The sequence below is a fragment of the Sporosarcina saromensis genome (assembly GCF_054901285.1).
Window position 1 is genome coordinate 1,388,015 of record NZ_CM142738.1, and the last position, 115,343, is coordinate 1,503,357.

At 41.9% G+C, this 115,343-nt stretch carries 100 protein-coding genes, 3 rRNA genes, 1 pseudogene and 6 riboswitches (2 of these 110 running past the window's edge); of the genes and pseudogenes, 81 read left to right on the plus strand and 23 right to left on the minus strand.

Features of this window, described 5'->3' with window-relative positions:
- Positions 1–939: the 3' portion of an MFS transporter gene (locus ACVHUV_RS06865; RefSeq protein WP_462086544.1), read on the plus strand. It extends 366 nt beyond the left edge of the window; only the last 939 of its 1,305 coding nucleotides appear in the window; its start codon lies off the left edge, out of view; its stop codon occupies positions 937–939.
- Positions 940–1,602: 663 nt separating this feature from the next.
- Here ACVHUV_RS06865 and ACVHUV_RS06870 read toward each other — a convergent pair.
- Positions 1,603–2,421, minus strand: coding sequence for a squalene/phytoene synthase family protein (locus ACVHUV_RS06870; protein WP_462086545.1), 819 nt, complete (start codon positions 2,419–2,421; stop codon positions 1,603–1,605).
- An 865-nt stretch (positions 2,422–3,286) separates the two neighbouring features.
- Here ACVHUV_RS06870 and ACVHUV_RS06875 point away from each other — a divergent pair.
- The 3 genes from ACVHUV_RS06875 (at position 3,287) to ACVHUV_RS06885 (ending at position 4,872) form a co-directional block, all read left to right on the plus strand.
- Positions 3,287–3,442, plus strand: coding sequence for a hypothetical protein (locus ACVHUV_RS06875; protein ID WP_462086546.1), 156 nt, complete (start codon positions 3,287–3,289; stop codon positions 3,440–3,442).
- Between the two features lie 211 nt (positions 3,443–3,653).
- Positions 3,654–4,175, plus strand: a complete 522-nt coding sequence (locus ACVHUV_RS06880; RefSeq protein WP_462086547.1) for a methylated-DNA--[protein]-cysteine S-methyltransferase — start codon at positions 3,654–3,656, stop codon at positions 4,173–4,175.
- 139 nt (positions 4,176–4,314) lie between these two features.
- The gene (locus tag ACVHUV_RS06885) at positions 4,315–4,872 is read left to right on the plus strand and encodes an NADPH-dependent FMN reductase (RefSeq protein ID WP_371390627.1); all 558 of its coding nucleotides are present in this window, start codon (positions 4,315–4,317) and stop codon (positions 4,870–4,872) included.
- Between the two features lie 34 nt (positions 4,873–4,906).
- On the opposite strand, the gene ACVHUV_RS06890 is transcribed toward ACVHUV_RS06885, so the two are convergent.
- Complete coding sequence (locus ACVHUV_RS06890) at positions 4,907–5,257, minus strand: winged helix-turn-helix transcriptional regulator (RefSeq protein WP_462086548.1); 351 nt, start codon at positions 5,255–5,257, stop codon at positions 4,907–4,909.
- 180 nt (positions 5,258–5,437) lie between these two features.
- Here ACVHUV_RS06890 and ACVHUV_RS06895 point away from each other — a divergent pair, with 180 nt between their 5' ends.
- Positions 5,438–6,625, plus strand: a complete 1,188-nt coding sequence (locus ACVHUV_RS06895) for a M20 metallopeptidase family protein (RefSeq protein ID WP_462086549.1) — start codon at positions 5,438–5,440, stop codon at positions 6,623–6,625.
- Positions 6,626–7,005: 380 nt separating this feature from the next.
- Here the strand turns inward: ACVHUV_RS06895 and opp4C are convergent, their stop codons facing one another.
- The 7 genes from opp4C to ACVHUV_RS06930 form a co-directional block, all read right to left on the minus strand.
- On the minus strand, positions 7,006–7,908 hold the full coding sequence (opp4C, locus tag ACVHUV_RS06900; protein WP_462086550.1) for an oligopeptide ABC transporter permease: 903 nt from the start codon (positions 7,906–7,908) through the stop codon (positions 7,006–7,008).
- A gap of 14 nt (positions 7,909–7,922) precedes the next feature.
- Entirely contained in the window at positions 7,923–8,888 is a 966-nt protein-coding gene (locus ACVHUV_RS06905) for an ABC transporter permease (protein ID WP_317946200.1), read from the minus strand.
- A 63-nt stretch (positions 8,889–8,951) separates the two neighbouring features.
- A complete protein-coding gene (locus ACVHUV_RS06910; protein ID WP_462086551.1) occupies positions 8,952–10,781 on the minus strand; it encodes a peptide-binding protein in 1,830 nt (609 codons plus the stop codon).
- Positions 10,782–10,910: 129 nt separating this feature from the next.
- Positions 10,911–11,951, minus strand: a complete 1,041-nt coding sequence (locus ACVHUV_RS06915; RefSeq protein WP_462086873.1) for an ABC transporter ATP-binding protein — start codon at positions 11,949–11,951, stop codon at positions 10,911–10,913.
- 2 nt (positions 11,952–11,953) lie between these two features.
- On the minus strand, positions 11,954–12,943 hold the full coding sequence (locus tag ACVHUV_RS06920) for an ABC transporter ATP-binding protein (protein WP_371390632.1): 990 nt from the start codon (positions 12,941–12,943) through the stop codon (positions 11,954–11,956).
- Between the two features lie 516 nt (positions 12,944–13,459).
- Positions 13,460–14,209, minus strand: a complete 750-nt coding sequence (locus ACVHUV_RS06925) for a cyclase family protein (protein WP_462086552.1) — start codon at positions 14,207–14,209, stop codon at positions 13,460–13,462.
- Positions 14,210–14,227: 18 nt separating this feature from the next.
- Entirely contained in the window at positions 14,228–15,358 is a 1,131-nt protein-coding gene (locus ACVHUV_RS06930) for a methionine biosynthesis PLP-dependent protein (protein WP_462086553.1), read from the minus strand.
- A 157-nt stretch (positions 15,359–15,515) separates the two neighbouring features.
- A riboswitch (SAM riboswitch) is annotated at positions 15,516–15,621 on the minus strand.
- A gap of 139 nt (positions 15,622–15,760) precedes the next feature.
- Here ACVHUV_RS06930 and ACVHUV_RS06935 point away from each other — a divergent pair.
- Together ACVHUV_RS06935 and ACVHUV_RS06940 are read left to right on the plus strand one after the other, a co-directional pair.
- Complete coding sequence (locus ACVHUV_RS06935; protein ID WP_317946192.1) at positions 15,761–16,096, plus strand: DMT family transporter; 336 nt, start codon at positions 15,761–15,763, stop codon at positions 16,094–16,096.
- Between the two features lies 1 nt (position 16,097).
- A complete protein-coding gene (locus ACVHUV_RS06940; protein ID WP_317946190.1) occupies positions 16,098–16,412 on the plus strand; it encodes a DMT family transporter in 315 nt (104 codons plus the stop codon).
- Between the two features lie 73 nt (positions 16,413–16,485).
- Here ACVHUV_RS06940 and ACVHUV_RS06945 read toward each other — a convergent pair whose 3' ends face one another.
- Entirely contained in the window at positions 16,486–17,322 is an 837-nt protein-coding gene (locus ACVHUV_RS06945; RefSeq protein WP_462086554.1) for a CPBP family intramembrane glutamic endopeptidase, read from the minus strand.
- Positions 17,323–17,457: 135 nt separating this feature from the next.
- Here ACVHUV_RS06945 and ACVHUV_RS06950 point away from each other — a divergent pair, with 135 nt between their 5' ends.
- Together ACVHUV_RS06950 and ACVHUV_RS06955 are read left to right on the plus strand one after the other, a co-directional pair.
- Positions 17,458–19,128, plus strand: a complete 1,671-nt coding sequence (locus tag ACVHUV_RS06950; RefSeq protein ID WP_462086555.1) for a PucR family transcriptional regulator — start codon at positions 17,458–17,460, stop codon at positions 19,126–19,128.
- Positions 19,125–19,556 carry a hypothetical protein gene (locus tag ACVHUV_RS06955; protein WP_371390638.1) on the plus strand — a complete coding sequence of 144 codons (432 nt, stop codon included), beginning with the start codon at positions 19,125–19,127 and terminating at the stop codon, positions 19,554–19,556. Before ACVHUV_RS06950 ends, ACVHUV_RS06955 begins: the two co-directional genes overlap by 4 nt.
- Before the next feature lie 127 nt (positions 19,557–19,683).
- On the opposite strand, the gene ACVHUV_RS06960 is transcribed toward ACVHUV_RS06955, so the two are convergent.
- Positions 19,684–19,884 carry a hypothetical protein gene (locus tag ACVHUV_RS06960; RefSeq protein ID WP_462086556.1) on the minus strand — a complete coding sequence of 67 codons (201 nt, stop codon included), beginning with the start codon at positions 19,882–19,884 and terminating at the stop codon, positions 19,684–19,686.
- 239 nt (positions 19,885–20,123) lie between these two features.
- Here ACVHUV_RS06960 and ACVHUV_RS06965 point away from each other — a divergent pair, with 239 nt between their 5' ends.
- From ACVHUV_RS06965 to purD, 22 genes are all read left to right on the plus strand, one after another.
- Entirely contained in the window at positions 20,124–21,593 is a 1,470-nt protein-coding gene (locus ACVHUV_RS06965; RefSeq protein WP_462086557.1) for a nicotinate phosphoribosyltransferase, read from the plus strand.
- A gap of 12 nt (positions 21,594–21,605) precedes the next feature.
- Positions 21,606–22,430 (plus strand): NAD(+) synthase, encoded by an 825-nt coding sequence (nadE, locus tag ACVHUV_RS06970; RefSeq protein ID WP_462086558.1) that lies wholly within the window; start codon positions 21,606–21,608, stop codon positions 22,428–22,430.
- 264 nt (positions 22,431–22,694) lie between these two features.
- The gene (locus ACVHUV_RS06975) at positions 22,695–23,645 is read left to right on the plus strand and encodes an AAA family ATPase (RefSeq protein ID WP_398296301.1); all 951 of its coding nucleotides are present in this window, start codon (positions 22,695–22,697) and stop codon (positions 23,643–23,645) included.
- Positions 23,642–24,850 (plus strand): DUF58 domain-containing protein, encoded by a 1,209-nt coding sequence (locus ACVHUV_RS06980; RefSeq protein WP_317946168.1) that lies wholly within the window; start codon positions 23,642–23,644, stop codon positions 24,848–24,850. The genes ACVHUV_RS06975 and ACVHUV_RS06980 overlap by 4 nt, the downstream gene beginning before the upstream one ends.
- The gene (locus ACVHUV_RS06985) at positions 24,847–27,042 is read left to right on the plus strand and encodes a DUF4129 domain-containing transglutaminase family protein (RefSeq protein ID WP_462086559.1); all 2,196 of its coding nucleotides are present in this window, start codon (positions 24,847–24,849) and stop codon (positions 27,040–27,042) included. Before ACVHUV_RS06980 ends, ACVHUV_RS06985 begins: the two co-directional genes overlap by 4 nt.
- A 32-nt stretch (positions 27,043–27,074) precedes the next feature.
- Positions 27,075–27,176: riboswitch (purine riboswitch) on the plus strand.
- Between the two features lie 110 nt (positions 27,177–27,286).
- Positions 27,287–28,831, plus strand: a complete 1,545-nt coding sequence (gene guaA, locus ACVHUV_RS06990) for a glutamine-hydrolyzing GMP synthase (protein ID WP_462086560.1) — start codon at positions 27,287–27,289, stop codon at positions 28,829–28,831.
- Positions 28,829–28,928: riboswitch (purine riboswitch) on the plus strand. It overlaps the preceding gene by 3 nt.
- Positions 28,929–29,053: 125 nt before the next feature.
- Positions 29,054–30,388, plus strand: a complete 1,335-nt coding sequence (locus ACVHUV_RS06995) for an NCS2 family permease (RefSeq protein WP_462086561.1) — start codon at positions 29,054–29,056, stop codon at positions 30,386–30,388.
- A gap of 557 nt (positions 30,389–30,945) precedes the next feature.
- Positions 30,946–32,497, plus strand: a 16S ribosomal RNA gene (locus tag ACVHUV_RS07000).
- Positions 32,498–32,860: 363 nt separating this feature from the next.
- A 23S ribosomal RNA gene (locus ACVHUV_RS07005) occupies positions 32,861–35,792 on the plus strand.
- A gap of 84 nt (positions 35,793–35,876) precedes the next feature.
- Positions 35,877–35,992: ribosomal RNA gene (rrf, locus tag ACVHUV_RS07010) — 5S ribosomal RNA — on the plus strand.
- Together the 16S, 23S and 5S rRNA genes form the textbook arrangement of a ribosomal RNA operon.
- A gap of 946 nt (positions 35,993–36,938) precedes the next feature.
- On the plus strand, positions 36,939–37,460 hold the full coding sequence (locus tag ACVHUV_RS07015) for a DUF2179 domain-containing protein (RefSeq protein ID WP_317946062.1): 522 nt from the start codon (positions 36,939–36,941) through the stop codon (positions 37,458–37,460).
- On the plus strand, positions 37,457–37,648 hold the full coding sequence (locus ACVHUV_RS07020; protein WP_317946060.1) for an NETI motif-containing protein: 192 nt from the start codon (positions 37,457–37,459) through the stop codon (positions 37,646–37,648). Before ACVHUV_RS07015 ends, ACVHUV_RS07020 begins: the two co-directional genes overlap by 4 nt.
- Positions 37,649–37,732: 84 nt before the next feature.
- Positions 37,733–37,832: riboswitch (purine riboswitch) on the plus strand.
- Positions 37,833–37,982: 150 nt separating this feature from the next.
- Positions 37,983–38,471 (plus strand): 5-(carboxyamino)imidazole ribonucleotide mutase, encoded by a 489-nt coding sequence (gene purE, locus ACVHUV_RS07025; protein ID WP_371391535.1) that lies wholly within the window; start codon positions 37,983–37,985, stop codon positions 38,469–38,471.
- Entirely contained in the window at positions 38,468–39,586 is a 1,119-nt protein-coding gene (gene purK, locus ACVHUV_RS07030; protein WP_462086562.1) for a 5-(carboxyamino)imidazole ribonucleotide synthase, read from the plus strand. The genes purE and purK overlap by 4 nt, the downstream gene beginning before the upstream one ends.
- Positions 39,587–39,668: 82 nt before the next feature.
- On the plus strand, positions 39,669–39,923 hold the full coding sequence (gene purS / locus ACVHUV_RS07035) for a phosphoribosylformylglycinamidine synthase subunit PurS (protein WP_317946054.1): 255 nt from the start codon (positions 39,669–39,671) through the stop codon (positions 39,921–39,923).
- Positions 39,920–40,597 carry a phosphoribosylformylglycinamidine synthase subunit PurQ gene (gene purQ, locus ACVHUV_RS07040; protein WP_371391532.1) on the plus strand — a complete coding sequence of 226 codons (678 nt, stop codon included), beginning with the start codon at positions 39,920–39,922 and terminating at the stop codon, positions 40,595–40,597. The genes purS and purQ overlap by 4 nt, the downstream gene beginning before the upstream one ends.
- Positions 40,581–42,812 carry a phosphoribosylformylglycinamidine synthase subunit PurL gene (gene purL / locus ACVHUV_RS07045; RefSeq protein WP_462086563.1) on the plus strand — a complete coding sequence of 744 codons (2,232 nt, stop codon included), beginning with the start codon at positions 40,581–40,583 and terminating at the stop codon, positions 42,810–42,812. The genes purQ and purL overlap by 17 nt, the downstream gene beginning before the upstream one ends.
- Positions 42,788–44,215: an amidophosphoribosyltransferase gene (gene purF, locus ACVHUV_RS07050; protein WP_317946048.1), complete on the plus strand. Its 1,428-nt coding sequence runs from the start codon at positions 42,788–42,790 to the stop codon at positions 44,213–44,215. Before purL ends, purF begins: the two co-directional genes overlap by 25 nt.
- A 201-nt stretch (positions 44,216–44,416) precedes the next feature.
- Positions 44,417–45,475: a phosphoribosylformylglycinamidine cyclo-ligase gene (gene purM / locus ACVHUV_RS07055; protein ID WP_462086564.1), complete on the plus strand. Its 1,059-nt coding sequence runs from the start codon at positions 44,417–44,419 to the stop codon at positions 45,473–45,475.
- Positions 45,472–46,056, plus strand: coding sequence for a phosphoribosylglycinamide formyltransferase (gene purN / locus ACVHUV_RS07060; protein ID WP_462086565.1), 585 nt, complete (start codon positions 45,472–45,474; stop codon positions 46,054–46,056). The genes purM and purN overlap by 4 nt, the downstream gene beginning before the upstream one ends.
- A gap of 19 nt (positions 46,057–46,075) precedes the next feature.
- The gene (purH, locus tag ACVHUV_RS07065; protein WP_462086566.1) at positions 46,076–47,611 is read left to right on the plus strand and encodes a bifunctional phosphoribosylaminoimidazolecarboxamide formyltransferase/IMP cyclohydrolase; all 1,536 of its coding nucleotides are present in this window, start codon (positions 46,076–46,078) and stop codon (positions 47,609–47,611) included.
- A gap of 18 nt (positions 47,612–47,629) precedes the next feature.
- Entirely contained in the window at positions 47,630–48,889 is a 1,260-nt protein-coding gene (gene purD, locus ACVHUV_RS07070; protein ID WP_462086567.1) for a phosphoribosylamine--glycine ligase, read from the plus strand.
- 213 nt (positions 48,890–49,102) lie between these two features.
- On the opposite strand, the gene ACVHUV_RS07075 is transcribed toward purD, so the two are convergent.
- Genes ACVHUV_RS07075 through ACVHUV_RS07085 form a run of 3 tightly spaced genes read right to left on the minus strand, consistent with a single transcriptional unit; the run spans position 49,103 to position 52,651 of the window.
- Positions 49,103–50,203 (minus strand): Ger(x)C family spore germination protein, encoded by a 1,101-nt coding sequence (locus ACVHUV_RS07075; protein WP_462086568.1) that lies wholly within the window; start codon positions 50,201–50,203, stop codon positions 49,103–49,105.
- On the minus strand, positions 50,200–51,294 hold the full coding sequence (locus ACVHUV_RS07080) for a GerAB/ArcD/ProY family transporter (RefSeq protein ID WP_462086569.1): 1,095 nt from the start codon (positions 51,292–51,294) through the stop codon (positions 50,200–50,202). Before ACVHUV_RS07080 ends, ACVHUV_RS07075 begins: the two co-directional genes overlap by 4 nt.
- Positions 51,287–52,651: a spore germination protein gene (locus ACVHUV_RS07085; protein WP_462086570.1), complete on the minus strand. Its 1,365-nt coding sequence runs from the start codon at positions 52,649–52,651 to the stop codon at positions 51,287–51,289. The genes ACVHUV_RS07080 and ACVHUV_RS07085 overlap by 8 nt, the downstream gene beginning before the upstream one ends.
- Before the next feature lie 184 nt (positions 52,652–52,835).
- Here ACVHUV_RS07085 and ACVHUV_RS07090 point away from each other — a divergent pair, with 184 nt between their 5' ends.
- From ACVHUV_RS07090 to ACVHUV_RS07145, 12 genes are all read left to right on the plus strand, one after another.
- The gene (locus ACVHUV_RS07090; protein ID WP_371391523.1) at positions 52,836–54,554 is read left to right on the plus strand and encodes an adenine deaminase C-terminal domain-containing protein; all 1,719 of its coding nucleotides are present in this window, start codon (positions 52,836–52,838) and stop codon (positions 54,552–54,554) included.
- A 9-nt stretch (positions 54,555–54,563) separates the two neighbouring features.
- Positions 54,564–55,640, plus strand: coding sequence for a DUF3048 domain-containing protein (locus ACVHUV_RS07095; RefSeq protein ID WP_462086571.1), 1,077 nt, complete (start codon positions 54,564–54,566; stop codon positions 55,638–55,640).
- Positions 55,641–55,666: 26 nt separating this feature from the next.
- Complete coding sequence (locus tag ACVHUV_RS07100) at positions 55,667–55,984, plus strand: YerC/YecD family TrpR-related protein (protein ID WP_371391520.1); 318 nt, start codon at positions 55,667–55,669, stop codon at positions 55,982–55,984.
- A 106-nt stretch (positions 55,985–56,090) separates the two neighbouring features.
- Entirely contained in the window at positions 56,091–56,783 is a 693-nt protein-coding gene (pcrB, locus tag ACVHUV_RS07105) for a heptaprenylglyceryl phosphate synthase (RefSeq protein ID WP_371391519.1), read from the plus strand.
- A gap of 55 nt (positions 56,784–56,838) precedes the next feature.
- Complete coding sequence (pcrA, locus tag ACVHUV_RS07110) at positions 56,839–59,073, plus strand: DNA helicase PcrA (protein ID WP_462086572.1); 2,235 nt, start codon at positions 56,839–56,841, stop codon at positions 59,071–59,073.
- Positions 59,074–59,085: 12 nt separating this feature from the next.
- Positions 59,086–61,098, plus strand: a complete 2,013-nt coding sequence (gene ligA / locus ACVHUV_RS07115; RefSeq protein ID WP_462086573.1) for an NAD-dependent DNA ligase LigA — start codon at positions 59,086–59,088, stop codon at positions 61,096–61,098.
- 6 nt (positions 61,099–61,104) lie between these two features.
- Positions 61,105–62,220: a CamS family sex pheromone protein gene (locus tag ACVHUV_RS07120; protein WP_317946024.1), complete on the plus strand. Its 1,116-nt coding sequence runs from the start codon at positions 61,105–61,107 to the stop codon at positions 62,218–62,220.
- 185 nt (positions 62,221–62,405) lie between these two features.
- A complete protein-coding gene (gatC, locus tag ACVHUV_RS07125; RefSeq protein WP_371391516.1) occupies positions 62,406–62,693 on the plus strand; it encodes an Asp-tRNA(Asn)/Glu-tRNA(Gln) amidotransferase subunit GatC in 288 nt (95 codons plus the stop codon).
- Positions 62,694–62,717: 24 nt separating this feature from the next.
- The gene (gene gatA, locus ACVHUV_RS07130) at positions 62,718–64,184 is read left to right on the plus strand and encodes an Asp-tRNA(Asn)/Glu-tRNA(Gln) amidotransferase subunit GatA (RefSeq protein WP_371391515.1); all 1,467 of its coding nucleotides are present in this window, start codon (positions 62,718–62,720) and stop codon (positions 64,182–64,184) included.
- Positions 64,184–65,614: an Asp-tRNA(Asn)/Glu-tRNA(Gln) amidotransferase subunit GatB gene (gene gatB, locus ACVHUV_RS07135; RefSeq protein WP_317946018.1), complete on the plus strand. Its 1,431-nt coding sequence runs from the start codon at positions 64,184–64,186 to the stop codon at positions 65,612–65,614. Before gatA ends, gatB begins: the two co-directional genes overlap by 1 nt.
- Positions 65,615–65,749: 135 nt before the next feature.
- Positions 65,750–66,319 carry a thioredoxin family protein gene (locus tag ACVHUV_RS07140; protein WP_462086574.1) on the plus strand — a complete coding sequence of 190 codons (570 nt, stop codon included), beginning with the start codon at positions 65,750–65,752 and terminating at the stop codon, positions 66,317–66,319.
- Between the two features lie 87 nt (positions 66,320–66,406).
- Positions 66,407–67,348: a diacylglycerol kinase gene (locus ACVHUV_RS07145; RefSeq protein WP_462086575.1), complete on the plus strand. Its 942-nt coding sequence runs from the start codon at positions 66,407–66,409 to the stop codon at positions 67,346–67,348.
- Positions 67,349–67,373: 25 nt separating this feature from the next.
- Here ACVHUV_RS07145 and ACVHUV_RS07150 read toward each other — a convergent pair whose 3' ends face one another.
- Complete coding sequence (locus ACVHUV_RS07150; protein ID WP_317946014.1) at positions 67,374–67,808, minus strand: NUDIX hydrolase; 435 nt, start codon at positions 67,806–67,808, stop codon at positions 67,374–67,376.
- 276 nt (positions 67,809–68,084) lie between these two features.
- Here ACVHUV_RS07150 and ACVHUV_RS07155 point away from each other — a divergent pair, with 276 nt between their 5' ends.
- The 6 genes from ACVHUV_RS07155 (at position 68,085) to ACVHUV_RS07180 (ending at position 74,164) form a co-directional block, all read left to right on the plus strand.
- On the plus strand, positions 68,085–69,431 hold the full coding sequence (locus ACVHUV_RS07155) for a cytochrome ubiquinol oxidase subunit I (protein ID WP_317946013.1): 1,347 nt from the start codon (positions 68,085–68,087) through the stop codon (positions 69,429–69,431).
- Complete coding sequence (locus ACVHUV_RS07160; protein ID WP_317946012.1) at positions 69,428–70,453, plus strand: cytochrome d ubiquinol oxidase subunit II; 1,026 nt, start codon at positions 69,428–69,430, stop codon at positions 70,451–70,453. The genes ACVHUV_RS07155 and ACVHUV_RS07160 overlap by 4 nt, the downstream gene beginning before the upstream one ends.
- A gap of 12 nt (positions 70,454–70,465) precedes the next feature.
- Positions 70,466–70,594, plus strand: coding sequence for a cytochrome bd oxidase small subunit CydS family protein (gene cydS / locus ACVHUV_RS07165; protein ID WP_317946011.1), 129 nt, complete (start codon positions 70,466–70,468; stop codon positions 70,592–70,594).
- Between the two features lie 146 nt (positions 70,595–70,740).
- Positions 70,741–72,105: a 23S rRNA (uracil(1939)-C(5))-methyltransferase RlmD gene (rlmD, locus tag ACVHUV_RS07170; protein ID WP_462086576.1), complete on the plus strand. Its 1,365-nt coding sequence runs from the start codon at positions 70,741–70,743 to the stop codon at positions 72,103–72,105.
- A 170-nt stretch (positions 72,106–72,275) separates the two neighbouring features.
- Complete coding sequence (locus ACVHUV_RS07175) at positions 72,276–73,112, plus strand: hypothetical protein (RefSeq protein WP_462086577.1); 837 nt, start codon at positions 72,276–72,278, stop codon at positions 73,110–73,112.
- A 173-nt stretch (positions 73,113–73,285) separates the two neighbouring features.
- Positions 73,286–74,164, plus strand: coding sequence for a hypothetical protein (locus ACVHUV_RS07180; RefSeq protein ID WP_462086578.1), 879 nt, complete (start codon positions 73,286–73,288; stop codon positions 74,162–74,164).
- 128 nt (positions 74,165–74,292) lie between these two features.
- On the opposite strand, the gene ACVHUV_RS07185 is transcribed toward ACVHUV_RS07180, so the two are convergent.
- Positions 74,293–75,585 (minus strand): Na+/H+ antiporter NhaC family protein, encoded by a 1,293-nt coding sequence (locus ACVHUV_RS07185; RefSeq protein WP_462086579.1) that lies wholly within the window; start codon positions 75,583–75,585, stop codon positions 74,293–74,295.
- A 785-nt stretch (positions 75,586–76,370) separates the two neighbouring features.
- On the opposite strand from ACVHUV_RS07185, the gene ACVHUV_RS07190 reads away from it, so the two are divergent.
- The 9 genes from ACVHUV_RS07190 (at position 76,371) to ACVHUV_RS07230 (ending at position 83,894) form a co-directional block, all read left to right on the plus strand.
- Positions 76,371–77,231 (plus strand): ATP-binding cassette domain-containing protein, encoded by an 861-nt coding sequence (locus ACVHUV_RS07190; RefSeq protein WP_462086580.1) that lies wholly within the window; start codon positions 76,371–76,373, stop codon positions 77,229–77,231.
- The gene (locus ACVHUV_RS07195) at positions 77,228–78,004 is read left to right on the plus strand and encodes an ABC transporter permease (protein ID WP_317946003.1); all 777 of its coding nucleotides are present in this window, start codon (positions 77,228–77,230) and stop codon (positions 78,002–78,004) included. Before ACVHUV_RS07190 ends, ACVHUV_RS07195 begins: the two co-directional genes overlap by 4 nt.
- A 48-nt stretch (positions 78,005–78,052) precedes the next feature.
- Positions 78,053–78,181: a listeriolysin S family TOMM bacteriocin gene (locus ACVHUV_RS07200; RefSeq protein ID WP_147056307.1), complete on the plus strand. Its 129-nt coding sequence runs from the start codon at positions 78,053–78,055 to the stop codon at positions 78,179–78,181.
- A gap of 106 nt (positions 78,182–78,287) precedes the next feature.
- Positions 78,288–78,587, plus strand: a complete 300-nt coding sequence (locus ACVHUV_RS07205; protein ID WP_317946001.1) for an LlsX family protein — start codon at positions 78,288–78,290, stop codon at positions 78,585–78,587.
- The gene (locus ACVHUV_RS07210) at positions 78,584–79,450 is read left to right on the plus strand and encodes a SagB family peptide dehydrogenase (protein ID WP_462086581.1); all 867 of its coding nucleotides are present in this window, start codon (positions 78,584–78,586) and stop codon (positions 79,448–79,450) included. The genes ACVHUV_RS07205 and ACVHUV_RS07210 overlap by 4 nt, the downstream gene beginning before the upstream one ends.
- 5 nt (positions 79,451–79,455) lie before the next feature.
- The gene (locus ACVHUV_RS07215; RefSeq protein WP_462086582.1) at positions 79,456–80,403 is read left to right on the plus strand and encodes a hypothetical protein; all 948 of its coding nucleotides are present in this window, start codon (positions 79,456–79,458) and stop codon (positions 80,401–80,403) included.
- Positions 80,393–81,682, plus strand: a complete 1,290-nt coding sequence (locus ACVHUV_RS07220) for a YcaO-like family protein (protein WP_462086583.1) — start codon at positions 80,393–80,395, stop codon at positions 81,680–81,682. The genes ACVHUV_RS07215 and ACVHUV_RS07220 overlap by 11 nt, the downstream gene beginning before the upstream one ends.
- Positions 81,657–82,244, plus strand: coding sequence for a CPBP family intramembrane glutamic endopeptidase (locus tag ACVHUV_RS07225; RefSeq protein ID WP_462086584.1), 588 nt, complete (start codon positions 81,657–81,659; stop codon positions 82,242–82,244). The genes ACVHUV_RS07220 and ACVHUV_RS07225 overlap by 26 nt, the downstream gene beginning before the upstream one ends.
- Before the next feature lie 288 nt (positions 82,245–82,532).
- Positions 82,533–83,894: an MATE family efflux transporter gene (locus ACVHUV_RS07230; protein ID WP_462086585.1), complete on the plus strand. Its 1,362-nt coding sequence runs from the start codon at positions 82,533–82,535 to the stop codon at positions 83,892–83,894.
- A 127-nt stretch (positions 83,895–84,021) separates the two neighbouring features.
- Here ACVHUV_RS07230 and ACVHUV_RS07235 read toward each other — a convergent pair whose 3' ends face one another.
- The gene (locus tag ACVHUV_RS07235; RefSeq protein WP_462086586.1) at positions 84,022–85,677 is read right to left on the minus strand and encodes a methyl-accepting chemotaxis protein; all 1,656 of its coding nucleotides are present in this window, start codon (positions 85,675–85,677) and stop codon (positions 84,022–84,024) included.
- 371 nt (positions 85,678–86,048) lie between these two features.
- On the opposite strand from ACVHUV_RS07235, the gene ACVHUV_RS07240 reads away from it, so the two are divergent.
- The 3 genes from ACVHUV_RS07240 to ACVHUV_RS07250 all read left to right on the plus strand — a co-directional run bounded on the left by ACVHUV_RS07240 (position 86,049) and on the right by ACVHUV_RS07250 (position 88,263).
- Positions 86,049–86,765, plus strand: a complete 717-nt coding sequence (locus ACVHUV_RS07240) for a dihydropteridine reductase (RefSeq protein WP_462086587.1) — start codon at positions 86,049–86,051, stop codon at positions 86,763–86,765.
- Positions 86,766–87,000: 235 nt separating this feature from the next.
- Positions 87,001–87,729, plus strand: coding sequence for a DUF421 domain-containing protein (locus tag ACVHUV_RS07245; RefSeq protein ID WP_462086588.1), 729 nt, complete (start codon positions 87,001–87,003; stop codon positions 87,727–87,729).
- Positions 87,730–87,840: 111 nt separating this feature from the next.
- On the plus strand, positions 87,841–88,263 hold the full coding sequence (locus tag ACVHUV_RS07250; RefSeq protein WP_462086589.1) for a DUF7878 domain-containing protein: 423 nt from the start codon (positions 87,841–87,843) through the stop codon (positions 88,261–88,263).
- Positions 88,264–88,316: 53 nt separating this feature from the next.
- On the opposite strand, the gene dapA is transcribed toward ACVHUV_RS07250, so the two are convergent.
- Entirely contained in the window at positions 88,317–89,201 is an 885-nt protein-coding gene (gene dapA / locus ACVHUV_RS07255; protein ID WP_371391543.1) for a 4-hydroxy-tetrahydrodipicolinate synthase, read from the minus strand.
- A 117-nt stretch (positions 89,202–89,318) separates the two neighbouring features.
- A riboswitch (Lysine riboswitch) is annotated at positions 89,319–89,497 on the minus strand.
- 181 nt (positions 89,498–89,678) lie between these two features.
- Between dapA and ACVHUV_RS07260 the strand changes: the two genes are divergently transcribed.
- From ACVHUV_RS07260 to rsgA, 15 genes and pseudogenes are all read left to right on the plus strand, one after another.
- The gene (locus tag ACVHUV_RS07260; protein WP_462086590.1) at positions 89,679–90,401 is read left to right on the plus strand and encodes a YybI family spore inner coat protein; all 723 of its coding nucleotides are present in this window, start codon (positions 89,679–89,681) and stop codon (positions 90,399–90,401) included.
- Between the two features lie 405 nt (positions 90,402–90,806).
- Positions 90,807–92,020: pseudogene (locus ACVHUV_RS07265) on the plus strand (MFS transporter).
- 130 nt (positions 92,021–92,150) lie between these two features.
- The gene (locus ACVHUV_RS07270; protein ID WP_462086591.1) at positions 92,151–92,729 is read left to right on the plus strand and encodes an ATP-binding protein; all 579 of its coding nucleotides are present in this window, start codon (positions 92,151–92,153) and stop codon (positions 92,727–92,729) included.
- A 143-nt stretch (positions 92,730–92,872) separates the two neighbouring features.
- Positions 92,873–93,364, plus strand: a complete 492-nt coding sequence (locus ACVHUV_RS07275) for a hypothetical protein (RefSeq protein ID WP_462086592.1) — start codon at positions 92,873–92,875, stop codon at positions 93,362–93,364.
- A gap of 191 nt (positions 93,365–93,555) precedes the next feature.
- Positions 93,556–94,545 carry a YecA family protein gene (locus ACVHUV_RS07280; RefSeq protein WP_462086593.1) on the plus strand — a complete coding sequence of 330 codons (990 nt, stop codon included), beginning with the start codon at positions 93,556–93,558 and terminating at the stop codon, positions 94,543–94,545.
- A gap of 54 nt (positions 94,546–94,599) precedes the next feature.
- Entirely contained in the window at positions 94,600–94,734 is a 135-nt protein-coding gene (locus tag ACVHUV_RS07285) for a hypothetical protein (protein WP_462086594.1), read from the plus strand.
- A 230-nt stretch (positions 94,735–94,964) separates the two neighbouring features.
- Positions 94,965–95,070, plus strand: a riboswitch (TPP riboswitch).
- Positions 95,071–95,150: 80 nt separating this feature from the next.
- Entirely contained in the window at positions 95,151–95,732 is a 582-nt protein-coding gene (locus ACVHUV_RS07290) for a YkoF family thiamine/hydroxymethylpyrimidine-binding protein (protein WP_462086595.1), read from the plus strand.
- A 2-nt stretch (positions 95,733–95,734) separates the two neighbouring features.
- On the plus strand, positions 95,735–96,316 hold the full coding sequence (locus ACVHUV_RS07295) for an ECF transporter S component (RefSeq protein WP_317945971.1): 582 nt from the start codon (positions 95,735–95,737) through the stop codon (positions 96,314–96,316).
- Positions 96,303–97,676 (plus strand): ABC transporter ATP-binding protein, encoded by a 1,374-nt coding sequence (locus ACVHUV_RS07300; protein ID WP_462086874.1) that lies wholly within the window; start codon positions 96,303–96,305, stop codon positions 97,674–97,676. Before ACVHUV_RS07295 ends, ACVHUV_RS07300 begins: the two co-directional genes overlap by 14 nt.
- Entirely contained in the window at positions 97,657–98,412 is a 756-nt protein-coding gene (locus ACVHUV_RS07305) for an energy-coupling factor transporter transmembrane component T family protein (protein WP_462086596.1), read from the plus strand. Before ACVHUV_RS07300 ends, ACVHUV_RS07305 begins: the two co-directional genes overlap by 20 nt.
- 442 nt (positions 98,413–98,854) lie before the next feature.
- Positions 98,855–99,856: a dipeptidase gene (locus ACVHUV_RS07310; RefSeq protein ID WP_462086597.1), complete on the plus strand. Its 1,002-nt coding sequence runs from the start codon at positions 98,855–98,857 to the stop codon at positions 99,854–99,856.
- Positions 99,857–99,872: 16 nt separating this feature from the next.
- Positions 99,873–101,099, plus strand: a complete 1,227-nt coding sequence (locus ACVHUV_RS07315; protein ID WP_317945839.1) for a DUF819 family protein — start codon at positions 99,873–99,875, stop codon at positions 101,097–101,099.
- A gap of 85 nt (positions 101,100–101,184) precedes the next feature.
- The gene (locus ACVHUV_RS07320) at positions 101,185–101,721 is read left to right on the plus strand and encodes a helix-turn-helix domain-containing protein (protein WP_317945837.1); all 537 of its coding nucleotides are present in this window, start codon (positions 101,185–101,187) and stop codon (positions 101,719–101,721) included.
- 103 nt (positions 101,722–101,824) lie between these two features.
- A complete protein-coding gene (locus ACVHUV_RS07325) occupies positions 101,825–102,409 on the plus strand; it encodes a VanZ family protein (protein ID WP_462086598.1) in 585 nt (194 codons plus the stop codon).
- A gap of 402 nt (positions 102,410–102,811) precedes the next feature.
- Positions 102,812–103,891: a ribosome small subunit-dependent GTPase A gene (rsgA, locus tag ACVHUV_RS07330; protein ID WP_462086875.1), complete on the plus strand. Its 1,080-nt coding sequence runs from the start codon at positions 102,812–102,814 to the stop codon at positions 103,889–103,891.
- A 57-nt stretch (positions 103,892–103,948) separates the two neighbouring features.
- On the opposite strand, the gene ACVHUV_RS07335 is transcribed toward rsgA, so the two are convergent.
- Complete coding sequence (locus tag ACVHUV_RS07335) at positions 103,949–104,641, minus strand: class I SAM-dependent methyltransferase (protein WP_462086876.1); 693 nt, start codon at positions 104,639–104,641, stop codon at positions 103,949–103,951.
- Between the two features lie 181 nt (positions 104,642–104,822).
- On the opposite strand from ACVHUV_RS07335, the gene ACVHUV_RS07340 reads away from it, so the two are divergent.
- The 3 genes from ACVHUV_RS07340 to ACVHUV_RS07350 all read left to right on the plus strand — a co-directional run bounded on the left by ACVHUV_RS07340 (position 104,823) and on the right by ACVHUV_RS07350 (position 106,665).
- Positions 104,823–105,488, plus strand: coding sequence for an HAD family hydrolase (locus ACVHUV_RS07340; RefSeq protein ID WP_462086599.1), 666 nt, complete (start codon positions 104,823–104,825; stop codon positions 105,486–105,488).
- A gap of 123 nt (positions 105,489–105,611) precedes the next feature.
- Positions 105,612–106,121 (plus strand): MepB family protein, encoded by a 510-nt coding sequence (locus tag ACVHUV_RS07345; protein ID WP_462086600.1) that lies wholly within the window; start codon positions 105,612–105,614, stop codon positions 106,119–106,121.
- Positions 106,122–106,170: 49 nt separating this feature from the next.
- Positions 106,171–106,665, plus strand: a complete 495-nt coding sequence (locus ACVHUV_RS07350) for an NUDIX hydrolase (protein ID WP_462086601.1) — start codon at positions 106,171–106,173, stop codon at positions 106,663–106,665.
- A 152-nt stretch (positions 106,666–106,817) separates the two neighbouring features.
- On the opposite strand, the gene ACVHUV_RS07355 is transcribed toward ACVHUV_RS07350, so the two are convergent.
- The 3 genes from ACVHUV_RS07355 to yxzF form a co-directional block, all read right to left on the minus strand.
- On the minus strand, positions 106,818–111,245 hold the full coding sequence (locus ACVHUV_RS07355) for a S8 family serine peptidase (protein ID WP_462086602.1): 4,428 nt from the start codon (positions 111,243–111,245) through the stop codon (positions 106,818–106,820).
- A gap of 468 nt (positions 111,246–111,713) precedes the next feature.
- Positions 111,714–111,917, minus strand: coding sequence for a YczO family protein (locus ACVHUV_RS07360; protein WP_317945817.1), 204 nt, complete (start codon positions 111,915–111,917; stop codon positions 111,714–111,716).
- Positions 111,918–112,065: 148 nt separating this feature from the next.
- Positions 112,066–112,206: a small protein YxzF gene (gene yxzF / locus ACVHUV_RS18875; RefSeq protein WP_514132984.1), complete on the minus strand. Its 141-nt coding sequence runs from the start codon at positions 112,204–112,206 to the stop codon at positions 112,066–112,068.
- A 174-nt stretch (positions 112,207–112,380) separates the two neighbouring features.
- Here yxzF and ACVHUV_RS07365 point away from each other — a divergent pair, with 174 nt between their 5' ends.
- On the plus strand, positions 112,381–113,178 hold the full coding sequence (locus ACVHUV_RS07365) for a 3D domain-containing protein (RefSeq protein ID WP_317945816.1): 798 nt from the start codon (positions 112,381–112,383) through the stop codon (positions 113,176–113,178).
- A gap of 104 nt (positions 113,179–113,282) precedes the next feature.
- Positions 113,283–114,119 carry an STAS domain-containing protein gene (locus ACVHUV_RS07370; RefSeq protein ID WP_462086603.1) on the plus strand — a complete coding sequence of 279 codons (837 nt, stop codon included), beginning with the start codon at positions 113,283–113,285 and terminating at the stop codon, positions 114,117–114,119.
- Positions 114,120–114,159: 40 nt separating this feature from the next.
- On the opposite strand, the gene ACVHUV_RS07375 is transcribed toward ACVHUV_RS07370, so the two are convergent.
- On the minus strand, positions 114,160–115,343 hold the 3' portion of the coding sequence (locus tag ACVHUV_RS07375; protein WP_462086604.1) for a metal-dependent hydrolase family protein. It continues 58 nt past the right edge of the window; 1,184 of the gene's 1,242 nt are visible here — the last part of the coding sequence; the start codon falls outside the window, past its right edge; it ends in the stop codon at positions 114,160–114,162.

The window sequence follows — 115,343 nt, forward strand, 5'->3', positions numbered from 1 at the left end:
TTATTTATCTATGGAGCAGGTACAGCGACCAATCTACAAGCACGTTACGCAGGTACTGATTTAGCTAGCGAGAAACAACGCGCGACAGCAATCAGCATCGCCATGGTTTCCACTACTCTTGGTGCGGTAGCTGGTCCAAACTTAGTAACTCCACTTGGTGAGTTTGCACAAATTTTTGGGATTCCTCCATTAGCGGGACCGTTCATGCTTGCTGCAACAGCCTATTTGTTAGCAGGCTTAACATTCTTGCTTTATTTACGACCTGATCCTTTTTTAGTTGCTAAAGCAATCGCCGCAGAGCAGGAGAAACAGGCAGCACGTGTCGCGAATGAAGGGCTCAAAGCAATGCAAAACAACGTAAATCGACTCGGCGTTGTTGTAGGGGCTATCATTCTCGTTCTATCACATATGATTATGGTAGCGATTATGACCATGACGCCTATCCATATGCAGAATCATGGAAGTGGATTATCGGCAGTTGGTATGATCATTGGCATGCACATTGCAGCAATGTATTTGCCGTCACTAGGGACTGGAATGCTTGTCGATAAAGTCGGCCGAACATTCATGGCCGTTGCTTCAGCGATTACGTTATCCATTGCAGGACTTACAGCAGCATATGCCCCAGGCGATTCGTTTGTTTGGTTAGCCATTGCCCTCATTTTGCTTGGGTTAGGATGGAACTTTGGTTTGATTAGTGGAACTGCCATCATCATCGACTCAACTAATCTAAAAACACGCGCCAAGACACAAGGCTCCGTCGATGTATACGTTGCTTTAGGCGGTTCAGCGGGAAGTGTATTATCGGGTATCGTTGTCGCCTACTCCAGCTACGCAGTGTTAGGATTAATCGGCATGTATCTATCAATATTACTTATTCCGCTCGTGTTATGGGCACGCTATAAAAGCCAGGTCCGCAAAAAGGTACTTGCTTCGTAAAGCATACAGTTTTAGTGAAGTTTGCAGTTTTCAACAATTGGTTTGGCAATGAATTGAATTGCCGATACAATTGTAAGAAAGAGCAGGCGTGTTGATTAACCAATTTGTGGGCTATAAGAATATCGAATTTTCCCTGTAATCCTTGATAAACACCGGATTTCTGCTTCAGCCTCGGTGAACAGCTGCTCTAACGCTACGCTTTTACTCGCAAAAGCTGTTCTGTGTGACAGCTCTCGCCGCCTTCTGCTCCAATCCTGATGAACGCTTTTTAAGTTGAAAGACAAATAAGTTGTCCCGCATAAGCTAGTTGGCTGGAGTGCAGGCGCCGACTCCTGCGGGGGAATAGCACGAATGGTGAGACCCCGCAGGGAGCAAAGCGGACGAGGAGGCTCACCCGTGCCCCGCGGAAAGCGTGCGCCGGAACGCAAGCCAACGGGTTCGAAGAAATCTACTTGTGAATAATTGGTTAATTAACACACCTGAAGAAAGAGATAAGGAAAGCTGGATTGACGGTGTTCAATTCAGCTTTCCTCTATTTTGTCGACCTAACTAATAATCTCCAAGACTTCCTCATCAACTGAAAAAACGCGTAAAAACAAGTTCAACAGCGAACTCGTTTCACGCGATTTCAACAAGCGTATACGATTCAGTTTAATCCCGTACTCAATCTTCAAGAATTGCAGCAACCGTAGATTCAACTTCTGTCCGGTTCATCTTTTCCCGACCGCTCTGTAATGCGGTTAACGTGCTCTTTGCAAGCGCTAACGGAATCTTACAGAACACTAAAATATTCTTCGTGTTAATCGACTTAATATATTCGTCAGCTTTAGCCAAATTTGTCTCTGCGTAGGCAAACATATCATCTCGCGTCCATCCGTCAGGGATAAAACGCACACCTCGATCCGCATCTTCCTCTTGATTGCGCAACATATTGACGGCTTGTAGACCGCGCCCGTAGCCAATTGCCAACTCACGATCCGTTTTTGTTCCGTCAAAAGCTTCCCATATGTCAGAAAGCATAACACCGACTAGACCTGCAACATAATATGTATAGTCGTCCAAGTCCTCTTTTGTTTTAATGTCAAATCCTTTACCGACCCACTGCGCCATGCCGTCTGCCATAATTCGTGTAGACTCTTTCACTTTTTCGAGCACTTCTACGGGACAGACTGTCAACCAATCACCGAGTCGTACTGTTACTTCAGGCAAGAGGGAACGGTAGGGTTGCAATAGTTTTTGGTAAGCTTCTTCGTTAAAAGGTCCCTCTAGCAGTTTACTCGTCGATTCAAGCAAATGTTGTTTCGCGTCAGGGTGCAGTTCCTCGTGATCTTCAATTTCATCAATTGCTCGCATACAAAGATAGGCTGATCCGACGGACTTCCGTAACGTAGGATTCAATAATTTTATGGGAATGTAAAAGGTGCGACTCGTTAATTTCAAAACATGCATGGCTTCTTTTTGTAATTTAGCTTCGTTCGTCAATGGAGATCCTCCTTCACTTTCTCGAAGTGCAAGTAATAAAGTACAGAACCGAGTGTTATTAGTATAATCATACACTAAACACAGAATGACGTGCCATTTTTTCGTTACAGAACAATGAAAATACCATTTTGTTCGCTAAACTCAAATTTGAGTGGTGGCAACTCAAGCAACGATTGATGGTAAAGTACATTTGCTCATCCATCGCTAGATCCTCTAGTCTAAAGTGTTTGCCTATGACATACAATTTGAATAACATTATATGTTGAGTTGATTTAGAAAAATAGTAAAAAAACCATTGACATGTACGATATGGTAATGGTATCCTCTAGAAGATAGATATTCTAACTCAGGAAGAGGAGGTACGGAACATGTTGAACTTCATTACAAGCAAACAAAACATCATAGATAATCCGTGCCGCAAAGCATCCTCTTTATAATATAAAGACTGCATAGAATGGCATGGTATGCCGTTCTTTTATATGAGCACACGCTTATGCAAAAGGCGTGTGCTTTTTTGTGTCTTTATTTTAATGAATATTCGATGTTCTCACGCAAATTGCGTGTAACATAAATACGATTTGAAAGGAGCGTTCAATATGATTGAACAACAAAGGAAGATTTTGACGAAAGAGTCTCTAGAAGGCGGATAGGTGAAGGAATTCCCTAACAATGTAAGAAAAATTAATGATAAGGAGGAAGCGAAAAATGATTTTTACAATTTTGCAAGCAGTAGAGAACAGGACCACAAAAACTAATAACCAGTGGGAATCGATAACAATGATGAGGTTTGAGAGACATGCACGACAGGTGGTATTCAGGCTGTAATCACGTTCTTTGATTTCTCACAATTGAGGAGAAATTGAATATGTATACAATAGACAGAGAAGTCATTCATAGACATATTGAAGAGATGAAAACTGAAATCGAACAATATCGTTTAGAAAAACGTTCAGTTGAAAAGAAAAAGAAGGAACGAAGAAAAGTTCCTTTCTGGACACTATTTTTTAGTTTTATGAATTGAATAAAGAGCTAGAACACCACTAGCGGCAATTATGGAAAAAGTGAAATTGAGCATGCTCAATTCACTTTTTTCTTTTTACGCTATTCAATGTCCAAAGCAAACCAGCCAACGCCCTAATCGGAAGTCTATTTCCTTAAGCAATCACTTCCGCTAGCGAACCATTTATGAGAATATAGAAAGACAAGGAAGTAGACAGAAAGAGGTGTATTGGATGGGGCAAACTACATTGTATTGGACGCTTTTACAACATAAGCAATGGGCGTTATATATGGCTGCCACCGATCAAGGACTTTGTTACATCGGTTCTCAAGGGGCTACGTTTGATGAATTGGCCAATTGGTCAAAACGACATTTTGAGGGCGTGAAGTGGGTTGAGGATGAAGCTGCATGTCATACGAGTGAAGTGATCGAGTATTTAGATGGTCAAAGAACAACGTTTGACCTACCTATTGACTTAAAAGGAACTACATTCCAACAGCAAGTTTGGAAAGTTGTACAAGATGTACCGTTTGGAGAGATTGTTTCGTACTCCGACATTGCACAGCGATTAGGTCGACCGTCTGCTGTTCGAGCTGTCGGGAGAGCAATTGGAGCAAATCCTGTCCTTTTCATCGTACCTTGTCATCGAATTCTCGCGAAGAACGGAAGTTTAACAGGGTTTCGTGGCGGTTTACCAATGAAAGAGCAGTTACTTCGTCTAGAAGGAATTGTACAATACTCTTCTTACATGTGATAGTATCTTTTTGTGTACTATGGTACTTTAAAGTGCGTACTTCAAAATCTAATCGACATACTCCATAATAAGAGTATACCTCTAGAGGAAGCGGAGATGCTAAGGAGAGGTACACTTAAAATTAAAGGAGAGTGTCATCATGACAATTACAGTTAAAGCAATTATCGGGAGCACAAGCTCGACATCATACAACTTGAAGTTAGTTGAATACTTACGTAAGAAATACGCGGGGGAAATGGATATCATTCCGGTTTTCATTAACGATGTGGAAATGTTTTCAGTGGATAGTGAACAAAATCCTCCAGCTAATGTTAAGCAATTCATGGAGAACGTGAGAGACGCAGACGCATTATTATTTGCCGTACCTGAATACAACTTCTCTATTCCAGGTGCATTAAAAAATGCAGTAGATTGGCTTTCTCGCAGTAATTTTGCGATTAAAGACAAACCGACATTCATCATTGGTTCTTCAATGGGGGTATTAGGCAGTGTCCGCGCACAAATCCATTTGCGTGAAATTCTTTCTAATCCAATGCTTTCTCCAAATATTTTACCGAATAATGAAGTATATATTGGATCGGTTCACGAGAAAATGAACGCAGAAGGTGAATTGACAGACCAACCGACGATTGATTTCCTTGATCTTGTCGTTAACAATTTCTTGGCTTTTTATAATAAAACAACTGTTTCTGCATAATGCTATGAAACAAAAGGAAAGGCTACCTCATCGATTAAGAGGTAGCCTTTTGTTGGCTTTTCGCTAATTGTTCTTTTCGAAGTGCATGGGCAGTACCCCATTCATTCATTGTCAACAATACGGACTGTAAGCTTTTTCCGTATTCGGAAATGGAATATTCCACTTTAGGTGGTACTTGTGGATAGACGACACGTTCAATGATATCTTCCTCTTCCAGTTCCCTCAGTTGCTTCGTTAACATTTTTTGTGTAATGCCAGGCATCAATCGCTTCAGTTCACTAAAACGTAAAGTGCCTTCCGAAAACAAATGTAGAAGAATAACCGGTTTCCACTTTCCAACGAGGATGCCTATTGCTTCTTCCACTTTGCACTGTTCTGCAGACATCGTATTCCCTCCAATGTTGTAGTATCTTTTTAATCTGTACTCCTATTATAATGCGCTATATGCATTTTTGCTATGGATGGAAATGGGTGAAACCGCGATTGGAGCGGATTTTTCCATCTTGAAAAAAAACTGTACCAAATTAGACGATGTGTGGGACAATGTGAAAAAGGAGGCATTCAGATGATCAATTTATTAAACGCAAGATACGATGAATTATATGATGAGTTGGTTCAAATCCGCAGACATTTCCACATGCATCCGGAGTTGTCAAATGAGGAAGTGGAGACACCTAAAAAAGTGGCAGAGTTTTTACGGAACCTCGGTATGGAAGTTCGAACAGAAGTAGGTGGAAGGGGCGTCGTCGGAATCCTAAAAGGTGCAAAACCGGGAAAGACTGTAGCGCTAAGGGCAGACTTTGACGCATTGCCGATTCAAGATGAAAAAAACGTCAGCTATAAATCAACAGTACCTGGGGTCATGCATGCGTGCGGACACGATTTACATACAGCAGCGTTACTAGGAGTTGCAAAAGTGTTGTCGGAGGTAAGAGAACAGCTACGAGGAACAATTATTTTCCTACACCAATTCGCAGAAGAAACGACACCTGGTGGAGCTCAATTTATGATTGAAGATGGGTGTCTTGACGGAGTGGATGTGATTTACGGAGCGCATGTCATGTCTACAATCCCGGTTGGTAAAGTAGAAGTCATGGAAGGCTATGCTTCATCAGCACAAGATGATTTTACAATTGAGATTTTTGGTAAAGGAGGACATGGCTCTTCGCCACATGAAACGATTGATCCGTTAGTGACAGGCAGTCAATTAGTCGTTAACCTTCAGCAAATCGTCAGTCGAAGGGTGAATCCTCAAAGGGCGGCAGCTGTTACAGTCGGCTCATTCCAAAGTGGACATGCAAACAATGTCATCCCTGATCGAGCGGTAATAAAAGGGACAGTTCGGACGTATGACGAGCAAGTGCGTGAAATGATTGAAGAGGCAATGAAACTTATTACGAAAACAACTTGTGAAGCTGCTGGTGCCACGTATTCCATTCACTATGAAAAAGATTGCCCTTCCATTTGGAACGATCCATCTGAAACGAAGCGTGTCGCACAAGTAGCTAAAGAATTGTTTGGTGAAGACCATGTCAGCTATGGAGAACCGATGATGGGAAGCGAAGATTTTGCTTACTATCAAAAGGTTGTAAAAGGAAGTTATTTTCTAGTTGGCGGACGTAACCCAGAGCTACATGCAACCTATCCTCACCACCATCCGATGTTTGACGTGGATGAGCGGTCAATGGCGTATATCGGAAAAGTATTCATCGGAACGGTTCTAAATTTTATGAATGATGACCTCAATGGTTGAACGATAGATTCGTGTAAATTGCGTTTTTATCCAACGTGTGGTTTTGTTTGAAGAGCATTCAGAACATATCTTGTGATTCTAAAGCCCTGAAATGTTCATTAGAATTGTGAAAGTGATTGATAGAACTCTCGAAGTGATTGATAGAATTTTTAAAGTGATTGATAGAACTCTCAAAGTGATCGATAGAACTACCGTAGTGATGAATAAAAGAAACAGAATCATGAGGCTTGAAACACATCAAGTGGACATCGAATAGTATTCTTTCTCCTATATAACTAGACACATTCCAAAAAAACACAAAAAACCGCATGGATCAAGTTACATCACTTAATCCATGCGGCTTTTTCTGTTCGATCTTTCAACCATGAAGACGAATTCGTTTACCGTCGATCGCTCTTCGGGTCGAATGCATCCCTTAATCCATCCCCGATAAAGTTAATGCTAAGAACGGTAAGAAGAATGGCTAGACCCGGAGGAATCCAAGCTTCAGGATGATAACGTAAAATTCGTAAGCCTTGTGCTTCTGAGATGATATTCCCCCATGTTGGTGTCGGTTGAGGGATTCCCATTCCGATAAAGCTTAAACCGGATTCGACGATAATCATGGCTGCCATTAACAAGGTGGCGTTTACAATGATTGGGCCGATTGCGTTCGGTAAGAAGTGACGGAAGATAATTCTAAAATCACTTGCACCAATCGCCCTCGCTCCAAGAACAAATTCCTGTTCACGTAACGAGAGGAATGTTCCTCGAATGATTCTGGATAACGTCGGCCAACTTGTAACGGCGATAATGACAACAAACAGGCCGATCGTCACTTTCTTTAGAAGGGCTATGATTGTCAAAGCCAAAACAAGAAACGGTAGTGCAAGAAACAAATCGGTAATCCGCATGATAATATTATCGATTTTGCCTCCATAGTAACCGCTTAATGTACCAAAAATCATGCCAAGTAATACGGTGAACACCATTGTGCTAATGCCGATTGTCAGTGACACCCGTGCGCCGTACAATAATCTAGCGAAATTATCTCGCCCAGAGCTATCTGTCCCGAGAATATGTTCTTTACTTGGCTTTTGCTCCACCTTTAGCAAATTATGCTCTTTCGGATCATGGTCGGTTAACAGCGGCGCGAAAACAGCAGATCCAATAATAATGGTTAACACAATCATCCCGGCAATCGCCAATTTATTTTTCAAAAATCGTTGTAAGGATAATTGGAATGGACTTCGATGTTTTCGTGTATTTCCAATCGAGACATCCTGTTCATTTACTGATTGCATATTCTCTCACCACCTTAGTCATAGCGAATCCTCGGATCTACGATGCTATAAAAGATATCTGCTAACAAATTCCCGACTAATATGGCAACACCAAGCAACAATGTAATTGCCATGACGACAGGATAGTCCCGGTTAATGACAGAGCCAATGAAAAGCGTGCCAATGCCAGGGAAGTTGAAAACTTGTTCCGTTATAATGGCGCCACCAAGCAACGGACCTAGTTCCATACCAAGTAATGTAATGACCGGAATGAGTGCATTGCGAAGTGTGTGCTTATACAAAACGTTATTAGGCGACATCCCTTTCGCTTTTGCTGTCCGGATAAAATCGCTACCAAGAACGTCCATCACTTCAGAACGCATATAACGCATATAGCTCGCTGTACTTGCTAACCCAAGTGTCAATCCGGGTAAAATCATATGATGGATGCGGTCTTTGAATTCAGCAAATCCTGTTAACTTATTGGAAGAGAGTGTTCCTTGAGCAGGAAACCATCCGAGTTTAATCGAAAATAAATAAATGACGACGAGACCGAAGAAGAAGTTCGGTACAGCAAGACCAAAAAATCCAAACGTCGTCGATCCATAATCCAACAAGGAGTATGGGTGGCGTGCAGAGTAAATCCCTATTGGAATTGCAACGAGTAGAGTGATGAACAGTGCGAAAAGCCCTAAGTAAACGGTATTTAAAAAGCGCTCTTGTATGAGGCTTTCCACAGAACGTCCTTTATACGCGATTGACTCACCAAAACTACCTTGCAAGATTTTACCCGCCCACATCGCATATTGTACGGGTATAGGTTTGTCCAAACCAAGCTCAGCACGTTGTTTTTCATATACTTCCATACCGACTTCAGGGTCTAAAATCTTACCAGAGAAAGGATCCCCAGGAGCAGCTTTTGCCAAGCCGAAAACGATGATGGACAATGCAAGTAACATCGGGATGAATTGTAAGAAACGTCTAATGATATATTGATACATTCGATTTCCCCCTAGGAAGGAAGAGAGTATACAATTTGCGTATACTCTCCAATTCCATTCATGTTATTCCGCGTCGTTTACCCACCATTCATGAGAATCTTGATACATGGATTGTGGAAGAACTTTAATTCCTTGAATGCGGTCATTGTAAGCCCATAGGCTGTTTTGTGCATAGAGGAGTAACGCAGGCAATTCTTCAGAGAAATGTTTTTGCCATTCAGCATAGACTTCCGTTCTGAACGCTTGATCGAAAGCTTCAGGTGCTTTAACAGCTTTTTGCATAAGTTCCTCTGATGTAGGGCTGTTCCAACGAGAGAAGTTATAGCCAGCTCTTGTAGCCCATAGACCTGATGGATCTGGATCGGTACTGCTCAAGCTCCAACCAATTAGGTAAAGATCCCAATCTGTATTGTCGTTTGTTAAGCCAGGAACGTATACGGACATTTCTGCTGGTTGACGCAAGTTCACTTTAATACCAGCTTTCTCTAAATCAGATTGGATAATTGGTGCAGAACGCTCACGCAATTCATTACCTGTTGGGTAGTCAAGATTTAACACCCACTCGTTGCCATCCGGATCCTCACGGAAACCGTCTCCGTTTGCATCTACATAACCTAGCTCATCCAAGATGGATTTTGCTTTTTCTACATCGTAATCATAGGATGTTGCTGCGGATTCATCGTACGCCCACATTTGTTGAGCGATTGGCGAATTGATCGGTTGACCGCGTCCGTGTAGTAAACCTTCACCATGCCCACTTCCGACAAGACCTTGGCGGTTGACAGCATGAGCAATCGCTTGACGCACTTTCGGGTCAGCCAACTTTTTGTTCGGTACCCAATTGTCTGGATTTATTGTTCCAGATTCAACGTCAGCAGTCGTTCTGTGATTCAACTTGAAGCCCATCAGTTGGTAACCAAAATCGGCTTGTTCAATGATTTCGATATTCCCGAAATCAGCAACAATATCATGGTCAGCTGGAGCGATTCCTCCTGGGCTTGCAACGAAATCGATTTCACCTTTCTCGAGCAATCCAATCATGACGGACTGTGCAATAACTTTCCAGACAATGCTATCAAGGTGAGGTGCACCTTGCCAGTAGTCATCGTTGCGATCAAGGATATATTGTTCACGCTCTACCATATCCGTGAATTTAAATGGTCCAGTACCAATTACTTTGCCAGGCTCTTTAGACTCAGCAGCTTCAGGGATATCTTTTACAGCCATTGAGCCGAAAATATGCTCAGGGATGATTGGGAAACTTGCATAGTAAAGTGGAGATACGTTTGGCTCAGCAAACTTAAATGTTACTTTATAGTCTCCATCTGCAACTACCCCTTCAAAAGTATCTGTTTCCCCAGATTGGTAGGCTTCGTAGCCAAGTAATGGAGCGACATAATTGACACGTACTCCACCTGCGTTTTCGTATTCAGGATCGGACATCGCTTTGTATGTGTAGACGACATCATCAGCTGTGAAATCCTCACCATCGTGCCATTTAACGCCTTCTTTTAAGAAGAACGTAATTTCTGTTTGGTCATCATTTAATTCCCATTTCTCTGCAAGACTTGGAATGAACTCAAGTTTATCGTTTTGTGTTACTAATCCTTCGTGTGTGAAATCTAGAATGTTTGCTTCATAAGCTTCTTCATAGAAAATTGGATTGAACATGCCCGTAGGTGCCGAGTACATAGCCCCGGTAATTGTTCCACCTTTTTTGGGACCGTCATCCGTTGCTTCATCTCCATCCTTATTCTCATCCACTTCCGTTGAATCTGGCTCATTATTATCAGTTGGTTTGGCATCACCGTCTTTGTTACATGCAGCAAGAATCATTCCTACCATCAACACTAAAATGAGTAGCGCAAATCGGTGTTTAAAATGTTTCAACAAATTAGTATCCCCCTTTGTTTTCGATAGTTGTAAAACGAATGAAACCTTGAAACTTTGTCGCGGCCATCACCCCCCTAAATTTTCATGCTGTTAATGAATTAGATACTTCTCCACAAAGACACAGATGCTTCAGTATATATATTGCTCACTATATAAATGACAAGCGACAAAATGGTCCTTTTCCACTTCCATTAGTTCTGGCCTGTCAATGGCACATCGGTCATGCGCTTTTGGGCACCTTGTTCTGAACGTGCAGCCCGAAGGCGGGTTTGCTGGACTCGGTAAATCCCCGGATAGCTTTATTTTCTCCCGTACGGATGATGGATCTGCATGCAAGTCGATAACCGGAATGGAAGATAGTAGAGCTTGTGTGTAAGGATGCAATGCGTTTTCGTATAGTTGCTTTTTGGGCGCAATTTCAGTGAAACGCCCTAAATACATGACAGCGACCCGATCACTAATATGCTTGACGACACTCAAGTCATGGGCAATAAACAAATACGTGAGACCTAAGTCGTCTTGTAAATCTTTCATCAAGTTCAGTACTTGGGCTTGAATGGATACATCCAATGCGGATACCGGTTCGTCACAAATAACAAACTTCGGATTTAACACAAGCGCTCGAGCAATACTGATTCGTTGACGTTGTCCACCAGAAAATTCATGCGGATACTTTTGTAAATCATCTTTCCGCAAACCTACCTTCTGGATGACCTCAACAACTTTTTGTTTCCTTGCAGACTTGGCTAACTTTCCTTGTACAATCAAAGGTTCTTCAATGAGTTGTTCTACACTCATTTTGGAATTCAATGACGCAAAAGGATCTTGAAACACCATTTGCATATCTTCCCGAAACGGTCGTATTTGTCGTTGACTTAACGTAGTAATATCAGTTTGATTAAAAATAATTTGTCCCTCTGTTGGATCCAGCAACCTGATAAGAACACGACCAAGCGTAGACTTACCTGAACCAGATTCGCCAACGATCCCGAGTGTTTCACCTTTACGAATTGTGAAGGATACATCATCCACTGCCTTCAACTGACCAATGGTCTTCTTTATTACACCACCCTTGATCGGAAAATATTTTTTCACATTGTGTACTTCCACCAAATTGTCTTCAGAAAGTAATTGCTGTCCATCTCCAACCGAATGCTGTTTTGTCACCATTGTCATTTGCTGTTCACCTCTTCTTCGTAAAGATGGCATCGGACATAATGATCCTTCGCATATTCCAACAACTCTGGGTTTGTCTGCCTGCATTTATCCATTACAAATGGACATCGGGTAGAAAAACGACAGCCGACAGGAAAATTATAGGCTGCAGGGACGGTGCCTTTAATTGTTCCTAATCGTTCAACATCTTCATCAAGCTTCGGCAAACTACTTAATAGCCCTTGTGTATAAGGGTGTTTCGTCAATGACAGCAATTGCTTCGTTGGTGCTTGTTCCACAATTTGTCCACCATACATGACGATGACCCGATCAGAATACTCATATACGACGCCTAAATCATGTGTGATTAAGAGAAGTGCCATATTGTACTTTTTTTGCATTTCAAACAGTAAATCTAGTATTTGCGCTTGAATGGTGACATCTAAAGCGGTTGTCGGTTCGTCTGCGATAATTAGCTCCGGTTCACATGAAATTGCCATCGCAATCATGACACGCTGTCGCATTCCGCCTGACAGTTGATGTGGATATTCTTTGATGATTTCCTCGGGGCGGGGGATACCGACGATTCGTAACAACTCAATCGCCTTTTGTTGCGCGATTTGCTTAGACACTTTCTTGTGCTTTCGGATCATCTCAGTGATTTGATTGCCAATTGTAAAAACAGGATTCAACGCAGTCATCGGTTCCTGAAAAATCATGCCGATATGATTTCCACGAATTGACGTCATCTGCTTCTGTTTCAACGTGAGGAGATTCCGATCTTTTACGTGAATACTCCCGTCTACTATACGACCAGGTTTGTTAATGAGCTGCATAATGGAAAGTGCAGTAATACTCTTCCCACTGCCTGACTCACCAACAATCGCAACGGTTTCTCCAGGAAATACAGAAAAACTGACATCATCGACGGCTTTTGCAACCAAATCTTGATCTAAATAAAAATACGTTTTTAACTTCTGGACATCCAATACCGGCTCACTACTCATACAGACACTCCATTCCAGTTCCTTTTAGTCATGCTCTTCAGTCTAGGAAACAAGAGATTTACAAATCTATCAATAAATTAATCAGATAATTATATACAATGCTAATGATAAGAAACAGAATTGTCAATGTTTTATTTAGTAAAATATTGTAAGGTGTAGTAAAACGCTGTCGATTTTTGTAGTTTTAGGAATTTGTTTCGCGAGAGGTAATTTACGAGTGGCGAAATAGATTGAGTAGTTCATGGAGTTTTTTTAGAATCACATTTTTTTGAATCGCGACAGAAGGAGTGCTGCAAGCAAAAAAACGTATGCCCGCAGAATAATCAAGCGGCTACAGGCTCCTATATAGCAGGGAATATAGGAAACGGGGAAATAATAAAACCGCATACCTCAGAAATGGTACATCTCTGATGCATGCGGTATTAATAGTGACGGAGCTTTGTTAAATTATAAGGAGTAGCCTAATTTATACAGGTTGGCTTATGTTCCGACCGCTTATACTATTGACTAACTGTATTAAGGCAAAATCGCAAAAGAGCGGACAGGGAATCCAGATGCTTTTTCTGGTTTTGGAACAATATTAAAAATGACTGCACCTTTCGCTGGTACTTTATCCAAGTTCGTCAATAATTCAATTTGGTACGTGTCTTGTTCTAATACATAATATTCACCTTCAAGACTACCTTTTTCACGGAAATCTGCTGCCGAATCCGTATCAAATGTTTCGTGTCCAATCGCTTTTACGTTCCGTTCTTCAAAAAGGAACTTCAGTGCATCGAGTCCCCAACCCGGGATGCGATTATTGCCATTAGCGTCTTTGTTGTTAAAGGCTACATGATCCGGCCAACGTTTACTCCAATCCGTACGTAACGCTACAAATGTTCCTCCTTCAATTCTTCCATATGTTGCTTCAAAATCAAGGATATCTTGAACACTGCAGGTGAAATCATGATCAGCCTCAGCTTTCTTTGATTGATCGATGACGACTAGCGGCAAGACGAGTTCTTTTAATCCAAGTTCATCTAAATAGCGAGTATCGCGTACGAAGTGTATGGGTGCGTCGATATGAGTCCCGTACTGCCCAGGAAATGAGAATTTTTGCGCGAAAAAGCCGTCATCATGCGTAAAAAGAGTTTCAAATTTCGCATCCTCAAACATGAAAAAATGAGGGGAGTCAGGACCGAAAGAGTGGGTTAGATCCACCCATTCTTTGCTCTTAAGAAGTTGAAGTGCAGCTTGGAGTTCATTTGTCGTTTGTACAGTCATTTCAATCACTCTCTCTCATTAGGTAGTCAAAATAGGTACTAATCGGGAAGCGGTCTTCAGTGCTTGTTTAAAATCGGCAATCAAGTCCTCTGCCTCTTCCAGTCCAACAGAAAAACGCAACAAACTCTTGTCAACGCCCCGTTTCTCCCGTTCTTCCTCAGGAATATCAGCGTGCGTCTGGGTTGTCGGATAGGTAATGAAACTCTCTACACCTCCTAAACTTTCAGCAAACGTAATTAGACGTAAGTTTTCCAAAAACGGTCCCACCCAACTACTTTCTTGTAGACGGAATGATAGCATGCCACCTTTACCTGCATACAAGACGTCAGTTACCAATGGCTCGTTTTGCAAATACGTTACAAGTGCTTTTGCATTCGCATCATGTTGCTTCATCCGGACATGTAACGTTTTTAGCCCACGGACGACGAGCCAAGAATCGAATGGAGAAAGCGTTGCACCGATAGCATTATGATTCTCCCCTAACCGTTGGCAAAGAGATTCTCCTTTAGCGACAACAAGACCGGCAAGAACATCATTATGTCCACCGATATATTTTGTTGCGCTATGAATGACGATATCGGCACCCAGGTCAATCGGCTTTTGGTAATAAGGCGTTAAGAATGTATTATCCACAATTAGCAATAAGTTGTGTTTTCGAGCGAGTTTTGCATAATGTTCAATGTTAATTTCTACCATCAGTGGATTTGTCGGTGTTTCAATGAACAACGCTTTTGTTTGACTGGTTACTAGTTTCTCCGTTTCTTCAACTGAGGCAAATGCCGTGTACGTCGTTTGGATTCCGTACAATTTTTCATACTGGTCAAATAGACGGTATGTGCCTCCGTATAGATCATCTGGAGCAATAATCGCATCTCCAGATTTGAATAACGAGAGGACGAGTTGAATAGCAGCCATCCCTGAACTGCATGCAAAACCTGCATCCCCGTTTTCCAGGTCAGCAATCCCTTCCTCCAGTATCGTCCGTGTAGGGTTCTTTGTGCGGGTGTAGTCATAACCGGTCGACTGTCCAAGACCATCATGTTTGTAAGCAGTCGATAAATAGATCGGAGGGTTAATCGCGCCAGTTTTCTTATCACTTCCATTCCCTAATTGCACAAGTTTTGTATGTATACTTTGTTCTGTCAACATGCCCATCTCCTCTGTTTTTTTGTCTAAGTTTTGTTTTACGAGTTGAATGAAATCCACTAGTCTGCTAGCAATACATTGCATACCAGCACAAGCTCGTTCATTAAAAAAAGACCTCATCCGTAATAAGAAGAGGCCTTCAACAAAGTTGAAATCAATCTTCTTATCTTCAAGACGTATACGCCTTTTGGAATTAGCACCATACCAAAGTCGGGCTGGTTGCTGAGACGTCAACGGGCCAATCCCTCGGTCTCTCTTGATAAGAATAAAAAATATGGAATTGTTTTAAAAATTACATAACTAAAGTTATCATGATTTTAACGAGATTGCAAGCAGGAATATCAAAACCATAGCGACTGTTTGCTATAATGGATGGACTTAATAGAATGAAGAGGAGGCCATCCAATGGCTTGGCTATATGTATTGCTCGCTGCTGTTGTGGAGATTTTTTGGGTAATCGGACTACGCTATTCTGATTCTACACTCGAATGGATTGGAACTGTCGTTGCAATTATCATCAGCTTTTATGCGATTATTAAAGCGTGTGAGAAATTGCCTGCCGGTACAGTATATGCAGTTTTTACGGGATCAGGTGCAGCTGCAATTGTCATCATTGATTTCGTAATGTTTCATGCGGAGTTTACGATGATGAAGGTGCTTTTTATCGCGATTATCATCACCGGGGTTATTGGTATTAAAATGACGACCGGTGAAAAAGAGACGGCTGAAGGAGGCGAATAATGTGGCATGGCTTTATTTAGTTGTAGCAAGTTTGGGAGAAATACTAGGCGTATTCAGCATTAACTTGTTTCTCAAAAAAAAGAGTTGGCAACGCTTATTGCTCATTATTGTCAGCTTTTCCTTAGGTTTTCTATTCCTGTCCTTAGCAATGCGGGATATTCCGATGGGGACGGCGTATGCGATTTGGACGGGCTTGGGCGCTGCGGGAGCTGTTCTGATGGGCATCGTATTTTTCAAAGAGGCGGCAGGGTGGAAACGAATTTTTTTCCTTAGTTTAATTATTGGCGGTGCAGTCGGATTAAAGCTGTTTAGTTGAATACATGAACGGAAGACGTGTGGTACCAAGTAGCATGATTGGTTCCACACGTCTATTTGTTGTTCGTATAATCTTACTGTTCCGGTTGATGTGTAAGATGGCCTTCTCTCATAGAACCGAGGCCTTTTCCAAGCTTAACAGTTATGAAGATTGTTAAAAGTGTACTAACTACAAGCATTATACTAATCGGTAATGCTTTGCCGGTAATATCTTCTTTCGACAAGATTAAAACACTCTCCAGCCAGTCGGTAGGTACAAAACTTAGAACGACTGCGATCGTATTGTTCAGGATGTGCATCATGATTGGGAGCAGTAAATTTCCTGTCCGTAAATAGAGTAAGCATGCAATGACGCCGAAGAAAAATGCGCCGATAATGTCACTATGCAAGATGCCGAACAGTAAACTGGAAATGAGAATGCCACCCCACATAGATGTTTTTAACATGATGCGATGTAAAATAACCCCTCTAAAAAAGAACTCCTCTACAATCGGAGCAAGAACGGAAATGACAAGAATTTCAAAAAAGAGATAGAAAGGATTTGTTGGAAAAGGCACTTCTTCCATTAATAAATCGACTAAAATGGGAAGAATGGGTTCGATTGTAAAGAGCGTCAACCAAAAAGTGCTTAAAGAAAAGCTGATTGCTACCACAACGATTGCACATATTGGGAGAACCCATTGTGCACTTCTGCTAAAAAATACTACTTGTTTAAGAGAAAATGGTTCTTTTCGATAGTAATGATAAAAGAAAATGAAAGGCACAACAATGTACATGATGATGGATAAACAAGTTGTTATGAAGCCTTCATCTGCACCATAGAAAGTGGAGAAGATAGCGATCACAACAAACCCAATGAATCCGATAATACTGAGGCCAAGTAATAGCCGAATTTTCATATGATTAAACAAAATCACACCTCCTATCGTTAATCGTATTGTAAAATGCATCCAAAATACAAGAATGTACCTTTTTAATCTAGTTGTGCGAATTATGATACGATAGTGTGAATGACGAACGGCAAGTGTTGGAGGTGTTTCGTAGCAATGAATTTGCCTGTTAAAGAGATTTTAGCATTTCCGATACTTCGGAGCGCTACTGTCAAAACTGGTCAGCGTGTGTTAACAGATCGAGTTGTCGAATGGGTTTCGGTCATTGAAAACCCGGTTGAGAATTTTGTACGGGAAAATGAGTTCGTTTTGACGACAGGTATTGGTTGTAACCAGGATGAAGAGCAGCTGTTACGGTTTGTTGAAGATGTTTATGAATCTGGTGCATCAGCGTTAGCAATCGCGACGGGCAGACACGTTTTTGACATACCGCCAATTGTGTCTAGGTTTGCTGAGGACCGCAATTTCATTCTCATTGAAATCCCGTGGGAAATACGATTTGCTGATATTGTGCATGAGATTATGCGGCATTTAATGGATGACCGAATTGAGCAAGACGAGCGCCCCAAAGATATACAGCAGCAATTGATTCAAATGATATTGGAAGGGCGCACGATACAAGTGATTGCAGCATTCATAGAAGCTGAAATCGACAAACAGGTGTTAATTGTGAATGACAAAGGTGAAATGGTAGCCGGTTCAGCAAACGTGACAGCTGTCCAATCATTATGGAATGAGATGAAACAAAACGCCGTACACGTGCAAGAATCCCATCATCCACGGTATTCAGAGTTGCGTAAAGTAGGAAGAAGCGGGCAACAACTCTATCAGTTTGCCATTAAGTCAAATGGTCAGTTCAAAGGGGATTTCTTCATCTTATCGACAGATGAAAATCCGTTGAAGCGTCATGAATTGACGATTGCTGAACAGGCTGTCGTCGCTACTTCTTTATGGTTTTCAAGAAATAGTGCGGTCATGGAAGCGGAAGGGCGCATGCAAAATGAGTTTCTGTTAAGTTTGGCCATCGGAAAAAATATGACGACGGAACATATTCAAGCGCACGCGGATTTGTTTAAATATGATCTCGAACTCCCATACGTGTGCATCGTTGGGTTTCCCGAAAACTTAGGCAGCTTAATCTTCCAACAATCGACTCAATCCGTATCTCGAAAGACCGACTTGGAGTATATGAATTCGTATATTAAAGATGGGATATTCTATGCGGCTGATAGTATAAACAGAAGAGTATTATATGCATTTAAAGACGATATCATTCTCATTTTTCTAGAGACATCCGTTGCCACAACGGCCGATACGGTCAATCAATTTTTAGACTTGGTAGAGAGACGATTCCTTCATCTATTACCTGGTGTTCAGTTTTCATGGGGCATCGGTAAACGAGTAGAAGGGACTGCAAACTTTAAAAATAGCTACCAAAAAGCAAAAGCGGCTTTAGATATGGGAAGGGGACAAGTAGGGATTGGCAAGCGAACTCATTTTGATGATACGCAGTTGAGTAGTCTCTTTGTCCATTTAATAGCAAATGAAGAAGTGAAACAAATTTTACTGTCGGTCATTTCGCCATTGCTAGCATATGATGAAGGGAAAGGGATGGACTTGATTCAAACGTTTTCAGTCTATCGCAAGACGAGCGGAAATGTTAGTAAAACAGCACGTGAACTTAATTTGCATAGGCAATCACTGTTATATCGCCTACGCAAAATTGAGTCACTTACAGGCAAATCTTTAGTCAACCCTGATGACTTATTTTTACTAGAGTTCGCTGTGAAACTATGGTCAACCGGCTTGGTGGATAAAACCGAGTGACGTATCAGCTAGAGGGGGCGGTGAAAGTGTTCAATCTTCCAAACTACAAAATTTTACTTGTCTCTAAGGATCAACTTGGTCATTATTTGAAAGTGCGTATTGAATTGCAAGATGGTCCAATTCATATCCGTTGGGATGTTGATGAATTGACGTACGGAGAAATCCGTTCCATTACGCGGAACAATTACTTTGATTCGTTGGCGAAAGATTATTACTTTGAGTTGTTGCCCTTTGCCTCTGCCTACAAGGATGAATTGAACAAACCTACGTACGAAGGAACGATCCGTTGTGTGCAAGGAGATCGAGCAAAGCGAATCGACTTTATCTGTTCTGAGCAGTTTGCCGGGAATTTGGAGTGGTTGCGCCAACAAGAGCGGACTGTAAATGATTTGGCGATTGTCAGATGGAATGAAGATAAATGTGTATGAGGAATTAAAGACGTAATAGGACTACATTGCGATGTGAAAAATGTACCGTGAGGGCTAAGTTTACTAAACTTGGCTTCTTACGTTTTTTTATTTAATGAAGAGGGCTGTTGCATAGTGACGCCAACTGTTATCGTTCCATCACATCAGTTTTGCAGTTTGTTTTTGTTGACTCGTACAAATCGTTCGTCGCGGGCCAAAAGTGGAGCATCCTCACTTCTTCCAAAGTTCTATCAATCACTTTCGGGTTCCTAACAATCATTTTTTCACTACTATCAAACACTTTTTCGATTCTATCGTTCACTTTTGCGAAAATTATTTCAATCATCAACTTAACGACCGTCTTAAAGAGGGATTGTTAACAGGTATGTTGATAAAATCATTTGCACCATAGATGACTTACTAGAAGTTGTCTATGGTTTTTTACGTATTCTTTTAGCATTTAAACAAACTGAACGTAAAATAAAAACACAAGCATGATAACTAGGGATTTTTTTCAATGTTATTTCGCATTGAAGTTCGGGTAAATAGTGTATACTGGAAGCATTAATGTGGAAGAAGGGATTTAGAATGAGCTCGATTTACACAGATGATAGCTTGGCATTACATACAGATCTTTATCAAATTAATATGACCGAATCGTATTGGGCAGATGGCATGCACGAACGGAAAGCGGTGTTTGAAGTGTTTTTCCGGAACTTGCCGTTCGGGAATGGCTATGCAATTTTTGCAGGACTGGAGCGAATTCTTGCCTATTTAAAAGATTTTCACTTCAGTGAAAGCGATTTGGCATACTTGAAGAATGAGCTTGATTTTCAAGATGACTTTTTGGAGTATTTGAAAGGCATCCGATTCACTGGAGACGTCTATTCAATGGTTGAAGGAGAGCTCGTCTTTGCAAACGAGCCGATTATCCGAGTGGAAACAACGTTAGCGGAAGCACAGCTAATTGAAACGGCACTGTTGAACATCGTTAATTATCAAACGTTGATTGCTACGAAAGCTAGTCGCATTAAACAAGTCGTCAAAGATGAAGTTGTAATGGAATTCGGTAGCCGGCGCGCCCATGAAATGGATGCAGCTATTTGGGGAGCTCGTGCAGCGGTCATTGGTGGCATCGAGGCAACTAGCAACGTACGTGCCGGTAAGCTATTTGGTATCCCGGTAGCAGGAACACATGCTCATGCAATGGTCCAAGCGTATAAAAGCGAATACGAAGCATTTCATGCATATGCGAAAAGACATAAAAATTGCGTTTTCCTTGTCGATACATACAATACGTTAAAAATCGGCATTCCAACTGCGATTCAAGTGGCAAAAGAGTTAGGCGATCAAATCAATTTCGTTGGCATCCGATTGGACAGTGGGGATATTGCTTTCCTTTCAAAAGAAGCACGTAAAATGTTGGATGAAGCTGGATTCACAGATGTGAAAATTGTCGTGTCCAACGACTTGGATGAATATACAATCCTAAACTTGAAAGCCCAAGGAGCTAAGGTTGATGTGTGGGGAATTGGGACGAAGCTTATTACGGCATATGACCAGCCAGCACTCGGCGCAGTTTACAAAATCGTTTCGATTGAAAATGAACATGGTGAAATGGAAGATACGATTAAAATATCGTCTAACGTTGAGAAAGTGACAACACCAGGACAGAAAAAGCTGTATCGAATCATCGACAGGGAAAATGGACGTGCAGAGGGAGACTACATTACCATGCACGATGAAGACCCGACAACTGAAAAGCGCATTAAAATGTTCCATCCTGTCCATACGTTCGTCTCCAAATTTGTAACGAATTTTGATGCGGTTAATTTGCATGTAAAAGTAGTGGAAAACGGAGAAATCATCTATAAAAATCCAACGTTGAATGAAATGCGGCAATATGCGCATGACAACTTGGACTTGTTGTGGGATGAATATAAACGCTCCCTGAATCCTGAAGAATACCCTGTAGATTTAAGCCAAAAATGCTGGGACAACAAAATGCGTAATATCCATAATATACAAGACAAAGTGGACGAGTTTTCATCAAAATAAGGAGGTACGATGATGACAATCCAAGACCAAATCATTGAAGAATTGAAAAGCAAACCAAGCATCGATCCGCAAGAGGAAATTCGAAAGTCCATTGACTTCATGAAGGAGTATGCCATTAAGAACCCATTTGTGAATGGATTTGTTCTTGGGATTTCCGGTGGACAAGATTCTACGCTTGTTGGAAAGCTAGCCCAAATGGCCATTGATGAATTGAATGAAGAAAACGGAACGGATCAGTATCAATTTATTGCAGTCCGACTCCCTTATGGCAAGCAATTCGACGAAGAAGATTGCCAAGATGCATTGGCATTCATTCAGCCTTCAAAAATTTACACAGTCGATATTAAAGCGGCTGTTGATGCGAGTGAACGTGCATTAGCTAATGCGGGTATCCACATTTCCGATTATACGAAAGGCAATGAAAAAGCTCGGGAACGGATGAAGGTTCAATATTCCATTGCTGCGACACATAGTTGCATCGTTCTCGGCTCGGACCACGCAGCAGAAGCGATAACAGGCTTTTATACAAAATTCGGAGACGGTGGAGCGGATTTAATGCCCCTCTATCGGTTAAATAAAAGGCAAGGCAGACAAATGCTACAAGCGCTAGGTGCTCCAGAACACTTGTACAATAAAGTACCGACAGCCGATTTGGAAGAGGAAAAACCTGCTTTACCCGACGAAGTAGCATTAGGCGTCTCATATGAAGCGATTGATGATTATTTGGAAGGGAAAGAAGTTTCCGAACAGGCACGGGAAACAATTGAAAAGCATTACAAACGATCGGCCCATAAACGCCATATGCCTATTACACTATTCGATGACTTTTGGAAGTGAAGTATTGTTCGAACGCATAACGTCTAAATACTGATTCTTGAACCGCATTTTACTAAGGAGTTGTAACTTAGTAAGATGCGGTTCTTTACTTTTTTCCGGTAATGAATGTAAACAGGCGAGTTTAGGAGTTACCAGAAAAGATGATGATAAAGTATGAAGTTTGTATGTCTAAGGTTGTAGCGTTCAGTTAATTACGGTATTATGAAGTTAGATTTTGTAAATTTTCGGACAGGTTAGAGAGAAGTTGGGATTGGAGGAAATGAAATGATGCATGCTCAAGCAATTAATAAAGTATTGGAGAATATTGACCATGTAATGATTGGTAAGCGGAACATTTCCGAGTTAAGTGTAACCGCTTTATTGGCCGGTGGACATGTTCTACTTGAGGACGTTCCAGGGGTCGGGAAAACGATGATGGTGAAAGCACTTGCAAAGTCTGTCGGTGCAAGTTTCAAACGGATTCAATTTACACCTGATTTATTGCCGTCAGATGTTTTAGGTGTTTCAATTTATAACCCGAAAGAAATGGAATTTGAGTTTCGACCTGGACCAATTGTCGGCAATATTGTATTAGCGGATGAAATCAATCGAACGTCACCAAAAACGCAAGCTGCGCTGTTAGAAAGTATGGAAGAAGCTTCGTTGACCGTGGATGGCGTAACAATTCGGATTCCACAACCATTTTTCGTTATGGCTACCCAAAATCCAATTGAATATGAAGGAACTTATCCTTTACCGGAAGCCCAATTAGATCGTTTTCTATTCAAATTACGCATGGGGTATCCAAAGCGAGTTGAGGAAGTGGACGTGTTGGCAAGGGCTGAAAAGTCAGTACCGATCGATGCACTTGAAACGGTTCTCACGGTAGAGGAATTGCGTGCACTACAAGAAGCAGTAAAAACTGTTGAAGTGGATGCGTCTATTAAATATTACATCGTGGATTGTGTAGCAGAAACCCGCGACAATCCGTATGTCTATTTAGGCGTGAGTCCACGTGGTTCACTTGCGCTCATGAAAGCTTGCCAAGCATATGCATTGCTAAAAGGAAGAACGTATGTGACGCCAGATGACGTAAAGTATCTAGCTCCATTTGTTTTCGATCATAGGCTTATCTTGAAACCTGAGGCTAAATATGAAGGCATCACAACAAAAGAAATTATCGAAAGGATTCTTGCGAAAGTTAGTGTTCCAATCGATAGGATTCATGCGAAATGAAGAGAAGTGGTAAATACTTATCACTGACAACTCGCCTCGTATTCATCGTCAGCCTCTTCTTTTCAATGTATGTATTTGCGATGTTTCAAGGTGGTACAGTGAGCTGGACGATTTTCTATATGGTGACTCCATTTTTACTCTATTCTATCGCTCTATTTCTGTATCCTCTGTCAGTGTTAAAAGTCAAACGCAGCATACGCTCCAAAACGATTGAAAAAGGTGGGAAATTACACGTTACACTACACATTACACGTTCTTTTCCTTTCCCCTTGCTCTATACGACAATTTCTGAAAAATGGGATGATGCGCGAGTCATTGAAAGTGTTCCACAAACAAAGCAATTTTTCATTTTTGGTTTTAAAAAAGAGATTGAGTGGTCCTATGAAGTGGACAAACTTCCCAGAGGACAATACACGATTGAAGGCCTCGAGGTGGAAATAGCAGATTTTTTCGGTTGGATCCAAAAAAGAAGTTTTATTGAACTAAAAGACAGCATTTTAGTGTTTCCAAATACAACATCCATGCATTATGTTCCGATAGATGCGCAATATGATCGAGGATCTTTGTTGTCACCTTACTCCTTAGTAAAAGATACAACAATGGCGACAGGTGTACGCGATTACCAGGCAGGTGACCGTGTTACTTGGATTCATTGGAAATCGTTTGCACGAACACAAAACTTGATGACAAAAGAATTTGAAGATCGTCAATCTGAAGACTTAGTTGTCTTGTTGGATGGAAGGGTATCCGATACATTTGAGGAACAAGTAGAACTGACCGCCTCGCTTATAGAGGAAGCTTCAAGTCAACAGGCATCTATTGCGTTCGTATCTACTGGTGAAGAGATAACTGTGTTCCCTTTCATTCATTCAGCGGAACAGTTAAATGAAGTGTTTGTTCATTTAGCAAAAATAAAACCTGTATCCGTTAACGATATGAAGTTGATTGCTCGGTCTACTTTTTCAGCATTGGCAGGAAGTGTTATCGTTGTGACAGGAAAACCAGACGCAGCATTCATCCAAACCGTCAATCATGTCACGACTTCCATGAAATCTGTCATTTGTTTTGTAGTGGTTGATAAGTTACAAGCAGTCTCCACAGAATTACAGCAGCAAGTTGCGTACGCCAAGTCAAAAGGGATTGCTGTGCATTTGTTAAGTAGGAAGCAATTTTCGGATGCTTTCAAGGAGGTGTCTTCGTTGTGAGTCACCGTAAAATGGATGTTCGTCTCCTTCTCATTTTGTACGTACTTGCCTTTGTTTTACTTTTAGAGTGGCTTTTACCTGTTATCGAACTGACCGACACGAATTATTTAGGCGTTTTTCTACTATTTATTGCACTATCCTTTTTGTTAGGTTTACTCCGTTTGCGTTGGTGGTTTTCCTTACCAATCAAAGGCTTATATTTGTTCATCGCTTTACACTATGTCTTCTTTAAAACTATCGTTTTTTCTAGAGAAACAATGGTCTTGTTAATGAACGACTTGTTGTCGAATTTCCCAATTATGCTAGCTGGAGACTGGGAGAATATCACAAACCCGTTTCGAACGATCCTGTTTTTCATTCTCTTGTGGATGACGATATACTTAATAAGGCATTGGATTGAAGTCAGAAAGAGCATCATGCTGTTTTATGCTATGACCGTCATCTTTATAGCTGTAATTGATACGTTTAGTCCCTATGAAGCTGATGGAGCGATATTTAGGGTTATGGTCATTGGCCTGCTTTTAATCGGCCTCCTTACCATTTCAAGAATAGCGGAAAGACATAGTCAGAAAATACATGCTGGCACATTCGCCGCGTTTTCTTTACCACTCCTGTTTGCGGTTATTGGAAGTGGGATGGTGGCAAGTTTCTTACCTGCTCAAGAGCCTGTTTGGGCAGACCCGGTTCCTTTTATCAAGTCTTTTGTAAACGGTGAAGGTTCCGGTGTTGGAGGGACAACTTCGAAAAGTGGGTACGGTCTAGATGACTCCAAACTGGGCGGTGCTTTTGTCCAAGATGACACAGTAATTTTTAGAGCAACTGTCCCTCGGAAACAATACTGGAAAATTGAAACAAAGAATACGTATACGTCAAAAGGGTGGGAACAAAACGGAGAAATTAGCACGCCTGTTAATATTTTGTCAGGCGCGTTGCTAGCCGATGCGCCTCTCCAGGATGAAGAGACGGAAAAGCTGCAAGCAGAAATAAAAATGCTAGAGCCTTTGCCTTTTCTTGTTTATCCGTACGGCGCTACGGAGATGCATACAAATTTATCTGGCGTAAACTTGAAGTACCAACCAGAAACAGGTCAATATTGGGCTTTAAAAGGTACACAGGAAGTTGAGTTGGATGCTTATCGTGTTGAATTAGTGGAAATGCCTCCCTATAGCTTAAAAGCGCTACGGGAGACATCGAACGAAGATTACGATGGTAGTGGAGATGAACTAGCGCAATATCTCCAGTTACCTGAACAATTACCTGATCGGGTTCGGGAATTGGCTTTTAGCATTACTGATCAAGAAGGCAGTGTCTATGAAAAGGCAAAAGCAATTGAGCGCTACTTTTCTAGAAGTGGATTTACGTATGATCAACAAACTGTTGCAATTCCAAAAGCGAACGAAGATTACGTCGATCAGTTTTTATTCGATACAAAAAGAGGGTATTGCGATAACTTCTCGACATCAATGGTTGTCATGCTAAGAGCAATTGACATTCCGGCTAGATGGGCGAAAGGATTTGCACCTGGTGAAGGAAAAACAAATTCACTTGGTAAAACCGAATATACAATTACAAATAATGAAGCCCATTCCTGGGTGGAGGCTTATATGCCAGGATTCGGTTGGATGCCTTTTGAACCGACAATCGGTTTCTCCAATCCAACCAATATTGAATACGATATTGAAACGGATATGAGTGAACCACAAATACCTGAAATGGAAGAAAGAGAACGTCCAGAAATTGAGAAAGACGAGACGCCTGCACTAGGGAAAGATCATAAGGATGGTTCTTCATTCGTTAAGAAGGCAATGGATTTTATTCAGAAATATGTATGGATAATAATTGGTATCTTCATCCTTATTTTACTAGTCGTTTGGATTGTTCATTCACGACGTAAAAAGTGGCTACCAAAAGTTTATATACACACATTCCGCAACCAACCAACAAATTGGACGATGTTCGCTAAGCAATACCTGCTTCTACTTAAACAGCTGGAACGTGTCGGATTCAAGAGGGCGGACAGTATGACGTTATCTGAATTTGCTACAAGTGTGGATAGCTATTTTGGTGGTAAACAGATGCAAAAACTCACAGAAGTCTATGAGCAAGGTGTGTATGGAGGGTATACAATCGACCAAGAATGGGCAAGCTTAAAAGAAATATGGGAAGATTTAATCATTAGGGCTTCGGGTTGATTTTTGTACATCAAAAGAGTAAGATATGAAAAATAGAACGACCGATTAGCCCTCATATATGTCTGATAATATGGTTCAGACGTTTCTACAAAGTCACCGGAAATGACTTGTCTATGGAGGTAGGGATAATAGTTTTATTCCTGGCCCCATTGTAGGATGTTGAGACGCGTGGAAAGAAGTACTTTCTTACGCGTCTTTACTGATTTATGAGAGAATCGGAAACTAAATGGAAGAGGTGGATCAATTGTCAACAGCTCCTTTATTGATCGAACAGGAAAAAATCGTCGTGCTGGATTTCGGAAGCACATATAACCAACTACTCACACGTTCAATTCGTGAGTTAGGCGTATACAGTGAATTGCATCCGCATACTGTAACGGCTGAAGAAGTGAAAAACATGAACGCTGTCGGCATCATTCTTTCTGGAGGCGACAAATCAGCGGAGGATGAAGAATTTAGCCTCGATGCTGGAATTTTCGACTTAGGGATCCCTGTCCTTGGCATTTCGTACGGTGCTCAATTAATTGCTAAGCAATTCGGTGGCGCGTTAGGTACGCGTAATGAAGAAGCTGATGTTCAAGAGATCACTGTAGAACCATCTTCAACTTTATTCTCAGATTTCGATGTGAAGCAATCAGTGCTTCTAAGTAAAGGCAATGCAGTAACAGAGCTTCCAGCTAGTTTTTCAACAATTGCTACAGGTTCAAACGGTATTGTAGGATTTGCTAATGAGGAAAAGCAAGTATATGGTCTTCAATTTCATCCGGAAGTTGATCATACTATAAACGGTAAAGAAATGCTAAGTAAATTTATGTTTTCAATCTGTAAAGCTGAAGCTAGCTGGACGATGAAAAGCTTCATCGACATTGAAGTAGAAAAAATCCGTTCACAAGTCGGTGACAGAAAAGTCCTTTGTGCACTTAGTGGTGGAGTTGACTCATCCGTCGTTGCGACTTTGATTCACCGTGCGATTGGTGATCAGTTAACATGTATTTTCGTTGACCACGGTTTACTTCGTAAGTATGAAGTAGAAAGTGTCGTTGAAACGTTTAGCAATAAATTTAACATGAACTTCATTAAAGTAGACGCTCGTAAACGTTTCTTGGACAAGCTAAAAGGCGTTACCGATCCGGAAGTGAAACGTAAAACAATCGGTAATGAATTCATCTATGTATTTGATGAAGAAGCGGCGAAACTTGAAGGCATCGACTTCCTTGCACAAGGAACAATCTACGCAGACATCATCGAAAGTGGAACTGCAACAAACGAAGTGATTAAATCACATCACAACGTTGGCGGTCTTCCTGAAGATATGGATTTCGAATTGATCGAGCCTTTAAAAGCACTCTTCAAAGATGAAGTTCGTGCAGTTGGAGCGGAGCTTGGTTTGCCAAGTGACATCGTCAACCGCCAACCATTCCCTGGTCCTGGCCTAGGCGTTCGTGTTCTTGGTGAAATTACGGAAGCGAAACTTGATATCGTTCGTGAAGCAGACTGGATTTTACGCGATGAAATCGCAAAAGCGGGCCTTGATCGTGAAATTTGGCAGTACTTTGCAATTTTACCTGATATCCGCAGTGTAGGTGTGCGCAATGAAAAACGTTCATATGATTACGCAGTAGGGATCCGTGCTGTTCATTCAGTAGACGGAATGACAGCGGACTGGGCAAGAATCCCTTGGGATATTCTTGAGAAAATTAGTACGCGTATCACTGCAGAAGTTGAACACGTCAACAGAGTAGTATATGATATTACTGCAAAACCACCAGGCACAATCGAGTGGGAATAATTAACTGAATAACGATATCGTATAATCTTGAGAATATGGCTCGAGAGTCTCTACCGAACACCTTAAATGTTCGACTACGATAATTAATTTAAAGGGGATTCTTTAATTGATTGTCAATGGGGAAGTATACGAGTATGACGTCGTATACTTCCTCTTTTTATTTTATAAATGATGTTGAAAGAGCTAGAGAATTACATACTAATTACGTTAAGGGCGGTTATTATGAAGAAATACTTTGAGTTCGACAAATTAGGAACGAACTATCGTCGCGAAATTATTGGTGGTCTCACGACTTTCCTTGCAATGGCCTATATACTTGCCGTCAATCCTCTTATGTTGTCACTTGACGCTGTACCGGATTTACCGGATGCAATGCGAATGGACAAAGGAGCCGTATTCGTTGCAACAGCGCTTGCTGCAGCAGTCGGTTCAATATTCATGGGACTTATCGCGAGATACCCAATCGGTCTTGCGCCAGGTATGGGATTAAATGCATTCTTCGCATTTTCTGTTGTTCTTGGTTATGGAATACCGTGGCAAACAGCACTGACTGGTGTATTGTTTTCAGGACTTATATTTATTGTTCTTTCTTTAACAGGATTACGCGAAATGATTATCAACGCCATACCGGCACAATTGAAATATGCAGTTGGGGCAGGAATTGGCTTATTCATTACATTTCTAGGTTTGCAAAATGCAAAAATTATTGTTGCTGATCCGAACACGCTTGTAACACTTGGAAACTTAGCAGCAGGACCTACACTCCTTGCGATTTTCGGTTTAGTTGTAACGGTCATTATGATGGTTCGTCAAATTAAAGGCGCAATCTTCTATGGCATGATTATGACAACAGTTCTTGGAATGGTTGTTCATTTAATTGAAGTTCCATCACAAGTTGTTTCTAAAGTACCAAGTGTTGAGTCTACTTTTGGTGTAGCATTTGATGCAATCTTTCAAGACCCTGCCTCATTGTTCACAACGCAGTTTTTAGTCATCGTCATTACATTCTTGTTTGTAGACTTTTTTGATACAGCTGGAACACTTGTGGCAGTAGCTAACCAAGCGGGGCTAATGAAAGACGATAAACTGCCACGCGCCGGGAAAGCATTGCTAGCAGATTCATTAGCAACTGTTACGGGTTCAATTTTTGGAACGTCAACAACAACGTCCTATATTGAATCAACTGCAGGTGTGGCCGCTGGAGCAAGAACCGGTTTTGCTTCTATTGTAGTTGGTATTTTGTTTTTACTATCACTGTTCTTCTCACCATTGTTGTTCGTCATCACACCTGAAGTAACAGCGCCAGCTTTAATTATTGTTGGTGTGTTGATGGTGTCGACATTAGGCAATATCGAATGGACGAAATTTGAAATTGCTGTACCGGCATTTTTTACAATTATTGCAATGCCATTGACGTATAGTATTGCGACCGGAATAGCAATTGGTTTCGTATTTTACCCGATAACAATGTTGTTAAGCGGAAGAAGAAAAGAAATTCATCCAATTATGTACGGGTTGTTTGTGATCTTCATTCTTTACTTCATCTTTATAAAATAAAATAGACGTACGCCGTTCTGGGAGAGTGAGGATAGACTCATTTCTTTCGGAACGGTTTTTTTGTATGAGATTATTTCAATGATAATAGGTGCATCAGATGCGGAGGATTACATGAAGATATTTGGAGTCAATCTGAAGCGAATATTAACCTTAATGAGGGAAGCAGAGTAAGAAATATCAAAGAAATAGGGAATCATTTCGTTTAAAGAAAGGACGAAATAATGCCTTTTTAGATTTCAGAGTGCCTTGAGAAATAAAAAAACGTAGGTTTTTCAGTGGCCATGATACGGAGTAGAGTCATTTTTTTTATGTGAAATAAAAAAGGATAGTAAAAGTGTTGACAGGTTAAATGTCATTTGGTATAGTAATAAAGCAGTCGGGAGCACAACAAAAACCGACAGCGAAAGACAAACAATGAACCTTGAAAACTGAACAGCAAAACGTCAACAAATAAAGTTCTGAAGCCGACTTGTCGGTGAACGAACAACTCGAATCTTCGGATTCAAAATTGACATCTTAAATGATGCCAGCAAGAAATGAGCTATTCATTTTCTTCTTTTATGGAGAGTTTGATCCTGGCTCAGGACGAACGCTGGCGGCGTGCCTAATACATGCAAGTCGAGCGGATTGAAGGGAGCTTGCTCCCTGATATTAGCGGCGGACGGGTGAGTAACACGTGGGCAACCTGCCCTGCAGATGGGGATAACTCCGGGAAACCGGGGCTAATACCGAATAATCGGTTCTTCCGCATGGAAGAACTCTGAAAGACGGTTTCGGCTGTCACTGCAGGATGGGCCCGCGGCGCATTAGCTAGTTGGTGGGGTAACGGCCTACCAAGGCGACGATGCGTAGCCGACCTGAGAGGGTGATCGGCCACACTGGGACTGAGACACGGCCCAGACTCCTACGGGAGGCAGCAGTAGGGAATCTTCCACAATGGACGAAAGTCTGATGGAGCAACGCCGCGTGAGCGAAGAAGGTTTTCGGATCGTAAAGCTCTGTTGCGAGGGAAGAACAAGTACGAGAGTAACTGCTCGTACCTTGACGGTACCTCGTTAGAAAGCCACGGCTAACTACGTGCCAGCAGCCGCGGTAATACGTAGGTGGCAAGCGTTGTCCGGAATTATTGGGCGTAAAGCGCGCGCAGGCGGTCCTTTAAGTCTGATGTGAAAGCCCACGGCTCAACCGTGGAGGGTCATTGGAAACTGGAGGACTTGAGTACAGAAGAGGAAAGCGGAATTCCACGTGTAGCGGTGAAATGCGTAGAGATGTGGAGGAACACCAGTGGCGAAGGCGGCTTTCTGGTCTGTAACTGACGCTGAGGCGCGAAAGCGTGGGGAGCAAACAGGATTAGATACCCTGGTAGTCCACGCCGTAAACGATGAGTGCTAAGTGTTAGGGGGTTTCCGCCCCTTAGTGCTGCAGCTAACGCATTAAGCACTCCGCCTGGGGAGTACGGCCGCAAGGCTGAAACTCAAAGGAATTGACGGGGACCCGCACAAGCGGTGGAGCATGTGGTTTAATTCGAAGCAACGCGAAGAACCTTACCAGGTCTTGACATCCCAGTGACCGACATGGAGACATGTCTTTCCCTTCGGGGACAATGGTGACAGGTGGTGCATGGTTGTCGTCAGCTCGTGTCGTGAGATGTTGGGTTAAGTCCCGCAACGAGCGCAACCCTTGATCTTAGTTGCCATCATTTAGTTGGGCACTCTAAGGTGACTGCCGGTGACAAACCGGAGGAAGGTGGGGATGACGTCAAATCATCATGCCCCTTATGACCTGGGCTACACACGTGCTACAATGGACGGTACAAAGGGCTGCAAACCCGCGAGGGCAAGCCAATCCCATAAAACCGTTCCCAGTTCGGATTGCAGGCTGCAACTCGCCTGCATGAAGCCGGAATCGCTAGTAATCGTGGATCAGCATGCCACGGTGAATACGTTCCCGGGTCTTGTACACACCGCCCGTCACACCACGAGAGTTTGTAACACCCGAAGTCGGTGGGGTAACCCTTACGGGAGCCAGCCGCCGAAGGTGGGACAGATGATTGGGGTGAAGTCGTAACAAGGTAGCCGTATCGGAAGGTGCGGCTGGATCACCTCCTTTCTAAGGATAATTACGGAATATGAATCTTGGATCCATAAGTTGACGTTTTGCGTTCAGTTTTGAAGGTTCATTCTTTTGAATGAGACTTTCAAAACTTGTTCTTTGAAAACTGGATAAAACGACATTGAAAGCAACAAAACATCAAGTAATCAACCGAGTCAATCACTTAGTGATTGAACACATGCAATACTTTTTTAACGAGTAATTATTACTTATCGCTAAGTAATACTACTCACCCGAGGATTGCGAGAAGCAAGCAGGACGAGGAAGCGACCGAACGAGGACCGGAACGTGCTTAGGCACGTGAGGACCAGAGTGACCGAGCTGACGAAGTAATGCGAAGCTTATCGAAATCCGTATAAAGGTTAAGTTAGAAAGGGCGCACGGCGGATGCCTTGGCACTAGGAGCCTATGAAGGACGGCACTAACACCGATATGCTTCGGGGAGCTGTAAGTAAGCTTTGATCCGAAGATTTCCGAATGGGGAAACCCACTGCCCGTAATGGGGTAGTACGTTTACGTGAATACATAGCGTAAACGAGGCACACCCGGAGAACTGAAACATCTAAGTACCCGGAGGAAGAGAAAGAAACATCGATTCCCTTAGTAGCGGCGAGCGAAACGGGAAGAGCCCAAACCAGGAAGCTTGCTTCCTGGGGTTGTAGGACACTCTATACGGAGTTACAAAGGGCTGGATTAGACGAAGCGACCTGGAAAGGTCCGCCATAGCGGGTAAAAGCCCTGTAGTCGAAAGTCCAGCCCCTCCAGAGTGGATCCTGAGTACGGCGGAACACGTGAAATTCCGTCGGAATCCGGGAGGACCATCTCCCAAGGCTAAATACTCCCTAGTGACCGATAGTGAACCAGTACCGTGAGGGAAAGGTGAAAAGCACCCCGGAAGGGGAGTGAAAGAGAACCTGAAACCGTGTGCCTACAAGTTGTCAGAGCCCGTTAATGGGTGATGGCGTGCCTTTTGTAGAATGAACCGGCGAGTTACGATTCCATGCAAGGTTAAGCAGCGAATGCGGAGCCGCAGCGAAAGCGAGTCTGAATAGGGCGAATGAGTATGGGGTCGTAGACCCGAAACCAGGTGATCTACCCATGTCCAGGGTGAAGGTAAGGTAACACTTACTGGAGGCCCGAACCCACGTACGTTGAAAAGTGCGGGGATGAGGTGTGGGTAGCGGTGAAATTCCAATCGAACCTGGAGATAGCTGGTTCTCTCCGAAATAGCTTTAGGGCTAGCCTCAAACGAAAGAATCTCGGAGGTAGAGCACTGTTTGGACTAGGGGCCCATCCCGGGTTACCGAATTCAGACAAACTCCGAATGCCGATGATTTATGTTTGGGAGTCAGACTGCGGGTGATAAGATCCGTAGTCGAGAGGGAAACAGCCCAGACCGCCAGTTAAGGTCCCCAAGTATCCGTTAAGTGGAAAAGGATGTGGCGCTGCCCAGACAACCAGGATGTTGGCTTAGAAGCAGCCACCATTTAAAGAGTGCGTAATAGCTCACTGGTCGAGTGGCGCTGCGCCGAAAATGTACCGGGGCTAAACGGATCACCGAAACTGCGGATTGACATCTTAGATGTCAGTGGTAGGAGAGCGTTCCAAGGGCGTTGAAGCTAGATCGTAAGGACTGGTGGAGCGCTTGGAAGTGAGAATGCCGGTATGAGTAGCGAAAGAAGGGTGAGAATCCCTTCCACCGAATGCCTAAGGTTTCCTGAGGAAGGCTCGTCCGCTCAGGGTTAGTCGGGACCTAAGTCGAGGCCGAAAGGCGTAGACGATGGAGAACAGGTTGATATTCCTGTACCACCTCCCCGCCGTTTGAGCAATGGGGGGACGCAGTAGGATAGGGTGAGCGCGCTGTTGGTTATGCGCGTCTAAGCAGTGAGGTGTGGAACGAGGCAAATCCCGTTCCTATAACATTGAGCTGTGATGGCAAGGGGAATTATTCCCTGGAGTCCCTGATTTCACACTGCCAAGAAAAGCCTCTAGCGAGGCGGGAGGTGCCCGTACCGCAAACCGACACAGGTAGGCGAGGAGAGAATCCTAAGGTGATCGAGAGAACTCTCGTTAAGGAACTCGGCAAAATGACCCCGTAACTTCGGGAGAAGGGGTGCTCTGGTAGGGTGAATAGCCCGAGAGAGCCGCAGTGAATAGGCCCAGGCGACTGTTTAGCAAAAACACAGGTCTCTGCAAAACCGTAAGGTGACGTATAGGGGCTGACGCCTGCCCGGTGCTGGAAGGTTAAGAGGAGAGGTCAGCGAAAGCGAAGCTTTGAATTGAAGCCCCAGTAAACGGCGGCCGTAACTATAACGGTCCTAAGGTAGCGAAATTCCTTGTCGGGTAAGTTCCGACCCGCACGAAAGGCGTAACGATCTGGGCACTGTCTCAACGAGAGACTCGGTGAAATTATAATATGCGTGAAGATGCGCATTACCCGCGACAGGACGGAAAGACCCCGTGGAGCTTTACTGTAGCCTGATATTGAATTCCGGTGCAGCCTGTACAGGATAGGTAGGAGCCTTGGAATCCGGAGCGCCAGCTTCGGAGGAGGCAATGGTGGGATACTACCCTGGCTGTATTGGAATTCTAACCCTTACCCGTGATCCGGGTAGGAGACAGTGTCAGGTGGGCAGTTTGACTGGGGCGGTCGCCTCCTAAAGTGTAACGGAGGCGCCCAAAGGTTCCCTCAGAATGGTTGGACATCATTCGTAGAGTGCAAAGGCATAAGGGAGCTTGACTGCGAGACCTACAAGTCGAGCAGGGTCGAAAGACGGGCTTAGTGATCCGGTGGTTCCGCATGGAAGGGCCATCGCTCAACGGATAAAAGCTACCCCGGGGATAACAGGCTTATCTCCCCCAAGAGTCCACATCGACGGGGAGGTTTGGCACCTCGATGTCGGCTCATCGCATCCTGGGGCTGTAGTCGGTCCCAAGGGTTGGGCTGTTCGCCCATTAAAGCGGTACGCGAGCTGGGTTCAGAACGTCGTGAGACAGTTCGGTCCCTATCCGTCGCGGGCGTAGGAAATTTGAGAGGAGCTGTCCTTAGTACGAGAGGACCGGGATGGACATACCGCTGGTGTACCAGTTGTCTTGCCAAAGGCATCGCTGGGTAGCTATGTATGGACGGGATAAATGCTGAAAGCATCTAAGCATGAAGCCCCCCTCAAGATGAGATTTCCCATTACGCAAGTAAGTAAGATCCTCAAAGATGATGAGGTAGATAGGTCCGGGGTGGAAGCGTGGCGACACGTGCAGCTGACGGATACTAATCGATCGAGGACTTATCCTTTATGTTAATTAAGTATGGTTGAACTTGTGTTTAGCGACAATGTTGGTTTTATTCAGTTTTGAACGAACAAGTATCGTTCAATTGTCTGGTGACGATGGCGAAGAGGTCACACCCGTTCCCATACCGAACACGGAAGTTAAGCTCTTCAGCGCCGATGGTAGTAGGGGGCTTCCCCCTGTGAGAGTAGGACGTCGCCGGGCAAAGGCCATCCCCAATTGGGGGTGGTTTTTTTGTGTATTCATGAGATTTTAGAATGAGATGAACAAACTTGCGAAGTGTAGAATGGAACAGGGAGCTGTTTCAGAGGAATTCAGTTAGAAGTATACAAAGATTGCCTTGTACCGCGGAGGGCTTTCCGTTGTTGGCATGCTTGTCGCGCTGCATGCACTTGACAAACTAAGGGGGAATTTTAGGTGAGATATTGTGTTTAATGTGGTTATTCGAGTTCTTGGTATTTATGCGGCGTTTGGGGAGAATATGCCGCGAATGAAGCGTTAATGAACCGTTTACGGGGAGTATGCGCCGTTTTGGAGAAGTATGCTGCGATTGAAAAGTTTATGCGGCGTATGGCCGAAGTATGCGTTGTTAAGAGTACATATCATATTCGCTTTACGACAATTGGCTACCGATCTACAGTCTCCCTCCACAAGCACCCCGTTAAAGTGTCAAAACCCATTTGGCGCGAATTAGAATCAAATAAATAAACTTAGCTCCCCGCGAAATTTAAATCAGTTAGAAGAAATTGATTCCCCACTCTTAATTAAACTCTTATTACAACAAATAATGTTACCAATGCCGCATAACGAATCGAAACGCAGCAAAAGTTGGCCAAACGCAGCATAATCGCTTCAAACGCCGCAAACTTTGGTCAAACGCAGCATAATCGCTTCAAACGCCGCAAACTTCTCTCAAACGCCGCATAATCGCCTCAAACACGGCAAACTTTGGCCAAAAGCCGCATAATCACCTAATTCAGCGCATATAAACGATTCCCTTCGGGTACATAGTAAAATATATTGATGAACAATAAGAAACTGTTTGTATGGAACTAATTCCTCTAAAATTAACAAGCAATCTCTTGAATTCTTTTCCTGTGAACGATACGATGGAAGTCATCCTAGTGAAAAGGAATGATGTAAATTGACGATGTTTATGATAATTCTTGTCATTAATATTGTGTATGTATCGTTTTTTACGATTCGGATGATACTTACGCTTAAAGGCTATCGGTATATTGCGGCGCTCGTCAGTATGGTAGAAGTGGTCATTTATATTGTGGGTCTTGGTTTAGTGCTGGATAATTTGAATGAAATACAAAATATTGTTGCGTATGCGGTTGGGTATGGTATTGGAATTATTATTGGTACGAAAATTGAAGAGAAAATGGCGTTAGGGTATATTACTGTAAACGTCATCACTGCTGATATCGATCATACGATGCCGAAATTGCTGCGTGATAAAGGATATGGTGTGACAGATTGGTCTGCGAATGGACTAGAAGGGAATCGTTCGGCGATGCAAATTTTGACACCGCGTAAGGATGAATTGAAATTGTATGATACGATAAAACAGATTGACCCAAAAGCATTTATTATTGCGTATGAGCCAAAGACGATTCATGGTGGGTTCTGGGTGAAGACTGTTCGGAAAGGGAAATTGTTTAAATGAGTGCAAAGAAAAAGACCGTATGGTTTGAAGTGGAAGAAGGAGAAGGGATTACGGATTGTTTGCAACGATTGGCAGATGCAGGCTATTCGGTCGCAGGACGTAAAGAGGAACCGATTTTTGAAGAAGTGGATGGGCAGTATATTCCGATTCGACAAGTCATTAAATTTAAAGGTGTACTTAGTGAGTAATAGTGAATACACGAACGTTATTAAAATATATCGTTTTAATCGTTCGTATTTTTATTGACGAGCTTATTATCTATTGGTACTATAAAGAAGTGATAGAGGAACCCGCATATATGTTGGAGGATTGGCTTCAACGTTTCTACCAGGACACCGTAATGTCCGGACTATGAGGGAAAGCGATTTTTTGGATTCAGCGAAAGGTGTGCCATGGCGAATGGATACAATCATCTTAACGCTTATTATTAATCCTTGAATGAACTGCTTTCCATGTATGTGGAACGCGGCTTATTCAAGGGTTTTTTTGTAGAAAAGAAACGAGCAAAGGAGTCGATTGTCGGTGCAACCAAAAGTGGGTGTCATTATGGGAAGTAAAAGTGATTGGGACACGATGAAGCATGCTTGTGACATTCTCGAAGAGTTAGAAGTGCCTTTTGAAAAAAAGGTGGTTTCTGCACATCGTACGCCGGATTTAATGTTTGCGTATGCTGAGGAGGCTCAAGCGAGAGGGATTGAAGTCATTATTGCAGGTGCTGGTGGAGCAGCACATTTACCAGGCATGGTAGCAGCGAAGACATTAGTACCTGTGATTGGTGTGCCTGTTCAATCAAAAGCCTTGAATGGGATGGACTCATTACTTTCAATCGTTCAGATGCCTGGTGGCGTTCCAGTTGCAACTGTATCGATTGGAAACGCTGGTGCAACGAATGCAGGTTTATTAGCTGCACAATTTCTAGCGGTACATGATGAAAAACTATTGGAACGACTTGCGCTTCGTCGAGAGAAGATGCGTGTACTGTCAATGGAAAGCAGTGGTGAGCTAATGTGAAGACGATATTGCCTGGTCAAACAATTGGTATCATCGGGGGAGGACAGCTCGGTCGAATGATGGGGCTTGCGGCTAAGGAAGCTGGGTTTAAAATTGCAGTGCTTGATCCGACTATGGATTCACCGTGTGGACAAATTGCAGATATCCAAATCGTTGCACCTTACAATGACGAAGCGGCATTAGAAGAGTTAGGGGAAGTTAGCGATGTCATTACATATGAATTTGAGAACATTGACTACGAAGGGTTAGATCGTTTATCTCAAATTGCTTATGTTCCTCAAGGTGCTGAGTTAGTAAGAATTACACAAAACAGGATTGCTGAGAAAGCGGAGATTGTGGAAGCGGGTGCACCAGTTGCAACGTATGCCACTGCGGCTAGTTTTGAAGAGTTGAAAGAGAAGATTGAGAATGTCGGATATCCTTGTATCGTGAAAACGGCTTTTGGTGGGTACGATGGAAAAGGGCAAGTAAAACTGGATTCCTCAGCGCAGCTAGATGATGCTTACCCACTGTTTGCACATTCCGCATGTATTGCAGAAGCTTTCGTTCCGTTCAAAACGGAGATTTCGGTTATTATCCAGCGGAATATGGCAGGTGAATCTTATTGTTTGCCAGTATCTGAAAATATTCATAAACATCATATTTTACATGAGTCAATCGTTCCAGCTCGTGTAAGTGCAACTGTCATAGAGAAAGCAGAAAAAGCGGCGAAACAAATAGCCGACCATTTGAAGTTGGTCGGGACGTTAGCGGTAGAGATGTTTGTACTGGATGATGGAGAAATTCTTATAAATGAGTTAGCTCCGCGTCCGCACAATTCAGGACATTATTCAATCGAAGCGTGTAACGTGTCACAGTTCCATCAGCATATTCGAGCAATTTGCGGTTGGCCGTTACGTAAACCAAAGCTATGGGGTTCGTGCATCATGGTGAATGTGTTAGGAGAGCATGTAGCCCCTCTAAAGAAGATTGTAACGAGCTATCCTGATTGGTCTATCCATCTTTATGGGAAACAAGAGGCGAAAGAAAAACGGAAGATGGGGCACGTGACGATTATGACGGAGTCGATTGAAGAAACGTTGCAAGAAATTGAAGCAACGGGCATTTGGGAGTAAAGAAGACAAGCGATAGGAGTAGGAATCATTTCATTACCACATAAATCGATTACAAACTAATTTGATCCGGGAGGAAACAAACATGACAAAAGTACAAGTATTCGTTTCATTACGCGAGAGTGTTGTAGATCCACAAGGTATTGCTACGAAGGATGCTCTGCATAAGTTAGGTTTCGATGAAGTTGGAAATGTCCGCATTGGAAAGATGATTGAACTTGATTTGGCAGGTACAAATTCGGAGATTGAAACACGTGTACATGAAATGTGCAATGCCCTTCTTGTCAATAAAGTAATCGAAAACTATCGCTTCGAAATTGAGGAGGTTGCGGGCAAATGAAGTTCGCTATACTAAGCTTTCCAGGCTCCAATTGTGATGAAGATATGAAGTATGCGCTGACAGATATCATCGGTGCACATGCAGAGATTGTGCAGCATTATGAAGCGGACTTGCAACACTATGACGGAGTTGTCATTCCGACAGGAGCTTCCTATGGAGACTACTTACGACCAGGTGCGCTTGCATTAAGCTCAGCTGCAATTGCTAGTTTACAAGCGTTTGCTGCTACAGGAAAACCAGTACTTGGTGTTGGAAACGGTTTTCAAATTCTCGTGGAAGCGGGGTTATTGCCAGGTGCTTTCTTGAGAAATAAAGGATTGAAGTTTAGAAGTGGTAAAACATCTGTGAAGGTTGAAAATGCAACCTCATTGTTTACGAGTGCTTATGAACAAGATCAGCACATAACACTTCCTTTCGCGCACGAATATGGGAATTATTACGTTGATGTTGAAACGGCAGCATCATTAAAGAAAAATGGCCGGGTTGCTTTTACGTATGCGGATGGCAATGAAGATGGTAGTGTTGCAGCCATTGCAGGTGTTTTGAATGAACAAGGAAATGTTTTAGGGATGATGCCATTGCCTGAACGCGCTGTGGAAGTACTCATTGGTGGAACAGATGGTCTAGCATTATTTCAATCAATCTTGAAGAACGGGAGTGAACGTCATGCATGAACCGACAGCTCAGCAAATCAAAGATGAGAAATTGTATCGCCAAATGGGGATGACCGATGAGGAGTTTGATCGGGCAGTCAGTATGCTGGGACGGCTTCCGAATTATACAGAAACAGGACTTTTCTCTGCTATGTGGTCTGAGCATTGCTCCTATAAAAGTTCAAAACCGGTCCTACGCAAGTTTCCAACTGAAGGAGCACGTGTCCTACAAGGACCGGGTGAAGGTGCTGGGATTGTTGATATCGGTGATAATCAAGCAGCTGTGTTTAAACTTGAATCCCATAACTCCCCTTCTGCAATCGAACCTTTCATCGGAGCAGCAACAGGAGCAGGTGGAATCATTCGTGATGTGTTTTCGATGGGAGCACGTCCAGTTGCTCTCGTGAACTCCATGCGCTTTGGAGATTTAACGGAAGCACGTGATCGTTATTTGTTTGAAGAAGCGGTAGCGGGTATTGCGAGCTACGGAAATACGATTGGAATCCCAACAATTGCAGGAGAAGTGCAATTTGATAATTGCTATTCAAAACGCCCGCTTGTCAATGCGATGGCTGTTGGTTTACTGAACCATGAAGATATTCAAAAAGGGCTTGCTTCCGGTGTTGGCAATACCGTTATGTATGTCGGGGCAAAGACAGGACGTGATGGCATTCACGGTGCAACGATGTCTTCAGCGGAAGTGGCTGTCGATAAAGAAGAGGAACTGCCGGTCATGCAAGCAGGTGATCCATATCTTGAGAAGCTCCTTATGGAGGCATGTCTAGAACTCGTGAAATCAGATGCGTTAATTGGTATTCAAGATATGGGGGCAGCCGGACTGACGTCTTCATCAGCTGAAATGGCTTCAAAAGCGGGCTATGGTGTGGAGATGAACTTGGACCTAGTTCCACAACGTGAAGAAGGTATGACTGCGTACGAAATGATGTTATCTGAATCCCAAGAGCGTATGCTCGTTGTCGTGAAGCAAGGTCGCGAACAGGAAATCATCGATTTATTCTCAAAATATGGGCTTGAAGCAGTTGCAATCGGTAAAGTGACGGATGATAAGATGTTAAGGCTTTACCATAAAGGGGAAGTAGTAGCGGAAGTATTAGCAGACACACTTGCTGAAGATGCACCTGTTTACTATAAAAAATCAGAAGAGCCTGCGTATTATAAGGAATTCCAAGCGATGGCCAATGAAGAGCCAAACGTTGAAGACTTGAAGGAGACGTTAGTAGCGTTATTGAAACGACCGACCATTGCGTCCAAGGAATGGGTGTACAACCAGTTTGATACACAAGCACGTGCAAATACTGTTGTGGCTCCAGGCTCTTCAGCGGGTGTCATTCGGGTAAGAGGGACGAATAAAGGCCTTGCCATGACGGCAGATTGCAATTCCCGGTTCATATACCTTGATCCGGAAACCGGCGGGAAAATTGCTGTAGCTGAAGCGACGCGCAATCTGATCTGTTCAGGTGCTGAGCCAATTGCTGCAACGGATTGTTTGAATTTCGGTAGTCCGGACAAACCAGAAGTGTTTTGGCAAATTGAGAAATCTGCGGATGGAATTGCAGAAGCATGCCGTAAATTAAATACACCCATTATTGGTGGGAATGTTTCAATGTCCAATGAAGTGAATGGAGTACCTGTGTACCCGACGCCAACGATGGGGTTAGTAGGGATTGTCCACGATTTGGCGCAAGTGACGACTACATCGTTTAAACAAGCTGGTGATGCGATTTACGTCATTGGGGAAGCGGCTACGGAATTCGGTGGCAGTGAATTGCAACAAATGATTGAAGGGAAGATTTTCGGGAAAGTGCCTGCAATCGATTTAGACGTGGAAGTACACCGTCAAAAAGGATTGCTTACTGCGATTCAGAATGGCCTTATCCAATCAGCTACTGATCTTTCAGAAGGTGGTTTTGCTGTAGCACTTTGTGAAAAGGCGTTTGATGCGAAAGGTCTCGGTGCAGAAGTGACGCTTTCTGGCTCACCAGTGACAGCGCTTTTCAGTGAAACACAGTCACGTTTCATCGTGACGGTAAAAGAAGAACATGCACATGCATTTGAGCAATTGAATGAGGACGCTGTACGAATCGGTACTGTGACCGATCGAGAGGAAATCAGGATTACGGGTGAAGAGGATTCCGTGTTGATAGATGGGACGGTGGAAGAGTTCCGTTCTGCATGGAAAGGAGCAATTGCATGCTTGCTGAGCTCAGAGGCTTAAACGAAGAGTGTGGAGTGTTTGGGATATGGGGTCATGAAGATGCGGCGCAGATCAGTTATTATGGTCTGCACGCATTGCAACATCGTGGTCAAGAAGGTGCTGGAATCGCGACGAAAGATCACAAAGGTCTTCATGTTGTGAAAGGGGAAGGCCTTGTCAATGACGTATTTTCAGGCGACGCGATACGAAGTTTGACAGGTCGCAGTGCGATCGGTCAAGTCCGGTATACGACAGAGGATGGGCGTGGTGCAGAAAACGTACAACCCCTCGTTTTTCGTTCAACGACAGGTAGTATGGCCATTGCACATAACGGGAACTTGATCAATGCAAAAGATTTAAAGGAAAGCTTAGAGAGACAGGGGAGCATTTTTCAAACGACTTCGGATACAGAAGTGTTAGCGCATTTGATTAAGCGAAGTAGCAGTGGGTCCTTGACACAGCGGGACCGTGTGAAAAAAGCGTTGTCCATGTTGAAAGGGGCTTTTGCTTTTGTTGTGTTGACGGAAGAAGGTTTAATGGTTGCTCAAGACCCGAACGGTTTACGACCGTTGTCGTTGGGGAAATTAGGGGATGCATGGGTCGTTTCTTCAGAGACATGTGCGTTTGACTTAATTGGCGCGGAATGCATTCGTTCTGTCGAACCGGGAGAATTGGTCATTATTAATGAAAGAGGTTTGCAGTCGGATCGTTTTGCTGAGCCAGCTGAACGGGCAATGTGTTCGATGGAGTATGTCTATTTCTCCCGACCGGATTCAGATATTGACGGCATTAATATTCATATGGCGCGCAAACGTTGCGGCAAGCAATTGGCTCGGGAAGTGAAAATTGAGGCAGACGTAGTGACGGGTGTACCTGATTCAAGTATTTCTGCAGCAATCGGCTTTTCAGAGGAAAGTGGCATTCCTTATGAATTAGGACTCATCAAAAATCGATATGTGGGCAGAACGTTCATCCAACCGACGCAGTCGATGCGTGAGCGTGGCGTGAAGATGAAACTGTCTCCAGTGCATCAAGTCGTTGCCGGGAAACGTGTCGTCATGGTCGATGATTCGATTGTGCGAGGAACGACGTCAAAACGGATTGTCAGTATGTTGAGGGATGCCGGTGCTACTGAAGTCCATGTCGTCATTGGTGCACCGCCTCTAGTGAGCCCTTGTTTTTATGGCGTCGATATTAGTACGGACTCGGAGCTAATTGCAACCGGACGTTCAGTCGAGGAAGTGCGTGAGCTGATTGGAGCCGATTCACTTACATTCCTTTCTGCTGAAGGGATGCTGAAAGCGATTGGCAGGTCACCTGAGATGAAAAATTGTGGCCAATGTCTTGCTTGCTTCACAGGTGAATATCCGACAGACATTTATGCGGATACGGTATTGCCGCATGAGAAGGAAATCGGACGGTAAGTGATTGTCAGACGCACAAATACCTATCCGTTCGATCTTTTAGCTTGCGTCGTTGATTGTCCATGTAGACGCACTCATACGTAGTTGATGACGTATAAGCGGTTCTGTTTGGTTTACCTCAAAGGTGTTACGTATCCAGTAGGTTGGTAATTCGTCATTGTGATGGATAGTTGTACATATTTGCTCAAAGGAGGAAATTCCATGTCGAAGGCTTACGAAAAAGCGGGTGTCAACATTGAAGCGGGTTATGAGTCCGTAGAACGCATGAAATCACATGTTGCACGGACAGCACGTAAAGGGGTTGCGGGGGCATTTGGTGGTTTCGGTGGAATGTTCGATCTTTCTGCGCTCGGGTATAAAGAGCCTGTGCTCGTTTCCGGTACAGATGGAGTCGGAACAAAACTGAAAGTGGCATTCATGGCTGATCAGCATGATACAATTGGCATTGACTGTGTTGCGATGTGTGTAAATGACATTGTTGCTCAAGGGGCAGAACCGCTTTATTTCTTAGATTATATCGCACTCGGAAAAGCAGTTCCTGAAAAAGTGGAAGCGATTGTCAAAGGAATTGCGGATGGTTGTGTACAAGCCGGTGCTGCGTTAATCGGTGGCGAGACAGCTGAAATGCCAGGACTTTACGAAGTCGATGAGTACGATGTAGCAGGATTTGCTGTCGGTGCTTGTGAAAAAAGCAACATTGTGACAGGTGAGTATGTACAAGAAGGCGATGTGTTAGTCGGTCTCGCTTCTAGCGGAATTCATTCAAATGGTTTTTCGTTAGTACGTCAAATTGTTTTTGAAGAGCAAGGCTATATGATGGATGAATACATTGCTGGTTATGAAGAACTTGGACGAATTGGTCACGCGTTGTTGGAACCAACGAAGATTTATGCAAAACCCGTCCTTCAAATACATGAAGAGTTAGACGTACATGCAATGGGGCATATTACAGGTGGTGGTTTCTTTGAAAACCTTCCTCGGATGTTCCCACAAGGTTTTGGTGTGGAAGTGAAGCTCGGCTCTTGGCCGGTACTCCCTATCTTCAACATGTTAAAACATAAAGGGGAATTACTTGATAAAGACCTGTATAGTGTCTTTAATATGGGAATCGGATTTGTGATCGCCCTTCCTGCTGAACAGGCGAAACGCGCTATTCAAATTGCAGCTTTGCACGGGGAAGATGCATACGAAATTGGTCGTGTCGTTAAGTCGGAAGGCATTACGTTCATTGGTAAGCACGATGGGAGTTTAACGCAATGAAAGAAAAGGTGAAGATTGCGGTCTTTGCTTCAGGGAGCGGCAGCAATTTTGCCGCTCTTGAAAATGCATGCCGTGAAGGGGAATTGAACGCAGAGATTGCGCTTGTCATGACGGATAAACCGGCTGCCTTCGTTGTTGAACGTGCCAAGCAAGCTGCAGTTCGCGTCGTAGCAGTTGAGCCTAAAGCGTTCCCAACTAAGAAAGCATTTGAAAAAACGGTAATTGACATACTCCGCCAAGCTGAAGTGGAATGGATTGTATTAGCCGGTTATATGCGTTTGATCGGTCCTGATTTGTTGGCCGCTTTTCCATCACGCATTGTTAACATCCACCCTTCCTTATTACCATCGTTTCCAGGTAAGGACGCAATCGGACAAGCGATTGCGCATGGCGTGAAAGTGACAGGCATCACCGTACATCTTGTAGATGAAGGAATGGATACAGGCCCGATTCTTGCGCAAGAAGCTGTTCGGGTTGTGGATGGGAATACTGAAATGACTGCACAATCCATTCATGCCATTGAGCATGTCATTTACAAAGAAACGTTGCAAAAATTATTTGTCGCTAACGCAATTAACTAGTAATCGGAGGATATAAATCATGAAAAAACGCGCATTGCTCAGTGTGTCGGACAAAGCTGGGATTTTAGAATTTGCACAAGCGCTTGTCGCATTGGATTACGAAATTCTGTCAACAGGCGGAACGATGAAACATTTAAAAGACAATGGAGTAGCAGTCACAGCTGTCGATGAAGTGACAGGTTTCCCGGAAATTATGGAAGGGCGCGTAAAAACATTAAATCCGATGATCCATGGTGGTTTGCTTGCTAAACAAGATGATAGCTCCCACATAGCACAAATGAAGGAACACGGGATACAACCAATCCATATCGTATGTGTGAATTTGTATCCATTCAAAGAAACGATCGCCAAACCCGACACAACAATTGAGGATGCAATAGAGAACATTGACATTGGCGGACCAGCAATGTTACGTGCATCGGCTAAAAACCATGCTTATGTTACGGTCATCGTGGATGCAGGAGACTATGAGCAAGTGTTAAAAGAATTAACATCTGCTGGTGAAACGACACTGGAAACTCGTCGCCGTCTTGCAGCAAAAGTATTCCGGCATACCGCGGCGTATGATGCCCTTATTTCGAGCTATTTGACAGATCTTGCTGGTGAACAATTCCCGGAGCAAGTGACCTATACATACGAATTGAAACAACCGCTCCGTTATGGTGAAAATCCACATCAGAAAGCGGCATTTTATAGCCGTCCGCTCGGCTCGGATTTCTCAATTGCTTATGCAACGCAATTGCACGGAAAAGAACTATCCTATAATAATATTCAAGATGCGAATGCTGCCATTCAAATCGTCAAGGAGTTCCAACAACCGGCTGCTGTCGCAGTAAAGCATATGAATCCTTGTGGAGTTGGTACTGGAGCAACAATTGCTGAAGCGTTCAATAAAGCATATGAAGCAGATGCTACCTCGATTTTTGGAGGGATTGTGGCACTAAATCGTGAAGTGGATGCGAAAACTGCAGAGCAATTATCGTCAATCTTCCTGGAAATCATTATCGCACCATCGTTTACAGATGAAGCAATGGAGCTGTTGACACAGAAGAAAAACATCCGTTTATTGACCATTTCGTTCACCCAGCAGAAAAAAGATCAGTGGAACACGGTTTCTGTAGAAGGTGGGTTGCTCATACAACAACCGGATACATATGGGTTCGATGATGCGGACATTCGTGTTGCTACAGATCGAAAGCCGACAGAAGCAGAGTGGGAAGCGTTGAAACTCGGTTGGTCCGTTGTCAAACACGTGAAGTCTAATGCAATTGTCGTATCAGATGCGAAAATGACGTTAGGTGTAGGTGCAGGGCAAATGAATCGAGTAGGTGCAGCAACTATTGCATTGGCACAAGCGGGGGAACGGGCTAAAGGTGCTGCGTTGGCATCGGATGCATTCTTCCCGATGGATGATACCGTTGAAGCTGCAGCACTAGCAGGTATTACAGCGATCATTCAGCCAGGTGGATCAGTGAAGGACGAAGATTCCATTAAGAAAGCGAATGAATACGGAATTGCGATGGTATTCACGGGCGTGCGTCATTTCAAGCATTAATACAAGGGGGATCTATTCATGAAAGTTCTCGTAGTCGGAAGTGGGGGACGGGAGCATGCGATTGCAAGGCAATTTAAGCAGTCTCCTTCTGTCTCTGAAGTGTTTGTTGCGCCTGGGAATGATGGCATGAAAGAAGACGCTGAATGTGTACAAATACGCGCCAACGATTTTGCAGCGCTCGCAGAGTTTGTCGAAAAAAATGCGATTGACCTGACTTTTGTAGGTCCTGAGCAACCGTTAGCGGAGGGAATTGTTGATTACTTCCAAACACGAAATTTACGGATTTTCGGTCCGACGCAAGCCGCAGCACAAATTGAAGGTAGCAAATCATTCGCCAAAGAATTAATGAAGAAGTACAACATTCCAACTGCAGCTTACGGCACCTTCACGGATGTGGACGAAGCAAAAGCATTCATCCGTCAACAAGGCGCACCTATTGTTGTAAAAGCCGATGGACTTGCTGCAGGTAAAGGCGTCGTCGTGGCAATGACAATGGAGGAAGCAGTCGATGCAGTGGATGAAATGATTGGCAATCAAAAATTTGGTGATTCATCATCACGCGTCGTCATTGAGGAATACCTCGAAGGTGAAGAGTTTTCTTATATGTCGTTTGTCCATGCTGGGCGTATCTATCCAATGGTCATCGCGCAAGATCATAAGCGTGCATTCGATGGCGATACAGGGCCTAATACCGGCGGCATGGGAGCATACTCGCCTGTTCCTCAAATTTCAGAACACGTCATCCAAGAAGCGTATAATCGGGTTGTCGTACCGACTGTTGAGGCAATGGCATCAGTTGGTCTGCCTTTCACTGGGATCTTATACGCCGGACTCATTTTGACAGCTGAGGGACCAAAAGTGATTGAATTTAACGCTCGTTTCGGTGACCCGGAAACACAAGTCGTATTACCACGGATGGCATCTGACTTGGGAGAATTCATGATGGCGCTCATGACAGGCAAACCATATCAATTGAAATGGCATGATGATGCTGTGTTAGGGGTCGTCGTTGCTGCAGACGGTTATCCGGGAGATGTAGTAAAAGGAAATGCATTGCCAGAGTTAGATGTTTTAAAGAACATCGGTTTGGAAGTGTTCCATGCGGGCACAAAGATAGAAGGTGAAGGGTTTATCGGGAATGGAGGCCGTGTCCTCCTCGTTACATCGAAGGCTTCTTCATTGAAAGAGGCGCAGGAACATGTCTACAAAGGCTTAAATAACTTGGAGTGGAAGGATTTCTTCTACCGTACAGATATCGGCTGGCGCACCTTTGAGTAATTAATTCAAGTAGTTGATCGAATACTATTAGCGTGTGAAACCATTATTGTTTGATGGTTTCACACGCTATTGTTTTCAATAGAAGTATAATGAGGTGTGGCAAGTCGATTTAAGGACAGTGACGCTTCAATTTCGTCGCAAGTTCATTGCTCAATACTACTTCTTGTCTCAACTCAATTTGCCCGTAGCTCTTTTTAAACGACTAGGCAAACTTCACTCGATCGCCCCCGTACTCTTTAATTGAACATCCACGTTTAAATCAATAGGGAGAGATGGATAAGCTTCTTTCCATTTTTCGAATAATCCTTCTTCATTTAATCGGGTTGCACGGTAGTGCAATCCGAATCCGGGGTCTAACTTTTCTTCTTGAAGTAACTTCAAAAAATCCAATAACTTTTTCTCAATTGTTTTCGATGAAATTTTATTGTATTCATCTAACTTGTCGATCGATAAAATCTTATTTGATTGTCCAATGATTCCGATCATCTTGACATCGACTTTTATTGAAACAGGTTCATTGCCATCTGTAATAATTTTATATGACGTATGAATGTTATCGATATTTAACATGAGAACTAAATCTTCACTTTTTACTTTGTAGTCAAACCCGCTTTTTTCATTGAAGACCGTATTGTAATATTTGGTTTGAATAGAGGAGAGAACGAGAAATTTATCATTTAGTCCAGTAACAATAGCTTTATTGACACGTAGTTCGGTTTTATCTTCATTTGTCTCCATTAACGGAATGAATGAATCGATTCCCTTTCCGTAATAATCTCGTCTAAATTGGAACAGAAAAGCTGTCGTGATAAAAGGACTTTCCGTACCTGTCTGATCAAAAAAGTTAAAAAGCGAAACCGTTGAAGCGGCTTCAGTACTCGGTTCAGTTTTTAAGACATCTTCAGCGGTTGGACGGGCAGCGATTATATATGCAATGAGCTGGATATCGCCTCTACGAGTGAAATAATCCATATATTCTTTCACGCCATCTGCTAGCAATTTTTCATGGATGACAATTGCTTTCATATGACCGAATTCGAGCACTTTGTCAGTATGTGTTTCAAGGGTGCGTAAAGATTCACCAATTGTCTCACCCTCTTTTGAAAAATAGGCATATTTAGCACCTGAAGCATCTTTAACAGAACCAATTGGTAACGCAATCTTCAAAGTTACTTTAAATCCTTCGCCATTTTCACTTGGATCAATGCCAATTGCTGATATGAATACTCGTTTATCAATATCTTTAAAGCCACAACCTGAAAGAAACGTGCTTATCAAACAAAGCGAAATAATTAACAAATGTAATTGTTTCATCCCTTCACACCTCGCTTAATGACAAAAAAGACTATTATTAAAACTGTGAAAAACAAGGGCAGTAAGTTAAAGAAATAGCTTGTAAAAATAAATAACTGATGCTCGGTTAAGTAAGAGACCATGTAAATTCCTACACTCCAAAACAGTATAAGGATGAGCACAGGTGATAGTGGTTTATCCTTCCACTTCAGCTTCTTGAATGTGAACACCGTGTAAAAGAATTTCACAGCAACGTGCCAATGAATAACAATGCTGAGCACAGCAATTGCTAAAAAGATTAATAAAAAAATGAAAAGTAAGCGCTCGACAATACCAAAGCGCATTCGGATGGAATCACTTGTGGAAATCCAAGGATAAATTAATCGATCGATCTCATCAAACCCAGCAATACCAATCGGTACGAAATATGTTGTTAATAAAACGAAAGCGCCAACCACTCCAATAATGATGATCTGTTTTGCACCAAAACGGATTTTCTCCGTAAGATAGCGATTAAAGACAACTAGATTGACAATACCGATATATAAGTAAGTGGAAGCTGTATAGGCGGAATAACTTGGCCATTCATTTGCATGCATTAGAGCGACCTTGACAAAATCCATATTAAACACGTCATTCACATATGATTTTACGATGAGTAAGAAGACAAAAGGGCTAAATAGGACGACTGTTAATTCAGTCATGTATAATACACTTTTTGTTTTAGCTAGGACCCCATAAGAGATGATGACCAAAAAACTTAACACATACATGAAGATAGAAGTTTCTGGTGACAAAAAACGAATGAGTATGAAAGTGAATGTTACTAAGGTAATGAGGCCTGCTATAAACCAGTTCAGCGCGAAATAGAGCAGAACAGGCACGGAAAACCACTTTGGAGTCCTGGTTTTAAGTAACTCAATGAGGTCCTGACCTGGAAAATTGTTAAAACATTTGACCGTGATGAACGTAATAATAACACCTGAAATTGCTGCAAGCCCCATAGAAAACAGCACCCCATTTTTACTCTCCACAACGAGTATTCTAGGAACTGTCGCAACTAAATTCGCAATCATGTTTATAAAAATTAAATAATAAACGTATCTATTCATCCGCTTTCACCTTCAGTTCATCATTGCGGTTTTTCCAATACATTTTTAAATACGGTTTTCCGAAACTTTCTTTATTCGTTAAATACATCATAATGCCAAGCATGCCGATAATGACCCCCGCCAAGCCAAATAAAGAGGCATACAGCAATAAAAAAAATCTTGAAATGCGAATAGAAAAACTCATTTCGTTGATGGGGATAACGAATGTTGAAATTGCAACGAGTGACACGACGATAATCATAATATTGGAAGCAAGGGCAGCCTCGACGACTGCTGTCCCAAGTATTAAACCACCGACAGTTGTTGCTGTTGCACTAACCGCCTTCGGTAATCGAATACTTGCTTCCGTGAGCAATTCAATAAAGACGAGCATGAAAAGCACTTCAATATAAGAAGGATAAGGAACTCCTATTCTGCTCCCAGCAACTGTAAGGGCAAGCTCTGTACGGATGACATCTGGATTGAAAGATATGATGGCTACATACAGTGCAGGCAAAATGATACAGGTTAGTAATCCTGCGTAGCGCAGGATGAGCGTCGACAATGAAATCCAAAAAGAGTGATAATGATCTTCCATTGAAACCATAAAATCAAAGAAGACAGCAGGTGCCACTGTTGCTTGAGGACTGCCATCTACTAGTAGCACAACTTTGCCCGCAGCTAAATTATAGACAATCCGATCAGGTCGCTCCGTTAATAACGTATCAGGAAACAATGTTAGTTTTTGATTGTTTAAGTACAGCTCTAAGTCACCGGTTGATTGGACAAGGGGTGTTTTAATCTTTTTCAGTCTTTCTTTAACAAGGTCGAGTACATGTTGATCGACATTTTTTTCATCATACAAAATAGCAATAGGACGATTAGATTCGTCTTCCAAATTGGATACTTCTACTACGAGTGAAGACGTATAGTATCTATGTCGAATGATATTTAAATTCACTTCTAGATTTTCACTTAAACCAAACTGGGGCCCATGGACAGTAGGCTCTAAAGCCGTTTCTAAGACGGTGTTTGTTACATTCTTTTTGATGTCCAATAATAGGGTTCTTTGTCCAACGACAATTAAGACATGGCCTTTCGTCAACTCTACGAGTAGTTGTCTTTCAGCAGGAACGTCCACTTTGTTTGGCAACGAAGAGAGGTATTGTACAAAAGTATCTGCCGCACGTAATTCAAAAAAAGGTTTAATAATCGTTGTTTGAAGGATTTGACCATCTACTACACTTTTTACATAAAATAAATACGCTTTTGTCCCTTCTGCGTGTAAAGGCGTTTGAATGATGTCATCGGATGGTTTTAGATGACTGGCGAGACGATGAAATAGAATAGGGGTTTTATCATCGTTGTGTGAATTCATCTTTGTAACCCTCCTTAACCCTTAATCTTTGTTCTTAGAGTAACCGAGAACAAAGCAGTTCATTCTTCTATTGGAGGTTTGCGTGTATGACGGAACATTCTCTCTTCGCGCATATTGGCTCTATATTTCCAACGATTGCTATGCTACGATAAAACCATAGAAAGATAAAAGAGGAGTCAATATTATGTGGGACCAACATACAATAGATAGACAACTTCAAATTATTAACGGTAAAGCTTCGCCTGATATGGTTATCCAGAATGCTACTTACCTCCATTCTGTTTTAAAGCAGTGGGTAACAGGAAACATTTGGATTCATGGTGATCGTATTGTGTATACAGGCAGTCGAATGCCTGTCTTGATGGAGGAGACGGAAGTGGTTGACGCGACAGGGAAAAAAATCGTTCCCGGCTATATTGAACCGCATGTTCACCCATTTCAGTTGTACAACCCTGAATCATTTGCATCTTTTGCAGGGAAACGAGGCACGACGACATTCATTGCAGATAATTTGACGTTCTTCTTGCTCTTAGGGAATGAAAAGGCTTTCAAATTGGTTGACCAATTACACCAATTGCCATTTTCGTTTTATTGGTGGGCGCGGTTTGACTCGCAAACCGTGTTGCACAACGAGAGAGAAATGTTCACTCCAGCAGCAGTTGCTGAATGGATAAAGCGTAGCGATGTGCTGATGGGGGGAGAGCTGACAGGTTGGCCAAGACTTCTGAACGGCGATGCAGAGATGATGACCAATTTGTTTGCTGCCAAGGCTGCAGGCAAAAAGATTGAAGGGCATTTTCCGGGTGCCTCTGAACGAACGTTGGCTAGAATGAAGCTAATTGGCGCAGATGGGGATCATGAAGCGATGACTGTGGAAGAAGTGGAATCACGCTTACTTCATGGCTATGCGGTGACGCTTCGCCATTCTTCCATTCGTCCTGATTTACCGCATTTGTTAAGAGGTATTGTGGACAAAGAATTACATGTTTTTGATCATTTAATGATGACGACGGATGGATCTACACCTTCATTCCACACAGATGGGGTCATGGATAAATGTATCCAAGTTGCATTGGATGCCGGTGTTAAACCAATTGATGCCTATGCAATGGCCTCCTATAACATAGCAAGATATTACGGAATGGATGATTTGCATGGACTCATTGCAACGGGTCGATATGCTACGCTGAACTTCCTTGACGACGAATGGCATCCGGTACCTACAGATGTCTTATCAAAAGGAAAATGGCTAAAGAGGGACAATGAATCCACTGGAACTTTTCAGCACGTGGATTGGTCCATCATTCCGGATTGTACACTCGATTTTGATTTGAGTGAACAAGATTTTGACTTTACACATCCTGTCGGAATTGGAATGGTTAATGATGTCATTACGAAACCATATGAAGTAACGATCGATTTATCAGTGGACAAGTTAGCGGAAGAACATGATGAAAGTTTTCTTCTACTCGTCGATCGACATGGGAAGTGGCGTGTGAACACAGTCATAAAAGGCTTTGCCAATCAAGTTCAAGGATTGGCCTCGTCGTATTCAAATACAGGTGATCTCATTTTGATTGGCAAAGATAAGGGCGCGATGAAGCAAGCATTTGATGAGATGAAACGGATGAACGGTGGAATGGTGCTTGTCGAAGATGGCGAAGTTGTTGCTTCCATCGCTCTACCAATTGGTGGGGGATTATCTGCTTCCTCTGTAGAGCGTTTAATTGAAGAAGAAGTGGCGTTAAAAGAAGCTTTAGCGACTCGAGGTTACCAACATGGAGATGCGGTCTACACCTTTTTGTTTTTACAATCGACGCATTTGCCTTATGTTCGAGCTACGCAGCTAGGACTTTATCATGTAATGAAAAATGAAGTGATCATTCCGTCAGTGGAAAGATAGGGGGAAAAGATGGAAGGGAAAAACAGGGGATGGCTAGTCGGACTGGCGATCGTGTTGTTGCTGTTGTCGGCGTGTTCAAAAAATGAGAAAGCGGGTGCGGAAGAAGTTGACCACACACAAGAAAAACCCGAAATCATTGAAGTTGAGGATGAGCAGGAGGGAATGGATGACGAGCGAGCACTGTTTCCAACATTGTTTACAGGTGTAAAAGGTGAAACTGAAGTGGGCGATCGTGCAGTCCTCGCTACGATTAATAATCATCCTCAAGCTAGACCACAATCAGGTCTCAGTGCAGCGGATATCGTGTATGAGTTTGTGGCGGAAGGCAATGTCACTCGGTTTTTGGCACTCTTTCAAAGTGAGCTGCCAGAATCGATTGGACCCGTTCGAAGTGCCAGGGATTATTTTATAGAACTTGCTAAGGGGATGGATGCTTTTTATGTTGCGCATGGGTATAGCCCGGATGCGAAGGCATTATTAGACAAACGGTATGTCGATCATGTGAATGGCATGCAGTATGATGGCATTCTATTTAAAAGATCGGTTGAGCGTAAAGCGCCACATAATTCCTATATTAGTAATGAAAATGTTCGTAAAGCGATTGAAATGACAAAATCGCAAGCTGTTGTCACAAAGATTCCTCCGTTTACGTTCCATGAATCGCTTGAGGATGCTAAAATAGAAGATATCGCCTCAATGCTTGTTGTCCGTTTCAGTAACAACAAAGAATTCATCAGTACGTTTGCTTACAACCCAGACAACGGGACTTATCAGCGTATGGTGAATGACGTCTTGACAGTCGATAAAGAAAACAATTTACCGGTTGAAGTGGCAAATGTTGTTGTCATAGAGACTGCCCACCGGACAATTGACAACGAGGGTAGACAAGCGGTAGATATTGAAAGTGGCGGCAAGGCAATGCTTTTTCAAGCGGGTGCTGTAAAAGAAATTGAGTGGAAGAACATTGATGGATTTATCGTCCCGGTGGAAGACGGCGTACCTGTAAAATTGGTACCAGGGAAGACGTGGTTCCATGTCATCCCAACGTCACTTGGTTTGGCGAAATCCGTTTCCTATACTCCTTGACACGAATAGAAAGAGGGGGAACATATATGCAAATTGATAAAATTCGTAGTGAGCAAACGGACCAACTATTTAAAGCGATTTTGGAACTGAAGAATATTGAGGAATGCTATTCGTTCTTCGATGATCTGGCAACAATGAGTGAGCTGCAATCGATGACCCAGCGTCTAGAAGTTGCACATGCATTGAGACAAAAGAAGACGTATGACCGGATTCAAAATGAAACCGGTGCAAGTACAGCGACTATTTCTCGGGTAAGACGATGTGTCGATTACGGATCTGGCGGTTACAATATGGTACTCAACCGTTTGTATCCTGAACTAGAAGAGAATACGGAAAAGAAGTAAATCGGGCGGAGAATCTTTCCGCTCGTTTTTTTGGTATACTGTTGGATAGAGTTTACCTCAACATGTAGACGTAAAATGATAACTTTACAAAATAGGTGGTCATACAATGGATATAAAAAATTGGCGTCACGCCTTTAAAGTGGACCCTGCAAAAAACATTACAGACAATGCGTTGGAACGGCTTGCTGAATCAGGGACAGACGGCTTGATCATAGGGGGGTCAGACGGCGTGACATTGGAGAACGTACTCGATCTTCTGGCACGAATCCGTCGCTATTCGGTTCCGGTCGCTCTTGAAGTATCGACTGTCGATTCGGTGACACCTGGATTTGACTTTTATTTCATTCCAACTGTGTTGAATGCGTCCAAGACAGAGTGGATCAACGGAATCCATCATGCTGCGTTAAAAGAATACGGTCATATGATGAATTGGGAAGAAGTCATTGCTGAAGGGTATTGTATCGTAAATATAGATTGTAAAGCTGCAAAATTGACAGGTGTCGATAAAGTACCTGATGAAGAGGATGTCATCGCGTATGCGCGCATGGCGGAGCATTTGTTCAAGTTACCTGTCTTTTACTTAGAATACAGTGGGATGTTTGGGGATCCAGCGATTGTCAAAGCGGCTGCGCGCGTGCTTGAGAACACGAAACTGTTCTATGGTGGCGGCATTCGGAATGCTGAGGACGCAAGGGAAATGGCACGCCTAGCCGATACGGTAATAGTAGGTAATGTCATCTATGAAGATTTTGAAGCGGCGTTAACGACCGTACAAGCTGTGAAAACGATGTCCCATTGATGAGGAATATCATGTATAATAAAGAACAAACGTTCTAAGAAAGGCGGAATTCCTTATGAATGAACTAAGCGAAAACCTACTTGCCGGCATGAATCCGGAACAAGCGAAAGCAGTTAAAAAAACGGAAGGTCCATTGCTTATCATGGCAGGAGCAGGATCTGGGAAGACCAGAGTGTTGACACATAGAATTGCATATTTAATTGTTGAAAAAAACGTGTATCCTTCTAATGTTCTGGCAATCACCTTTACAAATAAAGCAGCACGTGAAATGCGGGAACGGATTGACGGCCTGTTAGGACCAGGTACGGGTGAGCGCATGTGGGTGTCAACGTTCCACTCGATGTGTGTCCGGATTTTACGAAGAAATATTGATCGGATTGGTATGTCAAAGAACTTCACAATCTTAGACTCATCAGATCAATTGACAGCGATTAAAAATGTTTTAAAAGAACGTAACATCGATTCGAAACAATACGATCCACGTACGATGCTAGGAACGATTAGTTCTGCGAAAAACGAATGTATCGATGCGGAGAAATTCAAAGCACAAATCAATATGCAAAACCCTTATGAAAAAACGGTTGCAACTGTCTATGAAGGGTACACAAAGAAATTACGTCAAAACCAATCCCTCGACTTTGACGACCTCATCATGATGACACTCACATTGTTCGAACGGGTCCCTGATGTCCTCGACTATTATCAGAACAAATTCCAATACATTCACGTTGATGAGTACCAAGATACGAACAACGCTCAATACCGACTTGTTAAAATGTTAGCGGCGAAGTTCCGTAATATTTGTGTTGTCGGGGATTCAGACCAATCCATTTATAGATGGCGTGGTGCTGATATCGGTAATATCCTTTCGTTTGAAAAAGACTATACGGATGCGACAGTTATCATGCTGGAACAAAACTATCGTTCAACAAAGACGATTTTACAAGCGGCGAATGACGTCATTCAAAACAACGAAAGTCGATACGATAAAAAACTGCGTACCGAAAACGAAGACGGGAATGCCATCACTGTTTATAAAGCAGCCGACGAGAAAGATGAGTCACAATACATTGTGCAAAAGATTATTGAGCTGAAAGAGGAAGAGAATTTGTCGCTCGATCAGTTTGCTGTCCTTTATCGCACGAACGCTCAATCCCGGATGATTGAGGAATATTTAGTGAAGTCCAATTTGGATTACACAATCGTCGGGGGTACAAAGTTCTACGATCGTAAAGAAATTAAAGACTTACTCGCATACTTGCGGTTAATTGCCAATCCTGACGATGATTTAGCACTGGCACGTATTATTAATGAACCAAAACGTAGCATTGGCGCGACGTCATTTGAGCGGATGGCAATGTTTGCACTTGAAAACGATCGCTCCATTTTCGACGCACTACAGGAAGTCCACTTCATGGGGCTTACTGCAAAAGCGGCCAATGAAGCGGTCAAGTTCAGAGACATGATCGAAGGCTTTGCTAAAATGCAGGAATATTTACCGGTTACGGAATTGGTTGAACAAGTACTCGAAAAAACGGGTTATCGTGCGATGTTAGAACGCGAAAAGTCGATTGAAGCGGAAAGTCGTCTTGAAAATATTGATGAGTTCTTATCCGTAACGGAAGCATTTGAGAAGCGTGCAGAAGAGGATGATAGTGACCGTTCACTCGTTGCCTTCTTAACAGACTTGGCGCTTATTGCGGATATTGACTCGTTGGATAAAGAGACGAACCAATCGACGGAGAAAATCGTCCTTATGACCATGCACGCTGCAAAGGGATTGGAGTTCCCGGTCGTCTTTGTCATTGGTATGGAAGAGAATATTTTTCCGCATTCCCGTTCAATTGGTGACAGTGCAGAAATGGAAGAGGAACGTCGACTTGCATACGTGGCGATCACGCGCGCAGAAAAAAGATTGTTTTTAACTTGTGCTGCCTATCGAACGATTTTTGGTCGTACTAGTTACAATAACCCGTCTCGTTTCTTGCATGAAATCTCTGAAGACATTTTGGAAGTGGCGTCTACGAATTCATATGGATTCTCTTCGGGCGTTTTTGGTCGCTCATCTGCACCAGTACGTCCAGCCGTCAAAAAACCTGTTTACAAAACGAGTGGCGGAGAGAAGCTAGGATGGAAAGCTGGCGATAAAGCGGTTCACAAAACATGGGGGACCGGTATGGTCGTCAGCGTGAAAGGGAAAGAGGACGATGTCGAACTGGATATCGCTTTTCCGAATCCAATCGGCGTGAAGCGGCTACTCGCCAAATTCGCTCCAATAGAAAAAGCATAGGGAGAGGAACAAATGGAACGAAAAGAAGCTGAAAAGCGCGTGCAAGAACTAAACGATTTGCTGAAAAAGTATGGACATGCCTATTACGTAATGGACGAGCCACTTGTCTCGGATTCCGTTTATGATGCCCATTTGCAGGAGCTAATTGCCATTGAAGCACAGTTCCCAGAGTTGATACATCCCAATTCCCCTACGCAAAGAGTCGGCGGTGACGTTTTAGCTGGATTTAGTAAAGTCGTCCATGCGTACCCGATGTTAAGTCTCTCTAATGTGTTTAACGAAGAGGATATCCGTGACTTCGATCGACGTGTACAAGCGGGCAATGGGCAACCGCTCAGTTATATTTGTGAATTAAAAATAGACGGCTTAGCCGTTTCATTAAGATATGAAAATGGAGAATTTGTACAAGGCTCCACACGTGGGGATGGAACGATTGGTGAGGACATTACAGCCAATCTAAAGACCATTCATGCCATTCCGTTAGAACTTGCTGAACCGGTAACCATTGAGGTTCGTGGTGAAGCATACATGCCGAAAAAATCATTTATGCGGTTGAATGAACGACGGGATGAAAACGGCGAAGAACCTTTTGCGAATCCGCGAAATGCAGCTGCCGGTTCACTCCGTCAATTGGATCCTAAAATTGCGGCAAGCCGGAACCTGTCTGTATTTATATATGGAATCGGCGGCGATGGCGGTGCTTACGGTCAAGATACGCATGCAGATTCACTGGACTATTTAGCTTCTCTCGGTTTTCAGACGAATCCGTTCAGTAAACGATGCAAAACGATTGAAGACGTGCTCGCTTTCATTGAATCATGGCAAAATCGTAGACAGGATTTGGACTATGAAATCGATGGAATCGTCATTAAAGTCGATAGCTACGAAGAGCAGGAGCAATTGGGATTTACAGCAAAAAGTCCACGTTGGGCAACTGCTTATAAATTCCCGGCAGAGGAAGTCCTTACGAAACTACGCGATATTGAGTTAAGCGTCGGCCGTACAGGAGTTGTCACACCCACTGCACTACTAGACCCGGTAAAAGTTGCCGGTACGACTGTTTCTAGAGCTTCATTGCACAATGAAGACCTCATCCGAGAAAAGGATATCCGCATCGGCGATACAGTCATCATCCGTAAGGCAGGCGATATCATTCCTGAAGTTGTAAGTGTCGTGATGGACCAGCGTAATGGAGATGAAGTGCCCTATCATATGCCCGAAAACTGTCCTGTATGTGATTCTGATCTGGTCAGAATTGAAGGAGAAGTCGCTTTACGTTGTGTGAATCCACAATGCCCAGCTCAAATGAAAGAAGCACTTATCCATTTTGTCTCTCGAAATGCGATGAACATTGAAGGTGTTGGGGAACGTGTTGTGGACCAACTTTATACGACAGGTCTTGTGAAAGATGTAGCCGATTTGTACGCTCTTACGAAAGAGCAACTGCTGTCGTTAGAAAGAATGGGTGAAAAATCTGCGACCAATCTCGTAAATGCAATTGCCGCTTCGAAAGAGAATTCTATGGAAAAGCTCCTGTTTGGCCTTGGAATCCGACATGTCGGCGCAAGAGCAGCTACTTTGTTGTCTGAAGAATTCGGTACGATAGATGCCTTAGCTGTGGCTGACGTAGAACGACTCATTGCAATTCATGAAGTTGGTGAGAAGGTTGCTGACTCCGTCGTTACATTTTTCGCAAATGAAGATGTCCAGGAAGTCCTTGACAAACTAAAGACTTTTGGTGTGAATATGACTTATAAAGGTCGTACCCGCCAGGAAGTACCGACTGAAGGTCCTTTTGCAGGAAAAACAATCGTCCTGACAGGAAAATTATCCATTTTAACGCGTAATGAAGCAAAAGAGCAAATTGAAGCGTTAGGTGGCAAAATCAGTGGGAGCGTAAGCAAAAAGACGGATCTCGTCATCGCAGGAGAAGACGCGGGTTCAAAACTGGCCAAAGCTGAAGAACTTGGTATTCCTGTATGGAACGAAACCGAGCTTGTCAATGCACTCGGTGAAAAGGAGTAATTCGTAATGAAAAGGTTATTACTAATACCGGTTGCGGCGACTGCTATTTTCTTAAGTGGTTGTTTACCATCAATCGGTCCTAAAAAAGAGGAAGTCATACAAGAAAACGATGAAAAAGTGGAAGAGACCGTCATTATTCCAGAAGCACAATTAAAAGATGACTATTATCCAACGCTACTCCCTTTTAAGAAAAGTGCCAGTCGTGGACTTGTCGTAAATAATATTTACACAAAATACGATATTGAGGAAGCTGAACAAGGCCTTTTGCGGTTATCCACACAGCATTTTGATACAAAAAAATACTATTTTCAAGAAGGGCAATATATTGATACTGATACTACAAGAGCTTGGTTATCTAGAAGCTCAACAAACGCTGAAGGACTGAACCCACCAGCAGCACAAGGGGAATCGGAGGAAGAGCAGCCGATATTTTTAGCCCATATTATTGAACAGAACTATTTGACGTTGACCGATGATAAAAAATTACGGTTATCAGGCATTTCAATCGGACTCGCGTTAAACTCCGTTTATTATGGCAAAAATGGTAAAGAAACGACGATTCCGGACAAAGAACTTGAACAGCAAGGCATGAAAGCTGCAGAAGAAATTGTTAAAAGAATGCGGGCAAAAGAAGGGTTTCAAGATATTCCGATTGTCGTAGGCTTATTTAAACAACAAAAACGGAATTCGATTGTGCCTGGTTCTTACTTTGCAACAACTCTTTTTGATAAAGGGAAAACGACACCAAATGGATGGAAAGAAGTGAACGAACAGTACGTTTTGCTTCCAGCGTCGTCTTCAATTGAAAATTACCGGGATATTAACACGACGTACAACAATTTCAAACAGGACATCGATAAGTACTTTCCAAGTTTTGTGAACGTCGTTGCAACAGGACATTTCATAGACAATCGGATGCAGTCGCTAACAATTACTATTCCAATCCAGTTTTTCGGTAAAAGCGAAACGATTGGTTTTACGCAATTTGTGACGTCAAAAGTGAAAGATTATTATAAGGATATTGATGTGGAAGTGAGCATTACATCTGTGAATGGTCCTGAAGCGCTTATTGTCAAAAAGGCAGCGGATGAGGAGCCATTTGTTCATATTTATGGCTACTGACTATAAATGTTAAGAAGTATAATGGGTTTGTTAAGAATAAATACGATGTAAACTACTGAAATACATTCGAGTTAAATCTTAACAATCCCTCTTATTCGTAGCGGTTTGTTCCTGGAACAGTTACTTTTCAACATACCTGTTAGGTGGTATGATTAGTCGTACAATTGCAATAGGGAGGAACGAAAATGACGAAGTTTACACAAGATGATGTGCGGTACTATGCAAATTTTGCTAGAATTGCTGTCTCGGATCAAGACACAGAGCTCTATTCAACAATCATTTCCGAGTTAGTTGAATTTGCAGAAGAACTGCAAGAAGTCGACACAACTGACATAGAACCGATGACACATCCATTGCAACTATTCAATGTTCTCCGTGAAGATCATCCGGAAGATATTCTGGACCGCGATGACATGTTGAAAAGTGTAAAAGAGCATGAAAACGGAATGATAAAAGTTCCGAATATCCTGTAAGAAGGAACTTTAGGAGGATGTAAGATGACGTTAATGAAAAAGACGGCAACAGAACTTCAAGCACTATTACATAACCGAGAAGTTTCTGTCAAAGAAGTAACCGAAGATGCATTCAAACAAATTGCTCACTTGGATGACAAAGTACAAGCCTTCCTTACAGTGACAGAAGATGAGGCACTTACAAGAGCAGAAAAACTGGATAACGAACCAATGGAGAACCGTGGGACTCTATTCGGTTTACCGATTGGCATTAAAGATAACATCATTACAAAAGGGACAGTTACGACTTGTGCGAGCAAAATGCTCGAAAACTTTGTACCTGTCTATGACGCAACTGTAATGGAGAAAATTAACCAAGCTGGTATGATCAGTGTCGGTAAATTGAACATGGATGAATTTGCGATGGGTTCTACGACTGAACGGTCTGCATTCAAGGTCACACGGAATCCTTGGAACTTGGACTGTGTACCTGGTGGTTCGTCGGGTGGATCAGCAGCTGCTGTAGCAGCAGGCGAAGTATTATTCTCTCTAGGGACGGATACAGGTGGATCGGTTCGTCAACCGGCCGCTTTTTGTGGAATTGTTGGGATGAAACCGACATACGGCCGAATTTCCCGTAACGGTCTTGTTGCATTTGCTTCTTCTTTAGATCAAATCGGACCGCTTACGCGTACGGTAGAAGACAATGCCCTATTGCTGAGTGCAATTGCAGGACTCGATCACCGTGATTCGTCTTCGTCGTCTAAAGAAGTACCTGACTTTAGAGCTGGTTTAACGGGCGATATTAAAGGGTTGCGGATTGCTGTTCCGAAAGAATACATGGGTGAAGGGGTTGCGGAAGACGTAAAAGCATCCGTTAGACAAGCCCTTGACGTCCTTGAATCCATGGGTGCAACATGGGAAGAAGTATCACTTCCACATGCTCGTTATGCATCACCGACTTACTATGCAATTGCAACTGCTGAAGCTTCTTCAAACCTTGCACGATTTGATGGTATTCGCTATGGCTACCGTCCTGATGATGCAAAGAACTTGGAAGAGATCTATTTGCGTTCACGTGCTGAAGGTTTCGGCACTGAAGTGAAAAAACGTATTCTCTACGGTACATACGCGTTAAGCGATGGGCACCATGATGAATTATACGTAAAAGCACAAAAAGTACGTACACTGATTGCGCAAGATTTTGCGAACCTCTATGAGAACTACGATATTGTCGTTGGCCCAACGAGCGCTACAACCGCTTATGAGATCGGTGGTATCGTCAGAGATCAGCTGACACTTTATACGAACGATATTTTAACAGTTTCAGTCAACTTAGCTGGCCTACCTGCCATCTCCGTTCCTTGTGGTTTCTCTGATGGCTTACCGATCGGATTGCAAATGATCGGTAAACATTTTGACGAAGCGACTCTATATAGAGTGGCACACGCATTCGAACAAGCGACTGAATTTCATAAACGTACTCCATCTATTGGGGAGGGACATGAATAATGAACTTTGAAACAATTGTCGGACTTGAAGTCCACGTCGAGTTAAAGACGGATACGAAAATCTTTTCACCAGCTCCAGCGCATTTCGGTGCAGCACCAAACATGAACATTCACGTGACAGACTTAGCTTACCCAGGTACATTGCCTACATTGAACAGAAGAGCTGTTGAATTCGGCATGAAAGCCTCTATGGCATTGAACTGTGAAGTTGCACGTGTCATGAACTTTGACCGTAAACACTATTTCTACCCAGATAACCCGAAAGCGTATCAAATCTCACAAGACGACCGTCCAGTAGGCTCAAACGGTTGGATTGAAATTGAGGTGAATGGCAAAAAGAAAAAAATCCGCATTGAACGTGTTCATCTTGAAGAAGATGCAGGGAAATTGACACACTCTGATAACGGCTATTCACTTGTCGATTTGAACCGACAAGGTACACCACTCATTGAAATCGTTACAGAAGCAGATATTCGTTCACCTGAAGAAGCGTATGCTTTCCTGGAGAAACTGAAAGCAATTATTCAATATACAGGCGTTTCTGACGTACGAATGGAAGAAGGATCTCTCCGTTGTGATGCGAACATATCGTTACGACCAATCGGTGAAGAGAAATTTGGCACGAAGACCGAATTAAAGAACTTGAACTCTTTCAACTTTGTACGCAGAGGGATTGCGAATGAAGTGGAGCGCCAAGAGAAAATCCTCTTAGCTGGCGGTAAAATTGTGCAAGAAACACGCCGTTATGACGAAGCGACAGGGCAAACTGTTCTTATGCGGGTTAAAGGAAGCGCGAATGACTATCGTTTCATCAACGATCCGGATCTTTCCGAAATCCATATCGACCAAGAGTGGATGGATCGTGTCCGTGCAGAAATTCCTGAGTTACCAGACGCACGAAAAGCACGATATGTACAAGAACTGGACTTGCCGGAATACGACGCACACGTCCTAACATTGACGAAAGAGATGTCGGATTTCTTCGATGCGACCGTTGCTGCAGGCGCGGATGCAAAACTAGCCTCCAACTGGTTGATGGGCGAAGTGTCTGCTTATTTGAACGCAGAACAAAAAGAATTGCATGATACTGCTTTGACACCAGAAGGACTGGCAAGCATGATTAAATTGATTGCAGACGGAACAATATCTTCTAAAATCGCTAAAAAAGTCTTTAAAGAACTCATTGACAACGGCGGCAATGCAGCTGACATCGTCAAAGCGAAAGGTCTTGTTCAAATATCCGATGAAGGCACACTTCGTACAATTGTAACGGAAATATTGGATGCCAACGAACAATCGATCGAAGACTATAAAAACGGTAAGGACCGCGCTGTCGGTTTCCTCGTCGGACAAGTGATGAAAGCAACAAAAGGGCAAGCAAACCCACCACTTGTCAATAAAATACTTCTCGAAGAAATTAATAAGCGATAACGTATTTCTGAATAATCCTATACGAGTCTTTCATAAGTCTCTGTATAGGATTGTTTTTTGTGTTTCTTTAGTGGCATCCTATTTGATTCGCATTACGAATAGCTATACACTAAAGAAAAGGGAGTGTGAGAGGGATTGAAAACCGAGCAGCAATATTTTGAAGAAGCCATTACACTTACAGCATACATGGATCAAATGGAAAAGCATAAAGAGAATAGTTTCGATGTGTACGAAAAATTTGATGTACCGAAAGATGATGAGTTCATCGGTTTATTAAAAGAAAAAAGTCCAAGAATTCTTGTCATCACCGAAGATTGGTGTGGCGATGCAATGATGAACAATGCGATACTCCGTAAGATTGCAGAGGCTGCTTTATTGGACGTACGCGTCGTCTACCGTGATGCAGATACAGATTTGATAGACCGGTATTTGACGAACGGTGGCCGTTCCATTCCGATCTACTTGTTATTGGACGATGAAGGCAATGTATTAGCGAAATGGGGCCCACGTGCGGCTTCTATTCAAGAAGACGTCTTGGCACGTAAAAGCCAGTTGCCAGACAAGGATGCTCCAGATTTTGAAGAACAACAACAAGCCTTTATTGAACAACTAATGAAAGAATATACGACGCAACATGAATTATGGTTGACTGTCTATGAAGACATTCGCAAAACGTTTATGCCGGTGTTACAACAATCAAAATGAGAAATCGGTTGCAAATTCAAATGGATATTTTCGGCACACGTTTGTGCTTAGCGTGTTAGAATTTGTATGAATTGAGAGGGAATTAGGATGAAGCGTGCACGTATCATTTATAATCCGACAGCAGGTCGTGAAATTTTTCGGAAGCATCTTGCAGAGGTGCTAGAAAAGATGGAGAAGGCGGGTTATGAAACATCCGTTCATGCAACGACAGGAGAAGGCGATGCGACGGAAGCAGCGAGATTGGCGGTTGAACGGAACTTCGACTTAATCGTCGCTTCAGGTGGTGACGGTACTTTAAACGAAGTGGTGGCGGGGGTTTCACCGTTTGAGAAGAAACCTAAAATCGGACTCATTCCTACGGGGACGACGAACGATTTTGCCCGTGCTTTGCGCATACCGAGAGATATTGACGATGCCCTTGAAATTATTTTAAAAGGGGATACGATTCCAGTCGATGTCGGATTGATGAATAATCGTTATTTCATCAACATCGCAGGTGGCGGAAGAATGACGGAGTTGACGTATGAAGTACCGAGTCGATTGAAAACCGTCCTTGGTCAATTAGCATACTACTTAAAAGGAATTGAGATGCTCCCTTCCATCCATTCATCAAACGTTCGTATCGAATACGATGATAACGTCTTTGAAGGAGAGGTTATGTTATTTCTCGTTGGGCTTACGAACTCAGTCGGTGGATTAGAAAAATTAGCACCCAACTCGAGTGTTAACGACGGGAAATTTACATTGCTTGTTCTGAAAAAGTGTAATATAGCAGAATTTATTAGAGTCGTCAGTTTAGCCTTACGTGGAGAACATTTGGATGATCCTTTAGTGATCTCCTCGCAAGCAGAGAAAGTAACAATCACTTCTTCTGAGGAAGTGTTGTTAAATTTGGATGGAGAATATGGAGGTACATTACCTGCCACTTTCCAAAACTTGTATCGTCACATTGAGATGTTTGTTCCGATAGATGCGATTCGCGATCAAGACCGTATTGCACATGAAGATAAAAAAACTGCATTGGATTGAACAATCCAATGCAGTTTTTGCAATTTCACATAATAAACTCGATTTCGTCCCCTTGACCAGCTGCAAGTGCTGGTAATTCGTGAACAGGGATCCATTTACAATGAAATACCATTCCGTTATCTTTGCCCGTGCTGTTTACACAATTATCCCACTCTACATCACAATCCCCAATATACGTCAGATGAAAGATATTGCGTTCATGGACAGTATCTTGCTGGTGCGTTGGAAAGTAATTGCGCTTATTCACTTTTCCTTTTAGCTCCAGTTGGTCGCGTCGAATACCTGTTTCTTCTTCGATTTCACGATACAGTGCATCGATCAGCAACTCGTTATCTTCAATCGTTCCGCCAGGTACTTGAATGCCTGCGTCAGGATTGTCTTTTTGCTCAAACACAAGGATTTTACGCTCTGTGTTTTCTCCCTTTGTAATGTACGCTAACACTTTTCTCTTTACTTTCATTTTGTTCACCCCATTATGATTTCTTTAGTATACGAAAGATTCTAATTATTGTCAAGCTGATTTGCTTGTCGAAAACTCTTCACAAAAATACCGCCCTACACAGTTTTTTAGGCGTAAAATAGGGAATGAATAGGTAGATAGCTGTTTTATAATGTGGAGGGATTCCTCGTGTATAAAAAACATGAAAAAAGATTGATGTGGTTGGCATTTATTGTAGCAGGCATCATGCTAGTTTCGATTCTTGGAAGAATTTTTGGAAGCTGAGGAGGGGACGAGATGGGGAACGAAGAAGCTGTATTTTATTCGCGTGTATTAACGGAGTTGACGCTTTCCTTCCACATTCTCTATGCAACCATCGGGGTGGGTGTACCGCTCATGATTATGATTGCACAGTGGGTCGGGATTCGAAAAAACGACGAGCACTATATTCTACTTGCACGTAGATGGGCACGCGGTTTTGTCATTACTGTAGCAGTCGGTGTTGTAACCGGTACTGCAATCGGTTTGCAGTTGTCATTGCTCTGGCCGAACTTTATGGAGCTTGCAGGGAATGTCATCGCACTTCCGTTGTTCATGGAAACGTTCGCATTCTTTTTTGAAGCGATATTCTTAGGAATTTACTTATATACGTGGGACCGATTTGAAAACCAGAAGAAGCATTTACTGTTGCTAGTCCCTGTTGCGATTGGCGCTTCTTTCTCTGCTGTATTCATTACAATGGTGAATGCATTTATGAATGCTCCACAAGGGTTTGATATTGTAGATGGGGAACTTGTGAATATTAACCCAATCATCGCGATGTTCAACCCTGCAATGCCAACGAAAGTTGCGCATGTCGTCATTACAGCTTACATGACGGCAGCTTTCGTACTTGCTGCCATTGCAGCGTTCCGTCTATTAAAAGGCTCAGATCATATTTATCATAAAAAAGCACTATTTCTTACGATGAAAGTCGGTCTCATTTTTGCAATTGGAACGGCTATGATCGGAGACTTCTCGGGAAAATACTTGGCGGAATACCAACCAGAGAAGTTAGCAGCTGCCGAATGGCATTTTGAAACACAAGAAAATGCACCACTCCTATTATTAGGTATCATGGATGATGGAGAAGTAAAGTACGCCATTAAAGTCCCATTTGGATTGTCTTTACTCGCGCATAACAACCCAACAGCAGAAGTGATCGGGTTGGACCAATTCCCAGAAGATGAAGTCCCGCCGTTATATATCCACTACTTATTTAACATCATGGTATTAATCGGCATGTGGATGGTCTTCTTGGCAGCTTGGTTCTGGATCGGCATTAAACGCGGTTGGAAGAGTGTTACAACGCGGTGGTTCCGTTGGTTGATCGTTTTAGGCGGTCCGTTGTCATTCATTGCCATTGAATCAGGATGGTGGCTAGCAGAAGTTGGTCGCCAGCCGTGGATATTACGCCACATCATGCGGGTTGAAGATGCCGCAACGACAAGTGGGCATGTGGATCTCATGCTCATCCTGTTCGCTTTATTGTATTTAGTTCTTGGTATCGGAAGTATCGTTGTGTTAAGAAGGATGTTCCGTAATAATCCAGTAGAACGTGAGCTGGAAGATCGCCATACCGAAAAAGGCGGTGACGTACATTGAACTTAGAAATCTTAGGAATCTCTGTTTTATGGACGTTTTTATTCGGCTATATTGTCGTCGGTGCCATCGACTTTGGGGCAGGTTTTTTTAACGCCTACAGTTTGATGACTGGAAAGCAACGGATTTTAACGAAAGTTATCCAACGTTATTTATCACCTGTGTGGGAAGTGACAAATGTATTTCTCGTGTTCTTCTTCGTAGGCATTATCGGGTTTTTCCCGAAAACGGCTTTCTATTATGGGACGACACTTTTAGTACCAGTCAGTTTCGGGGTTATCTTACTCGCCATTCGTGGCTCGTATTATGCGTTTGAAACGTATGGTGCAAGAGGACATAAAGGTTACTCATTCATGTATGGGCTTGCGGGATTACTCATTCCCGCATCCCTCTCCATTGTCTTAACGATTTCAGAAGGCGGCTTCATCGAAATGGTCAACGGCAATCCTGTGCTTGACTACTGGGAGCTGTTCACGAGTCCCTTGACGTGGTCGATTGTCGTACTAAGTATTGCAGCAACACTCTATATATCTGCGGTCTTTTTGACATGGTATGCAAACAAAGCAGGCGACAGGGAAGCGACGAAACTGCTTCGGAAATATGCATTGATATGGTCGTTGCCAACAATCGTTACAGCGGGCGGAATTATTTTTGAACTTCGAAAACATAATCCCGACCACTATGCAAATATCCAGACATTCTGGCCAATGTTCCTCATATCGTTCATCCTGTTTGTTGGAACGGTATACCTGCTATTGAAGAAACAGCAATACGGATGGGCGTTTGCATTGTTAGTAGGTCAATTCGCATTTGCCTTTTTCGGATACGGGGCATCGCATTATCCATACTTGCTCTATCCATATTTGACGATTTACGATAGTTTCACGAATCCGGCAATGGCAATCTCACTCGTAGTAGCGTTTATTCTAGGGCTTTGTTTGTTAATCCCATCACTCTTCTTGCTGTTACGCCTGTTTTTGTTCAATAAAGACTATGTGCGTGGAAAAGAAGATCACCACGCGTAAGGAGGAAACAACATGGCAGAATTCTTATCCGAGTTTATCATTTTCTACGCGCCATTCGTCGTTCTCATACTTGCAATTATCGTTGCATTTCTCGTTGCCCCCCTTGATAGTGCGGTGACGAAGAGTCGAACGAAAAAGTGAAGAATGCAAAACTGATAATCGTACAAAAAGTAGCGGGGGACGCATGAAGTTCCTCCGCTCTTTTTCATTAGAAAGATGTACATTTTCCGTTAAGATTACGCGAAACATGCTAAACTGGGTACATACGAAATTTGGAGGAAGTAAACATGTCTTTTATTGTCAATCAAAATGATCGTCTGACCGTGTATGTGGAGGATTTGACGCATGACGGATCAGGCGTTGCGAAAGTGGAAGGCTATCCACTTTTTATACATGGTGCGTTGCCTGGGGAAGAAGTAGAAGTACAAGTGGGCAAAACGTTGAAGAATTATGGGTTTGCACGACTGTTGAACGTGGTGACTTCTTCTCCTGAACGAGTAGATGCCCCGTGTCACGTGTTTGAACAATGTGGTGGTTGCCAACTGCAACACTTGTCGTACGAAGGCCAACTGCTGCAAAAGCAGAAACAAGTCCGAGATGTGATGGACCGCATTGCAAAACTGCCTGAAGTGCCTGTATATCCTGTAAAAGGCATGCAAGACCCTTGGCGCTATCGCAATAAATCTCAAATTCCTTTCAGCGAACGAAACGGAGAAGTGGTTGCCGGTTTTTATCGATCCCGCTCCCATCATATTGTCGATACGGACGTCTGTATCATCCAAAGTGAAGAAGCAGACGAATTAATGGCTACGTTGAAACGGGAAATGCTCATCCACGGCGTGGACGCATACAATGAGCGCACACATCGGGGAATGCTGCGCCATCTAGTCGTAAGAAAAGGACAAGCGACAGGCGAAATCATGGTGGTTCTCGTAACAAGCAAAAAGAAGTTTCCACAGCGTGATGCAATAGTAGAAGTCATTAAACGCGTACTACCGGAAGTAACGTCTATCATGCAAAATGTAAACGGTGAAAAGACTAACGTCATCTTCGGAAACGAAACGATTTGCTTGTACGGAAAATCGGTTATCATCGACACGATCGGCGATATCCAATTTGAAATCTCTGCCCGTTCCTTCTACCAAGTGAACCCTGCACAAACGGAAGTGCTCTACCGTCAAGCACTCGAATATGCAGAGCTATCGGGCAATGAAACGGTAATTGACGCTTACTGTGGTATTGGTACCATTTCTCTATTTCTCGCTCAACAAGCAAAAGAAGTATACGGCGTTGAAATCGTCCCGCAAGCAATCGAGGATGCAAAACGAAATGCTGAACTAAATGGAATCACAAATGCCAACTTCGAAGCAGGCGCATCGGAAGACGTCATTCCAAAATGGTACGAGCAAGGGAAACGATTTGATGTATTAGTCGTCGATCCACCGCGTAAAGGCTGCGACGAGAAGCTGTTGCAAACAATCTTAAAGTACAAGCCGAAGCGTGTTGTGTATGTATCGTGTAACCCTGGAACCTTGGCCCGTGACTTGCGCATGTTGGAGGATGGGGGCTACCGGACGAAAGAAGTGCAGCCGGTGGATATGTTCCCGCAAAGTAGTCATGTGGAGTGTGTGGCGTTGATAGAGTTGGAATAGCCTTGGTAGCAAGGTGTGGATCAATACCAAAAGGGAATATTACGTTAAGGTTTTCTTGGTAAAATAGTATAATGGGCTACCTAAAAAAAGAATATTAATGCGATTCATCAAGAAGACCACCTTATTGGATAAAGGTGGTTTTTCTTAAACATAGTGAAAAAAAGGGGGAGATGGAGATAGAAATTTTAGAGTTGTATTATAAAAAATATACTGACACAGTAGAAGCATCAGACTATATAGAGTGGGCAAAAAATCATATATATATGGATATAATTGAAATGAAGAAGTTAGCTAGTATGAGAGAGCCTTTAAATTTCTTTGAGATTGAAGAAATGTTTGCAAATACTATGAAGGTAATGAAAAGAAAAGCTCCTTCTGAAAAAGAATGTGTAAATTATCATTTAAAGAACTTACACTCACAACTATTAATTCCCATTAAAAATGCTAAATCGATTGTGAAAGAGATATACAGGTGCACAATCAAACATGACTTATTCGAGGAACAAATGAATTGGCGGGAAATCAGTAATGTGATTAATAATTATCAGGATGGAGATAAGCAGCATGGCTATACAGAAGAGAAGATAAATGAAATGATCATCACACTTGCACGTAGACTATGGCATACAAAAATAAGTAATGTCACTTTTCATGATATGATTGGAGAAAAAGTCACTGCTATTGATTCAGAAGTTCACTTCATTATTCAATTGGGAAAAGGTGCAATTATTATTGAATGTCCTTGGAGAATTCGGGATACAAGTGGAATATTACTAGGCGAAACTGATATCCAATCTAATCATAAGGAGTGGAAATCAATTGAAGAGTTATTGGTTGGTAAAACAATTAAAGACATTCAGTTATTAGAACAATGTCCACTTCTAATCTTACAATTTGACAATATTTTTGTAGATTTGTTTCATGCGAGTTCTTTCTTTGATGGCTGGACATTAACAGATGGATCGGAATTCTATATGTTTTCCATGCATGGTGGGGATATTGCTTAAAAGTGGTTTGTGTGACTTGAATCTCCAAGAAAACGTATTTTGGTAAATATCGGATTTTTTAATCACGCAAAATATTTTACATACTCGGTCTAAATGTTTCTTGATGTTTCATATAATAGATGTTTACTGACAGAATAGATATGATCGAATGGTTAGGAAAGGGGAGCAGAGGATTGAAAAACTCTATATGTAAAAATCAGGTATTCCGCTTAGGGAGCAGTCGTAATATTATGCAGCTCATCATAGCTGCACTGCTATTGGTGTTTGCACTATTACTCACGGCGTGTAGTCCATCTAGCAAAAATTCGGGGGAATCGTCACTACCTGATTCATCTAAAGACAATGAGCAATCAACAGGGGTAGAAGACGTGTCGAAGCAAGAACCGCAGGAGGCAAATGAAGAGGAATTAGAGGAAGAAGTCCAGGAAGAGCAATCCCTGCTAGAATGCAAAGGAATTATTCTTGAATCGAATGCGGTAATTGAGGGTGGGAAATTAGCCGATTGTATCGTGGCAGCGATGTTAGCTGCGGGCACAGGAACCCATCGAGTGGAATCTTCAGCTGCACCTCCGACTGTTGTTGATTTTTTATGGGACCCCGATTTCTCGATGAATGTGAGAGAAGGACAAAATAGTGTCATTATTAAAGGGAATACAGGGTGGTATAAAGGAGATAATGGAAAATGGATTCAGGAAGAAGATCATTCATCTGACCCTGACGTCAATTTAGCAAATGGAATTATTAAATTGACTAGAGTTTTTTCTAACCCTCTCGTACTCCGGGATTATTTTGCTTCATCGCCGACATGGATTGTTGTTGGAGAAGAGTCCGTTCCAGCAGATGATGCAGTGAGCGATATTGCATGGCATCTTGTTCCAGAAGCTCCTATCAATTATAATGGCGTCATGTTGACAGACGTTGGAATATGGCTGACAAGCAATTATTTGACAGCATATTATGTCTCGACTGCTACTATGATGGGGGTAACGGATACGACGAGTAATACCTTCCTACAATGGGGAGAAAAAGTTGAAATACCTGACCCGAGTTAACTAGCTAGAGATTGCATGGTTGAAGGTAATTTGGTGGAATGAAAAAAGCTGTAATGAAAATCCAATCGACTTTAGGATTTTCATCACAGCTTTTCAAATTGTAATTAAACATACTACAAATAGCGCGTTTACGATTTTATAGTTTTATTTTTCATTCTAGGATAACCGATTAGGATTGCGATGACTCCGCATACGCCGACTAAAAGCGAGTAGTAGGAGTATTGCATGATTAATATCGGAGAAATGCCAGCGATACTAGCAGCGGCTAGAAATTGTGCGCCGTACGGAATGATTCCTTGAACCACACATGAGAAAATGTCGATAAGGCTTGCTGATTTACGTGGCTCAATCGCGTATTGGTCGGCAATGTTTTTGGCTAGTGGTCCAACAATCATAATGGCTATCGTATTATTGGCGGTTGAAAGGTCGGTTAAACCAACTAAACCTGCTATTGCAAATTGGGCATCCTTTTGTGACTTAATTTTACGCGTGACAATATGTACGATAAAATCAATACCGCCATTATGCTTAATGACCTCAACCATACCGGCAATTAACATTGCTAAAAAGGCCATCTCAAACATATTGCTCATGCCGTCACCGATTGCACCGATAAATGTCATCACTTCATAACTGCCATCCAGTAAGCCGATCGTTCCAGCGAGGATGATTCCGCTTGCTAATACGGTAAAGACATTGACGCCGATTAAAGCAAAAACAATAACGAATACATAAGGAATTAACTTGTACCATTCAAAACTCGCATGTGTCACGTTGGCTGAGGAATTCAGCGTCAAAAAGGCTAACAGAACACAAGTGACAATTGCTGCAGGCATAACGATAAGAAAGTTTACTTTAAATTTGTCTTTCATTTCGGCGCCTTGTGAGCGCACCGATGCAATCGTTGTATCCGAAATGAATGATAAGTTATCACCAAACATCGCCCCACCAATAACAGTTGCCATTAATAGGGGTATTGAAAGTCCTGTTTGCTCCCCAATCGCTAAACCAATTGGAGCGAGGGCAACGATCGTTCCAACTGAAGTGCCCATTGCTAAAGAGATAAAACAAGCAATGATAAACAGGCCAACAACTAATAAGTTTTGTGGCAAGATAGATAGTGCAAAGTTGACCGTTGCTTCAATCGCGCCCATTCCTTTGGCGGATTCCGAGAATGCCCCGGCTAGTAAGAAAATGATGACCATTAACATGACACTCGAATTCCCAGCGCCAGTCGTAAAGGCTTCAATTTTTTTGGTCATCGTTTCTTTATGGTTCATGAAGAGGGCGACAGCACTAGCAATTGAAATGGCAACCGTTACAGGAAATGCATAAAAGTCATTTAATACAATTCCCGAGCCGATAAATAATAATAGAAAAACAACAAATGGAATCAATGCCCACGGATTTCGTTTTTGCATTTCTTCCTCCTTTCCTCAGCTAACTTACAAATAAAGGCCTCTTCTACAATGAACAAGAAGAGGCACCACATATACTAGCGTGCATAATAATTATCTGGATTATTTGTGGGTCAGAGCATGATACGTATCACTTCATTGTAGAGTGTTCATTTTGCCCAACCCTCAGTAATATTTTATGAAATAAACTTTAGGATATATGAAAAATCATGTTGAGTCAATTTGATTGTTAATTCAGGATGATATAAAAATAATGTATTTTGGAAGTCTCATATGAATGTATATGTATTGTGTAGGTGTAAGATTTTCCTACTCTACTTAAGTATGTGAGCATGAATGAAAAAGTATTGGGAATGTGTCCGTTTTTGAATGCAATCTGGAACCTTTTTGTGTTTTTTTCAACTGTGAACGGTGAATTAGTAATAGTAAATTGCGCCTAAACTATTTTTTTAAAAAATCCAATCTTAGTCAGTTGTATTGGAAGGCTATGTTAATAATTAATAGTAGAGATTTAAAATTAGAGTAAAAACTTGTCGAACGAAGACCAATATCTGAAATTCTTTTGGGAAAATTCGCTAGGTATAAAGATTGGTAGATTGGAAATGTTATAATTTCGTAATGGATTTAATGCTTTTTACCTAATGAAAATAGTGTTGACATCGTAAATACCTTGTATCTATAATTGTGTTATAAATAATCAGAATTTAAGTTATTTTCGTTTATATTAACTTCTCTTGAGAGTTCTTCATGTATGATTCGTCAAAGTAATAAGAAAAGAGGTTTTACGAATGCCACTAATCGAATTACAACAAATATCTGTGGTGAAAAAAGACAGAACCATTTTGGATTTAAAAAACGTTGATATCTCGATTGAAAAAGGAGATAAAATCGGCATTATTGGAAGCAACGGATCAGGGAAGACGACAATGGTTCGAGTAATTCTGAACTTAATTCATTACAATGGCAACGTGCATCGGCATATTCAAACGAAAGACGTCGGTATACAAATGCAACACAATCAGTTCTCCGATTTAATGAAAGTTAAAGAGATCATTTCGCTCGTGTGTAATTGTTCTTTAGCAGATTCACGCATTCAAGAAGGGTTACAGCGATTTAATCTACAGAAGCTTGTAGATAAAAGACTCTCTTATTTGTCTGGAGGGGAAAAACAGAGACTGACGATTTTTCTAGTAATTTTCCACAATCCCGCTCTATTAATATTCGATGAAATCACATCTGGCTTAGACTTCGATAGTCGAAATTCAATTATTAAGCTCATCCAATCACTCACCTCTGAGAAAACACTCCTAATTGTATCCCATTACTTTGAAGAAATCGAAAAATTGGCAGATAAGCTATTGATCTTAGATGATGGTAAATTGCTAGCCTTCGATACAATCGAGAATTTATGTGCGACCCATCAATTTTTCTCAGCAATCAGCATCGATCGTGATGTGTCATTTGAGAATTTGTCACTCCGTTTTGTACAAACAGATACCCAGAAGATCTTTATGACAAAAAATCAGGAGGAAGAAGAAAAAGTCATGGAGAAGTTGCGACATGACAATATTCCTTTCACGTATAAACCGAAAGATATTAAGACGCTTTATACGTATATACGACAACAGACGGAGAGAGAGATCGTATGAGGTATTTACGCTATATAGGGATTGAGTTGAAGGTCATTTTGCTGCGAATCCCGATCGTATTATTTTTTAGTATACTATTTCCCCTTATGATGATGGTTATCGTAGTAGGAAGTGTTGGAAACATTGAAATCGGAGACGGTTATCATCTTTCTGATAAATACATCATGATCGCTTCAGGTATTGGGTTAATTCCTTTATGTTTGGTTTCACTTCCTGTCTCAATTACAGCTGAAAGAGAGTCAGGCGTGATGGAAAGGTACCTTCTTTTTGGCATCAATCCATTTGCAATCCTTGGTTCAAAAGTTGTCGTACACATGATGATCGCGATCATCCAGTTTGTACTCGTCTGTTTGTTTGCAAAAATTGTTTTCTCGCTCAACATACCAGGGGGCTTGGCCATCATCAGTTTCATCTCACACTATTTGCTTGCAGCCATATTTACTTTGTCGTTAGGCGTGATGTTGGGACTCCTGACCGAAAGAGTACAAATCGTACAAGTTGCTGGGTTAGCGCTTATGTTTTCCATACTTGCTCTATCAGGCGGATTCAATGAATTTAACACGTTACCGGAAGGTGTCCAAAATGCGATGAACTATTTTCCGGTGAAATATTTGATGAATGATTTTATCAATATCTGGTTTACTACTGACCTTTTTTTAGGAGAGTTTGTTCGATTGACGCTGATCTATTTAGTTGTTATAGGGATAGTGATTTATATGCTTATCCGAAAAACGTTTAAATTCCATTATAGTTTTCAATCATTAGGAAAATAGATAAGTACAAGGTTGAGAGTGAATTTAAAGGAGGTGAGGTAAGTGGATGTGAAAGTTAGCACGATTCAGTCGCATAGTTTTCTAAGCACCGAAGAACAGACGCAAGCACTGAACTACGCTGCAGGATCTTGTAGTTGTAGCTGTTCATGCTCTTGTTGCTGTAGCTCATCGTCTTAATTCTTCATCATGAGTAATTTTTGTCAGAGGGGTATCAGGGCCCTTGACCCTCTTTCTATAGAAAAGGGTCAAGGGAATTATTACATTGAAAAAAGAGGTGCAACCTATGAATATGAAACGCATTTCAATTTCTTTTGTGTTGGCCATTATTATAACGATGGTTGGTTTTTACTTTCTCATTACTTATGGTTACCAACAGGTCGATGTACAGAAACTCGAAACAGATAAATCGTTAAAAATCCTAGGTTTGGAATATTTCAGATTTGAACCAGTTGAAGGTGCTGCGGCACGAGGTGTCCCGAATAACTTTAATATGGCGCTTGTCGGAATGGGCATGGGAATTCTTCTGTTTTTCTTCTTGGAAATTTGGAGTAGTCGCCGAAGTGGGGGAGGTGCCAAGAGATGAATAAAGGATTGATGAATCTTCACAGCCTTGTTTATGAGGACAGGAATAACATTGCCAACCTATCCAATACGAAGTTATTTGCCAATATCGTAAAAGGCTATTCAGATTCGAATGCTTTTAATTACTTACTTGGCATGACCAATATAGGAATTAGTGATATCCGTTCTTTGAACTTTTATAATGAAACAGGATTAGCAGATACGATTAATGCCCATAGAAGTATGGAAGAAGTTGAAGACGATTCATCCATGATTGCATTGCCTAAGCCGAAAAACGTAAGGGGATCGCTCAGCCAGGCTTTAAAATCACGCCAAAGTACGAGAGCGTTCAGCAATTACAGAATGAATTTGGATGAATTATCTACACTGCTCACCTATTCAGTTGGGATTAGTAATCGATATTCAAAAGATGCGGAGGGGAATCGTTCCTTCCGTCGTTACCATGGGTCTGGAGGAGGAATCTATCCAATCTCCGTCTATTGTGTTGTGAATGCAATTGAAGGCTTGCGAAATGGTATCTATTTATATCGTCCTTATACCCATGCGCTAAAAAAGATCACCTATACGGGTAATCTTGAGGAACTGTATCAGAATGCCCCAATAGACACACAGAATGCTAATATGAGCTTGTTATTTTCGTACGAGCTTAACAGGAATTATTTAAAGTATGGAGAACTTGGGATGTTGTTGGCTTTTGTAGAAACAGGCATGATGGCACAAAATATTCATCTTGTTGCAAATAGTGTAGGATATAGCTCTTGCGATGTAGCAGGATTTGATAAGAAATACGCTGAAAAAACAATCGGTCTAGATGGTGTGGTTTCACATATCATCTATTCCATTATGGTTGGAAAGGAGCAGTAAAAAACATGACAAGCATCCAAACTGAAGTACGTACAGGAATTACGTACAAGAAAACGAAGGGCGTCCAACTAACGAAAAATGGTACAGAGATTATTTTGAGAAAAGGTGCTCTCCATCAGACAGAGTTGGTCATCGATAAAGAGAGTAGTTCTCCAACGTTTATCAAACTTCTTGAAGCGATATTGGATGGTGAAGAAGTAACAATTGAATCCAATCATATCCATCAAAATGATTTCAAAACGTTATACAATTATGGAATCATCCGTAACAAGATTCAATCAGGCGCAACACTCGTCATGGTTGAAGACCAACAGGTGTTTGACATGGTCAAAAATAGCGTGCCGGGCAGTAACGTTTTCAAAAGATCTGAAATCATCTCAGATGCTGATATGGATTTGCTTAGCGCTGGTACAAATTTTTTAAAGGTAGATGCTTCTATGGAAACGGCACGAGAAGTCTTTTCGTCGTATTCCTCGGTGTATTATATAGCTACTCTAAATGAACGCCGTAATGTACAAACAGTTAATAAACTGATGGTTGCTTTAGATCAGAGCTTTTTTATGGCACTATTTGATAATGAAAACTTTTTGTTGTTCGGAGTCGAACCTAAATTGACGGGCTGTTACGAGTGCCTAGAAAAGAAAATATTGTCTCGTCTTCACTATCAAGCAGAAACCCAATTTGTCTATGATGATTTTGAAGTGACCAGTGCAGAATTGCTAGTTGGTTTAGGGTTAATCATGAAAAATATCGAGCAAACAGAAGTAAATGGCATGTCTATGCTCACGGGAGCTGTCCTCTATTATTATTTCCCTAACTTTGAGTATTCCTTTGACTTTAATCGAAGAACAATCCTATGTAATACGTGCGCTGGTATTCATCAAGTAGATTTTGATGAACAGAATGTAGCTTCAGTCAATATTACGAAGGAGTTACTTGCAAATGAAAGTTAAATTGACTGATCAACATATTGATGATCGTATGCGCCATTTTGACGGAAAAATTGCCGGACTATGGAAATCTCCAGATAAGTTTTATCGACTACGTTCATTTCCATTGCCGGATTTTCATTTTATCACTTCTAATTATCCAAGCTTCGAAAAATTTGTATACGACCAAGATATCCATTTTACCTATCACTTGAGCGGTTATGGCAAGTTATATAATGAAACAAGAATGTCGTTTTTAGGGGAATCAGCCGAAAGGTTTGCTTATGCTTCACAATTTAGAGGGCTTCAGCATTTAGTTGTAAAGAGAGATTATGAAACGCTTCAAAAAGAAGTGGATACTGGGGATCTCATATGTCCACTTGAATATGTGAACTTGCTCTATGACGATCAAGATTGTCGTTATATACAGCCTACAGATGAGCTATCATGGGTAAAAATGAACGCTCTAAACGAACCAGGCAAGTTTGTGTATATCCCCATGCAATTAATGGTATCAGGCACTCACTTTTTAAAGAAAGATGAAAAGATTGCAGCTCCGAATGCAGTCTCGACAGGAACTGCCTCTCATGAGACATTTGAACAAAGCCTTGAAGCTGCAATTATTGAAATCTATCAATTGGACTCCTACAATTTGTATTGGTTTGGGGGATTGCGGTGTGAAGATATTACAGATGATTGGAGAGGGCTAATCGATAAGATACTTGGCGATTCATCTTTTTATGATTATTTTGATGTCACGATCATTGATATAACACTGGACAAACCTATTCCGATTGTCATGTGTGAAATAACATCTAATTGTCCCTATATGCCTCGGTATACAGTTGGAATCCAAGGGTCCTATTCGCTAGAACGTGCAGTATATCGATCATTGATGGAGACGCTTGCCATCGTTGAATATAATATGAATGCGAGTTGGACGCATGCAGAGACATTCCACTCGGTTTTGAATCAAACAGTTTTTGATAACCTTGATGACAATGTTCTTTTTTATGCTCGAAAGGGAAAGCCGGAAAATCTAGCCTTCCGAGAAAGTACATTACCAGCAAGCCAAAGGAGCGAAAATCTTAAAGACTTAGTAAAGAGCGTTCCATCCTTCAGTCAATATGCAGCATTTTTAAACATTACACCTTCTGACTTCTTAGGGTCTCAACAAGTAATTACCCGAGTTGTTATACCAGAATTACTTCCTTTGTGTACACCGAGTTTTCCACAAAAATATCATCCAAGATACAATGGCATCGGAGGCATTTTAAATGATCTGGTCCATCCTCTTCCATAGAATTGTTACCATTCTCATCTTTTTTCCAGGCATTTTTTATTTACTGTTTGATAAAACAAACATTGCACGAAAAGGGACAACCGACAAATTTGTATATGCGTTACTAAGTTCGATTTTTCTTAGTTTTTTATTTGTCCGGGATCTAAGTATTCTTCTATTTTTATTTTTGTGTATCGCGATTCCATCAGTGCAAGCAATCCTTGAACTGAAAAGCGCGAAGCACTTTTTCAAAGCCTGTAAAGAGAAGAAGTTCCTTTTGCAAACGCTGATCCTTATTCCGATATTAGAAGAGTATATTTTTCGTTTTGTGATGTATGAGTTGCTTACAGCTCACGAAATTCCGACCCTATTTTATATAACCTTTTCGTCTTTGGCATTCACATTTATTCATTACTTTCAGCTTAAAGCAAAAAGTTATTACAAATTAGTATTAGGAATTATGTTGGCAATCGTCTATGTATACACAGCGAATCTTTTTGTTGTTATTCTCATGCATGTACTCTTTAATGTACTCGTTTATTTGTTGAAATACACCAATCATTACAGAGGCTATCAGACGTAATCAGGATGCTCTGTATGAATGCAATACCATTATTCGCAGGCATTGTCAGTATTCCTATTAACCTTCACTACAATTGAAGCGTCATCAAGACTGTAGTGGAAATTTGGAATGTGGACAAGCCTGTTTTAAAGTGTATTTTTTTAAAAACGCAGTACTTCTCATATGGAATATACATAGCGGGGGAGTTAGATACATCTTTTATTCAGCATAAAGGTATTTGACTATTCCCTTATGAATGAAATTCACGTAGACTTATCTCCATATGCTTATGGAAAAGAAGGGTAATCAATGAAAAACGAAACGAATAAATATCAAGACCAATCTTTGTTTAGTATTACGTGGCCGCTTTTTATTGAGATATCTCTCCATATGAGCGTTGGGATTATCGCGACATTAATCCTAAGTGGTTATTCAGATAAGGCTGTTGCGGGTGTTGGGGTTGCCAATCAGATTGTTAACATCTTTATTCTTATTTTCAACGTAACTGTAATAGGAGCAATGATATTAATTGGGCAAAAGTTAGGTGGAAACCAATTAGACCGAGCTCGTCAGCTTGCACGTTCAGCAGTTGGAATAAACTTTTGGATTGGACTAACGATGACTGCAGTTGTTGTATTGTTTGGTGGGGTATTTTTAAAGTTTTACGGACTGAGTGGAGAGATATATGATTTTGCTCTCACGTTTCTAACCATCACAGGTTTTTCACTCATTCTTGAAGCAATTTCTCTTGCGTTAAGTGCAATATTACGTAGCTATGGTCATACAAAAGAAGCGATGTACATGACGGTAATTATGAATGTAATCAGTGCTACAGGATACTTCATTGCAATAAAAGGATTGTTTGGCCTTCCTGTCACAGGAGTAGTCGGTGTTTCGTATTCGATTATTGTTGCGAGGGTATTTCTAATTCTTGCACTTTTATACTTTGTCTATAAAATATTACATTTAAAGTTCTCGATAAAAGATTTTGTATCTCTTCAAAAATCCGATATGAAGGAAATCTTTCACATTGGGCTCCCTTCAGCTGGAGAAAATCTTTCTTACCAGCTTTCACAAATCGTAATTACGAGTTTCGTTGCAATGATTGGGGATGAAGCATTAGCAGCCCGAGTGTATATCCTTAATATCTCAATGCTTTGCTTCCTATTTACAATGGCGATTGCTCAAGGGACGCAACTATTGATTGCACGTTATATTGGGGCTAAGGATTATGATCGAACGTTGAAGCGTGGCATTAAGACGTTGAAAATTTCGATGGCTGTTTCATTGGCTGTATCGCTAGCGATAGCTCTTACTGGGGAACCAGTGCTGGCTGTATTTACATCAGAACCTAGTATTATTGCAATCGGACTTCCGGTATTATGGGCCATTGTATTTATTGAACCAGGTCGTGCGATGAACATTGTTTTAATGGGGTCTCTTAAATCTGTTGGCGATGTTCGTTTCCCGGTTATTATTGGAGTGATTTGCATGTGGGGCGTTGCAGTTGTATTCAGCTACCTATTTGGAATCGTCTTTGGGCTCGGGTTGCTTGGAATTTGGATTGCGCAAGGATTAGATGAATGGATTCGTGGAACCTTTGCATTAAGAAGATGGTTATCTAAGCCTTGGATGAAGAAAAAAGTAGAGAAGCAAGCAATAGCAAGTTAACGAGTACTTGATTTTGGGATAAATAATTTCGATCTGTTTCCTACTCAATGGCTGTCGTAGTCAAAGTTCATAATGAAGACCAGGCAATCCCAAATAGGAAAGCCTGGTCTTTTATCGTTTGCTTGAATTACAATTTAAACTGTCCAACCATTCGATTAAGTTCTTCTGCCAATTCGGCAAGGTGTTCTGAACTTCCTGCAACTTCTTCCATTGAACTGCTTGCTTGTTGGGAAGAGGCGGTTACTTGTTCTACACCTGCTGCTGATTCTTCGGATAGCGCAGCGATTTCTTCAATTGATTCGTTCATGTCCTGACAACTTACAGCCGTTTTTGCTAAGTTGGTTGAAACGACTTTAATGTTGTCGACCATTTCTATGAGTGCTTCGCTAATTTCGTTAAATGTTTTGCCAGTTGCTTCGATTTCAGTTGTGCCGTGTTCGACTTCTTTGTATCCAATCGTTAACGATTCGGCAACTGAGCTTGATTCGGTTTGAATATCCGTTACAATCTCTGTTATATCGCTGACGGATAGGGCTACTTGTTCGGCAAGCTTTCTTACCTCGTCTGCTACGACGGCAAACCCTTTGCCGTGTTCTCCAGCTCTAGCTGCTTCAATCGCTGCGTTAAGTGCTAAAAGGTTCGTTTGATCTGCAACATCTTTAATAACGGTGACGAGTTGTGAAATTCGTTTTGATTGATTGTCTAAGTCTTGTACTTTTGTGACGGCTTCTTTTACGATATGGTTGATTTTTACCATTTGCTCCGTAGAAGCATTCATGAGCTGACTTCCATTCGTCGTTAGCTGCAATACTTTTTCTGAGTTTGTTTGGATTTTTTCGCCGCTGTCGTTTGCTTCATCGACCATTTCAGTAAGTGATCCCATATTTCCCGCTAAATCACTTGCATTGTTCGCTTGAGTCTCAGAACCCGTTGCAAGTTCAACCATTGTAATTGCAACTTGTTCGGTGCCTGCTTTTACTTCGCCTGCAACTTGTGTTAACTCTTCACTTTGACTCGAAACTGCCTCAGACACTGTATTCATTTTTCGAATCATATCACGCATGCTGTCGTTCATATCGTTTGTAGCATCCACTAATTGACCAACTTCGTCTCGTGAATGGATGAGTAATCTTTCGTTGCTCAAATCACCTTCCGCTATCGATTTCATTCGTAGCATGACCAAACGTATCGGCTTTGCAATCGTGTTTGCTGTAAATAGGCCGATAATGATGCTAAGAACGATCGACAAAATGACGATGACCGTCGTGATCACGATGGTTGTTTTACCGCTTGAAATAATGGATTGCCCTTGTTGATTAATGCTCGCTTCTCCGTTTTGAGCTAATTCTAAATAGCTTGTTTGGAGCTCTTGTGCAATGATTAGCATTTGCCCCATATTTTCTTTTGCAGATTCTTTGTTTCCTCGTTTGTATTCCTCAAAAATATTTTGGGAGATGAAGTCTGCCCAATCATCTGTTTTGGTTGCTAAAGCAGAGAATTCTTCTGTATGGTTCAGCTCTTGTACAACCGCTGCATATTCCTTGCCGTTTTCGTTGTATTGATTGAATCGGTCAATGAACTTTTCTTCTCCGTCTATGAAGAAGGCTCTCGTTGCAGAAACTCTATCGGAAACGGAAGCTACTAATCGCTCATTAGCGATGAGCAACTGCACTTCCTTATCAATGATGTCTTGTGTTCGCTTATTGACGGTGTTGGCGGATAAAAGGCTATACACGCCTAAACCTAGGACGAGTACAACAACGATTGAAAATCCGAATAACACTTTGGCTTTAATACTTTTGAAACCTAGTCGTTTTTCATTTCCATAATCTTCTGTCTGCTACTATTTTCTAACAAATAAAATCATTATTAGTTCTAAAGTTCTGTAACGATTCACCTAACTAATATCGGTATCGTTTAGGACATGTTAAGTAATTTGTATATTTTATTTTGAAATGTTTTCTCATTTTCTTGCTAGATAGGTTTAGCAACAAAATGAGGTCGGATCAAAAGCAAAAATGATAGCGAAAGGTACATCAAAATATAGAAGGTGCACAATATTATTTAGAATTTTAGAGAACTTAATTGAGAATAGTTTTCAATTGATGTATAGTAAGTAGTGAGAATTGCTATCAATGAAAAGGGGAATCGATTATGCAAATTTATTGGACGAAAATAAATAAAATTATTGATGAAACACCTGAGGTGAAAACTTTTTTATTAGACTGCCCACAAGATTTCACATGGGAAGAAGGGGCTCATACCCATTTTGCGTTGAAAGGATTTAATGCAGAAGAAAAGCCAAACCGTAGTTTGATTCGACATATGTCGATATCGACTTTGCCTCATGAGCAGTCAATCGGCATTACAACGAGAATTCGTGAAAAGTGTTCGGAGTTTAAAACGATATTAAAGACAATCAACGTTGGGGATGAAGTGGCGATTTTTAAAACGAGCTCGAATGTACCGCTAAAGAGGGAAGGGAAAAAGGTATACTTATTGTCATCGGGTGTCGGTCTAGCAACATTTAGACCACTCGTGCTCGACTATTTTAAGCGTGCGGATGATGTAAGTGGCGTGCACTCTTTAAATATAGATTCCTCAACAGACTATTTGTTTACCGATATTTTCACATCGGCTGCTGACAAAGAATTCACTGCAATGTTTGTGAATAATCGTAAAGACTACTATGAAGAAGTGAAAAAACTAGCAGCAGACAAAGAAGGGATTTTCTATGTCGTCGGTAGCGATGAGTTCCTTTTACAAAATATTGAGTTGTTGCGTCATGAAGGCATCCCAGATGAGCAAATGATGTTGGACAAACATGAGTGGCAACTGACGGAGTTCTTTTCTTTAGTGCAGACAAATTAAGAAGCGTGAATGCTTCTATACACACGTAAAAAATTAAGTAGTACTTTACATTGAAATTAATAGACCGATGCACGATCCCCTCGTTAACGAGCTCGAGGGGCTATTTATGTTGAAGAAATTACTTGAAATTATGTATAGAAATCAGAGTGAAATCCTTTTAGTATAAATACAAAATACAAAGGCAAGCATGAACGAAGAGACTTTCTAGCCACATGTCGATAAATGAGGTGTTTTGGTGGAACATGCTTTTCAAATCGTGAAAATCTTAGGGAGGATTGTAACGATCCTGCCACTCGCATTGTTTGCTACGATCTATATGGGAAAACGTTCAATCGGTGAATTACCGGTATTTGATTTTTTAGTCATTCTAACGTTAGGAGCCGTTGTCGGAGCTGATATTGCTGATCCAAAGATTAATCATATTTATACGGCTGTCGCAATTGTTGCCATTGCATTGCTACAGAAGTTTACCGCTAAAGTGAAGATGAAACATCGTAGGATTGGCCGTATGTTGACATTTGAACCGACAATTGTCATCTACCAAGGGCAGTTTTTAGTGGAGAAAATGAAAAAAATACAGTTTCCAATTGATACAATCTTACAAATGCTAAGGGAGCAGCAAGTGTACAATGTGAAGGACGTGGAGCTAGCCATCATAGAGGCAAATGGGAGTTTGTCTGTGAAGTTAGTAGCAGAGAAAGAATCTGTACGAGTCGAACACGTTCATCCAAACACATACACAAGCAAGGGAATTGACGTACCAGTTATCATTGAAGGGAAGATTTACACGGAAGTTTTGTTAGCAAGAAACTTAAATGATGCATGGCTCTATAAAGAATTAGAGCAAAAAGAAATTCATGACGTAAATGGTGTATTTTATGCAGCTGTTAACAACTTGAACGAACTACATGTCAGTATGATAAAAACAGAGGAACCAAAAAACCTTCCACCTATTCTGCATTAATAGGGGAAGGTTTTTTGCGTACAACTTTCCTCGATTTTGAACGATACGTACCATTCGGTGATGGCATGCTAAAATACAAGCATATATATTGCTTGGAGAGGGGTTGGAGATTTGACTAGCTTGCAAATACACTCTCAGGTTGATACGACAGTTGAGATTGAGCAGAAATTGATTCGCCAAAGGAATGGGAAGTTGTTAGTGGATATTCAAGGAAAGTTGGAAATCCTGGTGAACGGCAAGTGTTTCTTTTTAGAACCAGCACTTGCATTGCTTGAATTTGGAGTGGCATTGTCAAAATGGGACAGGATGAACGATTTTTACTATTACACGATGGAACATGACGAAAGAGAAGGTCCGATTATTGCATTCCTTCATGATGATAGAGGGTGGCGATTGGACTCGATATGGAGAGAATTTGATTGTGAAGAGCGACTGCCGGACTACACAATTACAGAGGCTATCGATCATTTCTTAGCGAATGTAGATGGTGCATTCATGCGCTATTACGGCATAAATACACGCGATTTTATCTAAACAAAAGCCTGTGCGGGGAGTGTTACACATTTCCTGCACAGGCTTTTTACATGTTAGGAAGCTACAACTTCATGAATTGTTAAGACTTGTTGCAAAGTACGTAGCTGTTCATTTGTCAATGGAACCATTGGTAAACGCACGCCGCCTACAGGAACCCCGTTTATGTTCAATGCGGCTTTTACAGCAGTTGGATTTGGAGCTGAGAATAAGGCTTTCATGATTGGTAATAATTTGCGGTGTTCTCTTGCGGCAACATCGGTGTTGCCACATTTAAAGTTTTTAATCATCGTTTGCATTTCATTGCCAACAATATGAGAAGCAACAGAAACGACACCTGCTCCACCAATCGATAGGATGGGAATCGTCAATCCATCGTCACCACTATAAAGAGCAAAGTTCTTTGGAGTGCGTTCAATAATTTCAACCATTGCATCTAGATTGCCGCTTGCTTCTTTAATGGCAACGATATTCGGTATTTTTGCCAGACGAACGATCGTATCAACAGACATGTTGACGACGCTGCGGCCAGGGATATTGTAAAGCATTACGGGTAAAGATGTCGCTGCAGCAATTGCTTTAAAGTGTTGATAAAGTCCTTCTTGGCAAGGGTTATTGTAGTAAGGCGTGACGAGCATGACGGCATCTACACCTACATCCTCTGCAAGCAAAGTCAGTTCTATTGACTCTTTTGTGTTGAACGAACCTGTTCCCGCAATCACCGGTACTCTGCCATTTACAACGTCCACTGTAAACTTGAATAACAGCACTTTTTCTTTCTCTGATAATGTCGGGGATTCTCCTGTCGTTCCTGAAACGACTAATGCCTCTGTCCCATTTGCTAGCAGATGGTTAATTAAGTTCCTTGTCGCTGGGAAATCAATCTCTCCGTGTTCATTAAAAGGTGTCACCATAGCAGTTACAATTTGTCCGAAATTCATCTTTCTCCACATCCTATCATTTTTTAATAAAAAAGAGGGAGAAGGGCAGTTGTAAATGAACGCAAAAAGCAACAACGAGGGCTCGTTGTTGCAGTGAAATAATAAATTATTTCTTTTGCATAAGATAGCCCTCCATATAGTTTCCTATATGACAATTCTGTGTTTGTTCAACCCAGAACCAGCTTCGAGACTTATGAGCATCTCTCCACTTCGGCAAATTCCCCTTTCCACAATTTTCGTCGGATCTCATATTCCTCGAATTGTGTACTGATGGTCTTTGCGCCTCTATCCTTACTTCAAAACTTTCGAAATAAGTAAATTTTTAATTACTCCTACCATACCTCTTCTTAAAACAGAATGCAAGTGAAATATGTGAAAATTATTTTATTACGCAAGAATAAAAGATGTTAAACGGTAACAATTCCAACATTCGTCCATAACATAGTTACTAAAAGTATGCATGAAAAGGGGAGTATGATGAATTATCAAGTTAATTCACCAAAGCATCATCCAATGGTAGTGGCGTTCGCTCAAGGGGATGTGAATGGGGATCGTGTAATGGACCAAGTGTATTTGACGGGTACGAAAACGCCGGACAGTCCCTTTACACAAAATATTGTATTGCACATTCGAGACGGAAGAACAGGAATAATCGGCTCTATCCCATTACCGGAAAATACAGGTTACAATCCGACACTTTTCTTAGGTGATTTTACGGGAAATGGTGTGGATGAAATTCTGATCAGCATCGCAACCGGTGGGAGTGGCGGAATTATGAATGCTTACATTGTCTCTTATATTGGAAATCAAGCAAGGTTTATCTTTGACTCAAGTGTGTATAACAACCGGTACACATACAGCGTAAATTATTTGGATCAGTATAAAGTGGAACTCATTAGTGATGCAAATAACGAGAAATATTTAATCGACCTTTCTCTCAGGGATAAATCATATTTGAACGAAATTTATGCTGCAAACGGCAAATTAAAGCAACCAATTACTGGATTTGTAAATCCCTTAAGTGGCATATATCCTGTAGACTTCGATTTGAATGGTGTAGACGATCTCCTGATTTATCAAAAGATTGCCGGACGGTATAATGCAGATTCTTTAGGGTATTTCTTAAATACTTTAGTTTGGAAAAACAATCGTTTTGTTTTACAAAATCAGTATGTCGCTATATATGGCACGGAAATGTAATCGTTCGCTTTAATCCAATTAACATGGAAAAAGTAGTTAGGTGAAAATAGATTTACCTGACTTTCGAAATTACTAGAACTTTTATGCTACTCCAACTTTGGTTTTCCGTAAATTTCTTGTAGAAAAGCACGAATTGCTTTGTTACAATAAGAAAAAAATAATTGCTCTTTAATTCGGTCCAGAGAGGCTGATAAGGCTGCTGATATAGTTGAGTTCGCGTAACTCGGTTTTTTCATGCCCTTTTGTCCTCTGTGAGACGATAGGGTTTTTATTTTTGCTTTTTTTGTAAGTCCTCTTTTAATACAAGTCCTGTGAGGCTTAAAAGGAGAATGGAATCACATAAATTAGATCCATTCCTTTGGAAGTGAAAGAGTGTAAGCCATAAGAAAACTGGAGGAATGGTACATGGATTATCGTAAAAAGACCGTTGTCGCGTCTGTCGCAGGTTTAACATTGGAAGGAATGGATATTATGTTCATCTCTTTTGCCATGACAATGATTATTTCAGAGTTTAACATTGACCTGGCTACAGGGGGGATGATTTCATCCATTACAAATATCGGGATGTTAATCGGCGGAATTGTTTTTGGGATTTTAGCAGATAAATACGGACGTGTAAAAGTATTTACGTATACAGTGATATTATTTGCAATCGGTACGGCGTTAACAGGTTTGGCAACAAGTATTGAGCAAGTTTATTTGTTCAGATTCATAGCAGGGATCGGTGCAGGTGGGGAATATGGAATCGGTATGGCGCTTGTCGCTGAAGCGTGGCCGAAGAACAAACAAGGACGAGCTTCTTCTTATGTAAGTGTCGGCGCACAATACGGTGTCATTTTAGCCGCGTTGCTAAGTGCGATCATTCTTCCAACGCTAGGTTGGAGAGCATTATTTTTCGTCGGCATTTTACCAGTCATTTTTGCCTTCATTGTACGTAAGAATTTAGATGAATCACCTGAGTGGCTAGCAGCACAGAAAGTTAAAAAAGCAAACAAAGTTGTAGAAAAAGGAAAACTGGTCCAATTATTCGAAACACCTCGTGTGACATTCACGACGATTGCGTTAATGATTATGGCGACTGTTCAAATTGCAGGATACAACGGGTTGATGATTTGGCTGCCGTCTATGTTGCAACAATCACAAGGATTATCTGTTTCTAGCTCTGCGCTTTGGACAATTAGTACGGCAGCTGGGATGATCATTGGAATGCTGACATTTGGTCGATTCTTGGACCGCTTTGGTACGAAACGTGCTTTTGGTGCCTTTCTGATTGCATCGGCATGTGCAGTGTTTTTATACGCCTATGCAACGGGAAGTGCTGGGGTATTAATTGGGGGAGCAATTGTTGGTTTCTTCTCCAACGGGATGTTTGCAGGCTATGGTGCGCTAATCGGCAATCTGTACCCTGTTCAAATTAGAAGTACAGCGACGAATACGATTTTCAATTTTGGTCGGCAGTCGGTGGATTCTCACCCATCCTCGTCGGTTATCTTCTACAAAATTATGATATGAAAGTTGCAATGCTGTACTTGGCAGCATTGTATACACTCTCCTTCATTGTCATGCTGACATTGAAAAAGAGTGAATCTCAACATGTAACAGAAGCAGTATACAACTAACGAATTGCCATCCGATGACGTCTTGTAAATCGGATGGCTTTTTTTGATAGGTAAGTCTTTTCATGTGGTACTCTGTAAGTGAACATTCATGTGCTTACATGCGTTTTTGCTCAAAAAAGGGGGACTTGTTTTGAAAAGACTCGTCATATTGACTGTGGGAAAAACACATAGTGGAAAAACGACTTTTGCGCAAATGCTTGAGAAGGCTCTTGATCATTCGATTGTCATTGACCAAGATAACCATGCCGCATTCATCAATACGTATTACAAAACACTTCAACCGACAACGGGACCGAATACATTGAAGCATGCCATTTCTCAGCTCATGGTAGAGTATGCGAAAGAACATAGTGATTGTCATTTAATTATTTGTAATGCCAACCGTAATCGAAAGGGCCGTGAAGATTTATTGGAAAATGTGTTTCCACGTAGTGCGTTTTTGCAAATCATTGTCCATTTTGACTTGCCGGATGCAGTGCTTGAATCACGTGTCGCGAGGAGCACACGTAATAAAAATATCTTCAGAAGTGCTTCGACTTTTGAAGAAGTGCTCAAAAGACAACAAACGGATTCAAGTCTTAAAGACATAAGCGATCCAGATGAACGGGAAGCGGATCACTTGTTTGTCATTCGGGATTGTGCTCAAGTCGATGAGGTTATTGAACAAATCGTCCGGTTAGCTATAAGTACTAATCAACCAAATGGATAACTGTCCAACTTGACAATGGAAGAGGAGTGTAGAATTTCTTTGCATATACCTGTTTGTCCCTTCTCGTGTTAAGAGAACAATATGCCCACGTGAAGCATAGACTATTTAGGCAAAGGCGGAGTCAATGGAGGGAGGATATCTCAATGAATTTCATGTCATTTAGTGGGACAGTAACAATGATCAATGATTTTTTTATCATGCAAAATGATCCTAATGTAGGGTGCTATAAGTTATTCACGGTGGAAAATGGAAATGGGGCGATTGTAAATTTTGTCGTGGAACCGTCTACGTACTTCGTGGATCATGTAACTGTAAAAGTAGGGGATGCTGTAACGGGTTTTTATGATGCCGATGTACCTGTACCGCTCATTTATCCACCGCAATATCGAGCGGTCGTGATGGCAAAGAACCGCTCAAATGAGTTTGTGAAAGTGGACTTCTTCAATCGTCAATTAGTGAGCAGTGACGGTAGTTTGCAGTTGAACATTTCGCCACAAACGAAAGTGCTTTTGGAAAACGATCAAACATTTACAGGTAGCCCAGTCAATCGATACTTAATCGTCACGTATTCAGCGACGACAAGAAGCATTCCTGCACAGACGACCCCTCGTCAAGTAATTGTCATGTGTGAATGAATAGTTAACGAACTGTGTAGACAAAAGCAATTTGGGCTTTGTCTACATTTTCATTATTAAATCGGAAAACTATGAAGATGTAATCATATGATTTTTATATGGAAATTTGAGAAAACAACGATAGTTTATCCTGCAATCATCTAATGATATTATAGAAAAGGAAAACAAATTTTTTAAGGAAGTGTGTTTGTATGGTAGGCCGTAATGATAAGTGCCCATGTGGTAGTGGAAAGAAATATAAGAAGTGTTGCGAATCGAAGGAAGCAGTTTCGGTTGCGGAAGTTACTTCAGAAGAACTTGAGCGGGTTTTACAATCGTTTTATGATGAGTACCCGGAGCGTAAAGATATCCGAGAGTATTTGAATTTGGCGAACGAATGGAAACAAAATTTACAACAAAACTTTTCTGAAGAGATGATTGAAGCAATTGTACTGGATGAATTCTTCTTCCATCACCGTGAAGATATATGGCAAGGCTATTTAGAGAAGCAAAAGAAGAAACTTATTCGCCCAGCCGTCTTAAAGGTTATCGACCAATGGACAAGTCCACAAGCTATTATTGGTGAGGTATTGGGAGTTGACGAAGAGTACTTGACGGTAAAAATAACTTTAACAGATGAAGTGATTCAATTGAGAAGAGAGGTTGACAAACCGGTACCTGTCGGTGTGCATTTGTATTGCTTTATTTTACCGGACGGTACAGAGAATGAAAATCATTTCTTAGCGGTATCGAGCCTCATCTTCTTCCCGACAGATCACCAACAAGTGTTTACGGAATTCATCAAGCTATTTGAAAAGACAGATGGCCAAACGACTGAGCAATTTATGAAAGAACAAGGGATGTCGTTTTGGAAGATGCTTGCAAATGATAACTACGATGGCAGTGAATTCACCAACTTCGAAGCAGGTGTTTTACAGTCCATCATGGCATTTTTGGATAAGCATGAACAGGAATCAGACAAGCTGTTAGAGATTGTTGAAGACTTCCTCGTGGAACAACAACCGAATGCACGGAAAGAAGTTGCCATTGCTGCTGGTGCGATTCGTTTCGGACAAGAAAAAGGTCTTTTTGATTCGATTCAGATGACCGTAAAAGAGATCGCTGAATCGTTTGAAGTATCCCCTTCATCCATGAATAAGTATTATAAAGATCTGCTTGCGTATGAGGAACAGAAAGTCTGAGTTGAATAACGAGGGGAAGTGAAGTGAATCTAGCAAGCAAAGGGGTTTTGATTGGTGAGTAAGAATAACAAAAAGAAGTATTCGGATGACCAGTTGTTTGGGCAAGACGAGTATTTCTATTTTATCGCAGGCTACACAGAGTCCGGTTTTGCATATGGAAGAGGCAATTGCAGATGGTCGCGTAGATGAAAATAGAAAACCGAAAAAAAAGAAATTGTTGTGGATGAATTGTATCCATTTTGAATGAGAAATGTATATCTAGCTATGACAACGGTAAGGAAACTGTTTTATCAATATTTTATCTCCCACCAAAGTACGAGTTTGCAAGAATACATTTACAAATTCGCAAACTTCCACTATACTGGGCTCAACATAAAAAAGTGATGAATGACAATCCATTCCATCTAACTACATACCGTTTTCTACACTAGGGGTGCCCACTATGGCTGTGATGCGAGCAACTGCTCCGATTCCTTATTACCCGATCAAGATAATACTTGCGTGGGGAAGTGTAGTGACTTTCCGCGTTTTTTTACGATTGGACAAGTGGCTACATCTTCCGGGATGTAGTTTTTTTATGTAAAAAAATCGAGGAGGTTTTACAAATGAAGTGTGGCGTCAGTCCAATTATCGGATTCCGTTTCTCGTTGTATCCGATGGCGGCGAATTTTGTGGAAGTTATTAAGGGAGCACTTGAACAGACAGATACTTCAAACGTTTGGATGCATACCGATGATGTATCGACAGTGATCAGAGGGAAGCAGGTTCATGTATTCAATGTTGCGAAAGCGATTTGTTTACATGCAGCGAAAACGGGTGAACATGTTGCCATGTCAGGTACTTTTTCCGCTGGGTGTCCAGGAGATACAGCAGGCGACGCCTATTTGGATAAAGGGGATGAGGTGGCAAACACCGATGCTACGAAACAATACGTGTCATCCCAATTCGCGCTGTATCCGATGAATAACCCGGATTACATGGATGTCATTTATCGAGAGGTGGATCGTGCGAAGGAGCGTGGTGTGTTCAATGAATCCATGCACTATGCAAGCGGAATCCACGGAGATATTCATGATGTGTTTGCTTTTTATGAGGAATCCTTTACGCATGCGCGTTCTGAACAGCATAAGCATTTAGTGATGACGGTGTCGATGAGTATAAATAGCCCTTCACATGGAGGTCGATGAATATGTTGAAATCTTGGAAGTTAAAAGAAGTCGTTCTCATGTCTCTATTTTCTGTTGTGTTTGGCATTGTCTATTTACTGTTTTTACATGTCGGAAATATATGGGCTGGTTTTATTGGCCCAATTGCATATGAGTGGATTTTTGGTATTTGGTTCATTGTATCGATTATTTGTATGTACATTATTCGAAAACCCGGGGCTGCGGTCGTGTCAGAAACAATTGCTGCTGCGATAGAAGTATTGCTAGGGAATGCGGTTGGACCGAGATTGATTTTGGCAGGTTTGATTCAAGGATTAGGAGCAGAAGCGGCATTTGCAGCAACAGGTTATAAGCGATTTAACGTGTGGGTGCTCATGCTGGCAGGAATTGGCGCAGCTGTTTTCAGTTTTGTCTATGGGTATTTACTCGGAGGATTTGCTGTTTTCAGTACGGGCTATGTTGTGTTGATGTTGGCTATCCGGATTGTGAGTGGTGCAATGATTGCAGGTGTTGGCGGTAAAATGGTCGTTGATGGTTTATTGGCAACAGGATCCCTTAGAGGATATGCGATAACGAGATCCGTTAAAGGTGATGCCCGTGCCTGAAGTGATCGAGTTTGAAGATGTCTGTTTTCGTTATCCTGATGAAGAGAAATGGATCTTAGATAAGGTTTCATTATCTATAAAGCTTGGTGAAAAGGTAGTCATCACTGGACCGAGTGGAAGTGGGAAGACGACATTACTGTACGTATGCAATCGGTTGTATCCTGATAACTGTGATGGCATTATGACGGGTTCGGTGAAGTTGTTTGGTAGGGAAAGTAGTTCATATGCCCAAGGAGAAGTGAATCATCGTGTAGCAACTGTTTTTCAAGATCCAGATGCACAGTTTTGTATGTTGACGGTAGAGGAAGAGCTTGCCTTCACATTGGAGAATCTCGATGTTGACCTTAGTGTAATGGCTGAGAAGATAGATGCTGTGTTAACGATGACAGGATTAATTGAGTTTCGGCATGCTGTCATTCAGCAATTGTCTGGGGGAGAAAAGCAGCGGATTGCTACAGCTTGCGCATTGATTATGGAGCCGGATGTATTATTACTGGACGAGCCGATTTCCCATTTGGATCCGTATACGGCTAGAAAGTTTATTGCTTGGTTGGATGAATTGCAAAACCAAAAAGGATTTACAGTTGTGGCAATTGAGCACCGGCTGGATCTATGGGGGACGTTTTTTGATCGCGCGATTGAATTGCAAAGCATGGATCAAGTACCTCGACTGGAAAAGCGAAAAAGTAGTAGGCAAGTGGAACAATCTTTGCTCGTACAAGATGTGTCTACCCCTTATTTGAAGAAGACTTCATTTCATTTACAAAAAGGGGAAGTGGCAGTGCTTGCAGGTCCGAACGGAAGTGGTAAATCCACTTTACTTAAAGCGCTCTGTCAACTTATCCCTGCAAAAGGATCGGTTGTTCCAGAACAATTAGGGTATGTTCCGCAGTCTCCGGAATTTCTATTTGTTACGAAAAGTGTAGAGGATGAGGTGGCATTCGGCGGAGGAGCTGATGTGCAGGATATGTTGGAACGCCTGCATTTGAAGCCGGTAGCTGAAGCCCATCCGTTTGCTGTTAGCCATGGGCAAAAACGAAGAGTTGCGATTGCGGCTATGCTGTGTGACGGACGGGAAGTGATCTTGATGGATGAACCGACATCTGGGCAAGATGCCGCTGCCTTATTCGAACTTTTTCAGTTGATTGATGAACGGGTTCGTAACGGGGCAACGTTTGTAATTGTGACGCATGATATGGAGTTTGCTTATGCGATTGCAGACTCCGTGCTGCTTATGGATCAAGGGGAATTGACAGGGAAATTTGAAGCGGACAGAGTTTGGTCTAATGAAGGATTGTTACTAGCACATCATTTGTTGCAGCCGAAAGGGTGTGTAGACAATGAAGTCAGCTATGCATGAAATGAATCCTTCGGTGAAATGTATCCTCGTGACCGTTTGCATGTTTACGCTAGCATTCTTTTTCGATCCATGGACGCCGTTTTTCGTATGGGTTGGCGTGTTGCTTATACAAGTTCTGTTCAGTCGCATCGAGTGGAAGCGGTGGCTGTTGTTCATGATTCCCTTCTTCATCATGGCATTTGGGTATTTTTGGACGACGATCGTATTTGCAGAAGATCGTTCAGGGGCGGTTGTATGGACATTGTGGAATTATCCAGTTACGGAAGTACAGCTACATCACGCTTTGTCATTGAGTTTTCGTGTATTAGCTTTTTCGGGTCTGTCCTTGCTGTTTGCATTGACGACAAAACCTGTTTCATTCATTTTAAGTTTAATGCAGCAAATGAAGCTTTCACCCAAGATTGCTTATAGCATTTTAGTCGGTTATCAATTTTTACCTGTATTGAAAGAGGAGTTTGTTCAGATTCAACAAGCGCATCGATTACGAGGGGCCAGCAAGGAAAATAATGTTGTTATGCGTTTGTGGAACATGCGGAAAATACTCCTTCCAATGCTTGCAGGAGCTGTTCGTAAATCGGAACGAGCGGCTTTTGCGATGGAAGCTAAAGGATTTACGGGTGAAAAGAGAAAGCATTTCTACTATGTTGTAGGTGTTGGTAAAGTAGATGGACTGATGGGGCTGCTTTTTGTTATTTTGTTGGTTGCTAGTTGTACGAGTTCGATTTGGATTGGATGATTGGGGGCGGGGTATGCGGCGTTTTCGGGGAATATGCGGCGTTTGGCGCGAGTATGCGGCGAAACCTGGGATAATGCTGAGTTCTGGGAGGTTATGAGCTGTTTTCAGGAGTTATGCGGCGTTTTGACTGAATATGCGGTGTTTGGTAAGAGTATGCGGCGAAACCTGGGATAATGCTGAGTTCTGGGCGGTTATGAGCCGTTTTCAGGAGTTATGCGGCGTTTTGACTGAATATGCGGTGAATGATCGAGTTATGCTGGAATCCTCTGAGAAATAGTTTATATAACAGATTCTAAAATACTACAACCAATACTCAAACCTTCACTATGCTTCTAAAATAGTGAAGGTTTTTTCTTGAAGTGAAAAGTAAGGACTTGTTTCAATATAAAGAATAAATTATAATATATTAAAATGTAAATCTAGTAAGAGGAGGTGAATAAATTTGAAAGTATTTGATTTGCATTCAGATTTATTTACAGATATAGCATTCCGCCGAAGTAAAGGAGAGCGAAATGTATTTGATCGAATTCATTATCCGAAATTGAAAAAGGGTTTAGTTGACGCGGTTGTTTGTGTCTTTTGGATAGAGCCGGCGTTTCGTGACAATCCGTATGGGCGATTATGCATGTTGCGGGAGAGCGTGTTAGATGATTTACGGACGGCACAGCATGTAAATCTTTGTACGACAACGAAGGATTTCGTTGATGCGCAAAAGGTTGGAAAAATAAATGTTCTTCTCGGTTTGGAAGGGCTGACGTTTATGGAGCATTGGGGGGAGGCATCCATTCAGGGAAATGTTGAAAGCGCTTTCCATGAATTGCATGAGGGAGGTGTTCGCCATGCGATTTATGCGTGGAACGAAAATAACTTTCTTGCAAGTGGTACAGGAGCTTATAATGAAAGAATACATACTGGCCTTACGCAATATGGGCGACAAGCGACAAAGCTTGCGAATGATTATCGTTGGCTTCTAGATGCTTCTCATCTCGATGAACCTTCGTTTTGGAATTTGTATGAGGCGAGTGAGCGGCCGATCATTTCTTCCCATAGTAATGCAAGAGCACTTTGCGACCATGAACGTAATCTTACGGATGAGCAGATAAAAGCGATTGCTTCTAAAGGCGGTATTATTGGGCTCAATGCGCATTATGCGTTTATCGACAAAGTGAATCCTACGGTTGATACATTTATCGATCACGCTGTTTATATGGCGGATTTAGTAGGACCCGAGCATGTTGCATTCGGGTTTGATTTTCTAGACTTTTTAGATGGTCATCAGCTTGGTTCGGATGTCGAAGAAGGGACAACAGTTGGGTTGGAATGTGTTGAGAAGGTGCCTGAACTACTTATGAAAATGGAGCAGCGTGGGTTTTCGAGTAAGGAAGTGGAACGCATCAGTTATACAAATGCGTTTGGTTTTATTAGTAAACAATTGAAGGGTTAAGAATGGGGGAAGAGAAATGGAAAACACATTAATTAAGGCAGATGATATGATCACCTTATGGGGAATCATCGTTGTCTGGGCGGCGGTTAGTATTTATTTGGAACAACGGTTTAGTTGGGCGAGTAAGATTTCAGGAGCGATTATTGCGTTAGTCGGAGCAATTATCTTATCCAATACGGGTGTTATTCCGACAGAATCGCCTGTTTATGATGCGGTTTGGACGTTCATTATTCCACTAGCGATTCCGTTATTATTGTTCCATGTGAACTTTAAGAAGATTTGGCAGGAAAGCGGAAGGATGTTGCTCATTTTCTTAATTAGTTCAATCGGAACAGTAGCTGGTACGATTATTAGCTTTTTCTTATTGAAAGATCATATACCGTACTTGGATAAAATCGGTGGGATGATGAGTGCTTCCTATGTTGGGGGTGGTGTCAACTTTGCGGCGATGGCGGGGAAGTTTGAAACGCCGGGTGAAATGGTATCCTCTACAATTGTTGCGGATAATTTAATGATGGCGCTCTATTTTGTCGTATTGATGATCATACCAACGATGGCATTTTTCCGTAAACGGTATTCCCATCCACACGTACTGGAAGTGGAAGCGAATAAAGGAAAAAGCGATGGCAAGACGTTAGCAGAAAGCTTTTGGGCACGTAAAGATATTTCACTAAAAGATATGGCTTTATCTGTTGGAACAGCATTTTTCCTCGTTATTGTTGCGTTTAAACTTGCTGCGTTTTTAGATGGTGTGATTCCTTCCGGTGAAGACGTATCGTTCTTCATGAATTTATTGAACGGACTCTTCGGGGATAAATACTTGATTTTGACAACCATTACTTTCCTTGCACTTGCATTATTTCCGAAGTACTTTGAAAGTATTAATGGAAGTCAGGAGATTGGGACATTACTTATTTACCTATTCTTTGTTGTAATTGGTGTTCCTGCTTCCATTCCGATGATTATTCAGAACGCTCCATTGTTGTTAGTGTTCGTGGCAGTCATTGTGCTTGTGAACATGCTTGTTTCATTGACGGCGGGGAAACTGTTAAAGTACAACTTGGAAGAAATATTGCTAGTTAGTAATGCGAACATTGGAGGACCAACGACAGCCGCTGCAATGGCAATTGCAAAAGGATGGAAAAACCTCATTGGGCCAATATTAGTAGTTGGTACACTCGGTTACATTATTGGGAACTATATTGGAACGACATTAGGTTTATGGTTTTCAACAATGCTATAAAAAAAGACTTGCCTGGTAGTTTTTGGACTACCAGGTTTTCTTATGGTATGATGGAGGAATAAAAGAAATAAACGGGGTAGGTTTCATGTTTGATGGTCAAAAGATAAAAAAACTACGTATCGAACAGAGTTTGTCATTGAAAGATTTATCAGATCGTTCTGGGGTTAGCATTAGTATGATCAGTCAGATTGAGCGCAGGAATACAGACCCAACATTAACGACATTGTATAAATTGTGTAGAGGATTAGATGTATCGATTTCTACGTTGCTCGGTACGGATGAACAAGCTTTGCAATTAGTACGGAAAGCTGAACGAAAGACGATCAGTTTCCCGCAATCCAATTCAAAGTATCAATTGTTGACGCCTATTAATGAAGGAACAATCGAGATGATCATGATTCATTTAGAACCGGGGCAAGAAGATCAGCAACTTGTTGAGCATACAGGGGAAGAATGCGGGTATGTATTGCAAGGAGAATTGACAATTGTTCTAGGAGATAATGAGCATATTTTGTACGAAGGAGACAGTATCCGTTTCAAAAGTACAACCCCACATCGATTTTTTAATCATACAAATAAAACTTCGATTTCTGTCTGGGCAATGACGGGGAGAGTGCTGTAGTGACTAGAAGACTGTGAAGTTTGCAGTCTTTTTCTTACGGATATCGTCTGGATGTCTGTCATATGAATAAATAGAGCGATAGCTTTTTGTAAAAGGAGGCACCATGGGGTTAATTAGTACATACGCGATGAATATGCTTGGATACATGATCGCGGCATTGCCACTTTATGTGCTCGTGCGTGTAATCATCTTGAAGAAAAGAAGAAAACGAGTCAACAAATTACGTGAATGTCTATTAGCAATTTTCATCTTATACAGTATCGGTTTAGCTTCCCAAACGATCATCCCGAAATGGAGTATCGGTGTCGATTCGGTAACTGGAGAATTATATTTTGACGTAATGGTTGCAAATGAGATGGCGAGTGTCAATGTCACGCCATTTCAGACGATGCATCTTTATTTACAAACGAACAGCTATGCAGATGATTGGGGTAGCCTGTCCATCATGAATTTACTCGGCAATATGTTCTTGTTCTCGCCAATCGGATTGTTCATTCCAATGTTGTGGAGGAAGTTGGCTTCATTTTGGAAAATTGCATTCATTGGATTAGGCGTCACTTTTTTCATTGAAGGCGTTCAGTTTTTCATAGGACGAAGTACAGATATTGATGACATCATTTTAAATGCAATCGGCGTTATGTTTGGGTATTTCGTGTTTTGGTTGATGAGGAAGATTGTAAGGCGTTAAGTGAATTGAATACTAGTTTGAGCGCAAGGGGGATAATCCTTGTGCTTTTTACTCCAAGTGTTTTTTGAGTAGACGTTTGCTTTTTTTATTATGTGATACGCCGATAGCAAGTGTAAGATATTTACAATCTTCATCGTGCAATATTAGTTTGGATTCTCCGTGCTTATTAGAAGTATTAATTGACGAATCGGGAATTGCTTGGTACGATTATTGTATCTTTCAGAAAGTAGGTGATGTTTTATGGCGACAATTAATATGGCTATTGTATATATGATCGGACCCATACTCTCACCTGCCATACCTAAGTAATAGGCATGTCTATTCTGTTATGCGCGTGAAAGCATGGTGTCCGATCTGGGACCATGCTTTTTTATATGCATATAACAGGAGGAATTTAAATTGATAAATTTACAAGCATACGGTTGGAATTCATTTCATCAAAACAATTGGGATGAAACAATCGCTGATATGAAAAGTGGAAATTATAAAGCAGGACGTGTAACACTTGAACATAAACGGATGTATCGCGTGCTAACCGAAGAAGGGGAATGGCTATCTGTTTGCTCAGGTTCGTTTCAACATGAAGCAGTTGAAAGACGAGATTTCCCGGCGGTAGGTGATTGGGTTGTCGTCGAAAGGATGCCGGGTGAAGAACGAGGGATCATTCATGCTGTACTTCCGAGAACGTCTTTATTCTCAAGGAAGGCGGCGGGGGCGACGATTGCGGAACAACTCATCGCTGTGAATGTCGATATTGTCTATTTGGTCATGTCGATGAATGATGACTTTAATAGCCGACGACTTGAACGTTATCTTGTGGCAGCATACGATTCGGGTGCGACACCTGTAGTTGTCCTGACGAAGAAGGATTTGTGCGATCATCCGGAAATATATATAGAAGAAGCTCGGGGGATTGCTTTAGGAGCTGACGTCTATGCCATCAGTAGTGTGACGGGCGAGGGAATTGAGCAAGTTACGGAGCTTATAAAAGGCGGTAAAACAGCAGCGTTATTAGGGTCTTCGGGTGTCGGCAAGTCTTCACTTGTCAATGCGATTTGCGGAGAAGGTACCATGGCTGTACAAGGTATTCGTGAAGATGACGCGAAAGGTCGGCATACAACGACCCATCGTGAACTCATTAAAATCCCTTCAGGTGGAGTACTTATCGACACACCAGGGATGAGAGAGTTTCAATTGTGGAATGAAAGTGAGAGTCTCGACGATGGATTCAAAGATATCGAGGAACTGGCAACAAGTTGTCGATTCTCGGACTGCGGTCATGCTAGTGAACCAGGATGCGCGATCCAAGAGGCATTACAGTCGGGGGCTTTGCCGGAAGACCGCTATGCCAGCTATGTGAAACTACAAAAAGAGATTGCATTTCTCGAACGAAAAACAAACCGGCAGGCGGCAGTAGCCGAACGGGACAAATGGAAGAAAGTGACGAAAAGTATGCGGAAGCATCCGTCAAAGAAGAAGTAAGATCAAAAAGACAAGCCCATCTAACAGGGGCTTGTCTTTTTACAATCACTGACATACTTATTTATTTACCTTGATACGATACGCAAGACATTCATTGAGTGATACGAGTGAAGAATAGTTCCATTCATCGTAATCCATTGCGCCACCAGGGAAAATCGCAACGATCTTCAAGCCAGCCTTTTGGCACAGCTTGCTAATTTCTTCTACAGTATAACAACGGAGTGACTGTGTGACAGCGTCTTCGGGGTGATCGGTATGCCACCATGTATCAAGCATGCGTTCATTCTCTTCATCATATCCATATTTTCGAAACGCTTCATCAATCTGCATTTCTTGGCCGTTCACTTTACGCCAATAGGAAGGTTGGTATAAATCAATCAATGCACAACCGTCTTCCTTCATCCAACCTGCTATTCTTTTTAGTAAAAAGAGTTGTTCCTCATCAGTTCCTACACCGAAACCGTCCATGTAACTGACAACATCAAATTGCTGCTGCAATTGTATTGTGTAAAAATCCCCACAATGTATGGTAATGGAATCAGGAGAGCATGATTTAGCATATTCAACGAGTTCAGGCACCAACTCTACAGTTGTCATTTCGGTTCCGTTTTTGGCCATAGCTCGTGCTAATATGCCGCTACCTGCACCGATATCCAACATCGTAGTAAACGGTTTACCAACTTGTTCGTGGATTTGCTTTACTTGAAGAGCTAAGTCGTCTTCCATTCTGAATTCTATTTGCGGATCCATTAGTTCAAATTGCTTCTTATAAAAGGGAAGTACCCAAGATTGTTTTGTCAAATTAATTCCTCCTGTATTTGTTTTATCAAATAAAAGTCGGAGTTAGATAGAGTAATGTCAAAGCATCCACCACCTTCTATCTCATTATAGCGTATAATTAGATAATTAAGTAGATGATGGAGGGATTATTATGATAAAGGCAGTGATCTTTGATTTGGACGGTACTTTATTGAATCGTGATGCCTCAGTGATTAGTTTTGTGTCGAATCAGTATGATCGATATCGAGATGTTTTTGGTCACATTCCAAAACAGCAATACATGTCGAAGTTCATTGAATACGATTGTCGAGGATATGTATGGAAGGATAAAGTCTATCAGCAACTCGTTGAAGAATATCAAATCCAAGTGCCATGGGAAACATTGCTCCAGGATTATATGGAGAACTTTAAATTCCACAGTGTCCCGTTTCCACATCTTGAGAGTATGTTGGATTCATTAAAGAATAGGTCTTTGAAGTTAGGCATCATTTCGAATGGTAGGGAACCGTTTCAATCGGATAATATCGCGGCTCTTGGAATCGGACATTTTTTTGATGCGATTCTCATTTCAGAGTCAGAGGGTATTAGAAAACCTGATCCCCTTATTTTTCAACGAGCTTTGGAAAGACTGAACGTTCAAGCGTTCGAAAGTATGTATGTCGGTGATCATCCGATGAACGATGTGAAAGCAGCCCGTTTGGTTGGAATGCTCAGTGTTTGGAAAAAGGACAACCAGTGGGAAGATGTAAATGCTGATTATTGTATCGATGAATTGAGTGAACTGCCAGGGATTATTGAGAAACTGACATTTGGTTAAACAAACAACTACTAGAGTGGATAGACTATTACTAAATCGATAGATCCGCTTTCGGACGAGTATACAGTCTAATCTGTTCTGTCAAACAAAAGCGGGTAATGCACGAATTTGAGGAGTGGAAGAATGAATGATTTTTATGAAGCATTAGCTTATGTAAGTAAAGTGATATACGAGCCGAATCGCATACCTGTAAAGTCAATTAAAGAAGAAAAGCAAAATGCTAAATATGGTGGTGGATTCTTTCAATTGTCTTCTAGAACTGTTCGTTTTCGAGTTGCAAAAATAACTCCAAACAAAGTAGGGCAGTTTGTTGTATGTTGGGAAAAAGGTGGGAATGATAAAAAACAACCTTATTCATATGACGAAGCACCTGATTTATTCGTTATTACTACTTTTAGAAATGACAGCGAGTTTGGACAGTTTATTATTCCGAAAGATGTTCTACTAAAACAGAATATTCTTAGGTCAAGTTCGACGAAAGGGAAGATGGGAATAAGGGTTTATCCTAGTTGGGATAGTCCGACAAGTAAGCAAGCGATGAAAACTCAAAAAGAGCAGTTGCCTTATTTTGTTGATATGAGTAACGCTAATGAATTACCCATGGACAAGATACTAGAACTGTATTCGTTGTAATTATTGCGGAAGCTTGGCGCACACATCGTACATAACCGGGGGGACTTGAATGATACACGTAAATGTTAGAGGGATAATTGAAAGAAATGGTCCTAAAGGAACTGAAATTGTTATTCAAAAAAGGGTTAAAGCGAATGAGAAAAATACACCTTATGAGTTGCCGGGGGGAAGGCTGGAGGAATTCGAGTCATTTTTTGAAGGGTTAAAAAGAGAAGTGCATGAAGAGACAGGACTTCACATTACAAAGATTTTTGGGGAAGAAACCAAAATTGAAACGCATGATAAAAATTCGAATGTTGAAGCTGTGAGGCCTTTTGCGATTTATCAAACGACAAATGGTCCTGTTGATTCATTAGGTGCTTATTTTCGATGTCAGGCTAATGGGGTTCTAAATGATAAAGGGGATGATACTGAAGATATAAAGTGGATTTCAGTAGATGATTTACGTCAATTAATTGATGATCAATTAATTGAATTTAGTTGGGTAGATAAGTCGGGCATACTGTATTATTTGAAATGGCATTATACACAGAAGGTACATTGAGTTGATACATACATAGGGGCGAGCTGTCCTTACTTATAGTTGAATAAAGAGCAAAAAGGCTGTCACAGAAAGTCAGTTTTCACGGACTCTCTGGACAGTCTTTATTTGCTTAGCGAGACTTTCTGCTAGCGAGTTTTACGTCACCTTACTCATTAATTAGATTCTACATTAATGAATAGCTTTCCATCTGCTACTTTTCTAGCTTCATTTCCGAAGTTATCGACTACTTTTACTTCAATTCTTGCGCCATCAGCTGTAACGCCTAATGGTGCAGTCCAGTAGCCGACATATTTACCAGGTGCTACTTCGCTTACTGGCAATTCGGTAGCATTTGTCACTTCGTTGCGTCCACCGACATTTGTCAATGGCATATGAATCATGAAGCTTCCTTTTAGTCCTTCATCACTTGTAAATTCGATTTTTACGGACTTACCAGTGACTAAATGAACATCTTCAGCAGGTGTTAGGTTTGAAATTTCTGGTGCGTTGTAGTGCGCTGTAATGGAGACTTTTTGCGTCTTTTTATTACCAGCTGCGTCTTTTGCTACGACTTTGATGTCATTAACCCCTTGTTCAAGGAGAATTCGTTTTGAATACGTGCCGTTTGTAACGGCAGCCTTTTGTCCGTTAACTGTGACGGATTCAAGATTTGCGTCCGATACTTTTCCGGTGACTGTCACTGTTTCGCGATTTGTTTTTTCGCCATTTGCAGGACTGTCGATTGTCAATTCAGGTTTCAGTGTGTCCAGAAGGACTGTAACCGGACTTGAAGTACCTGTGACGCGACCGTCTAATGAAGAAACAGCTGTGAATTCATTTTCACCTTCAGTAAGTGTTGTGTTAAATGAAAACTTGCCGTCATCACCAACAACAACTGAATCGACTTCGGTGCCATTGTTTTGCAAAGTGATTGTAGTTGTTGGAGTTGCCTTGCCGTCAATCGTGATTGCTTGTTTGTTTGTCACTGTTCCGGACTGAGGGGAAGTGATAACTGGTTCGAACACTTCGTAGTTGACGCGTGCTCGAATCATGTAATTCCCTTCATTCGTCGGAGCTGGAGCCCATGCACCGCCGACGTACTGATAACTTCTACCAGCGTTCGGTCCGTTTTCATCTGTCGCTAAGCCTGGTGCGTAAGGGTTTGGCGCTGACTGGACATAGACCATGTAGAAATCGCCGTTAACTGCGATGTTGTGTTCTGCTAAATCTACAACTGTCCACTCGCCATTTCGTTTTGCTTGCGCATCAATTGGACCAGCAAGCTTTTTGCCAGGTGTTCCATCTGCGCCCGTTGCATCCCAAACTTCTACAGTAAATGCAGTACCACCAGGAACTGGCCATTCTGTATCCCAGAAACGGAAAATTCCTTCAGAGACGATTCCGGAATCTTTTCCTTCAGGTAGTGACATTTTCACACCCCAGCCGTTTCCAGCATCGTAAAATGCTCGTGCGTTTTCAGCTGTTCCATCATCGTACCCGATTTCACCGCCAGGATATGTGAAGAAAGGTTCTAATGCAAAGTCGTATGTGGATTGGTCACCGATCGAAACTGCTGCTTCTTGACCGTGGTATCCACGTGCTACGACTTTCAACGTGTAATCTCCTTCGTAAGCAGTAATTGCGTATTGACCAGATGCATCCGTTTCGACAGGCGTAATGTTAGCGTCTTCTATGAGTAGAAGGGTTGCACCTGCAATCGGTTCACCTGTTGATTGATCAGTCACTGTGCCGCTTAGTGTAGCTTGCGCTAATTCTTCTAACGTGAAGTTTGCAGTTGTCGTCTCGTCTGCATTGATTGTGACGGATTGTTCTGCTGATTGATAACCATATGCTTCAGCTTTCGCTGTAAATGTTCCTGTACCGTGAGTCAGTTTATACTTTCCGTTTGCAGGATTCGTATAGACAGAACGATTTGTTTCTAAAATGCTCACTTGAGCACCTAGCGGTAGAAGTACAGGACCGACATGCCCGTCATTTGTCGGTGGTGTTAATACGTCATCTTTAGGGAGTACTGGCTTAATGGATTTAGGGTCAATCGGTTTTTCAAGCGCATCTTTCCCTTTCTCCACAATAACACCTAGTTTATTATTGTTCTTCATACCACTTAATCCGCTTTGGGAGCCGAAAGTGTTCTTAATCGGCTGGATTGAAACATTCCCAGTTTGAGAAGTGCCGCTTAAAGCAACGTCGTCAATATACCAGCCTTCACGAACAACGCTACCATCTGAAAACGCATTGAAGCCGATGTAAATACGTTGACCACTATAAGCTGACAAATCTACTTCAGCGTCTAACCATCCATTGGAAGCCCCTTGGACCATAAGAAGTTGCGTCCACTCGACCATGTCTGTTGAAATGAACACATGTCCATAATCCCAAGCTCTTCCGGAAGAAGATTGTTCGAAGTTATGCCAGTGTTTGAATTGAAGGTAACTATTTCCTTCAGGCAAGTCGATTGGAGGCATTACGAGTGTTGCATTCATTCGACTATCGTAATTCCCAGCGAGGTTCGTGGCGTATACTTTTTCTCCAGATGCAGCATTGCCAGGTCCAGAAGTCGGAACGCCCCATTGCCAGCTGTTCATGTCTCCGAAAGATACCCAGCCATTTGGTGTTTGTTCGAAGTCTTCAAAGTAACCAGTTGTAATACCAGCTTTTACTTGGACAGTATACTCAGGGCTAGTTACTTCGTTATTACCAAAATCATTGATCGTCCATTTGTAGATAAATTCACTGCCAGAGATTTTATCTCCCGGAACTGTAACGTTGTATTGACCAGCTAGATAATCACCAGAAGAACGAACGGCCTCTAGTGCAGCCCATTGACCGTTTCCATCCAAGTAATGCATCATTACTGAAGATACGCTTACATTATCTGCAACTTGAATGGATAGCTGTAAATCCATACCTTCATACGTTTCAACAGGGGCAGTGTGATCGAATGTTGGTGGTTCGCTATCATCCCCTTGGATTGTCACTTGTCCTTCTAACGTACCAAGTCCTGTCACAATAGAAGAAACTGCTTCATAAGCATCGACAAGTCCGTAACCATAGCCATGGTTTGGAGAAGTCGGATATTCGTTGTCTGTCAGCGCTGTTGCAGTATTTAGTAATACTTGCTCCATTTCATCAACAGAAATATTCGCGTTCACTTGGCGAAGCATTGCTGCGACTGCCGATACAGCTGGCCCGGCCATCGACGTACCATTCCATCCACCTTCATAGCCGCCACCCGGAACAGAAGAACGAATGTTTACGCCGGGAGCAGAAATATCCGGTTTAATCTCCCCGTAAGGTGATGGACCACGTAGCGAGAAGCCTCCTACCTTATTATTAATGTCTGTTGCACCTGTAGCAAAAGACTCAGGATAGTTTGCTGGATTTGCAACTGATCCTGGGCCGCCTGGGTTGGATAAAGTCGTATTCCCTGCAGAGAATTCAGGGAATATTTCTGCTGCACGCCAGTTTCTCACAACGTCACGGTACCACTCATCTAAACCGCGGCCGCCACCCCATGAGTTGTTAACAACGTCAGGTGCTAAATCGACACGCGCATTCCCATTTGCATCAGTTGGAGCGAGGATCCATTGCGCTGCTGCTAATAGATCAGTATCAGTTCCACCATTGGCTGTAAATGCTTTTACTGCAATCCATTTCGCACCAGGAGCTACTCCGACTTGGTTTGAACCATTTGGCTCGCTACCTACCATTGTGCCCGTTACATGCGTTCCGTGCCCATGATCGTCATACGCAGCCGAACGTCCTGCGGTGGCGTCGAACCAGTTGAAGTCATGATTCACTTCACCTGTTGCTGCATTATACCCGCGATATTTTTCTTTAAGTGCAGGGTGATCCCATTGAACCCCTGTATCGATACTTGCGACAACTGTTCCAGAACCATCAATGCCCATACCCCAAACTTGTGGTGCATTGACTCGCTCAACGTTCCATTCTACGTTTGCGATGCCCGAAGTAGGAGTCGTTGCATTTTCAGTTTTCGTTGTGAAAAGTTGACGTGTTTCGTTTGGAAGTATTTTTTCAACTTCTGCGAAAGTTGCAACCTTCTCAGCAATATCTTTCGTTGCGGTTACTGCCAAACCGTTAACGATATAGTAAGATGTAAGGTCTTTTGCATTTCCTGCTTCAACTTCTGCTTCAAGAAATTGCAAAACATTTTGCTGTGATTCCAATGAAGTGGCTTTCAATTCAGAAACGACAGCAGATCTTGTCAGTAAGACCGATTGTTTGCCAGTTAGTTTTTGTTTGCTTGCTTGTTCTTTTGCTGCAGATGCAATTTTTTCTGAATCTGCTTGTTCTTTGAATTTGACGAGAAACGTAACCATTTCTTCGTCTTTAAAACTTTGAAGGAGTCGATCGCTTACTTTGTTTTGTGCAATGGCATTTGAGTCTTTCATTGCATGATGTATTTGCTTATTCACTTTTGAAGTGCTAGCAGCAAATCCAGGTGACATCAACGAAAATACCATTAGAAATGTAGCGACAATACTAAATAGCCTTATTCGTCTGCGATTCTTCAATTTTCTTCCTCCCTTTTTTTTTAGAACCCACCCCTTTGACATAGAAAAAACACCTTCTCTCCTCTCCTGAAATTTGCGCAGGTTCTCGATGGTGTTTAAAGTAGCTTGTCTAGTTGTCTAGCTTTAATTATACATATATAAAACATTAATAAAAGATTGAATTTATGTATTATTGCAAAATTGATAGTATGTTACTAGGGGTTATGATTTTTAGCAGGAGTTTAGCTGTATGTTCTTGCAGAAGATGAATTGCTGTATTGTTCGTTAAATGCTTATGCAATAAGGTTTCTACATGTGTTTTTTATAGCGTGATATCCAGAGTATCCTTTGCGTTTTTTAAGAAATAGTTAAAAACACCTATGTTAGCAAAATGTAGTTGGTTATTTTTATATTAATGTTTTTGTGTTTAGTAGTATGGAATGAGTTTTTTGGAAATGCAGTTGGGGAGAAGGGTATACGAAATTTGCCCAATATGAAAAAAGCCGGCATATGCCGGCTTTTAATTGACTGTCAGGGACGCGGGTTTTTGTGGATACGCTCTTTCCGTAAATCTTCCTTCATATTATCCAAATGAATTGTATCGACAGTTTGCATATCTTCATGCATATCAAATAAACTCATTCGATTAGAAGCGATTTTCTCGGGATGTTCCAAATACAACAGTTTATTGTACGTTGAGTCTTTCACATCATTGCGGTTACCATCCGCGCTCATTTGCATGACCTCCCTATTCGTCATAACTAGTATTCACATATGTGTAAAATCTTATGCGAAGATGCCAAGCCATACAGAATCCAACGATATAAAAAGCATGAAGGTGAAATGTCCTTCATGCTTTTTGAAGTGTGTCCTAACTTTTGCGTTATGAGCGTTTGCTAAGTGGGAGTCTCGATTGATTCTTTTTTGACATGAATTTGCGCACAAATGGATAAACAACAGGTGCCCATTTAATGGCTGTTTTTATCAACTTTCCAATTTTCATTACAAATGCACCTCGGTTCATCGTTTTTACTACTTTGCCCTTTCTTGTGCAATGTAAACCTCAATTGACTCTCTTACACTGACAGATTGCCAGTTGTTTTCGAAAGATCTGTCTCTTTTTGTGTAGTTGATGTTTGATTTTGAAAGTTTTTGGACAATACTGTGAGAAATTGTAAGAGAGGAGCAATACTTGTTTATGAAAAGGAAGTTACTAATCGCTACAGCAGTTTTGTTGTTCTCATATAGTATGAGTACACATGCCGCAGTTATTGACATGGATGATTCAGAGAGAAGTATGATGGAAGTGATTTTTGAACAACTATCCCCGATAGAAGAATATGTAGAGAATACTGTTATAAAAGAGGTTCCGTTTGATAAGGAAATGATTGGAACGATGCCTCATCTTTATCCACCGTTGGAACTGCTCAAGCCGGAACCAATCACATATGTTGTGGAGAATGGGGATAATCTGTATCGGATTGCCTTGAATCATGGCATTCCATTAGAAACGTTAATGAGTATGAATGGATTGACGAGTGAATTAATACATCCGGGAGATGAACTTGTCATTTCCGATGAAGGCGTAGAGGATAACCTCAAGGTGCCAGAGAAGAAGGCGGTGACGGTTGCTTCTACTGTTCCTAAACCTGTCCAAAAGCAACCTGTTGCTAAACAAGTTGCTGCGAATCCACCTGCTACTGAAGGGAAAGAAATGACCGTTACTGCGACCGCTTATACTGCATATTGCACGGGATGTTCGGGGACCACAGCCACTGGCATAGATTTACGCTCTAATCCAAATCAGAAAGTAATTGCCGTCGATCCATCCATCATTCCTTTAGGTACGAAAGTGTGGGTTGAGGGCTATGGAGAAGCAATTGCAGGTGATGTAGGTGGCGCAATCAAAGGAAATAAAATTGATGTTTTTATTCCATCGTATGAAAGTGCAATGGAGTGGGGCGTAAAAAAAGTGAAAATTAAAGTCCTGAATTAATCGAGATTGAACGGATATTCCAACATGGGATATCCGTTTTTATCCTTTTTATATGGTACAATACAAAATAACGATGTTTGTGGTAGTACGGAGGAGGGGATTTGGTGTCAGAAAACACACAGAAATTGTTTGATTTTTTACATGCGCACATCAATGGAATAACGGATGAGTGGTTAGCCGCGCGCAAGCCAATTAAAGGGTCGATCTATTCAAAAGATGCTGGTGACGAAACCGAAAAGATGCTGCGGGAACAAAACAAATGGACGAATATTACGATTGCAAGCAGCTTGTTGACGAGTCGAGAAACATTTGATGAAAACAAGAAAAGTTGGGCGATTCATGTTGCGCATAGTAGAGTCATCAGTCGGACGCCTATTTACGAAGTGCAGGAAGCGCTGAGTAAAGTCCGCCATATCTTTTGGAATTATGTGAATGAATTTGTCGATCGAGAAGGTGAACAGATCCTTCGCTCAGATATTATGTATTGGAGCAACGCAATCAATCTTGCATTTGATGAATTGATGATTGAATTTTCAAATAAATACGATGAGCTCATGCATACAAGGCTGACTGCGCAGCAAAGTTTGATTGAAGAATTGAATGCCCCGGTTATCAAGTTAACGAACAGAATTGGTGTGTTACCAATTATTGGTGACGTGGATACGACCCGGGTACAATCAATTTTGGATTATGTACCTCGTAAATGTGTTGAATTGGATGTCGAGCACTTATATATTGATTTGTCAGGTGTTACATTAATTGATACGATGGTTGCAAACCACATTTATCAATTGACGCAAATTGTTGACTTGCTTGGAATTGAATCGACATTGACAGGAATTCGTCCTGAAATTGCTCAAACGAGTGTCCAGTTAGGATTGGATTTTACCGCTATTCAAACGTACAGTTCTTTGCAACAAGCTTTGCAAATCCAAGTTTAAAAAAATGGCCACTAAGGAACCTCTCCTTAATGGCCATTTTTTATAATAAACTTTTTTCTACTTTGCCGTCCTTCATGACAAGTTGAATCGAATCGTTACTACTTAAAGAGTGGATATCTTCAAGTGGATTGCCTTTTACAACAATGATGTCAGCTAATTTACCTGTTACAAGTGTTCCGACTTGCTGTTCCCAACCTAAGCACTCCGCAGCGCTTTTTGTCGAAGTAATAATCGCATCCATTGGTGTCATGCCTGCATCGACCATTAAGCCAAGTTCCCGTAGGTTTGTTCCATGTTTCATCACACCAGCATCGGTACCCATCGCAATTTTAACACCCGCATTATACGCTTTTCTAAAGCTTTCTACATGATGCTGAATGACTTCTTTAGACTTTTGAACAGCTGTATCTGGCATGCCGGTTTGTGCTGCTGTTTCTAACACCGCAACGGGTGCAAGTAATGTAGGGACAAGGAATGTTCCGTTTTCCAACATCAATTCAATCGCTTCATCGTCAATGAAAATTCCATGTTCGATGGAATGCACGCCAGCTCGGACCGCATTTTTAATGCCTTCCGCACCTTGTGCATGCGCCATTACTTTCACGCCTTTTCTAAACTGGCCCTCTTCTACGATGACTTTTAATTCCTCCAAAGAGAATTGCGTGAATTCTGGATGATCTGTTGCGCTTAACACACCGCCTGTTGCATGGACTTTAATGACTTCTGCACCTGCACGGAGCATTTCGCGTGTCTTTTTCCGCACTTCTTCCACTCCGTCGCAAAGACCGTGTGGCATTCCTGGATAATTGGAAGGTAAAATATCTAACGTATTCCCGGAAACTGTGTAGCCGTCTCCATGTCCACCGGTAATGGTGAGTGCGTTAATGCTTAGTTGTAATCGCGGTCCAGGAATCAAACCGTCATCAACTGCTTTTTTCACGCCTAAATCCGTACCGAGTGCATCGCGAACAGAGGTTACGCCTGCATCTAAAGTTGCTTTCAAGTACTGTGCAGCTTTGTAATACATGTACGAGAAAGGGGTCGCTAACCGTTCTGCAATCGGTGAAAATTCCATCATCATATGAACGTGTGTGTCGATGAACCCTGGAAGAATTGCTCCTCCTTGCGCATCAATGATAACCTCTTCACCCGTCGCTTGAAACGACGCCTCTTCACCAACGTATCGGATTGTATTGCCCTCAATAACCACTATGTGATGTTGTT

What these genes read in the sequence shown, in the direction of transcription:
- ACVHUV_RS06875 (WP_462086546.1), top strand. Translation starts at nt 3,287, where the DNA reads ATGTATACAATAGACAGAGAAGTCATTCATAGACATATTGAAGAGATG.
- ACVHUV_RS06880 (WP_462086547.1), top strand. Translation starts at nt 3,654, where the DNA reads ATGGGGCAAACTACATTGTATTGGACGCTTTTACAACATAAGCAATGG.
- ACVHUV_RS06885 (WP_371390627.1), top strand. Translation starts at nt 4,315, where the DNA reads ATGACAATTACAGTTAAAGCAATTATCGGGAGCACAAGCTCGACATCA.
- ACVHUV_RS06890 (WP_462086548.1), bottom strand. Translation starts at nt 5,257, where the DNA reads ATGTCTGCAGAACAGTGCAAAGTGGAAGAAGCAATAGGCATCCTCGTT.
- ACVHUV_RS06895 (WP_462086549.1), top strand. Translation starts at nt 5,438, where the DNA reads ATGATCAATTTATTAAACGCAAGATACGATGAATTATATGATGAGTTG.
- opp4C (WP_462086550.1), bottom strand. Translation starts at nt 7,908, where the DNA reads ATGCAATCAGTAAATGAACAGGATGTCTCGATTGGAAATACACGAAAA.
- ACVHUV_RS06905 (WP_317946200.1), bottom strand. Translation starts at nt 8,888, where the DNA reads ATGTATCAATATATCATTAGACGTTTCTTACAATTCATCCCGATGTTA.
- ACVHUV_RS06915 (WP_462086873.1), bottom strand. Translation starts at nt 11,951, where the DNA reads ATGGTGACAAAACAGCATTCGGTTGGAGATGGACAGCAATTACTTTCT.
- ACVHUV_RS06920 (WP_371390632.1), bottom strand. Translation starts at nt 12,943, where the DNA reads ATGAGTAGTGAGCCGGTATTGGATGTCCAGAAGTTAAAAACGTATTTT.
- ACVHUV_RS06925 (WP_462086552.1), bottom strand. Translation starts at nt 14,209, where the DNA reads ATGACTGTACAAACGACAAATGAACTCCAAGCTGCACTTCAACTTCTT.
- ACVHUV_RS06930 (WP_462086553.1), bottom strand. Translation starts at nt 15,358, where the DNA reads ATGTTGACAGAACAAAGTATACATACAAAACTTGTGCAATTAGGGAAT.
- ACVHUV_RS06935 (WP_317946192.1), top strand. Translation starts at nt 15,761, where the DNA reads ATGGCTTGGCTATATGTATTGCTCGCTGCTGTTGTGGAGATTTTTTGG.
- ACVHUV_RS06950 (WP_462086555.1), top strand. Translation starts at nt 17,458, where the DNA reads ATGAATTTGCCTGTTAAAGAGATTTTAGCATTTCCGATACTTCGGAGC.
- ACVHUV_RS06965 (WP_462086557.1), top strand. Translation starts at nt 20,124, where the DNA reads ATGAGCTCGATTTACACAGATGATAGCTTGGCATTACATACAGATCTT.
- nadE (WP_462086558.1), top strand. Translation starts at nt 21,606, where the DNA reads ATGACAATCCAAGACCAAATCATTGAAGAATTGAAAAGCAAACCAAGC.
- ACVHUV_RS06975 (WP_398296301.1), top strand. Translation starts at nt 22,695, where the DNA reads ATGATGCATGCTCAAGCAATTAATAAAGTATTGGAGAATATTGACCAT.
- ACVHUV_RS06980 (WP_317946168.1), top strand. Translation starts at nt 23,642, where the DNA reads ATGAAGAGAAGTGGTAAATACTTATCACTGACAACTCGCCTCGTATTC.
- ACVHUV_RS06995 (WP_462086561.1), top strand. Translation starts at nt 29,054, where the DNA reads ATGAAGAAATACTTTGAGTTCGACAAATTAGGAACGAACTATCGTCGC.
- ACVHUV_RS07015 (WP_317946062.1), top strand. Translation starts at nt 36,939, where the DNA reads ATGTTTATGATAATTCTTGTCATTAATATTGTGTATGTATCGTTTTTT.
- ACVHUV_RS07020 (WP_317946060.1), top strand. Translation starts at nt 37,457, where the DNA reads ATGAGTGCAAAGAAAAAGACCGTATGGTTTGAAGTGGAAGAAGGAGAA.
- purS (WP_317946054.1), top strand. Translation starts at nt 39,669, where the DNA reads ATGACAAAAGTACAAGTATTCGTTTCATTACGCGAGAGTGTTGTAGAT.
- purQ (WP_371391532.1), top strand. Translation starts at nt 39,920, where the DNA reads ATGAAGTTCGCTATACTAAGCTTTCCAGGCTCCAATTGTGATGAAGAT.
- purF (WP_317946048.1), top strand. Translation starts at nt 42,788, where the DNA reads ATGCTTGCTGAGCTCAGAGGCTTAAACGAAGAGTGTGGAGTGTTTGGG.
- purM (WP_462086564.1), top strand. Translation starts at nt 44,417, where the DNA reads ATGTCGAAGGCTTACGAAAAAGCGGGTGTCAACATTGAAGCGGGTTAT.
- purN (WP_462086565.1), top strand. Translation starts at nt 45,472, where the DNA reads ATGAAAGAAAAGGTGAAGATTGCGGTCTTTGCTTCAGGGAGCGGCAGC.
- purH (WP_462086566.1), top strand. Translation starts at nt 46,076, where the DNA reads ATGAAAAAACGCGCATTGCTCAGTGTGTCGGACAAAGCTGGGATTTTA.
- purD (WP_462086567.1), top strand. Translation starts at nt 47,630, where the DNA reads ATGAAAGTTCTCGTAGTCGGAAGTGGGGGACGGGAGCATGCGATTGCA.
- ACVHUV_RS07075 (WP_462086568.1), bottom strand. Translation starts at nt 50,203, where the DNA reads ATGAAACAATTACATTTGTTAATTATTTCGCTTTGTTTGATAAGCACG.
- ACVHUV_RS07080 (WP_462086569.1), bottom strand. Translation starts at nt 51,294, where the DNA reads ATGAATAGATACGTTTATTATTTAATTTTTATAAACATGATTGCGAAT.
- ACVHUV_RS07085 (WP_462086570.1), bottom strand. Translation starts at nt 52,651, where the DNA reads ATGAATTCACACAACGATGATAAAACCCCTATTCTATTTCATCGTCTC.
- ACVHUV_RS07090 (WP_371391523.1), top strand. Translation starts at nt 52,836, where the DNA reads ATGTGGGACCAACATACAATAGATAGACAACTTCAAATTATTAACGGT.
- ACVHUV_RS07095 (WP_462086571.1), top strand. Translation starts at nt 54,564, where the DNA reads ATGGAAGGGAAAAACAGGGGATGGCTAGTCGGACTGGCGATCGTGTTG.
- ACVHUV_RS07100 (WP_371391520.1), top strand. Translation starts at nt 55,667, where the DNA reads ATGCAAATTGATAAAATTCGTAGTGAGCAAACGGACCAACTATTTAAA.
- pcrB (WP_371391519.1), top strand. Translation starts at nt 56,091, where the DNA reads ATGGATATAAAAAATTGGCGTCACGCCTTTAAAGTGGACCCTGCAAAA.
- pcrA (WP_462086572.1), top strand. Translation starts at nt 56,839, where the DNA reads ATGAATGAACTAAGCGAAAACCTACTTGCCGGCATGAATCCGGAACAA.
- ligA (WP_462086573.1), top strand. Translation starts at nt 59,086, where the DNA reads ATGGAACGAAAAGAAGCTGAAAAGCGCGTGCAAGAACTAAACGATTTG.
- ACVHUV_RS07120 (WP_317946024.1), top strand. Translation starts at nt 61,105, where the DNA reads ATGAAAAGGTTATTACTAATACCGGTTGCGGCGACTGCTATTTTCTTA.
- gatC (WP_371391516.1), top strand. Translation starts at nt 62,406, where the DNA reads ATGACGAAGTTTACACAAGATGATGTGCGGTACTATGCAAATTTTGCT.
- gatA (WP_371391515.1), top strand. Translation starts at nt 62,718, where the DNA reads ATGACGTTAATGAAAAAGACGGCAACAGAACTTCAAGCACTATTACAT.
- gatB (WP_317946018.1), top strand. Translation starts at nt 64,184, where the DNA reads ATGAACTTTGAAACAATTGTCGGACTTGAAGTCCACGTCGAGTTAAAG.
- ACVHUV_RS07145 (WP_462086575.1), top strand. Translation starts at nt 66,407, where the DNA reads ATGAAGCGTGCACGTATCATTTATAATCCGACAGCAGGTCGTGAAATT.
- ACVHUV_RS07150 (WP_317946014.1), bottom strand. Translation starts at nt 67,808, where the DNA reads ATGAAAGTAAAGAGAAAAGTGTTAGCGTACATTACAAAGGGAGAAAAC.
- ACVHUV_RS07155 (WP_317946013.1), top strand. Translation starts at nt 68,085, where the DNA reads ATGGGGAACGAAGAAGCTGTATTTTATTCGCGTGTATTAACGGAGTTG.
- cydS (WP_317946011.1), top strand. Translation starts at nt 70,466, where the DNA reads ATGGCAGAATTCTTATCCGAGTTTATCATTTTCTACGCGCCATTCGTC.
- rlmD (WP_462086576.1), top strand. Translation starts at nt 70,741, where the DNA reads ATGTCTTTTATTGTCAATCAAAATGATCGTCTGACCGTGTATGTGGAG.
- ACVHUV_RS07175 (WP_462086577.1), top strand. Translation starts at nt 72,276, where the DNA reads ATGGAGATAGAAATTTTAGAGTTGTATTATAAAAAATATACTGACACA.
- ACVHUV_RS07185 (WP_462086579.1), bottom strand. Translation starts at nt 75,585, where the DNA reads ATGCAAAAACGAAATCCGTGGGCATTGATTCCATTTGTTGTTTTTCTA.
- ACVHUV_RS07190 (WP_462086580.1), top strand. Translation starts at nt 76,371, where the DNA reads ATGCCACTAATCGAATTACAACAAATATCTGTGGTGAAAAAAGACAGA.
- ACVHUV_RS07195 (WP_317946003.1), top strand. Translation starts at nt 77,228, where the DNA reads ATGAGGTATTTACGCTATATAGGGATTGAGTTGAAGGTCATTTTGCTG.
- ACVHUV_RS07205 (WP_317946001.1), top strand. Translation starts at nt 78,288, where the DNA reads ATGAATATGAAACGCATTTCAATTTCTTTTGTGTTGGCCATTATTATA.
- ACVHUV_RS07210 (WP_462086581.1), top strand. Translation starts at nt 78,584, where the DNA reads ATGAATAAAGGATTGATGAATCTTCACAGCCTTGTTTATGAGGACAGG.
- ACVHUV_RS07215 (WP_462086582.1), top strand. Translation starts at nt 79,456, where the DNA reads ATGACAAGCATCCAAACTGAAGTACGTACAGGAATTACGTACAAGAAA.
- ACVHUV_RS07220 (WP_462086583.1), top strand. Translation starts at nt 80,393, where the DNA reads ATGAAAGTTAAATTGACTGATCAACATATTGATGATCGTATGCGCCAT.
- ACVHUV_RS07225 (WP_462086584.1), top strand. Translation starts at nt 81,657, where the DNA reads ATGATCTGGTCCATCCTCTTCCATAGAATTGTTACCATTCTCATCTTT.
- ACVHUV_RS07230 (WP_462086585.1), top strand. Translation starts at nt 82,533, where the DNA reads ATGAAAAACGAAACGAATAAATATCAAGACCAATCTTTGTTTAGTATT.
- ACVHUV_RS07240 (WP_462086587.1), top strand. Translation starts at nt 86,049, where the DNA reads ATGCAAATTTATTGGACGAAAATAAATAAAATTATTGATGAAACACCT.
- dapA (WP_371391543.1), bottom strand. Translation starts at nt 89,201, where the DNA reads ATGAATTTCGGACAAATTGTAACTGCTATGGTGACACCTTTTAATGAA.
- ACVHUV_RS07260 (WP_462086590.1), top strand. Translation starts at nt 89,679, where the DNA reads ATGAATTATCAAGTTAATTCACCAAAGCATCATCCAATGGTAGTGGCG.
- ACVHUV_RS07275 (WP_462086592.1), top strand. Translation starts at nt 92,873, where the DNA reads ATGAATTTCATGTCATTTAGTGGGACAGTAACAATGATCAATGATTTT.
- ACVHUV_RS07280 (WP_462086593.1), top strand. Translation starts at nt 93,556, where the DNA reads ATGGTAGGCCGTAATGATAAGTGCCCATGTGGTAGTGGAAAGAAATAT.
- ACVHUV_RS07290 (WP_462086595.1), top strand. Translation starts at nt 95,151, where the DNA reads ATGAAGTGTGGCGTCAGTCCAATTATCGGATTCCGTTTCTCGTTGTAT.
- ACVHUV_RS07295 (WP_317945971.1), top strand. Translation starts at nt 95,735, where the DNA reads ATGTTGAAATCTTGGAAGTTAAAAGAAGTCGTTCTCATGTCTCTATTT.
- ACVHUV_RS07300 (WP_462086874.1), top strand. Translation starts at nt 96,303, where the DNA reads ATGCCCGTGCCTGAAGTGATCGAGTTTGAAGATGTCTGTTTTCGTTAT.
- ACVHUV_RS07305 (WP_462086596.1), top strand. Translation starts at nt 97,657, where the DNA reads ATGAAGTCAGCTATGCATGAAATGAATCCTTCGGTGAAATGTATCCTC.
- ACVHUV_RS07315 (WP_317945839.1), top strand. Translation starts at nt 99,873, where the DNA reads ATGGAAAACACATTAATTAAGGCAGATGATATGATCACCTTATGGGGA.
- ACVHUV_RS07320 (WP_317945837.1), top strand. Translation starts at nt 101,185, where the DNA reads ATGTTTGATGGTCAAAAGATAAAAAAACTACGTATCGAACAGAGTTTG.
- ACVHUV_RS07325 (WP_462086598.1), top strand. Translation starts at nt 101,825, where the DNA reads ATGGGGTTAATTAGTACATACGCGATGAATATGCTTGGATACATGATC.
- ACVHUV_RS07335 (WP_462086876.1), bottom strand. Translation starts at nt 104,641, where the DNA reads ATGGATCCGCAAATAGAATTCAGAATGGAAGACGACTTAGCTCTTCAA.
- ACVHUV_RS07340 (WP_462086599.1), top strand. Translation starts at nt 104,823, where the DNA reads ATGATAAAGGCAGTGATCTTTGATTTGGACGGTACTTTATTGAATCGT.
- ACVHUV_RS07345 (WP_462086600.1), top strand. Translation starts at nt 105,612, where the DNA reads ATGAATGATTTTTATGAAGCATTAGCTTATGTAAGTAAAGTGATATAC.
- ACVHUV_RS07350 (WP_462086601.1), top strand. Translation starts at nt 106,171, where the DNA reads ATGATACACGTAAATGTTAGAGGGATAATTGAAAGAAATGGTCCTAAA.
- ACVHUV_RS07355 (WP_462086602.1), bottom strand. Translation starts at nt 111,245, where the DNA reads ATGTCAAAGGGGTGGGTTCTAAAAAAAAAGGGAGGAAGAAAATTGAAG.
- ACVHUV_RS07360 (WP_317945817.1), bottom strand. Translation starts at nt 111,917, where the DNA reads ATGAGCGCGGATGGTAACCGCAATGATGTGAAAGACTCAACGTACAAT.
- yxzF (WP_514132984.1), bottom strand. Translation starts at nt 112,206, where the DNA reads ATGAACCGAGGTGCATTTGTAATGAAAATTGGAAAGTTGATAAAAACA.
- ACVHUV_RS07365 (WP_317945816.1), top strand. Translation starts at nt 112,381, where the DNA reads ATGAAAAGGAAGTTACTAATCGCTACAGCAGTTTTGTTGTTCTCATAT.